Raw genomic sequence first — 113145 nt, 5'->3', positions numbered from 1 at the left:
TATCGCGTGGCGAGTCTGTTGCCTCGGTCACGATCATCGACACAGACCCCGTGGAGGACCAGCCGTTCGGCGCAATGCTGTCGGCGCTTCCCCGTGCTCCCATCTCTGCCGATCGCGATGCCCAGCGGGAGTTCATCGAGGCGCACCGGGAGGAGCTTCTCGAGATGCTGGGAGCAGACGGTTTCGCCGACGAGAGGGAGCTGGGCGCATTCGCGATCTCGGGGGTGCGCTGCGCGCGGCTGATGTCGCGTCCGACACGCGGACGCCTCGTCACCGAAGCCCTCTTCATCGAGGCGCGTCGTTTGCACGACCCGCAGCGGCCCGCCGATGTGAGTGTCTGGGAGGACTTTCTCCCTGGTGCATCCGTGATCCGCCTGCCCGATGAGGACCATCGCTCGGTCATCCGGCCGGGAGCAGGGCTTCCGCGATGGGGAGCCCACTTGACACGACTGCTCGCGCGGCGAGCGGAAGGAGACGAGGACGCATGACGTTGAGAGTTGAGCAGGCAGAGATGGACGTCGCCGACGTGCTGTACATCGAGGCGACCGAACTCGACCACGAGTCCGATCTGCGCGACCAGGGCATGGACTCCGTGCGCATCATGGAGCTCGTCGAGAAGTGGCGTCGCGCGGGGGTCGCGAGAATCGACTACATCGTGCTCGCCGAAGATCAGCGTCTCTCTCGGTGGCTCGACGTTCTGGAGTCCCTGCAGGACGAAGGCGCGCCCGCGGCATGAGGGCCGCTAGCATCCGTCCCTGACCCACCAGACCGAGCGCGCCGCAGTCGGAAGCCGCGGCGCGCAGTGAGGAGTCCCCGTGCCCAAGTCGTCCCGAGCGATCACCGTCCACCCCGTCGTGCTGCGACAGCTCGAGGTGCTCCGCATCCACGACGTCACCCCCGGTATGCGCCGAGTGACGCTCACCGGCGACCAGCTCGGTGCGTTCACCTCATCCACAGGCTTCCCGATGCGCGAGTTCCGCAGCCCCGCGTTCGATGACGACGTGCGCCTCTTCTTCCCCTACCCGGGCGAGTCCGAGCCCGTGCTGCCTGTCCAGGGCGAGCACAGCACGATCTATCCGAAGGATCTCCGACCGATCAACCGGGTCTACACGGTGCGCCGCTACGATCCGGTGGCCCGTGAGCTCGACCTCGACTTCGTCAAGCACGGCACCGGTGCCGCCACCACCTGGGCATACCGCGCTGCGCCCGGCGACCGGCTGCACATCGGCGGTCCGGCAGCATCCCGTGCCTTCCCCGCGCAGGCCGACTGGCTGCTCGTCGCGGGCGACGATACTGCCCTGCCCGCCATCGGTCGCCTGCTCGACGAGGCTCCCGGGCATCTTCGGGCTCAGGTGTTCATCGAGATCGCCGAAGACGCGCACCGCCAGACTCTGCGCGAGCTGCCGGGCGTGACCGTCACCTGGCTGCCGCGCCACGGCGCCGAGGCCGGCACGACGCCCCTGCTGCTCGACGCGGTGCGCGGTGCCGATTGGTGGGAGGGCACCGCGTTCGCATGGGTCGCCGGTGAGCAGGCGGCGGTGCGCGACATCCGCCGTCACCTGGTGGACGACCGCGGCGTCGCGAAGGAGGACATCGAGTTCGTCGGCTACTGGAAGCGCAGCGAGGTCGTCGCGCTCGAAGAGGATGCCGCGTTGCCCGACCCCGAGAAGAACACCGCCGCGTTCGAGGAGTTCCACGACCTCGCGGATCTCGTGCCGCCGATCGCGATCCGCGCCGCCGTCGGGCTCGGCATCGGCGACCTCATCTCGCGCGGAGTGACCTCGGTCGATGCGCTCGCTGGCGCCAGCGCGAGCGATCCGCGCGCCCTCGGCAAACTGCTGCGCTATCTGCACGCCATCGACCTGCTGACCGAGACGGCCCCAGGCAAATACGGGCTGACCGAGTTGGGCGAGTTCCTCACCTACGAGTTCTGGGCCGACTATCTCGACCCGGAGGGAGCCAACGGCTGGCAGAGCGCAGGCCTGTTCGCGCTGCTCGAATCGGTGCGCACCGGCACCTCCGTGTACGCCTCGGTCACTGGCCGCGAGTTCGCCGATCTCAGGCGAGAGCAATGGTACGAGGACAAGCACCTCGACGCCGCCACGCGTTTCGCCACCTATGTCGCCGCGCCTCTGGCGGCCTCTCCGGCGCTCGAGCGCGTCGAGCATCTCGTGATCCACGCCGATACCGCGTCGGTGATCGCCCGCGAGGTCACGGCATTGCACCCGCAGTTGCGCGTCACCATCTGCGCCCTCCCGGCCCAGGCCGACTGGCTGCGGCGCGATCTTGCCCGGTCGGTTCCCGACCAGGCGCACCGCGACCGGATCGAGATCGTCGAGCAGTCGATCTTCGAGCCCTCGCCCGCCGCCGACGCGGTGCTCGTGTCGCAGTCGCTGGCGGCATTGCCGGATGCCGACGCCGCCCACGCGCTGCGGCGAACGGCCGAGAATCTCGCAGTCGGCGGACGCCTGTTGCTCGTCGAGCAGACCTTCGACACCGAGCAGCTCGACGAGCACGATGGCGAGGCCGACCTCATCGCTCTCACCCGCGACGGCACGGGACTGCGCACCGACGCCGAGCTCGACGTCGTGATCGCCGCTGCCGGTCGCGAGGTCGAACGTACCGAGACGATCGGATGGGGCACCACCGTTCGCGTGCTGCGCTGATCTGCGGCGTCCCGCATGCCATTCCTTCCCCTTCCCACGACGGAGGCCACGATGCCCACACTGCCGATCAACGGCATCGCCCTGAGCTACGACGAGTACGGCGCCCCCGGCGCCCCGCTGGTCGTGCTGGTGATGGGAACCGGCGCGCCCGGGAGCGTCTGGCGCTCGCATCAGGTGCCCGACTTCGTGGGCGCCGGGTACCGCGTGGTGACCTATGACAACCGCGGCATCAGCCCGGTGCCCGGCCAGACCGACCGGCACTGTCCGCAGATCGAGGTGCCCGAGCTGGTCGACGACCTGGCCGGTCTCATCGAGCACCTGGGCGGCCCCGCGCACGTGGTGGGCACTTCGCTCGGCGCCCGGATCGTGCAGGAGCTGGCGCTCGCCCGCCCCGACCTCGTGCGGTGTGCCGTGGCGATGGGCGCGCACACGCGCATGGATGACGCCGCCCACGTGCTGACCCGCGGCGAGCAGGAGCTGTTCGACCGCTCGGTGACGCTGCCCCCGGCGTACCGGGCGGCCGTCGACGCGCTGCAGAACCTGTCGCCGGCCACCCTGCGCGACCGGGCCAAGGCCCGCGACTGGCTCGACATCCTGGAGTACACGGCCGCGCCGATCTCGTCGGGGGAGCGCGGCCAGCTCGGCGCCACCGAACGGCTCGGCGACCGCACCCACGCGTACCGGGAGATCGACCGACCCCTGCTGGCGATCGGGTTCGCCGACGACCTGATGATCCCGTCGTACCTCGCCCGCGAGGTGTCCGACGCCGTCCCGACCGCGCGCTACGCCGAGGTCGCCGACGTGGGCCACTACGGCTACCTGGAGCAGCCCGAGCTGGTCAACCGGCTCGTGCTGGACTTCCTCGCGGAGGAGCGGCCCCGCTGAGCCGGGCAGGACGTGACCTCAGCGGGATGCCCCGATCCGCACGGGCCGCGCGGACCGGGCGCCGCCGATGCGGTCCGCCGCGCCGGAGGCCACGGCATCCTCCACCTGGTCGATGAGCCGCCGGAGCGCCTCGAAACCGCGCCGCGCGACCTCCCGCGGAGGACGTTCCCGGTACGCGGGGTTGAAGATCTCGAGCGAGAGCGGGCCGTCGTAGCCCGACGACAGCGCCGCGGCCGTCGCGCCGACGAGGTCGAGATCCCCCTCGCCGGGGAAGCACCGGTGGTTGCGGCTCCACGGCAAGAGGTCCATGGGCAGGCGCGGGGCGTCGGCCAACTGGATGAACCCCACGGCGTCGTGGGAGAGGTCCTCCAGCCCGCCGGCGTCCTCGCCGCCGGCGAGCAGATGGAAGGTGTCGACGACGAGGGAGAGGTTCGGATGGTCCGCTCGCCGGAGCACATCCCGCGCGTCGGCGACCCGGCTGATGCGGGTTCCCCACGCCAGTGCCTCGAACATCACGGCGATCCCGTACTCGCTCGCCATCGTTCCCAGCGCCGACAACTGTGCCGCCGACAGATCGCGGCTGCCCACCGCGTCGGGATCGGTGTTGGAGACGACCAGGATCGAGTCGGCACCGAGGCGTCGCATCACCTCGATCTCCCGCCGCAGCCGGGAGAGCACCTCGCCGAACTCGCGCCGGGGCACGCCCTCGGCGCGGCGGAACGGCTGGTAGAGCTCGATGGCCAGCCCTCGGTCCGCGCAGCGGCTCGCGCATTCCTCCGCGGACATGCCGGAGCGGCGGAGGTCGTCGTCGAGCAGTTCGATGCCGTCGAAGCCGGCCCGCGCGATCGCGTCGATCTTCTCCTCGAGAGTGCCCCCGATGGACACGGTCGCCATGCACGATCTCATCGGTGTTCTGCTCCCGCGCTCGTTCGGACTGGACCCGAAAGAAGTGCTGATCTGGGCATCTATGCCCCGATCGGATGATTAGCCTAGGCTAGCCTAAGTGTTAATGCGTGCGATGTCGAGGAACGGGACGGAAACGTCCCCGGACCCGACATGCGTCGTCACAGGGGCCGAAGTCGCCACCGATCCGGAAGGGGGAGCGGATGCCGAATCTGCTGGCCGTCAGCGACCTCCACGTCGGCTACGCGGACAATGCGCCATTCGTCGAGGACATCCGTCCCCGCAGCGCGGGCGACTGGCTGATCGTCGCCGGCGACGTCGCCGACCGCTTCGACCAGATCGTCGCCACGATGCGTACACTTCGCGACCGCTTCGACACGGTCGTCTGGGTGCCGGGCAACCACGAGCTCTGGACCCTGCCCGGTGACCCGCTGGGTCTGCGCGGGGTCGCGCGCTACCTCCGGCTCGTGAGAGCCCTGAGGGACATCGGTGTGACCACCCCCGAGGACGCCTATCGGGTCTGGGACGGCGAACACGGCCCGGTCGTCGTCGCCCCGCTGTTCCTGCTGTACGACTACACGTTTCGGCCTGCGGAGACGCGCTCGAAGTCCGATGCGCTCGCGGTCGCCGAGGCGGCGGGCGTGCTGTGCACCGACGAGGTGCTGCTGCATCCCGACCCCTATCCGACGCGCGAGGCGTGGTGCGCGGCGCGGCTCGAGCACACCCGGGCACGCCTCGATGCCTTGCCGGCCGACGCTCGCACCGTGCTGGTGAACCACTTCCCGCTCGTGCGCGAGCCCACCCGGCGGCTGCGGTACCCGGAGTTCGCCCTGTGGTGCGGCACCGAGCACACCGTCGACTGGCCGGTGCGCTACCGTGCCGAGGCGGTCGTGTACGGGCACCTGCACATCCCGGTCACCGCCCGGATCGACGGCATCCCGCACCATGAGGTCTCGCTCGGATATCCGCACGAGTGGGATGCGCCCGGAGCTCTGCCGCGGCGGGTGGTGCGAGTGCTCGGCGACGGGGGCGGGGCATGACGACCGGATTGCCGACGCTGCTGCCCGCTGCGGTCGAGGTCGAGCAGACGACGGTCGACGTCCCGGACATCGCGCTCTTCCCCCAGGAGCTCGCCGCCGTCGCCGGCGCCGTACCCAAGCGTCGCGCCGAGTTCGCGGCCGTGCGCGGCTGCGCCCGCCGTGCCCTCGGACGCCTCGGCCACGCGCCCGCGCCGATCCTCCCCGGACCGAACCGCGAGCCGCAGTGGCCGGCGGGGATCGTCGGCAGCCTCACCCACTGCGATGGCTACCGCGCCGCAGCGCTCGCCCGGACACGCGACATCCTGACCCTGGGCATCGACGCCGAGACGCATGAGCCCCTGCCCGACGGGGTCGCCGAGCTGGTCACCGTCGGTGACGAGCCGCGGCTGCTCGCGCGATTGGGTGCCGCCGAGCCCGGCATCGCGTGGGACCGGGTGCTGTTCAGCGCGAAGGAGAGCATCTACAAGGCCTGGTTCCCGCTCGCCCGTGCCTGGCTCGACTTCACCGAGTGCGAGCTGACCATCGACCCCGCCGGGACGTTCGCCGGGCAGCTGCTCGTTTCCGGACCACGCGTCGGTGACCGCGTCATCGATCGGTTCGCCGGACGATGGACGATCCACGGACGCCACATCCTCACGGCCGTCTGGGAGCCTGCGACCCGAGTGGCTCGCTGAGGTGCCCGGCGTTCTCCGCGAGGGGAAGGTTCCCACGCTTCGTCTCACGCAGCTTGCTCAGCGACCGAGCAGCTCTGTCAGCCGCTCGCCGATGACCGAGACGGGCGGCGTGGGCTCACGGTCGACGCATCTCCTCTTGTACCGGCGGAGGAGCATGGCGCCGTCGCTCTCCCAGCGGAAATCGGGTCTCCTGAGAGCGAACCGGAACGGTTCCGCGTAGCCGCGCTCTGCGGGTCACCGGGGACGGCCGGGTTCTCCATCGCTATCCCCCTCGGGCTCACCGACGGTAGGGTGTCGGGATGTTCAGTGGACTCGCGGGCTGGCACATCCTGATCATCCTCGGCTACGCCCTCGTCGTCGTCGTTGTGATCGTCATCGCGGCTCTCGTGATCCGTTGGGCGGTGCTCAGCGCGCTCAAGGCCCACACACGCTGGGTGGACCAGGGGAGGCAGTGACCGCGATCCGGCACGTCGGCTCCTCTCGAGGGGCTGGCGTCTCGCGGTCGTCGTCCGACGCGCTCACCTGTCGGAGGGACCCGTCCTAGCTGTCCCCGAGCTCGAACGGATGGGTGAGGCGCCACCACGCGGTCGGCGGCTCGATGCTGCCCTCGATCTCGATGACAGCCGTCTCCGTGTTCGGTCCGGCGGTCCACGTGATACTCCCGAGCACCTCGCCGTCGGCGTAGATCGCGGGCGTCGTCGTCTCCATCGTGACGGTGATCGGGGTGTCCGACCAGGTGAGGATCGATGCGCTCTCGCCGATCACCATCCGGGCGGTGTCTCCCCAGAGCGTCGAGTACGCGCCGATGTCCTGGCCGGCGTCGGCCAGCGGCACCTGATGGAACCCGTCGCGGATGCTGCCCAGCAGCGTGAGAACGCTGTGATCCGCGGACTGACGCGAGAATCCGCCGAGCAGCACCCCGGTTATCTCGAGTGGTCCGGCGGCTCCCACATCCAGCGATGCGGTGTACAGCAGGTTGTAGCTGTTCTCGCCGAGGTTGCCCGTCTTGAGTCCGTCGATCCCGGCGCTGCCCAGCAGGTCATTGGTGTTCGACATCGCGCCGACGCCGGGCAGCGAGAGCGACGGGGTCGCGGCGAGCCGCGCGATCGTCGGGTCGGCGGCGGCGAGCTTCCCGATAGCGATGAGGTCGCCGGGGGTGCTCGTGTTGCGCGGGTCGATGCCGGTGGGCTCGACGATGGTGGTGCCGGTGAGACCGTGGGTGTCCAGCCATCCCCGCGTCGCGTTCAGGAACGCCCACTGCGATCCGAACGCCCAGGTCGACACGGCTTCGGCGTAGTTGCTCGCCGACGGGATGAGCATCGTGGCGAGGGCGTCGTGCTGCGACATGGAGCTGCCGGTGGGCATCGCGGCGATCGTCGCGCCCAGCACGTAGTACTTGTCGTACAGGTCGTGATCTGCTTTGTCGAAGGTGATCGTGGGCCCGGCGTCGTCTGCGTCCGCGAGCGGCTTCGCGTCGAGGACGACGAGCGCGGTGATCAGCTTCGTGATGCTCGCGATCGAGCGGGGTTCATCCGTCCCGCTGGACGCCCAGATGCCGCTTGCCGTCGTGCCGAGGTAGTCGTCGGCACCCGAGATGCTGATCGCGAAGGCCCCGTCGGAGGGGAGCGCGATCGTGGCCGCGGCCGGCGCCGAGACCTGCGGCGTCTGCGAGGTGACGACAGGTGAACGGACCGGAGCGTTCAGCGCCCAGCCGACGTAGCCACCCGTCGTGGCCAGCACGACCGCGGTCACGATCGCCGCGACGATGAGGCGTCGCCGACGACGGGCGCGGCGAATCTGCGGATCCACCTGACGAGAGGCGCGGCGGCTGGGGAGCTCCTCCTCGTGGCGCATCAGCTCCGTGAGCTCGGAGAGCCCGTCGGAGGAGTGATGATGTGTCGTCACCGCGGCCCCCTCCGTCACGCTGAGACCCATCATGCCGCTTCCGGGCGCGGGGGACGTTTCGTGACGCAGGGCAACTCAGATCAGTGGCGTCCTCACCAGTGCACGGGAGGTCGCCTGGGGGAATCGACTCAGTCCGGAGATCCGCCGGAGGCGGTGTCCGCCTCCTCGTCGTCGCCGGGCGTGCCGTGCGTGTTCTTCTCGTCCTCCTCCTCCACGGGGTCGTTCAGGGGAGGAAGCGTCGGGTCGTTCGGAGCGGGATGCGGATCTGCGGTACTCATCGCACCAGCCCACACCCCTACAGCCGCATGCCCGAGGGGTTGACGCGGGCGCTCCGAACGATGTCATAGGGCTCAGTAGGGGGTCATCCGGTGACGAGCGCCACTCCGTGAGGAACTCGGTGAGGGTCTTCGCCTCCAGATCGCCACGTACGGTGTGCAGCAGCGCGTCGGCCCCTCCAGCCCGCCGGCGCGGCTCCCGCCGGGCACCGAGACTGCATCTTCGCGCCGAGACAGCGGGGTAACCCCACAGTCTCGGCGCCCACATGCAGTCTCACGGCCCCAGCGCACCCCGAGGGGCCGCACCCTCGAGAGGCCGCCGCCCGAGGGGCCGCACCCCTGAGGGGCCGCACCTCCGAGAGGTCGCACCCCCGCCACCCCCGCCGCCGCGCGGCCAGTGCAGGCCGCGGCAGACCCGGACCCCGGCGGGAACCGGTACGGTCGTGATGGTCGCGCGATCAGCGGCCTCGTGGCGGCATCCGCACCCAGGACACCCGGAAGGCGACGAGGATGATACCGACGCACACGTCGCGGACCCGCCTGGGGCGCGGCGTCTTCCTGCTCGCCGCCGTCAATCTCGTCGCGCTCGGCTCGCTCACGGCGCCCGTGGTGGCGGGGATCCCGGTGAAGGTCGTGGCCGCCGTGCCGATCGAGCAGAGAGCGTCCGCGCTCGCGACCGTGCTCGCCCTCGGCGGGCTCACCGCACTCGTCGCGAATCCGGTCTTCGGTGCGCTGTCGGATCGCACGCGCGGACCGCTGGGCCGTCGTCGTCCGTGGATGCTCGGAGGCGTTCTCGCAGGCCTTGGCGGGATGGTCCTGCTCACCACGGCGGAGTCCATCCTCTCGATCGCCGTCAGCTGGATCGTGGTCCAGACCGCCTACAACGCGACCTTCGCCTCGGCGGCGGCGCTTCTGGCTGATTCCGTGCCGGAGCCCCGCCGTGCCGCCGCATCCGGAGTGTTCACCGCAGCCGCGTTCCTCGGCGCGCTGCCGCCGCTGGCGCTGGCGACGCTCCTGCCCGCGCACGTCGGCGCGATCTCATTCGTGATGCCGGTGGCCGCACTCGTCGTGGTGGGCCTCGCGATGACGCTTCCGGACTCTCCGGCCGTCCGCAGCGTCCCTCGGCGCTCCGGGGAGAAGCCGCGGGTGCGACTGCCCGTGGCCTTCGTCGCGGTGTGGCTGCAGCGTCTCGCCATGCAGTCAGCGTTCTCGCTGACGACGGCCTTCACGCTGTATCTCATCGTCGACCGGATGGCGTCGGACCCGACTGCCGCCACCCCCATCGCCACGGTGAACACGCTCCTGGGAGGCGCCGGGGTCGTGATCGGCGCGACGGTCGCCGGTGCATGGGCGTCACGGCGCGGCGGGTACCTGCCGTTCCTGGTCTGCGCCGCTCTCGGCCTCGCGGCCGCCGCTGGCCTTCGTTCGATCGTGGCGGCGCCCATCGCCCTCTGGACCGCCGCGGTCATCGGCGGCCTTGCGGTGGGCACCTACCTGACCGTGAACTTCGCGCTGGCGATGCGCACCGTGCCGGAGGGAAGGTTCGGTGCCTACCTCGGGATACTGAACGGGTCGGAGACCCTCCCGCAGGTGTTCGCGCCGGTCGCGGCCGCCGCCCTCCTGACCGTCGGCGCGGGCGACCCCGTGTCGGGCTCGCCCGACAACTACGCCGCGCTCTCGCTGGGCGCCTGCCTCGTCGCATTGCTGAGCATCGGCGTGATCCCGGCCCTTCGCCGGGCGGCCACGCCGACGGAGCGCGAGACGGCCGACGCGAAAGCCCTTCCGTTCGGTCCCTGAGCGAGGGGTGCGGCAACGAGATGAAGGGCTCCCACCCCGCGGGGGCCCTCCGCGGGCCCCTGGGCAGCGGACGCGCGCATGCTGCCGGTGCCTGCGCGCGAGGGCTCATCTCGTCCCGGCGCTGTTGTCCGTCAGACCTCGCGCGGCGAGCGCCCGGAGAGCGTCCTCCCGGTTGCTCACGCCGAGCTTGCGGTACACCGCCCGCAGCTGGGATTTGATCGTGTTCGGCGACACCGACAGCGCAGCCGCGATCTCGGTGACGGTGTCGGATGCAGTGAGCTCTCGAGCGACGGTCAGCTCACGCCGGGTGAGCCGCGGACCCGCCTGCTGCGCATCGATCACGGTCCGGGCGCGCGCGTGATCGAGCAGCTGGACGAACGAGGCGTCGAACCCTCCTGCCGACACCCGCCGCCGCATCGCGTCGAGCGCGCGTCCCGGCAGGAGGACGACCGGGAGCCGGAGCTTCCGGTCGAGCAGGAGCGCTTGCAGCCGGAGAAGCGCCGCCGTGACCTCGTCGTTGCCGGCATCCTTCTCGTCGAGGGCGAGCGCGGCGGCGACCAGAGCCAGCCGTTCCGCGCGGATCCGGGATCCGGCGCGGGCGGCGGTGTCGACGGCCAGCGCACGCACCACCCGGTCCGTGTCACCCTGCGCGAGCCACACCCGTGCCCGGGCGACATCCCGCGCGGGTCCCGGCGGCAGACGCGCCGCGAACCTCTCCGCGGCGACGAGGTCGCCTCGTGCGAGCTCCACCAGCGTCCACGTCGTGTGCAGCTGCGCGGCGTTGACGGCGCTGAGCGACTGCCGGTGCCGCTGATCCGCCTCCACACGCTCGAGACGGAGGCTTGCGCCCTCCGCGTCGCCGCGGAGCACGCGGATGAGGGCGTCAGCGTGTTCGAGCCACCCCCAGTGCTCGATGGTCGCCCGGTGCGCGTCCAGGATGGACAGCGCCGCGTCCGCCTCGTCGAGATCTCCCTCTTCGAGGGCCAGCAGGGTACGTGCGAGCTGGAAGAGGCTGCCGGGATAGCCGTCGCGCCAGGCGTCCGGCCAACGTCGTGCCGTCGCCCGGGCGACGGCGGCCTCTGCCTCCGGGATGTCGCCCTCGATGCTCAGCGCACCCGCGTTCTGCGCGAGCCCCTGGAGACCCGCGAGCCGACCCTTCTCCTCGCTGCTCGCCTCGGACCGGCGGAAGCAGTCCAGCGCCTCGCCGAGGTGACCGCCGTAGAACATCGACAGCCCGATGTGGTTGTAGATCGTCGTCGCGTTGCTTCCGAGGCGGGATCGCTCCTCAGGTCGCATCCCGAGCATCACGTCGTAGCATGCGAGGGCCGTGCGCGTCGCCTGGCCGTGGCGTCCCGAGATGCGCTGAGCCGTGGACTCGACCATGAGCAGCATGGCCCGGTCCGCGGGTCGGCTGCGGCCACGCTGCATTCTGGCGCCGTAGGACGCGAGCGCGAGGTACTCGAGTGCGCGCAGACGGTGCGAGCCATGGGCGTTCCAGAGGATCGCCAGCAGCATGCTGGGCAGGGGGCGGGTGCGGAGCGTCAACGGCGGCACGCGCCGGAACAGCTCTCTCACCTGTGCCGAACTGCGGATCAGGTCGGGCCAGTGCATGCGCACGACGTCGTTCACGAGGTCCCAGTCTCGGATCCGCACCGCCCCCTGCAGGGCGGGGAGCGCACGTCGCGCGGCCAGGTGCCAGCGTGCGATGCGCAGGTCCAGCTCCCGCCCCTCGTCGTCGGTGAGGTGCCGCCGTGCGGAGCGCTCGGCGATGCGGCGGAACACCGGCGCGATCACGAAGAGCGCGTGCTCCGCCGCGCCCCCACCGGGAGTGCTCCAGTAGCCGAGGCCCTCCGCCTCGGCGCGATCCAGCAGGAGACCCGCATCGGGTTCGCCGGTGAGCTCCGCCGCGAGACGAGCGTCGATCGTCTCGGTCAGCGAGATGCGCTCGAAGAACGAGACGAAGCGCTCGTCCCACTTCGGCGCGCGCAGGCGCAGGAGCGAATCGACCGCCGCCTCGATCGCGTCGTCGTCGGAGCTCGGCGACAGCGTGCCGGCGAGCACGACGATCCGGGCCAGCGCCGGACTCGCGCCGTTCTCGAGAACGTGTGCGACCGCATCCGCCGATGCGTGTCCGCCCAGCACGCGGGTGGCCTCGTCGCCGGTGAGCGCCAGCTCGTCGGCGGAGACGAGCTGCACGTCGAAGGACAGCGCGAGGCCGGGCTCGGTGAACCTGTTGCTCCGCCGTGTCGCGACCCGGACGGTGAGCCGGGGGGCGTCGGCGACGAGCTGCAGGATCCCGGCGATGGTCGCGTCGTCCAGGTGCTCGCCCTCGTCCAGCACCAGGGTGAGCTCGCCGGGAAGGCGGCGCAGTCCGCGCAGGACCAGGGTCCAGGGATCCTGCTGGACCGCCAGCGTCTCGGCCGCCATGCGCAGCGGGTTGCTCTCGTCGAGGAGTCCCGCATCGTCGAGCTCGGAGGCGAGCTGCTCGGCGAACGACGCGGGCTCGCCCAGCCCTTCGCGCACGCGGACCCACAGCCCGTCTCGTCTCGAGGCCGCGGCCCACTGGGTGAGTGCCACCGTCTTGCCGTAGCCGGCCGGCGCATGGACCACGACCAGCGCGGCGGGGCCGTCGAGCCGTGTCGTCAGTCGAGCCCGGTCGACGAGTCCCGTCGGGACGTGGGGAACTCCATGGATGCTCATCGTCGAAGCCGGCGGGCGTGCCATTCAGGGGGAGGGCAGGGAGAGCCCGCTGGTGACCACCACCATACGGGACCGCATCGTTCCCGAGGCCGGATCCGACCCCGTGACTCACTCTGAACCGCGCGTGCCGCTCGACCCGCCGGACGCGTCCTCCGAGGGCATCGCGCCGCATCGCGTCCCGGGGTGGGATGATCCCGTCATGGCGAGCGAGTTCACCGTCGTGACGCGCACGCGTCATCCGGCCGCGCGCCTGTTCGACGTGTCGCTGAGCATCGACGCGCACATCGGCTCCATGGCGCGATCCGGTGAGTGGGCGGTCGCCGGAGTGACATCGGGGCGGATCGGGCTCGGTCAGACGGTGACGTGGCGGGCACGTCACTTCGGGGTGTGGTTCACGATGACGTCCCGGATCGTCGAGCTCGAGCAGTCCCGACGATTCGTCGACGAGCAGGTGTCCGGCCCGTTCCGCTCGTTCCATCACGAGCACGTCTTCGACGAGGGGGATGAGGGAACGGTCATGACCGATCGGATCACGCTCGCCTCTCCGATCCTCGGGCGGCTCGTCGAGCGGACGATCCTCGTTCCGTACCTGCGGCGTCTCATCGAGCAGCGCAACCGTCACCTCGTCGACAGCCTCGATGCCTGAAGTCGGCACGGGCCCGAGTCATCGCCCGGAGCGGGTCGGCGCGACCATCGTGCTCAGCGCGGTCGGCGGGAGTCCGGTGTGGGGTTGCAGATCGACCCGACGGGTACCGCAGGCGACGCACTCGACGTACAGCACGCGCCCCTCGCTCGTGGTGTGTGCCGATTCGGTGCGCCAGGCGTGCTCGTGCTCCGAGGTGGTGAGCATGTCGGGGGAGGGGCCCAGGAGAGATGACGTCATACGATCAACTGTGCTGTCATGGTCTTATGCATCTCAACCCTTACGGTGAGTACGCGGTCCTGCTCGCCGCATCCCTGGCCAACGAGTGGCCCGAGAGCCGCGACGGCATCGAGGCTCGAACCCGCACCTTCGGCATGACGATGGACTTCACGTCGAGCCGGGACGACCACTCCCGCACGCGAGACGTGATCGATTCGTGGCTCCGCGTGGTCGATGCCTCATCTCCCGTCGAGCGGGCCGAGATCCTCAACATGCAGATGGCCGAGGCCGCTGCGTACCCGCGGATGACCGATCACGACGGAGAGGGATGGCACCTCCACTACCGTGACCTCGATCAGTCGCTCGCACACGTTCTGTCCGCTGTCATCCCCGTCGGGACGGCTCTGCATCTCTCGACCCGCGGCATGCACCGCTTGCGTCGCTGCGCCGCCGGTGAGGCGCCAGGCGACCCGTGTCGAGCGGTCGTGGTCGATGTGACCCGCAACGGCCGGCAGCGGTACTGTTCCGTGCGTTGCGCGAACCGGGCCGCCGTGCGCCGGCACCGTGCCCGCACGGCCTCCGGGACGGGCTGAAGCCTAGTCACCGCGCGGCTCGAGGCTGATGCGGTCCTTGCCGGCCTCCTTGGAGACGTACATGGCGCCGTCCGCGCGGCGGAGCAGCTGGTCGGGGGTCGGCGGATCGTCGACTGCGGGGTCGTAGATCGCCAGACCGACGCTCACCGACACCTCGACCGACAGGGCGTGCGTCGTGACGGGCTCACCGCTGTGCTTGCGGATGCGCTCCGCGATCGTCCAGGCGCCCTCTGCGTCGGCGTTCGCGCAGATGGCGACGAACTCGTCGCCGCCGATGCGTCCCACGATGTCGTCGACGCGCACTGCGCCGCGCAGCCGCTGTGCGAGCGTGCGCAGCACGGCGTCGCCCGCGGCATGCCCGTACGTGTCGTTCACCGATTTGAACTCGTCGACGTCGAGGAACACGATCGCCAGGGGATGCCCGGCATCGCCGGCATCGCGGATGGCGTCCGACAGGCACTGTTCGACGAACTGCCGGTTGGGGATGTCCGTGAGGGGGTCGTGGAGTGCGAGATGCTCCAGCTTGCGCTGCAGCCGTACGCGCACGAGGGTCTGCGACGCCTGGCGTCCGAGCGCCCGCTGCAGGTCGAGGAAGTCGTCGTCGAAGTCGCGGGCACGCCCGAAGAAGCAGACGAGCACGCCCAGCCTCTCGCCCTCACCGATGAGCGGGGTGATGCTGAGCGCCTCGTAGCGGGCCGCGCGCAGCCCCTGCGCGAGCTGCGGAAGGGAGGTCTGCACGTCATCGACCGACAGGACGACCTCCTCCATCGTGTGGCGCAGCGACTCGATCGGGTCCACGACTCCCCAGAGCGGATTCGTCCCGGCGACCAGCTGCAGGTCGCCGGCGTCGTCGAAGAGCAGGACGGACGCCTCCGGCGCGACGAACGCCTCGCGCGCCGCCTTCACGAACGAGTCCGCGACCTCCTGCACGTTCGCGCTGACGCCGAAGGCGCCGGAGACGTCCTGCAGGATGCGGACGCGGGCCTCGGAGGACTCCGCTTTGCGTCGTGCCCGCAGGAGGTCGCGCTCGTACGCGATCCGGCCCGTGGCGTTGAAGACGGCGGTGCGTATCACCGTGGACCGGGGAGTCCGGTCCACCACCGAGTTGATGAGAACCGGAAGGGAGGTGCCGTCCGCGTGGCGCATCGACAGTGCGACCTCGGTCGCGCGTCCCTCGAGGTGCACCACCTGGGCATGCCGCGTCTCGTAGAAGATCCGGCTGCTCGGATCGAGGAACGAGGTGAACCGCATCCCGATCAGGTCGTCGACCGGGCGGCCGGCCCACACGGCGAAGGTCTCGTTGGCCTCGACGATCACACCGGCCGGGGTGGTGGCGAGCAGCCCGCACGGAGACCGGTGGTATCGGCGTTCGATGTCGGAGGCGTCAGTGGAGGTCACGGTGTATCGCCTCCACCAGCTCTTCCGCACCCGACAGGATCGGCAGATGCCCCGACGACGCGAGCACGGTCAGTCTGCTGCCGCGGATGGCGTCGTGGACGTACCGGCCGACCGCGAGCGGCGCGATGACGTCCTCGCTGTTCTGGATCACATGCGTCGGAATCGACACGTTCGCCAGATCACGCCGGTTGTCCGAGAGGAAGGTGACGCGGGCGAACTGCGTGGCGATCGCCGGATCGATGCGGCAGAAGGCCTCGGCGAGTCCCTCGCCGAGCTCCGGGCGGTCGGGTGTGCCCATGATCACCGGCGCGAACGACTCCGCCCATCCCAGGTAGTTCGCCTCGAGCGCGTCGAGCAGCCCGTCGATGTCGGCCTGTTCGAAGCCACCGTGGTAGTCGTCGTCGTTCACGTACCGCGGGGACGGCCCGACGAGTACGAGCCGCCCGAATCGGGACGGGTCGCGGTTCGCCGCGAGCACGCCGATCATGGCGCTCACGGAGTGGCCCACGAACACGACGTCGTGGGCGTCCAGAGCCTCGAGGATGTCGATCACGTCGTCCGCATAGCCGTGCAGCGAGTCGTATCGGCCGGGGTCGTACGCGGACAGATCCGAGCCGCCGGCTCCCACGTGGTCGAACAGCACCACCCGGTAGTCGTCCTCGAACCGCGGCGCGACGAGCCGCCATGCCTCCTGGCTGCATCCGAACCCGTGCGCGAAGACCATGGTGCGTCCCTCGGGGGCGCCCGAGACAACCACGTTGTTGCGGCGGAGGGATCCGTGCGTCAGCCTCAAGAGTTGCTCCCAGAGTCGCGAGGCGAGTTGACTGACCTGCATCTGGATCGTAGCCGACGCGAGGCGACGTTCCGCAGAGCAGGGGACTGTACTGCATTGCTTCATCTCGTGCGGAGGGATTGATCATGGAGGCCGGATGCGTCTGACTGCTGGTGTGGTGCAGTTTCCCGATCTCGCCGAGGACCTCGATGTCGCCGTGCGCGACGGGCAGCTCGCCGCTGTCTTCCAACCCCAGATCGATCTGGGGTCGGGACGGATCGTCGCCGTCGAAGGCCTGTGCCGATGGGTGCACCCGCGTCATGGGCCGATCGCGCCGGACGAGTTCATCCCGCTCGCCGAGTCGACGGGCGCGATCCACGGGATCGGGCGGTTCATGATCGACGAGTGCATCGCCGCTGCCGACCGATGGAGCTCGGTGGCCGCGCGGATAGGGGTGTCCGTCAACGTCTCCCCCCTGCAGCTGACCGCCCGCTTCGCCGACGAGCTGCGCGATCGATGGCGTCGATGCGAGCTGCCCGACGATGCGCTCACGCTGGAGATCACCGAGTCGTTGCCGGTCACCGATCTCGAGGCCAGCGTGCCGCGGCTCGCGGCGCTGCGAGAGGTCGGGATCGGCATCTCGCTCGACGACTACGGCACGGGTCACGCATCGATCGCGCAGATCGACAGGCTCCCCGTGACCGAGGTCAAGCTCGATCGTTCGTTGATCCAGAGCTACGCGTCCTCGCCCGCCGATGAGATCGCGAACGTCGTCGCGTTCGCCCACGATCGCGAGCTGCGGGTCGTGGCGGAGGGCATCGAGAGCGTCGACCAGCTGGACTTCGCGCGCGACGTGGGGTGCGATCGCGCACAGGGCTATCTGCTCGGAAACCCGATGCCCGCCACGTGGATCGAGGAGCTCCTGTCGGCGTGAATCGCCGTGCGCACGGCGGGGGCTCACGCTGTCGGCCGCGTCCTGACGGCGCGGGTTCAGATGTCGTCGAAGTCGCCCGATGTCGTCGCCGCGGCGGCCGGCTCGTCGCCGCCGACGTCGATGCGTGTCCAGGTGACGGGCATGCCCGGCGAGAACAGGATGTCGATACCGGGGCCCGAGCGCAGAGGCGGGATGTTCACGTACCCGCCTCCGGCCCGGATCGCCTCGAGGATCCTCTCCCGCAGCTCCGTCACGGGGTCGGGGAGGAAGTAGTCGCGTCCATCGACCGTGAGGCGGTTGACACTCGGCATGGTTTCTCCTTCGGCACTGCGTCTTCTCTGCGGGCCTGTTCGGGTGGCCCGGGCGAGCGTCCGTACATGGGGGTCGGGAGGGGTGTCCGTGGGTGCGCTGCACGCCGATCGGTATCCGGCCCTGATACGCCTGCCATTGTGGCATGCGCGTGCATGAGCCCGGGGCGCTTGACACGGCAGATGCGGGCGCCCGCCATGCGGGGTGATAGAAAAAGATATGCCGTTCCCGGAAGCGCGTCTTCTGCTCGGAACGAGGGAGGACCGGGAACGACGATGGGGCAGCTGATCTACGGGGTGGCACCCGCCGTGGAGATCGACGACAAGGCTCTGGAGCATCTGCAGGCCGTGATCATCACGAAGCTCCGGCGCAACGAGAGCTTCAGCTTCAGCTGGGACGACGAGCCGGATGTCGGCGGCGATGCGGGTGAGTTGCGCCCGGGCACGATCTGGATCTCGCAGAGCTCCGCGCTGTTCTTCCGCTTCGACGGCCCGCGCGGCCGCACGCTCAACAAGCGCTGGCTTCTCGCGCTGGCCGCGGCGGCGAACGGCTCCGGCGGGCTGCGGATGCTCCCCGAGCCCGTCTGAGCCCACCCCACCTCCCTTGACCCCCCCTTGACCCGCGAGCATTCGCGGCCGAGCGGCAAGGCCCTCATGCGACAGGACTTCCGTCCGTCGCAGTGACCCCGGTCCGCATCCCACCGTTCACGTCACCCGTTGTTTACGCGCGGGGGCGCTCTCGAAACACGTCCGAAACACAATCACCCGCGCCGTGAAACGACCGGGCGACAAGCTGTGGCCATCCGACGCTACGCCCTGCGTCCTGCAGAGAGGCCTTTCCGAGATGGATCAAGGTAACACCGCTTTCCTTTCGATCGCGGCGGCGTTCGCCCTCCTCGGCGCGGGACGGTTCGACAACGGCTCGGAGCCCGCCGCCGACGCCAAGGCCTGATCTGCTCAGACCATCTGCCGGGCGGCCGACTCGCGCCGTCCAGCCCGGCCGTCCACCGACCAGGAACCCGCTGTACAGTCATGACCGATCACGACACCGACCCGGACGCTCCCGCTCCCGGGGGCGGACCGGCAGGCCTCATCCGATTCCGCGACCTGCCTCGTCAGCCGCTGCAGGAGGGACGGGGCACCGTTCGCGGGATCTGGACCGAGACCGACCCGGGGCTGGACCTGCGCTGGCACCTGCAGCTGGTCGAGCTGAAGGGGCCCGGCGGATCCCTCCTCGCTCCGGCGGGAACCCATCAGCGGATCGTCGGGCTCTCCGGTCCCCAGGTCGCCGTCGGGGCGTTCGATCACCATGCGGTCCTCCGCCGGGACCGCGCCGTGCTGCTGCGTTCGTCGACCCTCTCGTTCCAGCGTCCGCGGCTGCGCGTCACCGGCGCCAGCATGGTGCTCGTGCTCACCTTCGCGGCGGTCGCCGTGCCGCCCATGTTCTCCTTCCAGGAGATCGACGGCTCGGCGGATCTGCCGACGGGCACCCGAGTGCTCCTGGCGCTCCAGGGCGATGTGCGCCTGGACGGCGTCGAGGTGCCGCGTCAGGCCGTGGCGCTGCTCGACGGGGGTCCGGACCACCGGGCGCACGCATCATCCGCCCGCGTCCTCGTGCTCTCGGAGGCGGTCATCCCGGGCGCCGACGCGGATCCGGTCTGAGCCGCCGGGCTCGGCGAGCCGCTGGACCGAGTGGTCCGGCGCGGCCCCGGCAAGCCCGGACTGTTACACGGCGATGCCGCGTGCCGCTCCCGAGGCGTCGCGGGCGGATAGGCTCGGGGAGCCCCCAGACCTCACCACCCGAAGGGTCGCACCATGGCAGACCGCGAGTACGGCTTCCGCACGCGCGCCATCCACGCCGGCAACATCCCGGACGCCGTCACCGGCGCTCGGGCGCTGCCGATCTACCAGTCGGCGTCCTTCGTCTTCGACGACACGGATGACGCGGCCGCCCGCTTCGCACTGCAGAAGTACGGCAACATCTACAGCCGCCTCGCCAACCCCACGATCGCGTCGTTCGAGGAGCGCATCGCGTCGCTCGAAGGGGGACTCGGGGCCGTCGCCACCTCGAGCGGGCTGTCCGCCCAGTTCCTCACCTTCGCCTCGCTCGCAGGCGCGGGCGATCACATCGTCGCCAGCGCGAACCTCTACGGCGGATCGATCACCCAGCTCGACGTGACGCTGCGCCGGTTCGGCGTCGAGACGACGTTCGTCGCCTCCGCGGAACCGGCCGACTACGCCGCCGCCGTCACCGAGAGGACGAAGGCGATCTTCGCCGAGACGATCGCGAACCCCTCGGGCGAGATCGCCGACCTCGAGGGGCTCGCCGACGTCGCCCGCGCCGCCGGCGTGCCACTCATCATCGACTCGACCGTCGCGACCCCGTATCTCACCCGCCCGATCGAATGGGGCGCCGACATCGTCGTGCACTCGGCGACCAAGTTCCTCGGCGGCCACGGCACCACGCTCGGCGGCGTCGTCGTCGAGGCCGGGCGGTTCGACTGGCACAGCGAGCGGTTCCCGCTGTTCACGCAGCCGGTGCCGAGCTACGGCGGCCTCGAGTGGTCCGGCAACTTCGGCGAGTACGCCTTCCTCACCCGCCTGCGCGCCGAGCAATTGCGCGACATCGGGCCCGCGCTCGCGCCGCACTCGGCGTTCCTGCTCGCCCAGGGCGTCGAGACCCTTCCGTTCCGGATGAAGGCGCACGTGGAGAACGCCCGCATCGTCGCCGAGTGGCTCGACGCCGACCCGCGCGTGGAGTTCGTCAACTGGGCGGGGCTGCCGCAGCATCCGCACCACGATCGTGCGCGCAAGTACCTCCCGGAGGGCCCCGGCGCGGTCTTCAGCTTCGGTGTGAAGGGCGGCCGCCGCGCGGGGCGCACGTTCATCGAATCGGTCGATCTCGCCAGCCACCTCGCCAACATCGGCGACGCGAAGACGCTCGTGATCCACCCCGCGTCCACCACGCACGCCCAGCTCAGCGAGCAGCAGCTCGTCGACGGGGGCGTCCTCCCCGGCCTCGTCCGCATCAGCGTGGGCATCGAGGACGTCGACGACATCCTGTACGACCTCGACCAGGCGCTCGCCGCCGCGCAGGAGGCATAGGAGGCCATGATGACCGACCTGACCGAGGAGCTCGTCTCCACCCGCCTCGCCAACGGCCTCACGTGCGAGCTGCCCGCGAGCTCGCCGCTGGCGAGGCTGTTGAGGTCGCAGCGCACCTGGGAGGGCCCGTCGGCGAAGGAGCGCCTGAAGATCCTGCGCGCCGCGAAGAGCATCGCGATCGTCGGCGCCTCGGCGAACCCGGCGCGTTCGAGCTACTTCGTCGGCACGTATCTGCAGCAGTCGAGCGACTTCCGGGTGTACTTCGTCAACCCGAACGCCGACCGCATCCTGGGGGAGAAGGCCTATCCCGACCTGGCGTCGCTGCCCGAGGCGCCCGACATCGTCGACGTCTTCCGCAAGCCCGGCGACATCCCCGCGGTCATCGACGACGCCGTCGCGGTGGGGGCTCCGACCGTGTGGGTGCAGCTCGGCATCTGGAACGAGGATGCGGCCCGCTACGGCGAGGAGAAGGGTCTCACCGTCGTGATGGACCGCTGCATCAAGATCGAGCACGCGCGGTTCCACGGCGGCCTTCACCTCATGGGGTTCGACACCGGTCAGATCAGCTCGCGCCGCACCCTTCGCTGACCGTTCCCGCTCCGCCGTCGGACGCATGTGCAGCAGGCGGAGGCAGGGCGGCCTCCAGCCCGGCGACGACCGCGTCGATGTCGAACGTGAACTGCGCATCGCCGTAGGCGTCGAAGCCGCTCGCGTCGAGGCGGCGGAGCACGCCCAGATCGGCCGGCGGCGTCCGCGCGAGCAGATCGCGGAACGGGCCGATCTGCGGATGGCCGCCGTTCCGCGCGTCGGCGACCTCCTCGCGGGCGAACCCGATGCCCACCGTCGTCAGGAGCAGCAGCGCCCGGCCGGCGTTCTCCTCGGAGAAGCCCGCGGCGAGCATCCGCTCGAGCACGATCTCGGCCGGGCGGATCGCGCTGAGCGTCATGACCGGGGTGGAGCGGAAGTGCGGGGCGAGCACGCCCGAGTCTACGAGGCTGCGTCGCATGCCCGCCGCGAACACCCGGCAGGCGTCCCGCCAGTCCGCGTCGGGCGGGATGGCGGTCGCGCTCATCCGCTCGAGGAACACGTGCTCGGCGACCATCTCCAGCAGAGCGTCGCGGCCGTTGACGTGGTGGTGCAGCGCCTTGCGGTCCACGCCCAGGTCGTCGGCGAGGGACTGCATCGTGAGGGTCCCGGGGTCGATCCGCCGGGCCGCGGCGATGATCGTCGCGCGGTCGAGACCGGCCCGTTCGCCGCGACCGCGTCGTGCGGGTGGGGCCTGTTCCCCCGGTTGCCGATCCATCGTCCGTCTCCTGGATTCCTTCTCCTGCCGAGCGTAGTATTTCCCGTACGGGAATAAGTCATCGTGGACGGAAAGAGGGAGAACCGATGAAGTCTCTGGTGGTCACCGGACCGGGCGTCGCCGAACTCGTCGAGGTGGAGCGCCCCGCCGCGGGACCGGCCGACGTCGTCGTGGCCGTGCGCGCCTGCGGCATCTGCGGCTCGGACGGGCTCTACACGCGGCTCGGCGGCATCCCGCCCCGCCAGGGCAGCACGCCGCTCGGCCACGAGCCCGCAGGCGAGGTCATCGCCGTCGGTGCCGAGGTCGAGGGTGCGCGAGTCGGCGACCACGTCGTCGTGAACCCGATGGCCGCGCGCGACGGGATCATCGGCAGCGGTGGCGCGCAGGGCGCGATCACGCCGGAGATCGTGCTGTTCGCCGCGAAGCCGGGCGTGCACTTCCGGGTGATCCCGGATGACCTGCCGTGGGAGGTCGCCGCGCTCAACGAGCCCATGGCCGTCGCCTACCACGGGGTGAACCGGTCCGGAGCGGGCGAGGGCTCGAAGGTCGTCGTCTTCGGCGCGGGTCCCGTCGGGCTCGGGGCCGCGATCGGCTTCAAGAGCAAGGGTGCCGCCCACGTCGTCGTCGTCGACGTCGTGCCCGATCGCCTCGAGAAGGCGCTCCTCGTCGGCGCGGACGCGGTCATCGACTCGTCGCGGGAGGACGTCGTCGCCCGGCTCAAGGAGCTGCACGGAGAGGTCCCCGGCTTCATGGGGCGCCCCTCGCGCGCCGCGACGGACGTCTACCTGGACGCCGCGGGCGCGCCTGCGGTGATCGACACCGCGCTCAAGGCGCTCCGTCACCGCGGCGTGCTCACGATCGTGGCCGTCCACAAGAAGCCGGTCGAGCTCGATCTGCAGGACCTGCTGACCCTCGAGCCCGACATCAGGCTCTCGATGGGGTACCCGACCGAGATCTTCGAGGTGACAGACTCGATCATCGAGCACGCGGACAAGTACGCCCACATCATCAGTCATCGCATCCCGTTCGCCGACGCCCCCGAGGCGTTGCGGCTCGGCACGACCCCCGGCGCCGCCGACAAGGTCGTCGTGACGTTCGAGGGCGGCGAGCGATGATCGACGCCCTCGATCCCGCCGTCGCGCTCGTCGTCGTCGACCTGCAGCGCGGGACCGTCTCCGGCCCGGTGACGCCGCCCGCCGACACGATCGTCCGCAACGCCCGCAGTCTCGCCGATGCCTTCCGTGCGGCCGGGCTCCCCGTCGTGCGGGCGAGCGCCACCGGCGTGCCGCCGGGGCGCACCGACTACGGCGGGGCGCGCCCGCTGCCGGAGGGCTGGAACGATCCGCTCGAGGACTTCCCGGTGGCGGACGGCGACATCGTCGTGGAACGGACCACGTGGAGCGCCTTCGCCGGCGGTCCGCTGCACGAGCGGCTCCGGGATCTCGGAGTGACGCAGGTGGTCGTGGTGGGGCTCGCCACGAGCTTCGGCGTCGAGTCCACGGCGCGCGGCGCCTACGACCTCGGATACTCGGTGGCGGTCGTGACGGATGCCGTCGGCGACAGGTCGGAGGCCTCCCACGACCACACGCTGACCGGGGTGCTTCCCGCTCTCGCGCAGACCGGCGCCACCGCCGACGTCCTCGCGTCGCTCCGGCACTGAGACCACCCCGCCGGCCGTAGGCCGGCACGACGACCGCCGGATGCTGCCGCCCGGAGGCCGATCACGAACCAGCGGCAGAGCAATGAGAGGAACGACAATGAGTGAGAGCAACGCCCTCACCGCGCAGAGCACGATCGGGGAATGGCTGGCCCACCCGCTGGGGGGCGAGCTCGTCCGCGGACTGCTCGCGCAGACCGGTGCGACCGAGGACTCGCTCGCGCCGGTCTCGGGTCTGCCGCTGCAGCAGCTCGTCGCGCTGAGCCAGGGGAAGATGCCGCAGTCGGTCGTCGACGATCTCGTCCGCGCGGCGAACGGCGGGGTCATCCCCGAGGAGACGGAGTCCTCCGGATGGGTCGAGCGTACGACGCCCGGCCGCTTCGCGGGGAAGACCGTGATCGTCACGGGTGCGGCATCCGGGATCGGCCGCGCGACGGCGTCCCGCGTCGCGCGCGAGGGCGGCCGCGTGGTCGCCGTCGACGTCTCGGCCGAGCGCCTGGCGGAGTTCGCGGCCTCGCTGCCGGATGCGGACATCGTCACGGTTGCCGGCGACATCACCGCGCAGGCCTCGATCGACGAGATCGTCGCCGCCGCGGGCGACCGCATCGACGCCCTGGCGAACATCGCCGGCATCAACGACGACTTCTCGCCGCTGCACGAGACGAGCGACGCCACGTGGGAGCGCGTGATCGCGGTGAACCTCACCGGGTCGTTCAAGCTCGCGCGGGCCGTGCTCCCCTCGATGATCGAGGCGGGCCGGGGCTCGATCGTTAACACCGCCTCCGAGGCGGCGCTGCGCGGAAACGCGTCGGGCAACGCCTACACGGTCTCCAAGCACGCCGTCGTGGGTCTCACGAAGTCGGCCGCCTTCATGTACGGTCCGGCCGGCATCCGCGTGAACGCGGTCGCCCCCGGCGGTGTGGCCACCGGCATCCCGTTCCCGCCGAACGTCTCGGCGGCGGGGCAGGCGCGTCTGCAGCCCTTCCAGTCCGGGATCCCGACACTGGCGACGGCCGAGCAGCTCGCGGCCTCCATCACGTTCCTGCTGTCGGACGACGGCGTGAACGTGAACGGCGCGATCCTCGCCTCCGACGGCGGCTGGTCCGTCCAGTAGCGATCCGCACGGCCAGCGATCCGTTCGGCTCGATCCGGCGCATGCGGCGCGGTGATCGTGCGGAACGGACCGCTGGCCGCCCGGCGGTAGGCTCGCAGGCGTGACCGACGCCCCCGAACGCACCCTCCCGGCGCGTACGCCCGCCTTCTTCCTCGTCTGCATCGGCACGGGCCTGCTGGCCGGCCTCCTCTCCGGCCTCTTCGGCGTCGGCGGGGGAACCGTCATCGTGCCGCTGCTCGTGCTGTTCCTGAAGTTCGACCAGCGCCTGGCGGCCGGCACCTCGCTCGCCGCGATCGTGCCGACCGCCGCGGTGGGCGTCGTCTCCTACGCCGTGCACGGATCCGTCGCCTGGGTGCCCGCGATCCTCCTCGCCGTCGGAGCCGTGATCGGCGCGCAGATCGGCACCTGGCTCCTGCCGCGCATCTCGCAGACGGCGCTGCGCTGGGGTTTCGTGGCGTTCGTGGCCGTCGTCGTCGTGAGCCTGTTCATCGTGATCCCCTCGCGCGACGCACAGATCGAGCTCTCGGTCTGGGCGGGCATCGCGCTCGTCGTGGTCGGCGTGTTCACGGGCGTCATGGCTGGTCTCATCGGGGTCGGCGGCGGCGTGATCGTCGTGCCGATCCTCATGCTGCTGTTCGGCGCGAGCGACCTCGAGGCCAAGGGCACGTCGCTCCTGTTCATGATCCCGACCGCCGTGTCGGGGACCATCGGCAACGTCCGTCGCAGGAACGTCGACCTCGTGGCGGCCGTCTGCGTCGGCGTGGCGGCGTGCACGACCACCGCCCTCGGCGCCTGGATCGCGACGCTCATCGATCCGCTGCTCGGCAACATCCTCTTCGCCGCGTTCCTCGTGTTCATCGGCGTGCAGATGGCGATCAAGGCGGTGCGCGGACGCACTCGCTGAGCGTCGCCCCTGTCCGCCCCGGGCGCATTTGGCACGGTCGTGCCCCGAGGGTCGTCGGTCGCGCTCGGTAGGATGAGGGCATGCCCGTGAATCCCGAGCTGGTCGGTCGCGCCTTCGCGCCGACACCGCCGTACCTCGTCGGCCGCGAGAAGGTGCGCGAGTTCGCCCGCGCCGTTTTCGCGACCGATCCGCAGCACACCGATGTCGCCGCGGCCTCGGCTCTCGGCTACGCCGACGTCGTGGCGCCGCCCACCTTCGCCATGGTCGTGCAGGACCTCACCCTGCAGCAGCTGCTCTCCGAGCCCGACTCCGGCATCGCCCTCGAGCGCGCCATCCACGCCGAGCAGCGCTTCCGCTACTCGCGCCCGATCGTCGCCGGCGACGAGCTCGTCGGGCGGCTGAGGGTCACGGGCGTGCGCGCGATCGGCAAGGGTGCGATGGTCACGAGCGAGGCGGAGATCACGGATGCGGGCGGCGCCCACGTCGTGACCGCCACCTCCGTGCTGCTGATCGGGGGAGAGGAATGATCCCCGCGCCCACTCCAGACGCCGCTGGCGCGTCGCCTGGAGCCTCGGGGCGCGTGGGCCCAGTCACGCCCACTCCAGACGCCGCTGGCGCGTCGCCTGGAGCCTCGGGGCGCGTGGGCCGAGCGCTCGAGGTCGGACACGTCGTCGCCGAGCGCGAGGTGCACCTCACCCGGGACTCGCTCGTGCGCTACGCCGGCGCATCCGGGGACTTCAACCCCATCCACTACCGTGACGACGTCGCCGAGCGCGTGGGTCTTCCGGGCGTGCTCGCGCACGGGATGCTGACGATGGGTCTGGCCGTCGAGACCCTGGTCCCGTGGCTCGGCGATGCCGGCCGCATCCTCGAGTACGGCGTGCGGTTCACCCGCCCGGTGGTCGTCGACCCCGAGAACGGCGCCGACGTGCAGGTCGTCGCCACGATCGGAGCCGTCGACGCCGAGACCGCCCGGGTGGACCTCACCGTGACCCACGCCGACACCACGGTGCTCGGCAAGGCGCAGGTGCGGATCCGGGTGGCCTGAGTGCCCATGGCCGAGGTCGACTCCCTGCCGCTCGCGCGGTTCACCACCCTGCGGACGGGCGCGGCGCCCGAGCGGATGCGCGAGGCGCGCACCCGGGCCGAGCTGCTCGACGCGCTGCACGAGATCTGGGCCGACCGCGACGAGTGGTTCGTGCTGGGCGGCGGGTCGAACCTGTTCGTCGGCGACGAGCCGTTCGACGGCACCGTCGTGCGCGTGCTCACGCAGGGGATCGAGCGTCTGCCCGGCGCGAGCGCGGGAACGGCGCGCGTGCGGGTCGAGGCCGGCCACGACTGGGACGCCCTCGTCGCATACACCGTGGCCGAGGGGCTGGCCGGCATCGAGGCGATGTCGGGCATCCCGGGCACCGTCGGCGCGGCACCCGTGCAGAACGTCGGCGCCTACGGGCAGGACATCGCACAGACCCTCGTCGAGGTCGAGCTCGTCGACGAGGCGAGCGGCGAGGTATCGGTGGTGCCCGCGGCGGATCTCGGCCTCGGCTTCCGCACCTCCGTGCTGAAGCACCACTACGGCTCCGTGCCCGCGCGCCGCGCGGTCATCCTCTCGGTGACGCTCGATCTGCTCGAGGTCGGACACGGCGATCATCCCGTCCGCGGCGAGCAGCTGCGGCAGGCTCTCGGCCTCGAGCCCGGCTCGTCGGTCTCCCTCGGCTGGGTGCGCGATCACGTGCTCAGCACCCGGCGTCGCAAGGGCATGGTGCTCGACGAGGCGGATGCGGACACCGCGTCGGCCGGCTCGTTCTTCCAGAACGCGATCGTGTCGGAGCAGTTCGCCCGCTCGCTGCCGCCGGAGTGCCCGCGCTGGCCCTTGCAGCCGACGATCGAGCCGGTGCGGGTCATCCCGCTCGATCGCTTCGACGGCTGGGTGCCGGCTCCGGTCGCGCACGCCGTCGACGTCAAGGTGAGTGCGGCATGGCTCATCGAGCACGCGGGCATCGGCAAGGGGTTCCGGCTGCCGCGCTCGCGTGCCGCCGTGTCGTCCAAGCACGCGCTCGCCCTCACGAATCAGGGTGGGGCGTCGGCCGCCGAGCTCGCTGAGCTCGCCCGGTTCATCCAGCAGCGGGTGCAGCAGGAGTTCGGGCTGATCCTGCAGCCCGAGCCGGTGCTCGTCGGCGTCGAGCTCTGACCAGAGAACCCCCGGGAGGGATCCCCGGGTCCTCCCGGATGGTCATCGACCGGGGTGCCGCCCCGAAAAGCCCCCGCTCTTCGGGGACTGAGCGAGGAGCCCGGGGCAGCTGACGCGGAGGTCTCCCGATCTCGGTCCCTGAGCGAGGAGCGCAGCTCCGAGACGAAGGGACGCGGTGCCGTCGTTCCGCGGGGGCGCTTCGTCTCGCTACGCTCGCTCGGCGACCGGGCTCGCGCTGCGCTCGCGGGGTGCTGAGCGACAAGACGCGAGATCAAGGCTTGTGCTATAGGTAAGGCTTACCTAAGCTTCTGGCATGGAGTTGGCCAGCCCGTCTCGTTCCGAGCCCGATTGGGAGAGCATCGAAGGCGCGGTGCTGCTCGCCGGCGATGCGCACGACGTCCCCACGATGGTGGCCATCGCCCGCCGGCTGTCGCCCGAGGTCACGGCCAGCATCCTGATCGAATCGTTCACGACCATTCAGCGCCACCGTGTGCGGGTCCCGGAGAACGTCGCCGTGACCTGGCTGATCCGTGAGCGGCGCGGCTGCGACTCCTCGCCGTGCGCCGTGCGCGGCCGCGGCGAGCGTCTTGCCGTCGGCATCTACGCCTGGTGCGCCGAGTGGGTCGTCGACGACGAGACCACGCCCTGCACGGTGTGGCTCGGTCCGCGCACGTCGCCCCACATCGTGCGGATGGCGCAGGCGCAGCTGCGCGCCGCGTGACGTCTCGGCCGGGATCACCGGTCGTCCCTGAAAGACACGGAGGTCTTCCATGCCCGCGCCCGTTGCATCCGTTCGACTGCACACCCGACGATTGGCCACGACGGTGCTCGTGGTGGGCACCGGCGGGTCGGGTCTGCGCGCCGCGATCGAGCTCGCGGAGAAGGGCGTCGACGTCATCGCGGTCGGCAAGCGCCCCGTCGCCGACGCGCACACCTCGCTCGCCGCAGGCGGGATCAACGCCGCGCTCGCGACGATCGACCCCGACGACTCGTGGCAGCAGCATGCGGCCGACACGCTGCTCGAGGGATACCTGCTCGGCGACCCGCGGACGGTCGAGACCGTCACGCGGGGAGCCGCCCGCGGCATCGAGGACCTCGAGCGGTACGGGATGCCGTTCGCGCGGGAGGACGACGGGCGCATCAGCCTGCGATTCTTCGGCGCGCACACCTACCGCCGCACCGCGTTCAGCGGCGACTACACCGGGCTCGAGATCCAGCGGACCCTCGTGAACCGCGTGCGCCAGCTCGCGGTGCCGGTGCTCGACAGCATCTACATCACCCGCATCCTCGTCGATGACGGGGTCGTCTTCGGAGCGTACGGGTTCGATCTCGTCGACGGGACGCGGTATCTGATCCACGCGGATGCGGTGATCCTCGCCGCCGGCGGACACAACCGCATCTGGCGGCGCACCTCCTCCCGCCGCGACGAGAACACGGGCGACTCGTTCCGGCTGGCGGTCGAGGCGGGCGGACGCCTGCGCGACCCCGAGCTCGTGCAGTTCCATCCGTCCGGGATCATCGAGCCCGAGAGCGCCGCGGGAACCCTCATCTCGGAGGCGGCGCGCGGCGAGGGCGGGATCCTCCGCAACGGTCTCGGCGAGCGGTTCATGGATCGCTACGATCCCGCGCGGATGGAGCTGTCCACCCGCGACCGCGTCGCGCTCGCCGCGTACACCGAGATCGCCGAGGGCCGGGGCACGCCCGGTGGCGGTGTGCTGCTGGACGTGTCGCACCTGCCGCGCGAGACGATCATGACGCGGCTGCCGCGGGTCTACCAGACCATGCTCGAACTGCAGATGCTCGACATCACGACCACCCCGATCGAGATCGCGCCCACCGCGCACTACTCGATGGGCGGTGTCTGGGTACGCCCAGGGGACCACGGCACCGGCGTCGACGGCCTGTACGCGATCGGTGAGGCCTCGAGCGGGCTGCACGGGGCGAACCGCCTCGGCGGGAACTCGCTCATCGAGCTCCTCGTCTACGGGCGGATCGTCGGCGAGGCCGCGGCCGACTACTCCGCGGCACTTCCCGCGCAGCGGCGGAGCGCCGGCGCGGAGCGGGACGCGGCGGCCGAGGTCGACGCGCTGCTCGCGGCCGACGGCCCGGAGAACGTCCGCGCGCTGCAGCGCGGCATCCGGAACCTCATGACCGAGCACGGCGGGGTGGTGCGAACCGAGGCGGGTCTCGACCGGGGCCTCGCCGAGCTGGACGCGGTCGACGAGCGCGCGGTGCGCATCGGGGTGCACCCCGACATCGCGGGGTTCCAGGACCTCGCGCACGCGTTCGACCTCCGAGCGTCGAGCCTGGCGGCGCGGGCGACGCTCGAGGCCGCCCGCGCCCGGCGCGAGACCCGCGGCTGCCACAACCGGAGCGACTTCCCCGAGACCGACCCGGGGCTGCGCGGGAACTTCGTGTGGTCGGGGCCCGGACGGCTCGAGTTCGAGGAGCTGCCCGAGATCTCCGCCGACATCGCCGCGCTCATGCGCGAGGTGAGCGTCGCGGGCAAGCTCGTGGAGTAGCCCCCGCGTTCCGCCCCCGGCGTGCACGCCGAGCCGCTCTTGCCGCTCGGGATCGGGCGGGCTCAGGCGAAGAGGCGCTGCAGGCGCTGGATGCCCTCGAGCAGCGCGTCGTCGCCGAGAGCGTACGACAGACGCAGGTAGCCCGACGGGCCGAAGGCCTCGCCCGGGACGACCGCCACCTCGGCCCTGTCCAGGATGAGGTCGGCGAGCTCGAGGGTCGTGGTCGGTGTCGTGCCCTCCCACTCCCGGCCGAGCAGGCCCTGCACGTCGGGGTAGACGTAGAACGCGCCGAGCGGGTTCGGCACCGTCACGCCGGGGACCTTCGCGAGCTCGCCCACGATCAGTCGGCGGCGGCGGTCGAACGCCAGACGCATCTGCTCGGCCTCGGTCTGCGGGCCCGACAACGCCGCGAGCGCTGCGCGCTGGGCGATGTTGTTGACGTTGCTCGACAGGTGCGACTGCAGGTTCGCCGCGAGCTTGATGGCGTCCTTCGGCCCGACCATCCAGCCGACGCGCCATCCGGTCATGGCGTAGGTCTTCGCGACGCCGTTGACGAGGATCGTCTGCTCGGCGAGCTCGGGCACGGCCTCGACGATCGACACCGCGCGGGCGCCTTCGTAGACGAGGTTCTGGTAGATCTCGTCGGTGATCACCCAGATGCCGTGGGCGAGCGCCCACTCGCCGATGGCGCGGGTCTCCTCCGGCGTGTAGACGGCGCCGGTCGGGTTCGAGGGCGAGACGAACACCAGCACGGTGGTGCGGTCGTTGCGGGCCGCCTCGAGCTGCGCGACGGTGACCTTGTACTCCTGGTCGGCGCCGGCGAACACCTCGACCGGGGTGCCGTCGGCCAGGCGGATCGCCTCGGGGTAGGTGGTCCAGTACGGCGCGGGCAGCAGCACCTCGTCGCCCGGGTTCACGACGGCCTGGAACGCCTGGTAGACCGCCTGCTTGCCGCCGTTGGTGACGACGATCCGGCTCGGGTCGACCTCGAGACCCGAGTCGCGCAGGGTCTTCGCCGCGATCGCCTCGCGGAGCACCGGGAGCCCGGCCGCGGGCGTGTAGCGGAAGTTCGCCGGGACCCGCAGCGCCTCAGCGGCGGCATCGACGATGAACGAGGGCGTCGCGAAGTCCGGCTCGCCCGCCGCGTAGGAGATCACAGGGCGTCCGGCGGCCTGCAGCGCCTTGGCCTTCGCGTCGACCTTCAGGGTCGCCGACTCGGCGATGGCGGAGAGCTTGCGGGAGACAGGAGCGCGTTCGGTCACGATACGAGCGTATCGGCCCGATCCCTGTCGTCGTCCCTGTCGTCGCCGCAGCGCTGGACGTGTTCCCAGGACAGCGCCCCGGCCCCGCCCCCGATCCGTGTGGAACGATGAACCGATGGACGGTCGCGGGCTACGGATCTGGGCGCTGGACGGGATCCCCGAGGTGACGCCGGGCGACGATCTCGTCCGGCTGATCGGCGACGCGCTCGCCGAGGATCCGGACGGATGCCGCGACGGCGACATCCTCGTCGTGACCAGCAAGATCGTCTCGAAGGCCGAGGGGCGCGTCGTCGCCGCATCCGATCGCGAGGACGCCATCACGGCGGAGACGATCCGCGTCGTCGCGACGCGAGGCGCGACCCGCATCGTCGAGAACCGGCTCGGGATCGTGGGGGCCGCAGCCGGGGTGGATGCGTCGAACACGGCGGAGGGCACGGTGCTGCTGCTGCCGGAGGATCCGGATGCCTCGGCGCGTCGGCTGTGCGCGGCGCTGCGCGAGCGGTTCGGGGTACGGCTCGGCGTGATCGTCAGCGACACCCTCGGTCGTGCGTGGCGGCTGGGGCAGACGGACGTCGCCATCGGGGCGGCCGGGGTGCACGTCGTGGACGACCTGCGGGGCGCCACCGACACGCAGGGTCGGCCCCTGGCCGTGACGGTGCCGGTCGTGGCGGACGAGCTGGCGGGGGCGACCGACCTGGTCAAGGGCAAGGCGGCGGGGACTCCGGTCGCCGTCGTGCGGGGGATCGGGCGCCTCGTGACGGCCGCCGTCGACGTGCCCGGCGCCCGCACGCTCGTGCGCACCGGAGCGGCGGACATGTTCCGTCTCGGCACCGACGAGGCGTACACCGCGGGTTTCGCCGCCGGCCGTGAGGGCCAGGAGCCCGCCCCGCCCCTGGCCTGACGCAGGTCCGCGTGCTTCCGGGCCTGTGGACAACTTCCGGCGTGCGGGCGCGGGTCTGAATAGAGTCTTCTCCCATGTGCCACGCGGCGGCATGCCCCGGCGGTCGCCGATCACCTGATCGACCGAGGAGAACACATGAGCAAGAAGCGATACCTGGCCGTTCTGGCTGCCGGCTGTCTCAGCGCCGGTGCACTCGTGCTGGGCGGAGCCACCGCCGCATCGGCCCAGCCGCAGTGCGCCAACGGCGGCATCGAGCGCGTGATCGGTGTGGATGGCGTGCCCGAGTACCGCAACTCGGCGGACTGCGGCGACCTGTACCAGTACGAGACGCCCCAGCCGGACCCCGTGCCGGTGCCGCAGCCGGATCCGGTGCCGCAGCCGGATCCTGTGGACGTCGGAGCCGGCGGATGCCTGACCGGCCTCGTCGGAGACATCGCCTGCGATCGCATCCACTCCGAGGACCGGACCGCTGACGTCCCGGTCTGGGAGGTCGGGCCGGACGGCATTCCGGTGATCATCGACTGGGTGCCGGCCCCGGCCGGCACCGTGACGGTGGGGGAGCCCGAGCCGGTGGCCGAGCCCGACGGCGAGGTGAACGTCGGTGAGCCCGAGCCCGTGCCCGGTGGCGGCGGTGGCTTCGGCGGCGGCGGGGGCTTCGGCTTCGGCGGCGGCTTCGGCGGCGGGTCCGGTGGTGGCGGCGGAACCGTCAGCGTGGGAGGCCTCGAGCAGATCGACGACCAGCCCGCTCAGAACGCGCAGTGACCGGTGCGTCCGTCCCGTTCTCCCCCCAGCGGGGCGGACGCACCCACCCGACGATCCTTCTCCGACGGCTGTGCCGACCCTGCGGTCCCTGAGCGAGGAGTGCAGCTCCGAGACGAAGGGCAGCGGCGTCGATGGCACGCTCGCCACCACGGAGGCTCTGCACGTGCCCGGGCCGCTGATGCGCCGGGCCCGCATCGTCCACGACGCCGATCGTTATCGCCCCGTTGCACCGGCGCGGCGTCGATCGCTTAGCGTCGGAGGTGACGAACAGGGGGTTCCTCCATGGCGGCGTGGCGCGGCGGAGCGGGTGTGGCCGCGGTTCTCGGGATCGGACTGCTCTCCGGATGCGGGGTGATCCTGGGCGTCGGTGCGCAGCCGCGACCGGATGCCACGCCGACCGCGGAGCTGACCTGCGCCGATCCGCTCGACGGCTCCGCCGAGCGCCCCGCGGCGGGCGCGGTCCCCGCGGGGTTCGATCCGGTCGCGTTCTACCGCTGTGATCCGCTGCAGACGACCGAGGACGACGCCGGGATCTGGTCGGGCGCGCTCGTCACGCGATTCGAGGGAGATCTCGACCCGCTCCTGCGGGCGCTCGCCGAGCCGGACGACGCCCGGTGGCTCGGCGCGTGCACGACGATCGGGTAGGTGGTGTCCGATCTGTGGCTCGCCGCTCCCGACGCCCTCCTCCCGCTTCTCGCCCCGTGACGCACGCCGCGGGTCGCGCAACGCGCGTGGAGAGGCGGGAGGGGAGTTCGACGCGCAGGGTGCCGGAGAGCGTCCGGCATGCGACGATGGCGCGATGGACGTGTTGAGCAGCCGCATCCTGCTGCGGCCGACCGATCTGGAGCGCACCCGCGCCTTCTACCGGGACGTGCTGGGCCTCGGCGTCTACCGCGAGTTCGGTCCGGCGGAGGCGCCGGGGACGGTGTTCTTCGTGGGCAACGGCCTTCTCGAGGTGTCGGGGCGCGCGGACGCCGCGGCGTCGACGTCGCTGGCCCTGTGGATGCAGGTTCGCGACGTGGCGGTCGAGTACGCCCGTGTCGTGTCCGCCGGCGCGGTGTCGCGGCGTGAGCCGCGAGTCGAGCCCTGGGGGCTGATCGAGGCGCACATCGCCGATCCGGATGGTGTCCTCATCCATCTGGTGCAGATCCCGGAGGGTCATCCGCTGCGTCGCGACCAGCGGTGACACCGGTCGCGTCCCCCGCTCCCGCCCCCTCCGCCGACAGGACCGCGAGACGGCACGTGCGCGCCGAGACAGCGGGGTAACCCCACTGTCTCGGCGCGCAGATGCAGTCTCGCGGTTTATCCGTCGATCGATCGGCGCGGGCTACCCGGCGTCGACCAGGTGGCGGGAGTAGGCGCCGAGCGTCAGGAACGTCGGGAACTCCTCGTGCAGCGCCACGTCGCGGAACACCTCGGCGGCGTCCTCGAACCGGTCGCCGTCGAACCGGGTGACCTCCCCGAGCACCTGATCGATCAGTCCCTCGATGTACTCGCGGGTGATCGGGGTGCCGTTCTCGGTGCGCTGGTCCTGGTGGATCCACTGCCACACCTGGGAGCGGCTGATCTCGGCGGTGGCCGCATCCTCCATCAGGTTGTCGATGGCGACGGCGCCCAGGCCCCGCAGCCACGCCTCGATGTACCGGATGGCGACCGACACATTGCCGTGCACGCCCGCCTCGGTGATCGGACGGCCGATGTGCACGTCGATGAGATCGGCGGCACCCACCTCGACGTCGTCGCGCCGGCGGTCGACCTGGTTCGGCCGGTCGCCGAGCACCGCGTCGAACTCGGCGCGTGCCACCGGGATCAGGTCGGGATGAGCCACCCACGTGCCGTCGAAGCCGTCGCCGGCCTCGCGCTTCTTGTCGGCCGCGACCTTCTCGAACGCCTGCCGCGTGACCTCGGGGTCGCGCCGGTTCGGGATGAAGGCGCTCATGCCGCCGATCGCGAAGGCCCCGCGCTTGTGGCACGTCTTCACGAGCAGCTCGGTGTACGCGCGCATGAACGGCACGGTCATCGTCACCTGGCTGCGGTCCGGCAGCGAGAAGCGGGCGCCGCGGCCACGGTAGTTCTTGATCATCGAGAAGATGTAGTCCCAGCGGCCGGCGTTCAGCCCCGCGCAGTGGTCGCGCAGCTCGTACAGGATCTCCTCCATCTCGAACGCCGCCGGCAGGGTCTCGATCAGCACCGTCGCGCGGATGGTGCCGTGATCCAGACCCAGGTACTGCTCGCTGAAGGTGAAGACGTCGTCCCAGAGCTTCGCCTCCTCGCTCGACTCGAGCTTGGCGATGTAGAAGTACGGACCACGGCCGTTCGCGATCAGCTGTGCGGCGTTGTGGAAGAAGTACAGCCCGAAGTCGACGAGCGATCCGGATGCGGACAGGCCCCGTCCGGCGCGGTCGATGAAGCGCAGGTGCTGCTCGGGCAGGTGCCAGCCGCGCGGGCGCATCACGATCGTGGGCGTCTCGGTCGCGGTGACCGCGTACTGCTTGCCCTCGGCGCTCGTGAACGACAGCTCGCCGCGGATCGCGTCGCGCAGCGACAGCTGCCCCTCGACCACGTTCCTCCAGGTGGGGCTCGTGGCATCCTCCTGGTCGGCGAGCCAGACCTTCGCGCCCGAGTTCAGCGCGTTGATCGTCATCTTCGGGTCGGTGGGACCGGTGATCTCGACGCGGCGGTCTTCGAGGCCGGGACCGGCGCCGGCGACGGTCCAGTCCGGGTCGTTGCGGATGCCGGCCGTGTCGTCGCGGAACCGCGGGTCGTGGCCGTTGCCGATCTCGTAGCGGCGCCGCATCCGCTCGGCGAGCCGGTCGTGGCGGCGGCCGGAGAAGCGGTGGTGCAGCTGGGCGAGGAACACGATCGCGTCGGGCGTGAGGATCTCGTCGTAGCGGTCGCGCAGGGGCCCGAGGATCTCGATCGTCGGGCGGTGCGTCTGGGCGGGGATGGGGGACGTGTGCGTGAGAGGCGGGGAGCCCGTGTCGGTGATTGTCATGATCCTTCGCTTTCTGGTCTGCGCCCGAAGGCGACGCTCACCCGTCGCATTCCGCCGGTTTTCGGCGACGGATCGCGACAGCTGAGCCGAGAGGGATGCGGTTCACCTGTCGCGTACCGTCGGTCGTGGCGACGGATCGCGACAGGTGAACCGGTGGGGAGACGCGGTGGGCCGGGTGGTATGGCGGGCCGCGGCATCCCGATGGTCAGTGGAACTGCGCGGTCTCGGTGGAGCCCGCGAGGGCCAGGGTGGCGCTGTCGGGGTTGAGTGCGCTCGAGACGTGATCGAAGTAGCCCGTCCCCGCCTCGCGCTGGTGCCGGGTCGCGGTGTAGCCGCGGGACTCGGCGGCGAACTCGGCCTCCTGCAGTTCGACGTAGGCGCTCATGGCGCGCTCGGCGTAGCCGGAGGCGAGATCGAACATGGAGTAGTTCAGCGCGTGGAACCCGGCCAGCGTGATGAACTGGAACTTGTAGCCGAGCTCCGCCAGCTCCGCCTGGAACGAGGCGATCTGGTCGTCGTCGAGGTGCCGCTTCCAGTTGAAGCTCGGTGAGCAGTTGTACGCGAGCATCTTGCCCGGGTACTCGGCGTGGATGGCACTCGCGAACGCGCGGGCCAGCTCGATGTCGGGCTCGCCCGTCTCGACCCAGATGAGGTCGGCGTACGGGGCGAAGGCGAGGCCGCGGCCGATGACCGCGTCGAGCCCCGGGCGCACCCGGTAGAAGCCCTCCTCGGTGCGCTCGCCGGTGGCGAACTCCTGGTCGCGCGGATCCACGTCGCTCGTGAGCAGGTCGGCCGCGAGTGCGTCGGTGCGGGCGATGATGACCGTCGGAACGCCCGCGACGTCGGCGGCGAGCCGGGCGGCGCCCAGCGTGCGGATATGCTGCTGCGTGGGCACGAGCACCTTGCCGCCGAGGTGGCCGCACTTCTTCTCGCTCGCCAGCTGGTCCTCCCAGTGGATGCCGGCGGCACCGGCCTGGATGAGGGAGTGCGCGAGCTCGTAGGCGTTCAGCGGGCCGCCGAAGCCGGCCTCGGCATCGGCGACGATGGGCGCCAGCCAATCCTGGGTGATCTCGCCCTCGGCGTGCTCGATCTGGTCCTGCCGGATCAACGCGTTGTTGATGCGGCGGACGACGGCCGGCACCGAGTTGGCCGGGTAGAGGCTCTGATCGGGGTAGGTCTGGCCGGCGAGGTTTCCGTCGGCCGCGACCTGCCAGCCGGAGAGGTAGATGGCCTTGAGCCCCGCGCGCACCTGCTGCACGGCCTGGCCTCCGGTGTAGGCGCCCAGCGCCCGGATGTACTCCTCGGTGTGCAGCAGGTTCCAGAGGTTCTCGGCGCCGCGACGGGCGAGGGTGTTCTCCTCGCGGACCGAGCCGCGCAGGCGCACGACGTCCTCCGCGGTGTAGGTGCGGGAGACGCCGTCCCAGCGCGGGTCGGTGTCCCAGATCTCCTGGAGCTCCGCCGGGGTCTCCGTCTGATCGCCCGCACGAAGCGGCGGCTGGCCGGGGGTGGCGTGGATCGTCATGTCGGTCTCCTGTGATCGGATGCCGGGACGATCGATGTCCCGGCGGGTTGTGGATCCACTATGTGTGAAGTTCGATGGTCTAAACAGAAGTTCTTGAGGAGAAGTTTTGCCATTATTCTGCTCACGTGACACAATCCCATCCATGACGATCACGGAAGATCAGCTCGGCGACGACGCCGAAGCCGATGCGCTGACCATCGGCCGCCGCATCCGTCAGTTCCGCACCGAGCGCCGGATGACCCTCGACGAGCTCGCCGCCGCCGTCGAGCGCGCGCCGAGCCAGCTTTCGATGATCGAGAACGGCAAGCGGGAGCCGAAGCTCACACTGCTGCGCGCGATAGCGAAGGCCCTCGGCACGACGATCGACGCCCTGCTCGAGGCGGAGCCGCTCGACGAGCGCGCCGCGCTCGAGATCTCGATCGAGCGGGCGATGCGCGGCCAGACGTTCCAGGCGCTCGGCATCGCGCCGTTCCGGATCGGCAAGACCGTGCCCGACGACGCCCTCCGCGCGATGCTCGCGCTGCAGGGCGAGATCGAGCGGCTGCGCGACGAGCGGTCCGCGACGCCGGAGGAGGCGCGGCGGGCCAACGTCGACCTCCGCCACCTCATGCGCGACCAGAACAACTACTTCGCCGACCTCGAGGAGCAGGCGCGCAGACTCCTGGACGCCGTCGGCCACCCGGGCGGACCGCTCACGCAGCGCACTGCCAGCGATATCGCCGCCCACCTGGGATTCACGCTGCACTACGTGCCCGATCTGCCGCAGACCACCCGGAGCGTCGCCGACCTCAAGCACGGCAGGCTGTACCTCTCGAGCAAGCTGACGCAGAAGGGGGACCCGCGCACGGCCGTGCTGCAGGCGCTGTCGAGCCGCATCCTGGGGCATCGCGAGCCCACGAGCTACGCCGAGTTCCTGCGCCAGCGCGTGGAGACGAACTATCTCACCGGGGCTCTGCTGATCCCCGAGTCCCACGTCGTACCGTTCCTGCAGGCGGCGAAGTCCGACCGCGCGATCTCGATCGAGGATCTCCGCGACCGGTACTCGGTGTCGTACGAGACGGCCGCGCACCGCTTCACGAATCTGGCGTCGGTGCATCTGGGCATCCCGGTGCACTTCCTGAAGGTGCACGAGTCGGGCACGATCACGAAGGCGTACGAGAACGACGACGTGAACTTCCCGGCCGACCGGCTCGGCGCGATCGAGGGGCAGATGTGCTGCCGGCGGTGGACGAGCCGCGTGGTGTTCGACGTCGACGACCGCTTCAACCCGTACTACCAGTACACCGACACCGGCAACGGCACGTACTGGTGCACCGCGCGGGTGGAGAACTCCAGCGAGGGGCAGCACTCGGTGAGCGTGGGCGTGCGGTTCGACGACACCAAGTGGTTCCTCGGCCGCGACACCCCGAACCGGGGGATGTCGAAGCACTCGGTCGAGGTGTGCTGCCGGCGGGCCCCGGCGGAGCTGGAGGCCGCGTGGCGAGAGAACTCCTGGCCGAACGTCCGGACCCCGCGTACGCTGCTGGCGACGCTGCCGACGGGGGCGTTCCCCGGCGTCGACACGACCGAGGTCTACGAGTTCCTGGCCGGTCACGCCCCGGCGTGAGCGCCGTTCGCCGCCGTTCGTCTCGGAGCGTTGCTCCCTCGCTCCGGGACCGCGAGCGGGGACTTTCGCTTCAGCGGCCGGGGTCGCTGACGACCAACGAAGGAAGCGAAATCTCCCCACTCCGGGGAGACTTTCGGGTCAGTGCCCGGAGATCAGATCGGCGAGGTGCGCGAGGGGGGACGTGCGCGGCGAGGCGGATGCGGATTCCGCGCGGTCCGCGCGCCGGTATGCGCCGTAGACGCCCCGCACGGCGAGCCATCGCAGCGGCTCGGGCTCCCAGCGGCGGGCGCGGTGGCCGACCCAGGGGAGCCGGGTGCGCTCGGCGTCGTGGCCGAGCACGAGGTCGGCGAGCGTGTGGCCGGCGAGGTTCGTCGCGGTGACGCCGGTGCCCACGTAGCCGCCCGCCCACCCGAGGCCGGTCGCGCGGTCGAGCCCCACCGTCGCCGCCCAGTCCCGCGGCACGCCGAGCACGCCCGACCACGCGTGGGCGATCGGCACCCCGGCTGCCGCGGGGAAGAACCGTCGCAGCAGGTCCGTGAGGGACTCGACCGTGCGCTCCGGCGTCGTGCCCTCGCCATCCACCCGGGAACCGTAGCGGTACGGAACGCCTCGTCCGCCGAACGCGATGCGGCCGTCGGCGGTGCGCTGCGCGTACATGTAGACGTGGGCGAAGTCGCCGAGCGTGGGGGCGTCGCGCCATCCGATCTCGTCCCAGGCGGCGGCCGGCAGCGGTTCGGTCACGATCATCGACGAGTTCATCGGCAGCCACGTGCGGTGCTCGCCGCGCAGCGTCGGTGTGAAGCCCTCGGTCGCCCGGATGACGTGGGTCGCGCGCACGGTGCCGCGCGCGGTGCGGGCGACCCCGGGGAGGATCTCGTCGACACGCGTGCCCTCGTGGATCGTCACCCCGAGCCGCTCGACGGCCGCGGCGAGCCCGCGCACGAGCTTGGCCGGATGGATGCGGGCGCAGTGCGGATGCCACATCGCCCCGGCCGTGCCGGCGACTCGCACGCGCTCCGCGGTCTCGGCGGCGTCGAGCACGGTCACGTCGGCGCCCGGCCAGCGGGACTCGGATGCGGCGAAGTCCCGCATCCGGGCGAGCTGTGCCGCCGAGCGCGCGACGGTCAACTCGCCGTCCTTTCGCGCGTCCGCGTCGATCCCCTCCCGTGCGCAGACTCCGAGGACCTCGTCGACCGCGTCGTTCAGCGCGCGCTGCTGCGCGATCGCGGCGTGCCGGCCGTGCGTGCGCGCGTACCGCTCGCGCCCGCCGGTGACGGAGTTGGTCAGCCACCCGCCGTTGCGCCCGGAGGCGCCGAAGCCCGCGAAGCGCTCCTCGAGCACCACGATCCGCAGGCTCGGCTGCATCCGTGCGAGGTAGTAGGCGCTCCAGAGCCCCGTGTACCCGCCCCCGACGATGCAGACGTCCGCGTCGAGGTCGCCGTCGAGCCCCGCCCGTGCCGCCGGCGCCCCGCCGAGATCCCGCCACCACCACGACATCTCTCCATCATCGCGGACACCCTGGAGCGGGGGCGACCTCACGGGGCCAGAGGAGAGACTGCAGGGAGAGCCAGAGCTCGGCGCGGGTCGAGAACGCGGTCAGGTCGCGACCGAGCACCCGCTCGACGAGCGCGAGCCGAGCGCGCACCGTGTGCCGGTGCACGCCGAGGGCGCGGGCGGCCGACTCGTGCGACGCGTCGTTGTCGAGCCAGGTGCGCAGCGTCTCGACCAGTCGCGTGCCCTCGGCGGCGTCGTGCCCGAGGAGCGGTGCGAGCTCGGCGGCCGCGATCGCCCGCGCCTGCTCGGCGTCCAGCAGGGTGAGGATGCCCCCGCGCACCGAGTCGAACCCGTTCAACCCGTCGCCGCCGCGGTCGCGGGCGACGCGAGCCTGCGCCAGCGCCGCGGAGACGCCGTCGAGCCCCGCGGCGTTCGACGTGCCGACGGCGATGCCGAAGCGCCCGGCGAGCTCTTCGAGCACTCCGATGCGGTCGGCCGGAACGAGCAGCAGCAGCCCGTCGTCGAGGCGTCCGAAGAAGAGCGCACCGGAGCTCTCGCCGGCGGTCGACTCGAGCCATTCGAGCGCGTCGTCGCGCCGCGTCGCCGCGGCGGAGGTGAGCCCGATGACGACGGGCGCGCTCGGGAACCCGCCCCACACCGCCCGGGAGATGCGCCGCGCGAGCGCCGGCTCGTCGGCGGAGAGGGATGCGGCGAGCCCCGCGCGCAGCGCCGTGCGGGCGTGGGTCAGGCTCTGCTGCTGCTCGAGGGCGAGCCCCGCCATCGCGACGACGGTGACGACGATCCCCCGTGCCTCCTGGTCGAGGTCGTCCGCGGCGACGGCGATCGCCCCGCGCAGATGGCCGCCCCGGCCGAGCGTCTGCAGACTGAAGGGCACGTCGCCGATCCGCAGCGCCGAGCCCGCGCGCGCGCCGCGCCGCAGCACCGTGCCCACCTCCTCGCGCAGCTCGGCGGCGACGGCGGGGTCGATCCGACCGGTCGGATGCTCCTGCGCGAGGCTTCCGGCCGCGTCGAAGAGCCCCACCCAGGTGCCGAGCTGGCGGGAGAGCTCCTCGAGGGTGGCGCGCAGCCCGTCGGTGCGCAGCGCCGCGAGCGAGAGCGCGCGCTGCGCCGAGAGCGCCCAGCTGCGCCGAGCGTACTGCTCCGCCGCGATCGCCTCGGCGTTGGCGCGGGCCACGGCGATGAAGGGCGTGCGGTACGGCACCTCGAACAGGGGCAGTCCGTGCGCGCGGCACGCGGCGGCGAGGCCGGCCGGCACGCCGTCGCGCACGACCTCCGTGCCGAACCCGAGTGCCGCGATGCCGCGGGTGCGCAGACGCTGCACATAGTCGTCGTAGGGGCGGTCGTCGCTGACGCCGAGGAACTGCGTGCCGGTGGTGAGCAGGGCGAGGTCCTCGGCGAGGAACGGGGTCGGATCGGGCAGGTCCGAGCTGTGCACCCCGCGGATGCGGCGCGCGAGGGTCTGCGGATCGCCCGCGCCGTCGAGGCGCAGGTGCAGGTCGCGGCGCGCGAGCAGGGCGCCGAGGGTGGGGGAGTCGGCGGGGGGCGCGGTCATGTGGATCTCCTCGGTGTGCCCGGCGGCACACCCTCGATATACATCGTGGCGCATCCCTGGGTCTCCATGTACGTCCAGGCGAGTGCGGCGCTCGGAGCGGCGGTCGTACGCTCGCGGCCATGAGTCTCACCGACGTCACCACCGTGCCCGTGGGCGGCCCCTCGCTCGCGCAGGAGCGCCGCCTCGTCACCGCGATCCCCGGCCCCCGCTCGCAGGAGCTGCTGGAGCGCAAGGCCGATGCGGTGCCATCGGGCGTCGGGCACACCGTCCCGGTCCACGCGGTCGCGGCGGGCGGCGGCGTCGTGGTCGACGCCGACGGCAACTCGCTGATCGACCTCGGCTCGGGCATCGCGGTCACGACCGTCGGCAACGCGCACCCGAAGGTCGTCGAGGCCGTGCGGGCGCAGGTGGCGCAGTTCACCCACACCTGCTTCATGATCTCTCCCTACGAGTCGTACGTGGCGGTCGCCGAGTCCCTCAACCGGCTGACCCCCGGCGACCACGCGAAGAAGACGGCTCTGTTCAACTCCGGCGCCGAGGCGGTCGAGAACGCGGTGAAGATCGCCCGCAAGCACACCCGCAGGAGCGCGGTCGTCGCGTTCGACCACGCCTACCACGGACGCACGAACCTGACGATGGCGCTCACCGCCAAGGCCATGCCGTACAAGAGCGGCTTCGGGCCGTTCGCCGCCGACGTGTACCGCGCGCCCCTCTCGTACCCCTATCGCGACGGTCTGACCGGGCCCGAGGCCGCCCGCCGGACGATCTCGGTGATCGAGAAGCAGGTGGGCGCCGACAACCTCGCCGCCGTCGTCATCGAGCCGATCCAGGGCGAGGGCGGCTTCATCGTCCCCGCCGAGGGCTTCCTCGAGGAGCTCGTGCGGTGGTGTCGCGAGAACGGCGTCGTCTTCATCGCCGACGAGGTGCAGACCGGGTTCGCCCGCACGGGCGAGATGTTCGCGAGCGACGTCTTCGGCATCGTGCCGGATCTCCTCACCACCGCCAAGGGCATCGCCGCGGGCCTGCCGCTCGCGGCCGTCACGGGGCGCGCCGAGATCATGGACGCCTCCCACGCCGGGGGCCTCGGCGGCACCTACGGCGGCAACCCGATCGCCTGCGCGGCCGCGCTCGCCGCGATCGATGTGTTCGAGAACGACGGGCTCATCGAGCGCGCCCGCGAGGTCGGCGCCGTCCTCACCCGCCGGCTGCGGGCGCTCCAGGTCGCCGACCCGCGGATCGGCGACGTGCGCGGCAGGGGCGCGATGATCGCCGCGGAGTTCGTGGTGCCCGGAACCGGCGAGCCGGACGCGGCGCTGGCCGCATCCGTCGCCAGGGCGTCCATCGCCGAGGGCGTGATCGTGCTCACCTGCGGCACCTACGGCAACGTCATCCGCTTCCTGCCGCCGCTGTCGATCGGCGACGACCTGCTGAACGAGGGGTTGGACGTGGTGGCCGCTGCCCTGAACGCGGCACAGTGAGCGGCGTCGGACCGACGACGCGGCGCCGGATGCACGATGTCGGCTCCGGCCGACGCGGTGCGCTCGGCGAAGGATCGCGCATTCGCGGGTGCGGATGCGGCAACACGAAGGAGTGACATGAGTTCGACCGAAGCGACACGAGAATCCTCGGAGGAGATCTCGGGTCTGTCCCGCGTCGGCGACCCTGGGGCGCTGAGGCGGGACGTCGTCGTCATCGGGGCCGGCGCCGCCGGTCTCACCGCAGCGAACGAGCTGAAGAGGGCCGGACTCTCGGTCGCGGTGCTCGAGGCACGGGACCGCGTGGGCGGGCGCCTGTGGACCGACGTCGTCGACGGCGCCGTGCTCGAGATCGGCGGCCAGTGGGTCTCGCCCGACCAGGACGCGCTGATCGACACGCTCGCCGACCTCGGACTCGAGACGTACAGCCGCTACCGCGAGGGCGACAGCGTCTACATCGACGCCGAGGGCACGCTCACCCGGTTCACCGGCGAGATCTTCCCCGTCGCGCCGGAGACCGAGCAGGTCATGACCTCGCTCATCGAGCGGCTCGATGCGCTGGTCGCCCGGGTCGACCCCGACCGGCCGTGGGAGACCCCCGACGCGCGGGCCCTCGACGAGATCTCGTTCCAGGCCTGGCTTGAGCAGCAGACCGACGACCGCGAGGCGATCGACAACATCGCCCTGTTCATCGCGGGTGCGATGCTGACCAAGCCCCCGCACGCCTTCTCCGCCCTGCAGGCGCTGCTGATGGCCGCGAGCGCGGGCAGCTTCTCGAACCTGGTCGACGCCGACTTCATCCTCGACAAGCGCGTGGTGGGCGGCCTCCAGCAGGTGCCGATCCTGCTGGCGGAGCGCCTGGGCGACGACGTGTTCCTGGATCAGCCGGTGCGCACGCTCGAGTGGACCGCGGACGGCGTCACCGCGGTCGCGGACGGGGTGACGGTGCACGCGCGCCGCGCCGTCCTGGCCCTCGCCCCCGTGCTCTACGAGCGGATCTCGTTCGTGCCCGCGCTGCCGCGTCTGCAGCAGCAGATGCATCAGCACATCTCGATGGGCTTCGTGATCAAGGTGCACGCCGTCTACGACCGGCCGTTCTGGCGCGAGCAGGGGCTGTCGGGCACGGCGTTCAGCCCGTACGAGCTGTCGCACGAGGCCTACGACAACACCAACCACGGCGACGAGAGGGGCACGCTCGTCGGCTTCGTGTCCGACCGGCACGCCGACGACGTGTTCCGCCTCTCCGCCGAGGAGCGCAAGGAACGCATCCTCGAGTCGCTGTCGCACTACTACGGCCCCGAGGCGAAGGACCCCCTGGTCTACTACGAGAGCGACTGGGGCAGCGAGGAGTGGACGCGCGGCGCATACGCGGCGAGCTTCGACCTCGGGGGCCTGCACCGCTACGGCGCGGACCTGCGCACGCCCGTCGGTCCCGTCCACCTCGCGTGCAGCGATCTGGCGGGCGCCGGGTACCAGCACGTCGACGGCGCGATCCGGATGGGGCGCCTCGTCGCCGAGACCATCGTGACGGAGCTGCGGACATGACCGGCCCCGTCGTCGTCGGCTACACCGCCACCGAGGCGGGCTCGGACGCGCTCGCGCTCGGCGTGCGGCTGGCCCTCGCCGCCGGTGCGGCGCTCGATCTCGTCATGGTGCTGCCGAGCGACGAGCGCTCGGTCATCACCCCGCCCGACGCGGGCTACGACCGTCACCTGAGCGAGACGGCGAGAGGATGGCTCGACCGCGCCGCCGAGACCGTCCCGGGCGATCTCGAGCACCGCCGGCACGTGCGGTACGCCGAGTCGTTCGCCGAGGGGCTCGTGGCGGTGGCCGACGAGTCGGACGCCTCGCACATCGTCGTCGGCGCGGCGAACGGGGGCCTGCGCGGGCGGCACCGGCTCGGGACGGTCGCGAACGAGCTCATGCACTACTCCGACGTCCCGGTCGTGCTCGCCCCGGAGGGCGCGCGGAAGATCGCGGCATCCGCCGGGGTGCGGCGGATCACCGCGGCGATCGGCACCCGCCCCGGCGGCGACGTGCTGCTGGCGGAGGCCGTCGCGCTCGCGGTGGCCACCGCCGCCCCGCTGCGTCTGCTGTCGCTCGCGACGGTCGATCTTCCCGCTGGCGTCGACACGGGCGTGATCCGGCTGATGGGCGACTCCCACGCCGAGGCCGTGCTCGCCCAGGCGCGTGCCGCGCTCCCGGCCGGCGTCGAGGCGGAGGTCGTCACCGCGTCCGGCGCCGACATCGAGGAAGCGGTGCAGCAGATCGACTGGCAGCCCACCGAGCTGGCGATGGTCGGATCCAGCCGGCTCGCGCAGCCCAGACGGCTCTTCCTCGGCTCGACCGCCGCGAAGATGCTGCACGTCCTGCCCGTCCCCATGGTCGTCGTCCCGCGCACGCGCGGCGTGGAAGGAGCTCGATCATGAGCGCACCCGAACGGCAGGCCGCCGCGTCGTCCACCGAGACCGGGGGGCTCTCCAGGAAGGGGCTGAGCGCCGGCACGGTGGGGCTCATCGGCGCGATCGTCATCGGCATCTCCTGCATCGCACCCGCCTACACCCTCACCGCGGCGCTCGGCCCCACCGTCTCCGAGGTCGGGGTGCAGGTTCCTGCGATCATGCTCGTCGGCTTCATCCCGATGCTGCTCGTCGCCTTCGGGTACCGCGAGCTGAACAACCGGATGCCGGACTCGGGCACGTCGTTCACCTGGGCGACGCGCGCGTTCGGCCCGTGGATCGGCTGGATGGCGGGCTGGGGGCTGATCGCGGCCACCATCCTCGTGCTCTCGAACCTCGCCGGCATCGCGGTCGAGTTCCTGTTCCTGCTGATCGCGCAGATCACGAACATCCCGGCGATCGCGGACCTCGCGTTCGAACCGCTCATCAACGTCGCGGTGTGTCTCCTCTTCATGCTGGGTGCGACCCTCGTGTCGTACCGCGACATGCAGACCACCCAGAAGCTGCAGTACTTCCTGGTCGGTTTCCAGGTGCTGGTGCTCGTCTTCTTCGCCGGCGCCGCGATCGTGGCGACCCTGAACGGCAGCGCCTTCGACGCCACGCCGTTCGACATCTCCTGGTTCGACCCGTTCGCGGTGTCGTCGGTCACCGCTCTCGTGGCCGGGCTCTCGCTCTCGATCTTCATCTTCTGGGGCTGGGACGTCACCCTCACGATGAACGAGGAGACCAGGGACCCCGACAAGACGCCGGGGCGGGCGGCGACGCTGACGGTGATCATCATCGTCGCGCTGTATCTGCTCCTCGCCGTCTCGCTGATCATGTACGCGGGCGTCGGCACGGGGGAGTACGGCCTCGGCAACGAGGACATCCAGAGCAACGTGTTCTTCGCGCTGTCCGGCCCCATCCTCGGGCCGCTCGCGTTCCTGGTCTCGCTCGCCGTGCTCACCAGCTCCGCCTCCTCGCTGCAGTCGACCTTCGTCTCCCCGGCGCGTACCCTGCTCGCCATGGGACACTACGGCGCGCTGCCGCCCGCCCTGGCGAAGGTCCACCCGCGGTTCTTCACGCCGGGCGTCGCGACGATCGTCTCGGCGGTCGTGGCGTCCGCCTTCTACGCCGTCATGCGGTTCATCAGCGAGAACGTGCTCTGGGACACGATCACCGCGCTCGGCATGATGATCTGCTTCTACTACGGGCTCACCGCGTTCGCCTGCGTCTGGTACTTCCGCCGGCAGTGGTTCGACTCGGCGCGGAACGTCTTCTTCACGCTGCTGTTCCCTCTCGTGGGCGGCGTCATCCTCGCGGTGCTGTTCGTCCGCACCCTCATCGACAGCATGGACCCCGGCTACGGGAGCGGCTCCAACATCGCCGGCGTCGGACTCGTCTTCGTCCTCGGGGTCACCGTCATCCTCGTCGGCGTCGTCATCATGATCTGGCAGGCCGTGAGGAGTCCCGCCTTCTTCCGGGGTGAGACGCTGTCGTTGGACGCACCCCCGAGTCTGCGCCGAGCCCGGCGCGAGAACACCCCACACAAGGAGGACGCATGAGCGACTACGCGGTCGTCAACCCGGCGACGGGCGAGACCCTCGCCACCTACCCAACCCTCGGCGACGACGAGGTGGAGAAGAAGATCGCGGTGGCGGATGCGGCGTTCCGCACGTGGCGGCAGACCCCGGTCGCCGAGCGTGCCGAGCTGGTCCGCCGCGCCGCCGGGCTGCACCGCGAGCGTCGCGAGGAGCTCGCCGAGATCATCGTCCGGGAGATGGGCAAGACCACCGAGGCGGCCCTAGGCGAGGTCGACTTCGCCGCCGACATCACCGAGTTCTACGCCGACAATGCGGAGACGATCACGGCCGACCAGCCGCTCGACATCCTCGGAGACGGCACCGCGGTCGTGCGCAAGGCCCCGATCGGCGTGCTCCTCGGGATCATGCCCTGGAACTTCCCGTACTACCAGGTGGCGCGCTTCGCCGCTCCCAACCTCGTGCTGGGCAACACCATCCTTCTCAAGCACGCCCCGCAGTGCCCGGAGTCGTCGGCCGCGATCGAGCGGATCTACGCGGACGCCGGCTTCCCCGAGGGCGCGTACGTCAATCTCTACGCGACCAACGACCAGGCGGCGACCGTCATCGCCGACCCGCGGGTGCAGGGCGTCTCGGTGACCGGCTCCGAGCGCGCCGGCGCTGCGGTGGCGGAACTGGCCGGCCGGCACCTGAAGAAGGTGGCGCTGGAGCTCGGCGGCTCCGACCCGTTCATCGTGCTCTCGACGCCCGACCTCGACGCCACGGTCTCCGCGGCGGTCGAGGCGCGGCTCGACAACAACGGCCAGTCCTGCAACGCGCCGAAGCGCTTCATCGTGGCGGACGAGTTGTACGAGCCCTTCCTCGAGAAGTTCACCGCAGCGATGACCGCGGCGAAGGTCGGCGACCCGTTCGCAGACGACACCGTGCTCGGGCCGCTCTCGTCGCTCACCGCGGCGAAGCGCCTCGAGCAGCAGGTCGACCGGGCCGTGGCGCAGGGCGCCCGTCTCGTCGCCGGGGGCACCCGCGACGGCGCGTTCTACGCGCCCACCGTGCTCACGGACGTCACGCCGGAGATGGACGTGTACCGCGAGGAGCTCTTCGGGCCGGCCGGCGTCGTCTATCGCGTCGCGGGCGAGGACGAGGCCGTGCGGCTCGCGAACGACACCGCCTTCGGTCTGGGGTCGTACGTCTTCACGACCGACCCCGCGCAGGCCGAGCGGCTCGCGGACGCCATCGAGGCGGGCATGGTCTACGTCAACTGCGTGCTCGCCGACTCGCCCGAGCTGCCCTTCGGCGGCGTGAAGCGCTCGGGCACCTCGCGTGAGATGGGCCTGCTCGCGGCCGACGAGTTCGTGAACAAGAAGCTGGTCCGTACGGCCGGCTGACTCCTTCCTCGACCGCGAGACTGCAGCGGGGCGCCGAGACCGTGGGGTTACCCCGCTCTCTCGGCGCCCACGTGCAGTCTCGCGGCCCGTGACGGGGGAACCGTGCCGCGGGTGCTCCCGGCGGAGTTTCCAGGAGATGATGGGCGGATGCAGGAGCGTGAACCGAGCGACGCCGACGGCCGCCGACCGCGGGGCGATGCCGTGCCCGCTCCGGATGCGGCCGTTCCTCCGCTTCCGGTGACTGCGCCCGCGGTTCCTCCTCTCCCCGAGGCGCCCGCGGTTCCTCCTCTCCCCGAGGCGCCCGCGGCTCCGGCTCTCTCTGGGGCGACCCCTCCTGTCCCGACCGCTCCCGCGACTCCGGCCGTCCCGCCCGTGCCGCAGACCACGCTCACGCCCGCACACGGGCCGGACTTCGTCTCCCCGGCGTCGCCCGACGCGACCGCCGGAGACGCCGCATCCGACGAACTGCTCCCGCCGCCGCGGCGCTCGCGCCGGGCGCTGTGGATCGCCCTCTCGGTGATCACGGGGGTCCTGCTGCTCGGCGGCGCCGCGGCCGCCACGACGTGGGCGCTCGTCGACGCGCACGAGCGGGCACTGGCGGCGCGGACCGTGAGCGGCGTGCAGCAGGACGTGATCGAGGCGGAGCTCTCCGGTCTCGCCGACGTGTCGCAGCGCATCGAGGAGCAGGGGGCGGCCTACCGGGAGGCGCGATCGGCCTGGGACTCCGAGCAGGCCCAGGCCGCCGAGTGGCGGGCGGGCACGGCGACCCCGAGCGTCTCGGCGGGCAATCCCGGCGGAGGGGCGATGCCGGGCGCCGATCCGTCCGGGCGGGCGTTCCTCGACTCGATCGGAGCGTCGCAGGTGCAACTGGTGCTGGATGCCGGGGTCGACAACTGCGGCTATCAGGCGGCCGACGACGGGCCCTACACGCTCGTGCTCGGCGGATGCTTCGACACGAGGTTCCCGAACTCGGTGTTCCTCGCCTGGGAGCCGGGGACCGAGCAGGGGGTGTGGGCGATCTTCGTGCACGAGGTGATGCACTGGTACCAATACCACACCTACTACGCCGCGTTCATCGCGGCCGAGCGGGTCGGGGTCTCCGGCGACGCGTACGGCACCGAGCTCGAGGCCGACGCGAGCTGTCGCGCGGTGCACCTGTACGGGATCCCTGCGTCTCAGTATGCGAACACGTCCGCGCCCTGCTCGATCGAGGGCTGGTACGACGGCTGGCTGCTCGACCACCTCGCCGCGCTCGGGGTGCCGGTGACCGAGCCGGCGTCCGAGGACTACGAGGTCAGCGAGGTGGTGCGGCCGTGAGGGCCGCACGCGGTCTCGCCGTCGCCGCGCTGTCGGCGGTGCTGCTTCTGGCCGGATGCGCGGGTCCCGACCCCGAGCTGGTGACCGAGAAGGCCCGGGCGGTGTTCGACGGTCTCGTGGAGCAGGCCGCCGAGACCGACCCCGCGGTGCTCCGCACCCTGGAGGCGGGGGAGGCCGCGGAGCAGGCGTGCACCGGCGAGGACGATCGTTCCCAGACGGCGTTCACGGCCACCGGCACCCTGTCGATCACCGCGGACGACGGCGAGACGCGCCGCATCCGCGACTCCCTGGGCGACACGCTCGACCCGGAGGAGTGGACGACGATCCTCTCCGCCGCGGCGGAGCAGGACGCCTGGATCTCGGAGGACGACGTGGTGGTGGCGCTCACGGCCGACGGTCCCGCGCTCGTGATCGCGGTCTTCACCCCCTGCCTCCCGTCGTGACGGACGCCGCCCGCTCGCGACGATCCCGTGCACGACGACCACGATGCCGCCCGGCACCCCGGCCCAGCCTCATCAGCCCGGCGTATCGCCCACGCCCCCGCCGCCGTGCTCGGGCCGCTGGGCTCGCCGCCGTCGGCGCCACCCCGGCATTCGCGAGCGTCCTGACCATGCCGTACACTTGGTCGTGCAGTTGAAGTCTGCATTCTTTCGCCGTGCCCGGCTTCGGGCGATCCCCTCTGATCGGACACGGCAGGAGTGCGGGCACGAGACCTCAGGGTCTTTAGGGCGGTAGCTCAATTGGCAGAGCAGCGGTCTCCAAAACCGCAGGTTGCAGGTTCGATTCCTGTCCGCCCTGCGCGCCAGCGCATGCTGGCACACATCAAGTGATTCAGGTGGGTGCATGGTCCAGGACGAACCGAAGGGCGAGGTCGTCGCCGCAAGCGGCGCCACGCGCGAGAAGAAGCCGAACTTCTTCGTGCGCATCGTCGTGTTCATCCGTCAGGTCTTCGCAGAGCTCCGCAAGGTCGTCACCCCGACCCGCAGGGAACTGCTGAAGTTCACCGGCGTGGTCCTGGGATTCGTCGTCGTGATGATGGCGGTGGTGTATGGCCTCGACGTGCTGTTCGTCTGGCTGACGACCGTCGTATTCGGCGTTCCGGCCGTCTGAGATCGCGCGCGCGGATATCGATCCGCCCCACGAACGAGAGAGTACGTAAGTGTCTGAGAAATACACCGACGACGCCGACTGGGCGACCGCTGCCGAGCAGTCCAGTGAGGACGACGAGGCGCAGGAGGGCGACGTGCTCGCCGCCGAGGAGCGTTCCGTGGCGCCCGCCGAGCACGTCGCGCTCCACATCGAGAACCCCGACTCGGATGACGAGGACGACGCCGGACTCGAAGACATCGACATCGAAGACCCGGAGGCCGACGCCATCGTGAACGACGCACTCGAGATCGACCAGGCCGCCGAGGCCGAAGCCGCCGCCGAGGTGCTCACCGAGTCGCTCGCCGACGAAGAGGCGGAGCGCGAGGCCGGCGAGGCCGACGAGGTCACACCCTACGACGGTCCCGACATCAACGGTGAGCCCGACGCCCCCGTGCTCGACCCCGAGCTCGTCGCCGACGTGGATGCCGCCGCATCCGTCGTCGACGCCGCCGAGGACGCGGACGACGACGAGGACGAGGACGACGACCCGTACGAGGCGTTCCGCACCGAACTGCGCGCGCTCCCCGGCAAGTGGTACGTCATCCACTCCTACGCCGGTTTCGAGCGCAAGGTGAAGGCCAACATCGAGCAGCGCAAGTCCACGCTCGAGGTCGAAGAGGACATCTACCAGGTCGAGGTCCCCATGGAGGACGTCGTCGAGATCAAGAACGGGCAGCGCAAGATGGTCACGCGCGTCCGGATCCCCGGCTACGTGCTCGTGCGCATGGAGCTGAACGAGGACACCTGGTCGGTCGTGCGGCACACCCCCGGTGTGACCGGCTTCGTCGGAAATGCTCACAACCCGACCCCGCTCCGTTTCGAAGAGGCCTTCAACATGCTGAAGTCCCTCGTCGAGGTGAAGGAGACCGCTCCCGCGAAGGGCGGCGCCGCGAAGGGCGCGCCGGCCGCGACCCGCGTCATCCCCGCCGAGGTCGACTACGAGATCGGCGAGACGATCACGATCAAGGAGGGCTCGTTCGCGGGTCTTCCCGGATCGATCAGTGAGATCAAGCCCGAGAGCGGCAAGCTCACGGTGCTCGTGTCGCTGTTCGAGCGCGAGACCCCGGTCGAGCTGTCGTTCGACCAGGTCTCCAAGATGATCTGACGCTCCGGCGTCACCACAGGCCACCGCGCCCCGGATCCGCCGGGCGCGCGGGAGAACCGGATGCAGCCGCATCCGATTCGACGAGAGGAAAAGAATAATGGCACCCAAGAAGAAGGTGACCGGCCTGATCAAGCTTCAGATCAAGGCCGGCGCCGCCAACCCGGCGCCGCCGATCGGGCCCGCGCTCGGTCAGCACGGCGTCAACATCATGGAGTTCTGCAAGGCGTACAACGCCGCGACCGAGTCGCAGCGCGGCAACGTCATCCCCGTGGAGATCACCGTCTACGAGGACCGCAGCTTCACCTTCATCCTGAAGACCCCGCCGGCCGCCGAGCTCATCAAGAAGGCCGCCGGCGTCGCCAAGGGCTCGCCGACCCCGCACACGACCAAGGTTGCCAAGCTCACCAAGGAGCAGGTGCGCGAGATCGCCGAGGCGAAGCAGCCCGACCTGAACGCGAACGACATCGAGGCCGCCTCGAAGATCATCGCCGGCACCGCCCGTTCCATGGGCATCACGGTCGAGGACTGAGGGAGAGACGAACATGGCTACGAAGTCCAAGGCTTACCACGCCGCCGCCGAGAAGATCGAGGCCGGCAAGTTCTACTCGCCCGGTGAGGCCGTCGCTCTGGCGAAGGAGACCGGGTCGAAGAAGTTCGACTCGACCGTCGAGGTCGCGCTGAAGCTGTCGGTCGACCCCCGCAAGGCCGACCAGATGGTGCGCGGCACCGTCATCCTGCCCCACGGCACGGGCAAGACCGCCCGCGTCATCGTCTTCGCGACGGGCCCGGCGGCCGAGGCCGCCATCGCCGCGGGCGCGGACGAGGTCGGCGGCACCGAGCTCATCGAGAAGGTCGCCGGCGGATGGACCGCGTTCGACGCGGCCGTCGCCACGCCCGAGCTCATGGGCCAGGTCGGTCGTCTCGGCAAGGTGCTGGGCCCCCGCGGCCTGATGCCGAACCCGAAGACCGGCACCGTGACCCCGAACGCCGCCAAGGCCGTCGAGGAGATCAAGGGCGGAAAGATCGAGTTCCGCGTCGACAAGCACGCCAACGTGCACTTCGTCGTGGGCAAGGCCTCGTTCTCGGCCGAGCAGCTCGACGAGAACATCCAGGCCGCGATCGACGAGGTCGTCCGCCTCAAGCCCTCGAGCTCCAAGGGCCGCTATATCCAGAAGGGCGCCGTGTCGACCACGTTCGGCCCCGGCATCCCGCTGGACGTCAACTCGCTGTCCTGACGCCGGACAGCGCGAAGGGCCCCGTCTTCGGACGGGGCCCTTCGTCGTTCCGCGGTTGCGGCCCCCACTCCCCGCGAGAAACCACATCGCCGCCGAGACACCACGCATCGCGGCGAGTATGGCGACGGATGTGGTTTCTCGCGAGGCTCGTGGGCGCGGCTAGTCGGACGGGCGGATGTCGAAGCCGGATGCGGCGGAGGCCGCGGCGTCCGAGATGTCGAGCCGGGCGACGCCCGCGCCCGGCGGGCCCGTCGCCATCCAGTCGAGCATCGCGTCGACGGCGGTGAGCGTGCCACGCAACTCCGCCTCCACGGTGCCATCCGCACGATTCCGCACCCATCCGGCGATGCCGAGGCGGAGTGCGGCGGCACGCGCGGCATACCGGTAGCCGACGCCCTGGACGCGGCCGTGGACGATGACGTGGATGTCGCGGGTCATGCCTCCATCGTGCCCCGGATCAGCTTCTCCGTGCCTCTGGGGGCGCTCCGTGGGGTGGGGAAAGTCCAGGCAATGCGCTTGTTCAACAGGACCGGGGCGGGGAGACTTTCGGGTCAGCGGCCGGGGTCGCTGACGACCGACGAAGGAAGCGAAATCTCCCCACTCTGGGGAGACTTTCGCTTCAGGCGGCGGTCACGAGGCCGACGGCGAGCACTGTCATCACGACCGCGATGCCGCTGTCGAGGATCCGCCACGCCCGGGGCGTCGCGAGCCAGCGGCCGAGGAGCCGTGCCCCGTAGGCGAGTGAGACGAACCAGGCCGTGCTCGCGGCGACCGCTCCAACGGCGAACCACCAGCGCACGTCGCCGTGGGACGCGGCGATCGAGCCGAGCAGGAACACGGTGTCCAGGTACACGTGCGGGTTCAGCCAGGTCAGCGCGAGACAGGCCAGGAGAACCGGGATCGGCGCCGAACGCGGGCCGACGGGCGTCGAGGCGGCCGTCGGCGTCGGTGAGAACACCGTGCGGGCCGCCACGGACGCCGCGGCAGCGGCCGGGGTGTCAGCGGCCGATCGAGCGGATGCGGCGACGTCCGCCGTCTCGACCCGGAGAGCCTCGCCGCCCGGCCGGAACGCTCGTCGCGCGGCGAGGAACGCGTAGGCGAGGAGGAACGCCGCCCCCGCCCAGCGCACCACGGTGATCAGCCACGGCACCGAGTGCAGCAGCGCACCGATCCCCGACACCCCGAGCAGGATCAGCAGGGCGTCCGAGACGATGCAGACGGTCGCGACGATCAGGATGTTCTCGCGCCGGATCCCCTGGCGGAGCACGAAGAGGTTCTGCGCGCCGATCGCGACGATGAGCGACAGGCCCAACACGAATCCGGAGAGCAGCGCGGTGGTCATGTCTCGACCGTAGGCCGCCCTCGAGGTGAAGCCCAGCTACTATTTCTCAGGCGACATAAGCTCAGCTCATGAACGGACTTCCCATCGAACTGGCCGAGACGCTCGCGGCCGTCGTCGACACCGGGACGATGGACGCCGCCGCCCGCCGGCTGCACATCACACCCTCGGCGGTCAGCCAGCGCATCCGGACCCTCGAGGACCGCCTCGGACGGGTGCTGCTCGTCCGCTCCAAGCCGGCGCGCACCACCGAGGCCGGAGCCCGCGTCGTGCGTCTGGCCCGTCAGTACACGCTGCTGGAACACGACGCGCTCGTCGAGCTCGGCGCCGAGGGGGGAGGGGGGCATGACGGTCGCACGGTGAGCCTTCCCCTCGCAGTGAACGCGGACTCCATGGCGACCTGGTTCCTCCGGCCGCTCGCCGAGGTCGCGCGCACGCACGGTGCGGCGTTCGACCTGCACCGCGACGACCAGGATTTCACCGCCGACCTGCTCGAATCGGGCGAGGTCGTGGCCGCGGTGACATCCCGGTCCGAGCCCGTCGCCGGATGCCGGGTGACTCCGCTCGGCACCATGCGCTATCAGGCGGTGGCGACGCCGGATCTGGCCGAGCGGATGCGGGTGGACGCGGCATCCGTCCCCGTCGTGGACTTCGACCGCCGCGACGACCTGCAGTCGAGGTGGCTGCGGGGGAGAGGGGTCGATCCGGCGCGGCCGCCGCGTCACTACGTGCCGGGGTCGCACGACTTCGCCCTCGCCGTGGAGGCCGGACTCGGATGGGGGATGCTGCCGGAGGTGCAGTCGGCGGCCGCGTCCGGGAGCGGGCGGCTCGAGCGGCTGGGCGGCGCCGCGATCGACGTGCCCCTGTACTGGCAGCAGTGGAACATCGAGTCGCCACTGCTCGCCGCGACGGTGGACGCGGTCGCCCGTGAGGCGGGACGGGTGCTGCGCGCGCCGCTCAGCCGTCGGTGATCCGCAGCACCGTCTTGCCTCGGGTGTGCCCGTGTTCCAGGGCGGTGTGGGCGGCGGAGGCGTCGTCGAGGTCGTAGACGGTGTCGACGTAGACCTGCACGGCGCTCGAGTCGAGCAGCCTGCCGAGCGTCGCCAGCACGTCGCCGTCGGGGACGACCTTGTAGCTCGTCGCGCGGACGCCGGCCGCCTCCGCGGCCTCGGCGTAGCCGGGAAAGCCTCCGGTGGGGACCATGATGTAGAGGCCGCCGGGCCGCAGCACCTGCAGCGACCGGGTGCCGATGTCGTCCGCCGTGTTCCCGACGAGGTCGATGACCACGTCGGCGTCGCGCACGTGCTCCTCGAAGCGGGTCGTCGCGTAGTCGAGCACGACGGCCGCGCCGAGCTCGTGAAGCCAGTCGGCGTTCCGGTCGGAGGCGGTCACCGTGACGTGGGCGCCGAAGTATGCCGCCAGCTGCACGGCGAAATGCCCGACGCCACCGCTTCCGGCGTGGATCAGCATCCGTTGTCCCTCATGGGCGTGCGCGGTCTCGACGACGAGCCCCCACGCGGTGAGCGCGGCGAGCGGCACGCCCGCCGCCTCCACGTGCGAGAGACTCGAGGGCTTCCGCGCGACGGACTGCGACGGGACGACCACGTACTCTGCGTACGACCCGCCCGTGCGGGGGAAGGGGACCATCCCGTACACCTCCGTGCCCGGGGGCAGCGGATGCGCCTCGTACGGCGAGGAGACGACGACGCCGCTGAAGTCGAATCCGAGCGTCGACGGGAAGGCGGGGATCGCCGCAGCGACGCCCCTGCCCGCGCGGGTCTTCGCGTCGATCGGGTTGACGCCCGCGGCGACGACGCGGACGAGCAACTCGCTGACGACGGGCCGCGGCGCCGGGATCTCGGCGATGTGCAGGGCGTCGGCGTCGCCGACGGCATCGATCACCGCCGCGCGCATCAGCTCCGGCGGTGCGGGTGTGTCGGCGGCCTCGGGGGCCGAGGTGGCGTTCGGTCGCAGCGGCCGGAATCTCATCGGTCGCTCCTTCCCGTGCGTGGCGACGTCGGCAACGCGTGCCGTTGGAACGATCCCCAGTCAAGCCCGAGATTGTCTCGATCGTGTTACGTCGGCGCTAACGGTGGAAACGACGTGCCTGCCGCGGCGGCGTGCCGCCTCGGGTCCGGCTCGATCGGCGCGGCGCGGCGCCCAAGCTTCTCCGCGTCGCTGGCGGGGCACTCCGTGGGTGCGGAAGCTCGGCCGCTGCCCTTCGTCTCGGTGCGTCGCTCCTCGCTCAGGGACCGGGAGCGGAGACTTTCGGGTCAGCTTCTCCCCGCCCCTGCGGGGCGCTCCGTAGGGGCACGAAAGTCCGGTCGCTGAGCGAGCGCAGCGAGACGAAGCGTGAGGATTTTCGGGTCAGCCGCATCCGTCGCGTGTCTCGCTCAAGCATCCGGATCACGCCGAAGCCCTGCACAAGTGAGACACCGACCCCCGGAACCACCCACACCCTCGATCCCGTGTCTCACTTGTGCAGCCGGAAACCCCGACCGACCTGCACAAGCGAGACACGGATCCGGGACGACCGTCGTCGGGAGACTCTCGCTTCAGCTTCTCCGCGCCCCTGCGGGGCACTCCGTGGGGTGGGGAAAGTCCAGGCAATGCGCCTGTTCAGGGAGTGACGCCGGCGGTGAGCGCGTGCAGGAGACGGCTGAGGTTCTCGATGTCGTCGACCGGCCAGTCGGCGAGAGCGCCGAGCAGGGCGTCCTCCTGCGGTTCACGGGCGATGGCGAGACGCTCCACGCCGAACGCGGTCGGCGACAGCAGGCTCGACCGGCCGTCCGAGGGATCGGGGGACCGCTCGACGAGGCCGAGCTGCTCGAGCTCGCGCACCGTCCGGCTGAGCTGCCCCTTGTCCAGGAGGAGCGCGTCGGCGAGCGCCGACTGGGTGACCGATTCGTGGCGCACGATCGTGGTGAACACCTTGTATGCCCCGGGGAGCATGCCCGGACTCACCCGGTTGGCGTTGTCGGTGATGATGCGTCGGAAGTGGTTGATGAGCTCGCCGAACTCCGACTCGAGGGCGCGCACCGCAGCGGTGCGCGCCTCTCGTGTCGACCGGTCCGCCATCACCGTCTCACCCTATCGGCGTGCGTCGGAGGCATCGTCCGCCGCATCCGGCGCCGCCGTGCGTACCGCACCGGTCGCGGTCAACGTCTCCATTGCCTCGGGCACGGACACCGTCGCGAGATCGGCCTCGCTGGCGGCGATGCGCTCGCTGGTGGTCATCGTGGTCAGCGGCTTGTTGGGCAGGAACACGATGGCGATGAGGCTCAGGACGGCGAATGGCACGGCGATCAGGAACGAGTGCGAGATGCCGTTCGCGTAGATGTCCTCGAACACGACCCGGAGCGCCTCGGGCATGGCCGAGACCTGGGGAAGGGTGCCGGTCTGCAGCTGAGCGGCCCATGTCTGCGCCTGGTCGCCGAGTGTGGCCAGGGCCGCGGCGATGTCGTCCTTGCGGTCGGCCACCAGCTCGGTCACACGGCTCGACAGGGCGGCGCCCATGATCGAGACGCCGATGGTGCCGCCGAGGCTGCGGAAGAAGGTGACGCCCGAGCTGGCGACGCCGATCTCGGTCGGCTTCGAGGTGTTCTGCACCACGAGCACGAGGTTCTGCATGGTCATGCCGACGCCCGCGCCGAGCAGGAACATGTAGAGCGAGACGAGCGCGAAGTTCGTGTCGTAGTGGATCGTCGAGAGCAGGAACGAGCCGGCGATGAGGAAGACGCCGCCGACCAGCAGGTACGGCTTCCAGCGACCGAACCGGGTGATGAGCGCTCCCACGCCCATCGATGCGACCAGCAGGCCGCCGATCATCGGGATCGTCATGAGCCCCGCTTCGGTCGGCGTCGCGCCCCGGGCGAGCTGCATGTACTGGCTGAGGTAGACCGACGCGCCGAACATCGCGATGCCGGTGGCGATCGAGGCGATCACGGCGAGGGTGAAGGTGCGGTTGCGGAAGAGCGTCAGCGGGACGAGGGGCTCCTTCGAGCGGAACTCCACGACGATGAACAGAACCGTGGCGACGAGCGCACCGCCGACCATGAGCAGGGTCTCGACGCTCATCCACTCGAACGAGTCGCCGGCCAGGGTGACCCAGATGAGCAGGAGCGAGACCGCGACCGACAGGAGCACGATGCCCAGGTAGTCGATCGACACCTTGCGCTTCGCGCGGACCGACAGGTGGAGGGTGCGCTGCACGATGATGAGCGCGGCGATGGCGAAGGGGAGTGCGACGAAGAAGTTCCAGCGCCATCCGAGTGCGTCGGTGATCACGCCGCCCAGGAGCGGTCCGCCGACGGTGGCGACGGCCATGACCGCACCGAACAGGCCCATGTAGCGACCGCGTTCGCGGGGGCTGATGATGTCGGCCATGATGACCTGGCTGAGCGCGGCGAGGCCGCCGGCGCCGAGGCCCTGCACCGCGCGGAAGGCGATCAGCATCGACGGGTCCTGCGAGAACCCGGCGGCTGCGGTGGCGAGCACGAAGATCGCGATGGCGATCTGGAAGAGGAGCTTGCGGTTGAACAGATCGGCGAGCTTGCCCCAGATCGGGGTGGAGATCGCCGTGGTCAGCAGCGTCGCGGTGACGACCCAGGTGAACGAGCTCTGGTCGCCTTCGAGGTCGTGGATGATCACCGGGAGCGACGTCGAGACGACGGTCGAGGCGAGCATGGAGACGAACATGCCGAGCAGCAGGCCGGACAGGGCCTCGAGCACTCGGCGCCGGCTCATCTGAGCGGATGCTGCCTGTTCGGCGGGCGCGGCGGGCGCGGTCATGGAAGATCCTTCGCGTGGGGTGAGGGAGAGGCGCGGCGACGATGGCGCGAAAGTTGATCTAGATCAACGGTTGAACCAAGTCAACTATATGAGCAATGGTTGAGTCGCGTCAACTATTCCCGTTCCGCGAGGTGTGTTCTCCGGCATGCCGACCGGCCGTGCCCGGCCGTCCAGGGGGACGCCTGCGCGACCCCGTGCGTGTCGGCCTGCCCCACCGGGCCCGCGGGGTTCGGGTGACGGTTCAGTCGGCGAGTGCGAGTGCGCGGTACCCGGAGCGCGCGGAGGTGCGCGCGGAGACGGGGGATGCCGCATCCGCTGCCGGAGGCCCGGGGATCGTGCCCGGATGCCGCCGGCCGCCGGTCGTGCGGAAGTGGAGCTCGTCGATCAGGGCGGTCGCGAGCCGCACGAGCTTCGCGATCTCGGCGTCGTCGCGGTCGATCCAGGCGCAGCGGGGCTCGTCGTCGATAGGCACGAAGCCGTCGTGCTGCTCCCAGGCGACGAGGGTGCGCTCCGCGCCGATCACGTGCTGCTGCCACCAGATCTGCCGCAGGTAGCCGCGCGGGATCGATCGCCACGCCTTGTTGGTGGTCTTGATCTCGGCGAGGGTGACCCGGCCATCGGCGTCGACCGCGATGCCGTCGGGGGTGGCGAGATGGCGCTTCTCGACGACGGCGTGGAACAGGGCGCTCGAGGGTCGGATGCCGTGCGTCGCGGCGACCCATGCGGCGATCTCGGGTTCGCGACGACGGCCGTGGTCGGTGTAGGCGTTGCCCGAGAAGCGCGAGCCGCCGAGCTTCTGGTCGGCGGCCTTCGCGATCGCTCGCTCGCTCGTGAGCGCGGCCACATCCGTCGCCGTGATGCCGCGCGAGCGTGCCCGGATCCACGCGACCCGGTCGCGGGAGTCCGCGACGATGCGGGCGGCGAGCTCGGGGGTCACCCCTCGAGCGTACGCGCCGTCGCGGACGCTCCCCGCCTGGCGTGCGCGTGTCGCGTGGGCTCCGCATCCGGGCAAGAAGGAAGCGGGAGTTTGGAGCGGGGGGACGGGTGTGGCATCATGGAGGAAGCCGAAGACCGCTGGTCATCGTCGTGCACGCGAGTGCATGATGACCGAAGCACTGCGAATGCAGGGGCCCGCGCAGGTGTCACGAAAGATTCTCCTCGAATCGAGCTCCGTGCGCTTGCGCCGGAGCTCTTCTGTTTTTGCCGGGCGGGTCCGAGGCCGGCGCCTCACCACCGTGGGGCGCCTCGTACCCACCAAGGAGTGACCATGGCGCAGAAGGATGCAACGGTCTCCGAGCTCACGAAGTCATTCGAGAGCTCGAACGCCGTCCTGCTGACCGAGTACCGCGGTCTGACGGTCGCCCAGCTCAAGGAGCTGCGCAACAGCATCCGTCAGGACGCCGAGTACGCCGTGGTGAAGAACACGCTGACCAAGATCGCCGCGAACAACGCGGGGATCACTGCGCTGGACGACGACCTCAAGGGGCCGTCCGCCGTCGCTTTCGTGCACGGTGACTTCGTCGCCACTGCAAAAGCTCTGCGTGACTTCGCCAAGGCCAACCCGCTTCTCGTGATCAAGGGCGGCGTGTTCGAGGGCAACTCCCTCACCGCCGACGAGGTCGACAAGTACGCCTCGCTCGAGAGCCGTGAGGTTCTGCTGGCGAAGGCTGCGGGCATGATGAAGGCGACGATGGGCAAGGCTGCCGCGACCATCGACGCGCTTCGCGAAAAGCTGGAGACCGCTGAAGCCGCGTAAGCGACCGGCGTTCTCGTTCTCACAAACCCCATCAAACTAGGAGATACATCATGGCTAAGCTCACCACTGAGGAGCTGCTCGAGCAGTTCGCAGGGCTCACCCTCGTCGAGCTCAGCGAGTTCGTCAAGGCGTTCGAGGAGAAGTTCGACGTCACCGCTGCCGCTCCCGTCGCCGTCGCCGGTGCCGCCGGTGCGGGCGGCGAGGCCGCTGCAGAGGAGGAGAAGGACTCGTTCGACGTCATCCTCGAGGCTGCCGGCGACAAGAAGATCCAGGTCATCAAGACGGTCCGCGAGCTCACCTCGCTGGGCCTCGGCGAGGCCAAGGCCGTCGTCGACGGTGCCCCCAAGGCCGTCCTCGAGGGCGCGAACAAGGAGGCCGCCGAGAAGGCCAAGGCCGCTCTCGAAGAGGCCGGCGCCACCGTCACCCTCAAGTAAGCCCCTTCCCTTCACGAAGACCCCGGATGCCTCGGCATCCGGGGTCTTCGTGCGTCCCCGGGCCGGTGATGTGAAACTGCATCCGACGACGGGCGACATGCAGTGTCGAGGGTGAGGTCGCGACGAGCGTGTCCCGGTCTGTTTACACGACCGTCATCTGCAGGCAAGAGAGGAGCGAACTTTCACTCCTAGCCTCGGAGCATTCGTGTTGATGGAATCATCAGGAGACTCATGTTCGTTTCTCAGGGACGGCGCCGCCCCACCCTCATCTCCGTAGGCATCGGGATGGCCTTGGCCGCAGGAGCGCTCGTTCCGCTCCCCGCGATGGCGGCCGAAGGCGCCGACGTCATCATCAACGAGGCCTATCTCAAGGGCGGCAGTGCGGGCGCACCCTACGCGAACAAGTTCATCGAGCTGTACAACGCCGGCGACACCGCACAGAGCCTCGACGGATGGTCGCTGCAGTACCGCAACGCGCCCGGGACCGCCGCCGCGACGAGCGTGGTCGCACTGTCGGGGACGATCGAGGCGGGTGACCACTTCCTCGTCGCAGGGGCGACGAACAACGCCTCGAACGGGGAGGCGCTTCCGACGCCGGACCTCGCCACGTCGTTCAACCCGGGTGGTCAGCACGGCACCGTCTGGCTCGCCGAGACCTCCACCGCGCTCACGCTGCCGGTCGGCTCGATCGTGGACGCGGACGGCGTCGTCGATCTGCTCGGCTACGGCACGTCGAACACCTTCGAGACCACGGTGGGCCCCGACGGCCAGGGCAACGGCGTTCCGAACTCGCTCGTGCGCACGGGCTTCGTCGACACCGATGACAACGGCGCAGACTTCACGGTGTCCGCCACCGTCACCCCCCAGGCGTCCGCGGGCGCCGGCGGCGAGCCCTCGCCGGAGCCCACCGAGACGGCCTCTCCCGAGCCCACGGAGACGGCATCGCCTGAGCCGACCGAGACGGCCGACCCGACGATCACCCCGATCGCCGAGATCCAGGGCACGGGCGACGCCAGCCCGCTGCTCGGCCAGACGGTCACCGCCCGCGGTGTGGTGACCGCCGCGTACCCCGCGGGCGGCTACAACGGCTTCTACATCCAGACCCCCGGCACCGGGGGAGTGCTCGATCTCGCGGCCCACACCGCCTCCGAGGCGGTCTTCGTCTGGGGCGGCACCGGCGCGGCCGGTGCCGCCGTCGCGGCGCAGGTGCAGATCGGCGACCATGTCGAGATCACCGGCGTCGCCGGCGAGTTCAACACACTCACCCAGGTCGACGTCCGGACGGGCACGGTCACGATCCTCTCCGACGACGACGACGACGACGCCGCCGCCGCGGTGGCGCCGGCAGCTGTCACGTGGCCGGAGACCGACGAGGCGCGCGAGACGCTCGAGGGGATGCTGCTCGCGCCGCAGGGCGACTACACGGTCAGCGACACGTACGACACCAACTACTACGCATCCATCGGCCTCGCATCGGGCACGAGTCCGCTGGTGACGGCCACCGAGATCGCACGCCCCGGCACCGCCGAGTACGCCGCCGCCGTCGCGGACAACGCAGCCAGAGCGGTCACCCTCGACGACGGCGCGTCGGTCAACTTCAACTCGACGGCCAACAAGGGCATCCCGCTGCCGTATCTGTCGACGACGGACCCGGTGCGCGTCGGCGCCGCGGTGACCTTCACCGCCCCGGTGGTCCTCGACTACCGCAACGGCTTGTGGACGTTCCAGCCGACCCAGCAGCTCACCGTCGACAATGCCGCGGACGTGCAGCCGGCGACGTTCGAGAACACGCGCACGGACTCCCCGGCGGATGTCGGCGGCGACATCCAGCTCGCCAGCTTCAACGTGCTCAACTACTTCACGACCACCGGTGCCGACGCGGTCGAGGCGGGTGCCTCATGCACCTACTACGGCGACCGCGCGGGCAACCCGATCACGGTGAACACCTGCACCTCACCGTCCGTGCGCGGTGCCGCGAACGAGGAGAACCTCGCCCGCCAGCAGGCGAAGATCGTCGCAGCCATCAACGCGCTGGATGCCGAGGTCGTCTCCCTCGAGGAGATCGAGAACTCGTCGATCGCAGGCAAGAACCGGGATGAGGCGGTCGCCGAGCTGGTCGACGCGCTCAACGCCGCGCTCGGCTCCGACCAGTGGGCGTATGTGCCGTCTCCGTCGGCCGTGCCGGCGGGCGAGGACGTCATCCGCACCGCGTTCATCTACAAGAGGGGCGCCGTCGAGCCGGTCGGCGACAGCGTGATCGACGACGACACGGCGTTCGGCAACGCACGCTACCCGCTCGCCCAGGCGTTCGCGCCGGTCGACGGCGACGAGACGTTCCTCGCGATCGTCAACCACTTCAAGTCGAAGGGCTCGGGCAGCGGCGTGGATGCCGACCAGGGCGACGGCCAGGGAGCGTCGAACGCCTCCCGTGTCGCACAGGCGACCGCTCTCGTCGCCTTCGCCGACGAGCTCAAGACCGATCTCGACACCGACCTCGTCTTCCTGCTCGGCGACTTCAACGCCTACACGCAGGAAGACCCGATGCAGGTCTTCTACGACGCCGGATACGTCGACCAGGGCGCCAAGACCGGCAAGTACACCTATTCGTACGATGGAGCGAGCGGTTCGCTCGACCACATCCTCGCCTCCTCGTCCGCCGACGAGCTGGTGACCGGGGTAGACATCTGGAACATCAACGCGGCCGAGTCGATCGCGCTGGAGTACAGCCGCTACAACTACAACGCGACGAACTTCTACGACGAGTCGCCGTACCGTTCGAGCGACCACGATCCGATCGTGGTCGGGATCGGCCTCGATCCGACGGTCGAGCTGAACCTGCTGGACATCAACGACTTCCACGGTCGGATCGATGCGAACACGGTGAAGTTCGCGGGCACGGTGGAGCAGTTGCGTGCGGAGTATGGCGAGGAGAACACGCTGTTCGTCTCGAACGGCGACAACATCGGGGCCTCCCTGTTCGCCTCATCGAGTCAGGGCGACATCCCGACGCTCGACGTGCTCAACGCCCTGGGACTCGATGCCAGCGCGGTGGGCAACCACGAGTTCGATCAGGGCTTCGACGACCTCGTGGGCCGGGTGGCCGAGGCGACCGACTTCACGTATCTGGGCGCGAACGTGTATGCGAAGGGCACGACCGACCCGGTGCTGCCCGAGTACGCGACGTTCGAGGTCGAGGGACTCACTGTGGCCGTCGTCGGCGCGGTCACGGAGGAGACTCCGACCCTGGTCTCGCCCGGAGGGATCGCGGATCTGGACTTCGGGGACCCGGTGGACGCGGTGAACCGTGTCGCGGCCGTGCTGACCGATGGCGACGAGTCGAACGGTGAGGCGGATGTGATCATCGCCCAGTACCACGAGGGTGCTTCCGCGGGCACGTCGGATGGTGCGACGTTGGAGGAGGAGATCGCGTACGGCGGTGCCTTCGCGAAGCTGGTGACCGAGACCTCGGCGGCGGTGAACGTGATCTTCACCGGTCACACGCACAAGGAATACGTCTGGAACGGCCCGGTGCCCGGATCGGATGCGACGCGTCCGGTGCTCCAGACGGGCAGCTACGGCGAGAACCTCGGCCAGGTCGTGCTCACGCTCGATGCCGAGACCGGTGACGTCGAGTCCTACACCGCCGAGAACGTCAAGCGCACCACGACGGCGGATGCGGATCTCGTCGCAGCGTATCCGCGGGTGGCCGAGGTGAAGACGATCGTCGACGCCGCGCTGGCCGAGGCGGCCGTGACCGGTGGCGTGCCGGTCGGGTCGGTGACCGCCGACATCACGACGGCGCATGCGGGCGGGGCGTACGTCGACGGCGTGTGGACCGGCGGCACGCGCGACGATCGCGCGTCGCAGTCGGCGCTGGGCAATCTGGTGGCCGACTCGATCGTCGAGAGCCTCGCCGATCAGACACGCGGTGGCGCCGAGATCGCGGTGGTGAACCCCGGCGGTCTGCGCGCGGAGCTGCTGTACGGCGAGGACGGGGTGATCACGTACGCGGAGGCCAACGCGGTGCTGCCGTTCGTGAACAACCTGGGGACCACGACCCTGACGGGAACACAGTTCAAGGCGGTGCTCGAGGAGCAGTGGCAGATCGATGCGGACGGCAACGTGCCATCGCGTCCCTACCTGCAGCTGGGGCTGTCGGAGAACGTGTCGTACACCTACGACGCATCGGCCGCGCAGGGCGAGCACATCACCGGGATCCGGGTCGACGGGGAGCCGATCGATCCGGCCGGCGAGTATCGCGTGGGCTCGTTCAGCTTCCTGCTCGAGGGCGGTGACAACTTCCGCACCCTCGCCGAGGGGACGGACACGCGCGACTCGGGTCTGATCGACCGCGACGCGTGGATCGCGTACCTGCAGGAGAATCCCGGGCTGTCGCCGAGCTTCGCGAGCCGCAGCGCCCAGGTCACGGGCGTGCCGGAGTCCATCGATGCGGGCCAGACGCTGTCGATCGAGGTGTCGGGGCTGAACCTGACCTCGCTCGGCAGCCCCGCGAACTCCACGCTGGAGGCGGCCATCGGAGGCACGGTGTTCGCTCCGTTCGCCGTCGTCGACGGCGCAGCCACGGTAGAGCTGACCGTCCCGGCGGAGGCCGTGGGTGACAGCGTGCTGGTGCTGACGGCGACCGACAGCGGGACCGAGGTGCGTGTTCCGCTCACCGTCACCGCGCCGGAGCCGGTGGAGCTGAACCTGCTGAACATCAACGACTTCCACGGTCGGATAGATGCGAACACGGTGAAGTTCGCCGGGACGATCGAGCAGTTGCGGGCGGAGTACGGCGAGGAGAACACGCTGTTCCTGTCGGCGGGCGACAACATCGGTGCGTCGGTGTTCGCCTCGTCGAGCCAGGGCGACATTCCCACGCTGGATGTGCTGAACGCGCTGGATCTGGCCGCGTCGACGGTGGGCAACCACGAGTTCGATCAGGGCTTCGACGATCTGATCGACCGGGTGACCCCGGCGAGCGACTTCCCCTATCTCGGTGCGAACGTCTACGACGCGGAGACGGGGGAGCCGGTGCTCGACGAGTACGCGACGTTCACGGTCGACGGGCTGACGGTCGCGGTGATCGGCACGGTGACCGAGGACACGCCGACGGTGGTGTCGCCGTTGGGCGTCGAGGGCCTGGAGTTCGGCGACCCTGTGGATGCGGTGAACCGGGTGGCGGCGCAGCTGTCGGACGGAGATCCGTCCAACGGCGAGGCGGACGTGATCATCGCGGAGTACCACGAGGGCGCGCCGGCGTCGGCATCGCTGGAGGCCGCGGTCGCATCGAGCGATGTGTTCGCGAAGATCGTGACCGAGACCGATGCGAGCGTCGATGCGATCTTCACGGGGCACACGCACGCGACGTACGAGTGGGATGCGCCGATTCCGGGAGGCGAGGGGACGCGGCCCGTGCTGCAGACCGGCAGCTACGGGGCGAACGTCGGCCGGATCGCGCTGGAGCTCGATGCGATCACGGGCAAGGTGCTCGGCTACGAGGCGGAGAACGTCGCACGCACGACGGCGGCGGACGATGAGCTGGTCGCGGAGTACCCGCGGGTGGCCGAGGTGAAGTCGATCGTGGACACGGCCATCGCCGAGGCGGCCGTGATCGGCGACCAGCCGGTCGGGTCGGTGACGGCGGACATCACGACCGCGTTCTCCGGCGGCTCGTACGTGGACGGCGTCTACACCGGCGGCACGCGCGACAACCGGGCGGCGCAGTCGGCGTTGGGCAACCTGGTGGCCGAGGCGCTGCGCGAGAGCCTGTCCGACGAGGCGCGCGGTGGTGCGGAGATCGGTGTGGTCAACTCGGGCGGTCTGCGCGCGGAGCTGTTCCATGCGCCGGACGGCGTGATCACGTACGCGGAGGCTAACGGTGTGCTGCCGTTCCTGAACAACCTGTGGACGACGACCCTGACCGGGGCGCAGTTCACGGAGGCGTTGGAGCAGCAGTGGCGTGCGGATGGCCAGAGCTACCTGCAGCTGGGGTTGTCGTCGAACGTGTCGTACACCTTCGATGCATCGGCGCCGCTGGGCGAGCGGATCACGGGCATCTGGATCGACGGCGAGCCGATCGATCCGGAGGGCTCGTACCGGATCGGGTCGTTCAACTTCCTGTTGACCGGTGGCGACGCGTTCACCGCGCTCGCGGGAGGCACCGACACCCGTGACTCGGGTCTGGTCGACCGTGACGCGTGGATCGCGTACATCACGGCGAACTCGCCGCTGTCGCCGGACTTCTCGACTCGCGGTGTCGAGGCGACCGGTGTCCCGGAGACGATCGGCGAAGGCGAGACGCTCACGATCGGAGTGTCGGGTCTGAACCTGACCTCGCTGGGCGCGCCGGAGATCACGACGCTGGAGGCGAGCATCGGGGACACGGTGTTCCCGCCGTTCACGGTGACGGACGGCGCCGTGACGGTCGAGCTGACCGTTCCTGAGGATGCTGCGGCAGACAGCGTGCTCGTGCTGACCGCTCCCGAGAGCGGTTCCGAGATCCGTGTCCCGCTCACGGTGACGGACGGCGCCGTCGAGCCGGGGGAGCCGGGGGAGCCGGGGGAGCCGGGTCTGCCCGGCACCGGGTGGACGCCGCCGACGACCGCTCCGTCCCCCGCGGCGGAAGGAGAGCTGACCGCGGCGCTCGAGAACGTCATCCGCGTGCTCTCCGGCGACCTCGTGCCCGGCAGCCAGCTCGTGGTGCACGTCGGCACGGCGTACGCCGGGCAGTGGGTCAGCGCGTGGCTGCACTCCGACCCGGTGTTCCTCGGATGGCACATCGTCGACGCGGTGGGCAACATCACCGTGACCCTGCCGGACGGCGTGACGGGCACGCACCGTATCGTCGTCCTCGACGCAGACGGCAACGTCATCGGATGGCAGGAGGTGACGATCGCCGCCCGCAGCGGGGCGCTCGCCACGACGGGCGGACAGTACGACGGTGTCGCCGGAGCTGCGCTCCTCGGCGCACTGCTGGTGGGGTTCGGCATCACGGCCCGGATGGTCGCCATCCGCCGCCGCGCCTGACCCGAAAGTCCTCACGCTTCGTCTCGCTGCGCTCGCTCAGCGACCGGGCTTTCGTGCCCCCACGGAGTGCCCCGCAGGGGCCCTGAGAAGCTGAACCGGAACGGGCGAACGGGGCCCGGCTGATCGCCGAGGCCCCGTTCCGCGTCAGCCGACCGGGGCGATGCCGCCGTCGACGACGACGGCCGCCGCCGCCGGATCGGCCGGGGCGGTCGAGTTGCGGACGACGAGGCGCGGTTTCAGCCGCACGGCGACGGGCTCCGCATCCGGGTCGTCGATGTGACGCAGGAGCAGATCGACCGCGGTGACTCCCTGCTCGCGCGGGTTCTGCTGCAGCGTCGTCAGCGCGAACATCTCGGCGTGCTCGTGGTCGTCGATCCCGACGACGCTGAGGGCCGAGGGCACCTGGATGCCCAGGCGACGCGCGGCGATGATCGCGCCGATCGCCACCTCGTCGCACGCGGCGACGATCCCCGTCGGACGCGTGCCGGAGTCGCTCAGCAGGTCGACGGCCGCGGCGTATCCGGCCGGCATCGACAGGACGGAGGGCGCGTGCGCGATGAACGCGCCGAGACCCGCCTCGGTCATGGTCTCCTCGTAGCCGGAGACACGCGCCGACTCGACGTGAGGCCAGCGGGTGCTGGACCCTGCGCCGAGGAAGGCGATGCGCCGGTGGCCGAGTGCGATCAGGTGCTCGGTCGCACGGTGGGCGGTGTGGCGGTCGTCGAGGGTCACGACGCTCGTGCGGTCCTGATCGCCGATGACGCTCACCACCGGTCTGCCGAGCGACAGCATGCTCTCGAGCTCGTCCTGCTGAGGCTCGAGGCCCACCGCGATCAGTCCGTCGAAGCGTTTGCGTGCCAGGAAGTCCTCGAAGATGCGTCGTCGGCTGTCGCTGCCCGGTTTGGCGTCGTAGAGCATGAGGTCGAGCCCGCGCGCGAGCAGCGCCTGCTGGATGCCCTCGAGCACCTCGGCGAAGAACCAGCGGTTGATGTACGGCATGACGACGCCGATGCTCTGCGTGCGCCCCGTCGACAGGCTCTGCGCGTTCGTCGAGGGCACGTAGCCGAGGGATGCGGCCGCGGACACCACCCGCTCGCGGGTCGACGCGGAGACGTACCCCGCGCCGCTGAGCGCCCGGCTCGCCGTCGACTTCGACACGCCTGCCAGGCGCGCCACATCCGCGATCCCGCTCATGTCGCGACCCTTCCTCTTCGATGGGCGGAGGGAACCTCCACATCGTAGTCGACGGAGCGAGGAAATATGGAACCGGTTCCACGCGGCTCCTTCGCCGAGGGAGCGCTCCCATGTCCGCGACAAAAGCGGGGGAGCGCTCCCATGGAGCTTTACCGAGTTGTGATCCCTCGCTGTTGTGCTGATCCAGGGATGTGGCATACGGTGGCCTGGAATCGGTTCCTGAGTGGACCTGATGCGTAGTGCATGAAGCACCTGCGCACTCAAAGAGGAGGAATCACATGATCAGATCGCAGCGGCGCCGCCTGGTCGCCCCGATCGCTCTGGTGGGAGTCGCCGGGCTCGCGCTCGCCGGCTGCGCCGGCGGCGGCGGCGGGACGTCCACGGGCGACAACACGGTCACGGTGTACGGCACGATCGCCGACACCGAGGCGGAACTGCTCGAGCAGTCCTGGGCCGATTGGGCCGAGGAGAACGACATCACGGTCAAGTACGAGTCGAGCAAGGAGTTCGAGTCGCAGATCGGCATCCGCGCGCAGGGCGGGAACCCGCCCGATGTCGCGATCTTCCCGCAGCCGGGGCTCTTGGCCGACCTCGCGAAGCGCGGCTACCTGAAGGCGGCGCCCGCCGATGTGCAGGCGAACGTGGAGGAGTACTGGTCGGAGGACTGGGCCAAGTACGGCACGGTGGACGACACCCTCTACGGCGCGCCTCTCATGGCCAGCGTCAAGGGCTTCGTCTGGTATCAGCCGGCGAAGTTCGCCGAGTGGGGCGTGGAGGTGCCGGAGACCTGGGACGAGCTGCTCACGCTCACCCGCACCATCCAGGAGAAGACCGGTGCCGCTCCGTGGTGCGCGGGCTTCGGCTCCGGAGACGCGACCGGCTGGCCGGGAACGGACTGGGTCGAGGACCTCGTGCTTCGCGAGGCCGGCTCCGATGTCTACGACGAGTGGGTCTCCGGCGAGGTCGAGTTCACCGATCCCCAGATCGCGGCGGCCTTCGACTCGGTCGGCGAGATCCTGCTCGACCCGACCCTGGTCAACGCAGGCTTCGGTGACGTCCAGTCGATCAACTCGACGGCCTTCGGCGACGTGGCCGCCCCGATCGCGGACGGCACGTGCGCGCTGACCCACCAGGCGTCCTTCTTCGACGGCTTCATCACCGATGCGGGCGGCACCGTGGCCGAGGACGGCGACGTGTGGGCCTTCGTCACCCCGGGCGTCGAGGCGGGCAGCACCGAGGTCACCGGCGGCGGCGAGATCGTCGGCGCGTTCAGCGACAAGCCGGCCGTGCAGAAGTTCCTCACCTACCTGTCCAGTCCCGAGTGGGCGAACACCCGTGTCGAGCTCGGCGGCGTCATCTCCGCCAACAAGGGTCTCGACCCGGACAACGCCTCCAGCGGCATCCTGACGCAGGCCATCGAGATCCTGCAGGACCCGAACACCACGTTCCGCTTCGACGCCTCGGACCTCATGCCGAGCGTCGTGGGTGCGGGCTCCTTCTGGAAGGGGATGGTCTCCTGGATCGGCGGCACCCCGACCGACGAGGTGCTGACCCAGATCCAGTCCGCCTGGCCCTCGAGCTAGCGGCGATGACGATCGAGGGGTCGCTCCACCGGGGCGACCCCTCGACTCCCGCTCGTGATCTTCGCTAGATTCCATGCATCGGGTCCGATGCCGCGCTCGAAAGGAGCCTCGTGACCGCTTTCTTCAACTGGATCGGGCAGCTGCATCCGCTGCTCCAGGCTGTCGTGGTGGTCGTGGCGTTCCTCGCCGTCGTCGCCGCGATCCTCTTCCTCGTCGACATCGCCCCTCGCAAGGGAACGGTGTACACCTGGATCCGATTCGCCATGTGCGTGTTGATCCCGGCGGGCGTCTTCATCGCGTTCAACTCCGTCTGGTGGGCGGCCGCCGTCGCCGCCGTCTTCGGAGCGGGTCTGTTCCTCCTCGACTTCCGCGCCCGGTCGGGCACCGGGTATCTCGTGCAGTTGCTGGCGTTCCTCGCGCCCGCCATGCTCCTTCTTCTGGTCGGCCTCATCCTGCCGTCGATCCAGACGTTCATCGGCGCCTTCCAGAACGCAGCGGGCAACGCGTTCGTCGGGTTCGACAACTTCGCCTGGATCTTCACGCAACCCGACGGCGTGCGCACGGTCGTCAACACCATCGTCTGGGTGCTGCTCGCGCCGACCTTCTCGACGGCCATCGGCCTCGCCTACGCGGTCTTCATCGACAAGACCCGCGGCGAGAAGGTCTACAAGGTGCTCGTCTTCATGCCGATGGCCATCTCGTTCGTGGGCGCGTCGATCATCTGGCGATTCGTCTACGAGTACCGCTCCGCGGAGTACGAGCAGATCGGTCTGCTCAACCAGATCATCGTCTGGCTCGGCGGCACTCCGCAGCAGTGGCTGCTCGGCGAGCCGTGGAACACGCTGTTCCTCATCGTCGTGCTGATCTGGGTGCAGACCGGTTTCGCGATGGTCGTGCTGTCGGCGGCCATCAAGGGGGTCCCGATCGAGCAGTTGGAGGCCGCCGAGCTCGACGGCACCAATGCCTGGCAGAGGTTCTGGAGCGTGACCGTCCCCTCGATCCGGCCCTCCATCATCGTCGTCCTCACGACGATCTCCATCGCGTCGCTGAAGGTCTTCGACATCGTCCGCACCATGACCGCGGGCTCGTACGGCACCTCGGTCATCGCGAACGAGATGTACACGCAGTTCACCAAGTTCGAGGCCGGCCGGAGCGCCGCCTTCGCCGTCGTCCTGTTCATCCTCGTCCTGCCGATCGTGGTCTACAACGCCCGGCAGATCGCGAAGCAGAGGGAGATCCGATGAGCACGCGGTATGCGTCTTGCGCGCGTCGGCGCGCAGATCGTCCGAGGGGGGCGGTCCTATGAGCACGCGGTACGCGTCCTGTGCGCGTGAGCGCGCAGATCGTCCGAGGGGGGCGGTCCTATGAGCACGCGGTACGCGTCCTGTGCGCGTGAGCGCGCAGATCGCCCGAAGGGGGCGATCCTATGAGCGACGTCATGCCGATCGACCTTCCCGTCGACAAGGCGACGCAGAGGCAGTTGAAGCGCGGGGAACGCCGGATGGAGGGCTCCGCCGGCCGGGCGCGGAAGAAGCTCACGAAGCCGTGGGCGTCGGTCTTCGCGATCATCATCGCGGCACTGTGGACGATCCCCACATTCGGCCTGTTCGTCTCGTCGCTCCGCCCCGAGCAGCAGATCAAGACCACCGGATGGTGGACCTTCTTCGCCGACCCGCAGGTGACGCTGGAGAACTACACGCAGGTCCTGCAGGCCGGCAACTCCCAGGTCACGATGGCGAGCGCGTTCGTCAACTCGATCGCGATCACCATCCCGGGCACCGTCATCCCGCTCGCCATCGCCTGTCTCGCGGCGTACGCGTTCGCGTGGATCGACTTCAAGGGCCGCAACGTCCTGTTCATCTTCGTGTTCGCGCTGCAGATCGTGCCCATCCAGATGGCGCTCATCCCGCTGCTGCGCTCGTTCTCGCAGGGCATCAACCTGTGGGGGCTGCAGATCACCGAGCCGCTGGGCGTCGCGGGCGGATACGCGCAGGTGTGGATCGCCCACTCGATGTTCGCGCTGCCGCTGGCCATCTATCTCCTGTACAACTTCATGGCGGAGATCCCGGCCGACATCATCGAGGCGGCGAGGGTCGACGGCGCCTCGCGCGGGCAGATCTTCTTCCGCATCGTGCTGCCGCTGACGATGCCTGCGATCGCCTCGTTCGGCATCTTCCAGTTCCTGTGGGTCTGGAACGATCTTCTGGTGGCGCTGATCTTCGCCGACGGTGCGGTGGCACCGATCACGAAGCTCCTCGCCGAGATCACCGGAAGCCGGGGCAATGACTGGCAGCTCCTCACCGCAGGCGCGTTCGTCGCGATCATCGTTCCGTTGATCGTGTTCTTCGCCCTGCAGCGGTACTTCGTCCGCGGACTGCTGGCGGGCTCGACCAAGGGCTGATCGCGTACGCACTCCCGCGGGGGTCACCGGAACGGTGCGCCCCGCGAAGGTGCGTCGGACCGCCATCCGGCTAAGGTGAGCGCATGGACGCGGGGGATGTCATCGTCGAGGGTGCGCGGGAACCGGTTCCGACCCCCGAGGAGGTGGGCCTGCGCGCCGCGGAGGTGGCGGACCGCGTCCGCGACGGTCGGGTCAACGCCTACGAGGCGGACTCCAGCCGCAGCGTCTGGAACATCGTCCGCGCGAACGTCTTCACGCTTTTCAACGGCATCGTCGGCGCGTGCTTCCTGGTGCTCCTGCTCGTCGGCCGCTGGCAGGACGCCCTCTTCGGGCTCGCAGCCTTCGCGAACGCCATCATCGGCACCGTGCAGGAGTTCCGCGCGAAGGCGGCGCTCGATCGTCTCGCGCTGCTGAACGCGCCTCGGGCGCGCGTGCGCCGCGACGGAGAGGAGAGCGAGATCGTCCCGACGGAGGTCGTGCAGGACGACATCCTCGTGCTCCGCGCGGGCGACCAGGTGGCCGCCGACGCGGTCGTCGTGTCCTCCCGCGGTCTGCAGATCGACGAGTCGATGCTGACCGGGGAGTCGGATGCGGTCGACAAGCGGCCGGACGACGAGGCCCTGTCGGGGTCGGTCGTCGTGGGTGGCGAGGGCGCCGCCCAGGTGAACCGGGTCGGTGCGGACTCCTACGCGAACCGCTTCCAGGTCGAGGCGAAGCGATTCTCGCTCGTCTCCAGCGAGCTGCGCTCCAGCGTCAACCGCGTCCTGAAGTGGGTGAGCTGGGGGATCGGCCCGATCGGCCTGCTCGTGCTCAATGCGCAGGTGATGGTCGCCGGCGGGTGGGCCACGATCTTCGACGAGGGGCGCTGGGTCCAGGCGGTCGTGAACACGATCGCCTCGCTGACCGCGATGATCCCGCTCGGCCTCGTGCTGATGACCTCGATCGCCTTCGCGGTCGGGGCGGCGAAGCTCGCTGGCAAGAACGTGCTCGTCAACGAGCTGCCGGCGGTCGAGGGGCTCGCTCGCGTCGACATGATCTGCCTCGACAAGACCGGAACGCTCACGGCGGGGGAGATCACCTTCGACGGCGTCCACCCGCTGCCGGACGCCGCCGACGGATGGGAGGACGCGCTCGCCTGGTACGGCGCAGCACCTGACGCGAACGCGACGGCGCGCTGTCTGCAAGAGCCGTACCCCGTCGCGGCGTCGCGCACCCCCGCCGCGACGATCCCGTTCTCTTCGGCGCGCAAGTGGAGCGCGGTGGCCTTCGAGCACGGTCCGACGTGGGTGCTGGGCGCACCTGAGATGGTGTTCGGCGACCCGGCGACGGATGCGGCGTCTCCGCTCGGATCGGTGGTCACCCGACTCGCCTCGAGCGGTCTGCGCACCCTCGTGCTGGGGTACGCGCCCACCGCGCTGACCGAGGCGGACGTGGAGGCCGAGCGCCTGCCCGCGGATCTTCGCCCCGCCGTGGTCGTGACGTTCGGCGAACGGGTGCGGCCGGATGCGGCGCAGACGCTCGCCTACTTCCGGGAGCAGGGGGTCGGTGTCCGCATCATCTCCGGCGACAACCCCCGGACGGTCGCCGCGATCGCCCGCGAGGTGGGACTCGACGTCCCCGAAGGGTACGACGCGCGCACGCTCCCGACCGACGACGACGCCCTCGCCGAGGTACTGGAGACCCACACCGTGTTCGGCCGCGTCACCCCGGAGCAGAAGAAGGACATGGTCGTCGCGCTGCAGAGCCGCGGCCACACGGTGGCGATGACCGGCGACGGCGTCAACGACGCCCTGGCGATCAAGACCGCCGACATGGGCATCGCGATGAACTCCGGGGCCGCCGCCACCAAGGCGGTGGCCCGGATCGTGCTCCTGGACGGCAGGTTCTCCCACCTTCCCGACGTCGTCGCCGAGGGGCGCCAGGTCATCGCGAACATCGAGCGGGTCTCGATGCTGTTCCTCACGAAGACCGTGTATGCGACGGGTCTCGCGCTGTTGTTCGGCATCCTCGTGCTCGAGTTCCCGTTCCTGCCCCGCCAGCTGTCGATCACGGACGGCCTGACGATCGGCATCCCGGCGTTCTTCCTCGCGCTCATGCCGAACGCCCGCCGCTACATCCCGGGCTTCCTCAGGCGGTCGCTGTCGTTCGCCGTCCCGGCCGGCGTCGTGGTCGCCCTGACGCTGACGGGCTACAAGCTGGTGGCCAGCTCGCTCGGCGTGGACGAGGACCAGCTGCGGACGGGGTCGACGATCATCCTCGCGATCGTCGGCATCTGGGTGCTGTCGATCCTGTCCCGTCCGCTGAACCGGTTCAAGGTCCTGGTCGTGGGGGCGATGTTCATCGCGCTGACGGTGATCTTCACGGTGCCGCTGTCGATCGAGTTCTTCCAGCTGGTCGATCCGGGCCGCGAGGCCGCGTACGCCGTGACCCTCTTCACGATGGGGGCCATCGGGGCGATCGAGATCGTCCGGGTCTTCCACGTCCGGTTCGTGCGCCGCTCGGTGCGCGGCGGCAGCGGTGCTCAGGGCAGGTAGGGATCGGGCGCCGGGGCACGGGAGGCGAAGTACCGTGAGCCCGGCGGGGCCCACACGACCACGACCAGCGCCACTTGCAGGACGATCTGGACGATCGAGGCCGCATCCCACGCGTCGCTCGTCGCGATCGTGATGCCGTGCAGCACGAGCTGGATCGCCAGGTAGACGGTCAGCAGCAGCCGCGAGAGCCGGCTGCCGCGGGCGATCCCGCTGGCGATCGCGAGGGTCAGCAGCCCGAACAGGATGATCCCGATCCCGACCAGCGAGACCGGCAGCACGTCGTCCGCCGCGACGTCGTAGCGGCTCAGCAGGAGGAGGACGCCGAGCGCCGTGTTCAACGCGCCGTTCAGTGCGACGAGGATGACCGCGAGGAGGACCACGATCGGGCGGCGCGGGGCGGATGCGTGCACGCGACCACCTTAGCGGTGGGACGCGTCGGCGACCCCGGCGGAGCGGAGGCACCGCGCCCCTTCGTCTCGGAGCCTTGCTCCTCGCTGGGGACCGAGGTCGGGGCCCGGGTCGGCGACTCCGGTTCAGCCCGTGCAGCCCAGCCGCGCCTGGGCCGAGGTCATCGCATCGATCTCGGCGCCCTGGTGCGTCTTCATGGTCTGCGCGACCTGCAGGACGCGGGGGATGCTGCCGAGGTCGATGACCGCATCCGTCATCGACAGGGCACCCTCGTGGTGCCGGATCATGAGCTCGAGGAAGAGGCAGTCGGCCGCCGTGCCGGTCGCCGACTCGAGCTCGGCGAGCTCGGCGGCGCTCGCCATCCCCATCTCGGTCATGAGCTCTTCGTCGTTCGCGCCCTCGGCATCCGCGTGCGCGTGGTCGTCGGATGCGGACACCCACGACATGAGGTCGCCGGCCTGGGGCAGGTTCCACTGCACGAGCCAGTCGAACATCTCGCCGCGCTGCGCGGCCTGCCCGGTGGCGATGTCGTATGACAGCGCGCGGATCTGCTCGTCCTCGGTGTCGCGGTAGATCGTCATCGCCATCTCGACCGCCTGCGCGTGGTGCACCTGCATGTCGCGGGCGAAGCCGACGTCGGCGGCGTTCGGGGCGGCCGGGACGTTCGAGAAGAGCGTGAAGCGACCGATGGCGAACGCCAGCGCCGCCGCGCCCACGACGGCCAGCGCGATGAACGGCCAGCGTCGCGGGCGGGCGGCGTAGGCGCTCATCGGGTCACTGCCGGCCGGGCGCGTCGACACCGCCGCTGCACACCGCGTTCGGCTCGGGGGCGTTCTGGCTGCGCCAGTACTCCTCGAAGAACTCCGGGATCCGGCTGTCGCTCGCGTCGTCGATCTTCAGCTGGGCGTTCCACGCGCTGAGGACGATCGGGGAGTCCAGGCCCTCGTAGGGGGAGAGCAGCGTGTAGGTGGCCGGGAAATGCGAGCGAAGGGTCGCCAGCTCGTCGTCGCCGACCCGGTCCGCGTCGTAGGTGACCCACACGGCGCCGTGCTCCATGGAATGCACGGCGTTCTCGTTCGGCACGGGCTCGGTGTAGATGCCGCAGTTGAGCCAGACCGAGTTGTGCTCGCCGCCGGCGGGCGGGGACTGCGGGTAGTCGACCGTGCCCTCGACATGGGTCGTGACGTTGTCGAAGAGCTCGACGCCCTCGATCTGCGCACCGGTGGAGTCCTGGGCGCCGTAGGTCGCGGGCCGCGGCGTGAAGACGAGGGATGCGACGACGATCGCGACGACGGCGACCGCGGCGGTGGACCCCACGACCCACCAGACGAGCTTGCTCCGCTTGCGTCGTGCGAGCTGTCGCTGGTATTCGGCGAGCTTCTCCTGGCGGCGCTGCTCGCGTTCCTGCTTGGCGGTCTGGGAGATCTTGGCCTGCGTGGCGGGGTTGCCGCTCTGGCGCTTGTCGGGCGTCGTGCTCATGCGATGTCGGGTCCTCGGTTCGGTGCGGACGGGTGCCGCGGACTGCCGTGCGGGGAGTGCGGCCCGGGGAGAGCTGTGTACGGGCCAGACTCCGAGCCTATTCGAGCGCATAGGGCATACGGCTGGGAGAGCGCCGAAGGTGCGTCCGGGCCGGGATTCCGCGGAGGCGTCGTCCGGGCGATCCGGTACGATGGACATGCCCGGTCGAATCGTTTCGATCCGGCTGCTCCCCGCGACCCGCGCCCGATGGCGTGCGCGCCGCCCCTCTCCCTCACCGAAGTGGTCCGCACTGTGCTCGATACGTCCCCCGTTCCCGTCGTCCCCGCATCCGGGGCAGCCTCCGCCGAAGAGCGGACACCGACCGGCTCGGTGCGCACGCCGCGCAGCACGACGGGCGCCATCCGCACGCTCGGCGCCAACCCGCAGACCGCCCCGATCGTGCTGCACCCCGGCGATGCGATGCCGACGTGGCGGCGCGTCCTCTACATCGTGCTGCTCGGCGCCCTGACCGCGCTCGGCCCGTTCACGATCGATCTCTACCTGCCGGCGTTCCCCGTGCTCGAGGCCGACTTCGACACCACCGCCGCGATGATCCAGCTGACACTGACCGGCACCATGATCGGCTTCGCCCTGGGGCAGCTGATCGTCGGCCCCCTCAGCGACAAGGTCGGTCGCCGCATCCCGCTTCTCGCGGTCACTGCGCTCCACGTGGTCGCGAGCGCCGCCGCGGCCTTCGCTCCCGACCTGGTGACGCTCAGCGTGACCCGGGTGCTGATGGGCGCCGGCGCCGCAGCCGGCGGCGTCGTCGCGGCTGCCATCGTCCGGGACCTCTTCGGCGGGCGGCGCCTGGTCGTCATGCTGTCGCGGCTCGCGCTCGTGTCGGGTGTCGCGCCCGTGCTGGCGCCGCTGGTCGGCTCCTGGCTGCTCGGCGTCATGCCGTGGCGGGGGCTGTTCGTCGTCCTCGCGGTCTACGGCGTCGTCATGCTGATCGCTGCAGCCGTCTTCATCCCCGAGACGCTGCCGCCGGCCCGTCGCCGCGAGCGCGGCGCCACCACGGTGTGGCAGCGGTATCGCAGCGTGCTCGGCGACCGGGTCTTCCTCGGCGTGCTGGTCATCGGCGGCATGACCTTCAGCGGGCTCTTCTCGTACCTCTCGGCATCGTCGTTCCTCTTCCAGCAGAGCTTCGGCTTCAACGCGCAGGAGTACGGCGTGCTGTTCGCCGTGAACTCCATCGGCGTGGTCGTCGGCGTGCAGGCGGCCTCGCGACTGGCCGCGCGCTTCGGCCCGCAGTGGGTCATGGCCTTCTCGACGGCGGCGCTCGTCGTCACGGCCGCCGTGATCGTCGTCGCCGACCAGCTCGGGGCAGGGCTGTGGGGCACGATCGTCCCGCTCTTCTTCTTCATGACGGCGTGCGGCTTCACGTTCCCCTGCGTGCAGGTGCTGGCCCTCGACCGGCACGGCAACGCCGCGGGCACCGCGCAGTCCATCATCGGCGCCACGAACTTCGGTGTGGCCGGCATCGTCTCCCCGCTCGTGGGCTGGCTCTCGCACGACGCCGGGATCACCGCGACGACGATGGCCTCCGTCATGGTCGGATGCGGCGTGGTCGCCGTGCTCTCGCTGTGGTTGCTCGTGCGACCGCGCTCGGTGGCGCAGCTGACGCCGTGACGCCGCCGGTGTCCGGACCCGCTCGCACAGGCGGCGGCCGGACGCAAGCGTCGCGTCGTTCCGGCGGCCCGGCCCGCTCCGGCGCCACAATGAGGCGATGACCGAATCGACCGCATCCGGCCCCTCGGCCCTCGTGCGGGGGACGATCGGGGCGACGCTCCTCGTGCTGTCCGCCGCGCTCGGCGCGTGGATCCTCGCCCGGGGCAACGAGCCCTTCGCGATCGACTCGGCGTGGAACCTCCTGCTCGTCCAGGCCGACTGGGCGCCGTTCGACGTCGTCTCGCGTTTCACGAACGTCGCCGGCGGCGTGTGGGTGAGCACGATCGTGGTGCCCGCTGCGGGCATCGTCGTGCTGCTGTCCCTTCGCCGCCCGTGGTCGGCCGGCTACTTCGTCTTGGCCGTGGCGCTGAGCGCGTTCGTCGTGCAGATCCTGAAGCACCTGTTCGGCCGTGCTCGGCCCGAGCAGATCCTCGTCGTCAGCGACTACGGCTCGTACCCGTCGGGTCATGTCGCGAACGCCGCGACCCTCGCGGCCGTGCTGGTGGTGCTGCTGCCGCGGGCGTGGACCGCCGTCGTGGCCTCGGCATGGGTTCTGATCATGGTCTTCAGCCGCACCTATCTGCATGCGCACTGGCTGAGCGACACGCTCGGCGGCATGCTCGTCGGGGTCGGCGTCGCGCTCGTCTGCGCGGCGTTCCTGCGCGATCGGATCGACCGTGAGCGTGCGGTGCGGCCGGGACACACGAGCCGCGAGGAGAATCGGCCGGGATGAGGACGATGTCGCGACGAAAGCCCTCCGCCCGGCCGATTCCCCTCTGACCGGTGCCGGTCCGGTGCCGGCGGGCGAAGACACGACGCCCTATCGGGCATAGCATCGAACCATGGTGACGAAGCCTCCGAAGACCGACATCGACGAGTCCGAGCTGTCCGTCTCCCGGCCCAAGAAGGTTGCGGTCGGAGTCCCGGCGGTGCTGCACGCGCTGCAGATGTCGTGGGAGCAGATGGGCTCCGTGCGGTCGGCGCGCACCCTCCTGCGGGTCAACCAGAAGGACGGCTTCGACTGCCCCGGGTGCGCGTGGCCCGACCCCGATCACCGTCACGTCGCCGAGTTCTGCGAGAACGGAGCGAAGGCGGTCGCCGAGGAGGCGACCGTGCGGCGGGTGGGGCCGGAGTTCTTCGCGGAGCACTCGCTCGAGGACTTGCGCGAGCACGACGACTGGTGGCTCGGCCAGCAGGGGCGGCTGACGCATCCGATGATCCTCGACGAGGGCGCGACGCATTACCGGCCCATCGCGTGGGACGACGCGCTGCGGGCGATCGCCGATCAGCTGCGGACGCTCGACGATCCCGACGAGTCGATCTTCTACACGTCGGGCCGCACCTCGAACGAGGCGGCGTTCCTCTACCAGCTGCTGGTGCGCGGCGTCGGCACCAACAACCTCCCCGACTGCTCCAACATGTGCCACGAGTCGTCCGGCTCCGCGCTCACCGAGACGATCGGCATCGGCAAGGGCACGGTCTCGCTCGAAGACGTCCACAACGCGAAGCTGCTGATCGTCGCCGGTCAGAACCCCGGCACCAACCATCCCCGGATGCTGAGCGCCCTCGAGAAGGCGAAGCAGAACGGGGCGACGATCATCGCGGTGAACCCGCTGCCGGAGGCGGGGCTGCTCCGGTTCGAGAACCCGCAGACCGCGCGGGGCGTGCTGCTGGGCGGAACAGCCATCGCCGACCGGTTCGTGCAGATCCGCGTGGGGGGCGACCAGGCGTTGTTCCAGGCGATCGGCAAGCACCTGCTCGAGGTCGAGGAGCGCTCCGGCGGGGTCGTGGACCACGCCTTCGTCGAGGCGTACACGAGCGGGCTCGCCGCGTACGCGGCGGCGATGGCGGATGCGGACTGGGCCGAGCTCGAGTCCGCCACCGGCCTCGACGAGCCGGCGCTCCGGGAGATCGCCGAGGCGGTGCGCACCTCGCCCGCCACGATCGTGTGCTGGGCGATGGGCCTCACCCAGCACAAGCACTCGGTGCCGACGCTCCGCGAGGTGGTGAACGTCCTGCTGCTGCAGGGCAACATCGGCCGTCCCGGCGCCGGCGTGTGCCCCGTGCGGGGGCACTCGAACGTGCAGGGCGACCGCACCATGGGCATCTACGAGAAGCCGTCGGACGCGTTCCTCGACGCCCTCGACACCGAGTTCGACTTCGCCTCGCCGAGGGCACACGGGCACGACACCGTCGCGGCGATCCGGGCGATGGACGCGGGCCGGGCCCGGTTCTTCATGGGCATGGGCGGCAACTTCGTCAGCGCGACCCCCGACACCGAGATCGTCGAGCGGGCGATGGCGAAGCTCGATCTCACCGTCCACGTGTCGACCAAGCTCAACCGTTCGCACGTGGTCACCGGGCGCCGCGCGATCATCCTGCCGACTCTCGGACGCACCGATCGCGACCGCCGCGGCGGGGGCGAGCAGCGCGTCTCGGTCGAGGACTCCATGGGCGCGGTGCACTCCTCCCGCGGCAGGCTCTCCCCGCCCGCGGACGACCTGCTGAGCGAGGTCGCCATCGTCGCCCGCCTGTGCGACCTGCTCTTCGGCGGCGAGGCGACGCCGCGGCCCGTGGCATCCGCATCCCACTCCGGCGACGTCGATCGCGACCAGGCCGAGCGCCCCCGCGCCGAGCACGCCGACTGGTCCGGACGCACCGAGGTGGCGCATCCGGCGAACGTGCCGCACGCCGACTGGGCGGCGCTCGAGCACGACTACGCGCTCGTCCGCACCCACATCCAGAACGTCGTGCCGGGCTTCGAGGACTACGAGCAGCGCATCGCGAGGGGACGCACGTTCTTCCTGCCGAACGGCCCGCGCGACGATCGCCGCTTCGCGACGAGCGACGGCAAGGCGCACTTCACTGCGAACCCGCTGGAGTACCCGCGCATCCCGGCCGGTCGCCTGCTGCTGCAGACCCTCCGCTCGCACGACCAGTACAACACCACGATCTACGGCAAGGACGACCGCTACCGGGGCATCCACGACGGACGCCGCGTCGTGATGGTGAACGCGGACGACATCGCCGAGCTCGGCTTCGCCGACGGACAGGTGGTCGATCTCGTGTCGGAGTGGACGGGTCCGGACGGGGTGCTGCAGGAGCGCCGGGCCGAGGCCTTCCGCATCGTCGGCTACGCGACCCCGCGGGGGAACGCCGCGGCGTACTACCCGGAGACGAACGTGCTCGTGCCGCTCGACTCGGTCGCCGACGTCAGCGGCACGCCGACGTCGAAGTCCGTGCTCGTGCGCCTTGAGCCCCGCGTCGCGTCGCTCGCGTAGCGTCGGCGCGCCCCGCTCCGCATCCGCTCCCCGTCCAGGGAGCCTCGGACCGCGAGACTGCACCCTAGCGCCGAGACAGCGGGGAAACCCCACTGTCTCGGCACCCCGCTGCAGTCTCGCGGCTCGGGCGGCCCGGACGGGGCCGGCGGAGTCACGGTGAGTGCGGGCGGGGGCGGGCTGCGGCGCAAGCCCCCGCCCGGCACCGGCACGGGCGCGTAACGTCGCCCGCATGACGGAGCTGACGACGCCCACCGGCCGAGAACCCGCCCTGCGCGCCCGGCGGCGAGCCGATGGGCAGGCTCCCCGCGCCCTCGTGCTCGGGGCCACCGGGTACATCGGCGGGCGTCTCACCCCGCGCCTGATCGCCGCGGGGTACCGGGTGCGCGTGCTCGCCCGCGACGCGGCCCGGGTGACGGCCTTTCCGTGGGGGAGCGAGGTCGAGATCGCCGAGGGATCCGCCGACGACGCGGATGCGGTCGCCGCGGCGGTGGCCGACATCGACGTGCTGTTCTACCTCATCCACTCGATGGGTGCGGGAAAGGGGTTCGAGGAGGCCGATCTCGCGGCCGCGCGGACCGTCGCCGCCGCGGCGCAGGCCGCATCCGTCGTACGGATCGTGTACCTCGGGGCGCTGCATCCGTCGGGGGTGAGGCTCTCGCCGCACCTGCGTTCGCGGGTCGAGGTCGGGGAGGTGTTCCTGGGCAGCGGTGTGCCGACGCTCGTGCTGCAGGCGGGTGTCGTGATCGGATCGGGGTCGGCGTCGTTCGAGATGATCCGGCACCTCACCGAGGTGCTGCCCTACATGCCGGCGCCCAAGTGGGTGCGCAACCGGGTGCAGCCGATCGCGGTGCGCGATGTGCTGCACTACCTGCTCGGTGCCGCCCGGGTGGACGCGCCGGTGAACCGTGCGGTCGACGTCGGCGGCCCCGACGCGCCGCGCTACGGGCAGATGATGAACGGCTACGCGGTCGAGGCCGGCCTGCCGCAGCGGCCCATCGCCGCGCTGCCGGTGCTGACCCCCGGCCTCGCCTCGCACTGGGTCAACGTCGTGACGCCCGTGCCGCGGTCGATCGCGCGCCCGCTCATCGCCTCGCTCGAGAACGAGTGCGTCGTGAGGGACCGGAGCGTCGACGAGCTCATTCCGCGCCCCGACGGCGGGCTCACGTCGTACCGGCGGGCGGTGCAGCTGGCGATCGGCCGGGTGGACGCGGACGCGATCGAGACGAGCTGGCAGGATGCGGAGCTCTCGGGCCTGCCGAGCGACCCGCTGCCGAGCGACCCCGACTGGGCGGGGCGGACGGTCTACACCGACACGCGTACCGTCACGACCCCCGCCTCGGCGTCGGCGCTCTGGCGGGTCATCATCGGCATCGGCGGCGAGAACGGGTGGTACTCGACGCCGCGACTGTGGGCGCTGCGCGGTTGGATGGACCGGATCGTCGGCGGTGTGGGGCTGCGCCGCGGCCGGCGCAGCCGGACCTCGGCGGTCGTCGGCGACGCGATCGACTTCTGGCGCGTCGAGGCGATCGAGCCCGGGCGGATGCTGCGCCTGCGCGCCGAGATGAAGGTGCCCGGCCTCGCCTGGCTCGAGCTCGGCGCCGTGCCCGACGGCGACGGTGCGCGGTACGAGCAGCGGGCGATCTTCTTTCCGCGGGGCCTGGCCGGCCGCCTCTACTGGCTGCTCGTGCTGCCCTTCCACGCGCTGGTCTTCCCGGGGATGGCCACCCGCATCACGCTCACCGCCGAGGAGGGCACGGGGGACGCCCGGGCATAGGCTGGACAGATGCGGCGCGCGGCGGTGATCACGGTGTCCGACCGGTCGGCGGCGGGCGTGCGCGACGACGCTTCCGGGCCGGTGGGCGTCGGCCTCCTCCGCGACGCGGGGTGGGAATGCCCGGACGCGACCGTCGTGCCCGACGGCGCCGACAGCGTCGAGCGGGCACTCCGCGCCGCGATCGACGCCGGCGCCGACCTCGTCGTCACGACCGGCGGCACCGGCGTCTCTCCGCGCGATCAGACCCCGGAGGGTGCCGCGCGCGTCATCGAGCGCGAGATCCCGGGACTCGCCGAGGAGCTCCGCCGCCGCGGGGCCGCGGAGAAGCCCGCCGGGATGCTGACGCGTGGCCTCGCGGGGGTCGCCCGGGGCGCGCTCATCGTGAACCTCCCGGGGAAGCCGGCGGCCGTCGCATCCGGGATCCCGGTCGTGCTGTCGGTCGCGGCGCACGTGATCGACCAGCTCGCGGGAGGGGACCACTGATGCCCGTCGCCCTCGCCCGCGTCAGCGCCGAGCCCCTCGACCTCGACGCCCATCTGCGCGCGGTCGACGACGACGCCTCCGGTGCGGTGACGACCTTCCTCGGACGCGTGCGCGACAACGATCCGGATGCGGCGACCCCGGTCGTGGCGCTGGAGTACTCCGCGCATCCCGACGCCGAACGGATCCTGAGGTCGCTCGCCGAGCGCGCGATCGGCGACGCCGGTGCGATCGTCGCGGTGAGCCACCGCATCGGACGGCTCGAGGTGGGCGACGCGGCCGTCGTGATCGTCGTCGCGTCGGGGCATCGGGACGAGGCGTTCCGCGTCTGCCGTGCGGTGATCGAGGACATCAAGCGCGAGCTGCCGGTGTGGAAGCGTCAGATCGAGTCCGACGGCACCACCGCCTGGAAGGGCCTCGGCGGCTGATCCCTCCCCGACGGTTCCCGCTCGATGCTCGCGAGTCGGTGTCGCGCGGTGTGGAGATCGCATGGACGAACTCGCTGATGCCCCGCGGGCGCCCGGCTCTCTCCCGCCGGCATCGCCCACACCGTCGCGGGCGTCGCGACCCGCAGGTTGTCGTGCGTGCGGGTCATCGCGAGAGTGGGGGTGACCTTGGTGCTCAGGACGCCGGGTCGCCGCAGCGGACGATGCGGCGCGTGCACTCCCACCTGCAGTGCGGGTCTGCTCAGCCGCCGGCGAAGGGCGGGAGCACGTCGACGAGCGTGTCGTCGGCGAGGGTCGCGTCGTCGTCCGTCCGCGCACCGGCGACGAGAACCGCGCATCGGGGCAGGATGCCGCCGAGCCCGGGGCGTTCGGCGGCCAGGGCGTGGCGCAGATCGCCGAGGGTGCGTTCCGCGCGGGTCTCCTCGGCGACGCCCGCCATCTCCTCCGCGGCGGCGAAGTAGCGCACGCGGGCCATCAGGGCCTCCATCCGGCGGCGAGCCTGGTGATCCGGTCGACCGCCTCCCGCACCTGTTCCGGGGTGCCGCCGGCGCGACCGGCGGCGAGTCCCGCCGCGAACGCGCTGAGCGGGGCCGCGGGCCGGGCGACGCCCCGGGCGACGTCTCCGGCGAGGTCGAGCACGAGCGGGATCGGCAGATCGTCGGGGCCGAGGCCGAGACGCTCCCGCACGGCGTCGGCCCACTCGTCCAGTGCCTCCGGGGGCAGGTGCTCGGTCACGGGGAACCCTCCTTCGCGATGCCGTCGGCGCCGGGCTCGACCCGGCGTCGGGCGTCCTCCAGATCCTCCCACGTATCGATGTCGCGGACGACGTCGTCGGGGACGCGCACCACGGCGATCGACAGGTCGTCCAGGAGCGCACGGACCGGGGCGTCGCGGCCGCCGTGCGCGAGCGCGCCGGCCGCGCGGCGGAGGGCGGCGGTGCGGTAGACGCCGGTCAGCCACTGCGGCCTCGAGGTCTCGTCCGCGAGGCACAGACCCTCGGTGTCTGCGGGAAGCAGCAACAGGTCGGCGACGAGTCGCGGCACGGCCGCATCCGGGCGCACGAGGTCGCAGGCGAGCACGAGCGTCCAGTCGGGGTCGGCGGCAGGGGCGGTCGCGCCGAGCGCCGCGACGACGGCCGCGGCGGGGCCGGAGAACGGCGGGTCCTCGCGCACCCAGGTCAGGTCGTCGTGACCGGCTGCCGGAGGGCCCGCGACGACGACGGATGCGGCGCCCGCCGCGCGCACGGCCGCCAGGGTGCGGGCGAGGATCGAGGATCCGCCGAGGACGAGCAGCGGCTTCGCCGTGCCGTCGAGCCGGGTGGCGCGTCCGCCGGCGAGCAGGATCGCGCCGAGCGAGGGGGTCATTCCTCGCCGGGGCGGGTCCAGGTGCCGGACTTGCCGCCCTCTTTGCGGACGATCCGCACGTCGTCGATCGAGGTGCCCTTGTCGAGCGCCTTCACCATGTCGACGACGGTGAGCGCGGCGACCGACACGGCGGTCAGCGCCTCCATCTCGACGCCGGTGCGATCGGCGGTGCGGACGGTCGCCTCGATCTCGATCCCGTCGTCGACGATCGTGAGGTCGACGACCGCGCCGTGCACCCCGATGACGTGCGCGAGGGGGAGGAGCGCGGGGGTGTGCTTGGCCGCCTGGATGCCGGCGATGCGTGCGACCGCGAGCACGTCGCCCTTCGGGACGCCGCCGTCCCGGAGGGCCGCGACGACGTGGGCGGCGCACCGCACGAAGCCCCGTGCGGTCGCGGCGCGGACGGTCGGCTGCTTGGCGGTGACATCGACCATGCGGGCGTGGCCGGCCGCATCCAGGTGCGTGAAGCTCATGGGATCAGCATGACATCGACGAGGTCGCCGGGCTCCACCGCGACCGTCTCGGCGGGGACGATCGCGTACGCCTCGGCGCGGGCGAGGCCGCCCGCGAGATGCGAGCCCGAGCCCCCCGCGGTGGCGGGACCGACGCTCCAGCGGGCCGGGTCGCTCCGATCGATCGCAGCGGGCAGGTACTGGCGTCGTCCCGGCGGGGTGCGCCATCCGGATGCGGCCGGCAGTCGCAGGATCGGGCGATGGATGCCGGTGCGCCCCTGCATCCGGAGGAGCGCCGGGCGCACGAACACCTCGAACGAGACCGCCGAGCTGACCGGGTTGCCGGGAAGGCCGAAGAGCAGACCGCCGTGCGCGAGGCGGCCGAAGGCCTGCGGCTTGCCCGGCTGCATGGCGACCTTGGTGAAGGCGACGTCGCTGCCCTGCAGCACGTTCTTCACGACCTCGAAGGCTCCGGCGCTGACCCCGCCGGAGGTGATGACGATCTCGGCGCCGGCCGCGGCGGCCCGGTCGAGGGTCGCGAGGAACGCCGCATCCGTGTCGTCGACGCTCGTGCGCAGCACGATCTCGGCGCCCGCCTCGGCCGCGAGGGCGGCGAGAAGGAGGCCGTTGGACTCCGGGATCTGGCCGCGGCGCAGGGGCTCGCCGGGGGCGACGAGCTCGGTTCCGGTGGAGACCACCGCGACGCGCGGGTGGCGCGCGACGCGGGCACGGGCGACTCCGGCGGCGGCCGCGGCGGCGAGCTGCAGCGGGCCGAGGAGAGCGCCCGCGGGCACGACCTCCGCGCCGACGGCGGCGTCCGCCGCGCGCCGCCGGATGTGCGCGCCGGGTGCGGCCGGGGCGCGGAGCACGGCGATCTCGTCGAGCGAGTCGGCGAGGCCCCCCTCGGTGTCCTCGAACGGCACGATCGCATCGGCGCTCGCCGGCACCGGCGACCCGGTCATGATGCGGGCGGCTTCGCCTGCCGCGAGCGTCGGATCGAGGTCGGTGCCGGCAGGCAGGTCGGCGACGACCCGGAGGCGGGCGGGAGCGTCGGGGGACGCATCGGCGACGTCGGCATGGCGCACGGCGAAGCCGTCCATCGCGGAGTTGTCGAACACGGGGATGTCGACGGCCGCGAGGATCGCCGCGTGCAGCGTGCGGCCTCGGGCGTCGGCGAGCGGCAGGTCCTCGGCGGGGGTCGCGACGACGTGTGCGAGCACGTGGGCGAGCTGCTCCTCGACGGTGCGCATCGCGCTGCTCATACGTGCTCCTCCCGGTGCGGGGTCGTGCGGTGGCTCTTCGGGGCGCGGGTCACGCGGTTCCCCGGTGCCCGGTGCTCTGCCAGGCGTCCATGCCGCCGGCGAGGACGGATGCGGTCGCCCCGGCGCGCTGCAGCGCCACGGCCGCGCGCCGGGCGCGGACGCCGGCCTGACACACGACGACGAAGGGCCCGGGGCCGGCGGCGGCGGGATCGGCGAGCACCTCGGCGAGGGGCAGGAGCACGGCTCCCGCGATCGTGCCGCGGTCGGTCTCGTGCGGCTCGCGCACGTCGAGCACCACGGCTCCGGCGGCCCGGCTGTCGTCGAGCAGCGCGGGGGAGATCTGGAGCGGCGGCGCGGCCGCGGATGCCGCATCCGCCGGGACGGGTGCGGCATCCGCCGGGGGTACGTCGGAAGCGGATCCTGTCGGGAGCGTCTCCGCGACGATGCCGGCCTCGGAGGCTGCGTCGGCGCGCGCATCGATCGTCGGCTCCGTGCGGGCCGCGGCGGTGGCCGGACGCAGCGGGATCTCCTGCTGTCGCGCGCGGAGGCCGTCGATGAGCAGCACGCGGCCGAACAATGGCTCGCCGATGCCGGCGATGAGCTTGACCGCCTCGATGGCCAGGAGCCCGCCGACCTGGACGCACAACGCGCCGAGCACGCCGACCTGCGCACACGTGGGGACCTCGCCGACGCTGTCGGGCGGGTACAGGTCGGTGAGGACGACGGGTGCGCGTCCCGCGGGCGGAGCCGACCAGAACACGGTCACCTGGGCGTCGAACTCCTGGAGGGCTCCCCACACGAGCGGGATGCCGAGCGCCTCGGTCGCCGCGGCGACGGCGGCGCGGGTCTCGAATGTGTCGGTGCCATCGATGACGACGTGCGCGCCGCGTAGGATCCGCTCGGCGTTGGCGGGTGTGAGGCGTTCGCGCACGGCGTGCACGACCGTCTCGGGAGCGAGGTCGGCCGCCGCGCGTGTGGCGCTGTCGGCCTTGGGGGCGCCGAGGTCTGAGTGGCGGTGCAGGATCTGCCGGTGCAGGTTCGAGCGCTCGACGTCGTCGTCGTCGATGACGACGAGCTCGCCGATGCCCGCGGCCGCCAGGGCGAGGACTGCGGGGGAGCCGAGTCCTCCCGCGCCGACGATCGCCACGCGGGCAGCAGCGAGCCGGCGCTGCGCGAGCTCGCCGAAGCCGGCGAGGGCGGCGTGCCGGGCGGTGCGGTCCCGCTCGGCGGGAGAGAGCGCGGCGACGGGCTCGACCAGCGGCGGAAACGGCATGCCTCCAGGGTATGCCCGCCGCATCCGTCCGGGTCCGCCGCACCCGTGCGGCTTCGGTCGTCCTCCGTGTCTCGCTTGTGCATCCCTCATCCGCCCTGATGATGCACAAGTGAGACACGAAGGCCCGGCGGGGATGAGACGGGCTCGGGGGTCACCGGCATCCGTGGATACGGGGGAATCGGAGGATATGGACCGCGGATGCGGGGATATAGGGTGAGGGGATGCAGAGCTTCAAGGTCTCCCAGGCAGCCCGGCTGCTCGGCGTCAGCGACGACACCGTGCGGCGCTGGATCGATCAGGGACTGCTGCCGGTCACCGACGCCAGCCCGGCGGAGATCCCCGGCGACGCCCTCGCCGAGCGGGCGGTCGCGGTCGCGAACGCCGTCGACGACCCGACCGACGTCCTCTCGAGCGCCCGCAACAGGTTCGTCGGCCTGGTCACGCGCGTCCAGATCGACGGCGTCATGGCGCAGGTCGACATCCAGTCGGGTCCGCACCGCGTCGTCTCCCTCATGTCGGCCGAATCCGCGCGCGAACTCGCGCTCGAGCCCGGATCGCTCGCCGTCGCCGTCGTCAAAGCCACCACCGTCATCGTCGAGACCCCGAAGGACTGACCATGCGCCGTCGCACCGCCCTCCCCGCCCTCCTCGCCGTCACCGCGCTTCTCGCCGTCGGCTGTTCGGTGCAGGACTCTCTCGCCACCAGCTCGAGCCCCACGGCGAGCGAGAGCGAGCTGACCGGCACGCTCACGATCTACGCCGCGGCCTCCCTCGGCACGGCGTTCGACGAGATCGCCGCCGCGTTCGAGGAGGAGAACCCGGGGGTCGACGTGCAGCCGATCTCGTACGACGGCTCGTCGACCCTGGCGACGCAGATCATCGGCGGCGCCTCGGTCGACGTCTTCGCCTCGGCCGACGAGGCGAACATGCAGAAGGTCGTCGACGAGGGGCTGGCCACAGGCCCCGAGCTGTTCGCGACGAACACGCTCGTCATCGCCGTGCCCGCCGGCAACCCCGCCGGCATCGAGACCCTCGCGGACCTCGCGGATCCCGATGCCACGGTCGTGCTGTGCGCGCCCGAGGTGCCGTGCGGCGCCGCATCCCAGACCCTCCTCGAGAACGCGGGCGTGACGGTCACGCCGGCGAGCTCCGAGCAGAACGTCACCGCCGTGCTGACCAAGGTCGCGGCGGGCGAGGCCGACGCCGGGCTCGTCTACGCGACCGATGTCATCGGCAACGACGACGTCGAGGCGATCGTGCCCGAGGGCGCGGACGAGGTCGTCAACCGCTACCCGATCGTCGCTCTCGAGGACGCGCCGGATGCGGCGGTCGCCGCGGCGTTCGTCGCGTACGTGCTCGGCGAGCACGGGCAGGCGATCCTCGCCGAGCTCGGCTTCGGGGCCCCGTGACCCGCAGCGGCAGGCCCCGCGGGTTCGTGCCGCGCACCCTCGCGGTGCCGGCCGTGATCGGACTCGCGTTCCTGGTGCTGCCGCTGTCGGCGTTGATCGCCCGCGTCGAGTGGTCGACGCTCTGGGGCGATGTGACCTCCCCCGAGGCGCTCTCGGCGCTCGGACTGTCGCTCGGCACGGGTCTGGCCGCGACCGCGCTGTGCGTCCTCGCGGGCGTGCCGCTCGCGCTGACGATCGCCCGGACCGGCCCCCGTGCGGCCGCGTTCCTCCGCGCGATCGTGACCATCCCGCTCGTGCTGCCGCCCATGGTCGGCGGTGTCGCCCTGCTGTTCCTCTTCGGCCGCAACGGCTGGCTCGGCGACGTGCTCGAGGTCGTCGGCATCCGCCTGCCGTTCTCGACCGCCGCCGTCGTGCTCGCGCAGACGTTCGTCGCCCTGCCCTTCCTCGTGCTCGCGCTCGAGGGATCGCTGCGCGCGATCGGCACCGGTTTCGAGCAGGCCGCCGCGGGACTGGGGGCGGGACGATGGACGATCCTGCGGCGGGTGACCCTGCCATTGGCCGCCCCCGGACTCGTCGCCGGCACCGTGCTGTGCTTCGCCCGCGCGATCGGGGAGTTCGGGGCGACCGCCCTGTTCGCCGGCAACGCGCCGGGAGTCACCCGCACCATGCCGCTGGCGATCTACACCGCGTTCAACGGCGCGGGCGTGACGCAGGGCACGGCCGTCGCGCTGGCGGTGCTGCTGCTGGTCACGGCCGTGCTCGTGCTCGTGCTCGTGCGCGCCTGGCGGCCGGAGGCGGTGCGATGAGCGGCGTGCTCCGGCGCGCGGAGTCCCGCTCGACGGGCCCGGATGCGGCGGCCGTGCTCGAGGCCGACGTGACGGTGGAGCGCGGCGCGTTCCGGCTGGCCGCGCGGCTCACGGCGGCACCCGGGCACACGGTGGCCGTGATGGGGCCGAGCGGCGCGGGCAAGTCGACGCTGCTCGGCGCGTTGGCGGGATTCGCTGCGCTCGACGCCGGTCATGTGTCGCTCGACGGCGATGTGCTCTCCGCCCCCGACCGGCAGGTCGAGACCGCGCGACGCAGCACGGTGCTGCTCAGACAGGATCCGCGGCTGTTCCCGCACCTCACTGCGCGCGAGAACGTCGCGTTCGGGCCGCGGGCGGCCGGGATGCCGGCGACCCGGGCCCGACGGGAGGCCGACGAGTGGCTCGCCCGCGTCGGTCTCGCGGATGCGGGGGAGCGTCGACCTGCGGACCTCTCCGGCGGTCAGCAGCAGCGCGTCGCGATCGCCCGCGCACTGGCTGCCTCTCCCCGCCTCGTGCTGCTGGACGAGCCGCTGACCTCGCTCGACCCGGTGACCGCCGACGGCATCCGCACGATGCTCGGCGAGCAGCTCGCGGGGCGCACCTGCATCGTCGTGACGCACGACACGGTGGACGCGGTCGCCCTCGCCGACCGCGTCGTGGTGATCGAGGACGGACTCGTGACGCAGACGGGGCCGGTGCGCGACGTGCTGCGCGCGCCCGCCACCGACTTCGTGGCCTCGCTCGCCGGGCTCAACCGGGTCGTGGGCGTGGCCGAGGGCGGACGATGCCGCGTCGACGGCGTGCTCGCGCTCGCGGGCGATCGCGGCGCGCGCGTGCCTGACGGGCAGCCGGTGGCCGCCGTGTTCCGCCCGGGCGAGGTGCGCATCGGTGCGGAGTCGGCGACCGTCGTGCCCGCATCCGAGGTGAACACGTGGCGGACGGTCGTCGTCCGTCTCGAGCAGACGGTGGGCGGTGTGCGGGTGCACACGGACGATCCGGCCGTCGGGATCGACGTCGCCACCGACGCGGTGGTCGAGCAGGGGCTCCGCCCCGGCGTGACGGTGGAGCTGTCGGTGGCGGCATCCGCCGTGCGACTGCTGCCCGCGTGACCGGCGTCCGGGGGCGCTCGACCCACGAGCGCCGGGGAGAGGCCGGGGCGACAAGGGGCGCCGGGAGGGACGACGGTCGTAGGCTCGGGGCATGACCGGCATCCGCGCGTTCCGCCCCGGCGACGAGGGCGACCTCGCGGAGATCTGCCTGAGGACGGCGGATGCGGGCGCCGACGCGAGCGGCGTCCTCACGGACGACCGCATCTGGGCGGAGGTCTTCGTGCTGCCGTATGTCGCGCGGCATCCGGAGCTCGCCTTCGTCGTCGAGCGCGATGCCCGCGTGCTCGGCTACGCCGTCGCAGCGCCCGACACGCGCAGCTTCGAGGACTGGTTCCACGACGAGTGGTGGCCCGAGCATGGTGCGCACTTCGCCCGGCCGGGCGGAAACCCGCGGGAGGTCGGGACCCTCGCCTATGCCGACGCGCGCCGGGCGGGCCACGAGCCCTACGGCGACACCTATCCCGCCCATCTGCACATCGACCTGCTGCCCGAGGCGCAGGGGCAGGGCTGGGGGCGGCGCCTGATCGGTGCCGTCGTCGACGCCCTCCGCGAGCGGCGGGTCAGCGGCCTGCACCTGGTGGCGTCCGCCGACAACCACGGCGCGCTGCGCTTCTACGACCGGCTGGGCTTCGCCCGCATCCCCTCGTCCCGCGGGGTGCAGGCTTTCGGGATGGCGCTCTGACCGTTCCGGCCCTCGCCCCGCGGCACGACGGCGGGGATCCTGCGAGACGCGCCGGGCTCCCCGGCTCCGGCACGGGGTGTCGGAGGGCATCCGCGCCGTCGTGTGCGAGCGTCCGGGGCTGGAAGGCCGGGAGTCGGGATGCCGCCCGCTCAGACGATGCGGCCGGACTCCAGGCGCACCTCGCGGTCGACGAGGCCGCCCGGCACCTCCACGTGCGAGATCAGCACGACCGCGCGGTCGGCGTCGACCGCCGTCAGCAGGTCGGTGAGCAGGGCGTCCGACGCGGCCGGGTCGACGCCCGCGGTCGGCTCGTCGAGCACCAGCACGGGGAAGTCCGCGAGCAGCGCACGGGCGAGAGCGATGCGCTGCGCCTGACCGCCCGACACGAGCGCCCCGCGTTCGCCGAGGGCCGCGTCGAGGCCGCCGCGCTCGCGCGCCCAGCCCGCGAGGCCCACCCGATCGAGGGCGTTCCAGAGCTGCGCGTCGTCGGCGGTGTCCCGGGCGAACAGCAGGTTCTGACGCAGCGACTCGTCGAACAGGTAGGGCGACTGCTCGCACAGCCCGATCGTGCGCCGAAGATCGTCGCCGCTGAGCTCCCGCGCCTCGGCATCGCCGATCCGGTATGAGCCGGCGTAGTCGAGGAACCGCACGAGCACATGGGCGAGCGTCGTCTTCCCCGCCCCGCTCGGCCCTGTGACGAGCACGCGCTCGCCGGGGGCGACGTGAAGGTCGAGGTCGGTGAGGCGCCCGGCGTCGTCGACGGATGCGGCGGCGTCCGCGTCGACGGTGACGTCGGCATCCGTCGACCGGCCCGAGGCCCGGTCGGGCCAGCGGGCGCTGACGCCGCGCAGGGAGATGCCGGTTCCGAGCGCGGGTGCATCGCCGGTCGCCGCCGGCTCGTCGTGCGGGATGCCGACGGGCGTCTCGTCCGGCACGGTGCGCGCGATGCGGTCCGCGGCCGTACGCACCTGACGCCAGGAGGCGAGGGCGAGCGGAACGGGACCGAACACCTCGAACACGGCCATCGGCAGCAGCACGACCACCGCGAGCGCCGGGCCGGTGAACCCGCCCTCGCCGAGGAGGGGCGCGGCGACGAACAGGGTCGCGAGCGACGCGATGCCGGCCAGCAGCGACACCGCTCCCGAGGTCAGTCCCTGCGCCCCGGCGCGGCGGACCGTGGCTCTGCGCAGTGTCTCGTCGGCGGCGCGCACGCGGGCGTGGGCCGCATCCGTCGCTCCGAACGCCGTGAGCACGTCGAGCGAGGTCAGCTCGTCGACCAGGGCGTCGGCGAGCCGGGAGCGCAGGGGCGCGACCTGCCGCTCGGCGCGCGCCCCCGCCAGCCAGCCGACCCCCACCGCCAGCGCGAACGCGATCGCGAGACAGAGGGCGAGGGCGATCGCGGCGGCGGGGGAGAGGAAGGCGACGAACACGACGCTCGTCACGGAGGCGAGACCGGCGACGCCGAGGGGCATGACGACGCGCAGCGGCAGGTTCTGCAGTTCGTCGACGTCGTCGACGAGTCTCGAGAGGAGGGCTCCGCGCCGCGTGCCGCCGAGCCCGTCGGGCGCGAGGGGCACGATGCCTCGCACGAGCGAGGCCCGCACCGTGGCGAGCTGCCCGAGGGCCGCATCGTGGCCGGTGAGGCGTTCGAGGTACCGGAAGACACCGCGTCCGAGCGCGAAGGCGCGGACGGCGACGACCACCGCGGTGATGTACATGACGGCGGGCTGCTCAGCCGAGCGGGTGATGAGCCATGCGCTCGCCGCGAACAGCGCGATGGCGCTGATCGCGGTGCCGAGCCCTGCGGCGAGGGCCCACCAGAAGCGGCGAAGCGGCGGCTGGGCCGTCCGCAGGACGTCGGAGGCGCTCATCCGGATCTCCCTCCCGCGTCCGGCGAGACGCTCGCGGTCGCGTCCGGGACGCCGTCGTCCGGCGTCGGGGGGACGGGGCCGGGAACGCCCAGACGCACGGTGCGGTCGGCGATCGCACGAGCGGACGGGCGGTGGGAGACGAGCAGGACGCCGGCCGCCTCGGCGTCGGCGACCCGGCGGAGGGAGGCCCACAGGGCCGCCTCGGTCACGGAGTCCAGCGCACTAGAGGGCTCGTCGAGGGCGAGCACGCGGGCGCGACCGCTGCGGAGGCGATAGAGCGCACGGGCGACGGCGACGCGCTGCGCCTGTCCGCCCGAGATGCCCGATCCCGTCGCTCCGAGTCGCAGCGTGCCGGGGACGTCCGCGTGGGCGTCGGCCAGACAGCGCTCGACGAGCGCGGCGTCGGCCGTCTCGGCGCCGAGCGCCACGTTCTCCGCCACGGTGCCCGACATCAGGCCGGGCCGCTGACCGGCCCACGACAGGATGCCGCGCGCCGCCGCATCCGGGTCCGCATCCCGCCCGCCGACCAGCAGCCCGCCCGTGAACGGTACGAAACCGAGGAGCGCGGCGAGGACGCTGGACTTGCCCGCGCCGCTGGGGCCCTCCAGCAGCACGATCTCGCCGACCGAGACGTCGAGGTCGATCGGCCCGATGGCACGCTCGCCCCGCTGCACCCCGAGCCGCCGCGCCGAGATCAACGGCTCGCGCGCCCCGGATTCGCGCGTCCCGGTGCTCTCATCGTTCTCGGTGTGAGTCCGGGGCGGATGGAGCGGGGCCGAGACGGTGGCGGGGCGGAGGGCGGATGCGGCATCCAGCACGTGGAAGATCTCGTCGGTCGCGGCGACGCCCTCGGCGGCGGCGTGGAACTGCACGCCGACCTGTCGCAGCGGAAGGTACGCCTCTGGTGCGAGGAGCAGCACGAACAAGCCGACGAGCAGCGACAGCTCGCCGTCGATCAGCCGGAAGCCGATGGTCACGGCGATCAGCGCCACCGAGATCGACGCGAGGAACTCGAGCGCGAAGCCGGAGAGGAAGGACACCCGCAGCACCGACATGGTCTCGGTCTTGTAGTCGCGGGTGACGGTCTCGATGCTGTGCGCCGCACGGTGCTGGCGACCGAAGACCTTGAGGGTGCCGAGCCCGGCGACGGTGTCGGAGAACCGCGTCGCGAGCCGGTGCAGCGTCGCGTACTGGCGGTTCTGCACGGTCCGGGTCGCGAGACCGATCAGCACCATGAAGATCGGGATGAGGGGGATCGTGACGATGACGGTGACGCCCGAGATCGGATCGGCGATGAGCATCGCGAGGATGAGGATCGGCATCGTGATCGCGGTCGCGACCAGCTGCGGCAGATACCGGCCGAAGTAGGCGTCGAGCGCCTCGAGGCCGTGGCCCGCCGTCACGGCGAGCGATGTGCTGTTGCGCTGCGCGAGCCACCCCGGGCCGAGCCTCTCGACCGCGCGCACCAGCTGGTCTCGCAGTTGCAGCGACGCCCGCGCGGCACCGATCGCGGAGGTGCGTTCGGAGGCGAAGACGAGGATGCCGCGCAGCAGCGCCAGCCCGGCGGCGCCGGCGAGGAGGGGCAGGATCTGTCCGACCGGCTCGCCCTCGATCGCGCCGACGAGCGCGCGCGTGAGCAGCCACGCGAAGCCGACGATCACGCCGGTCTGGGCGAGCACGATCGCCGCGGTGACGACCAGGAACCCGCGTGAGGCGCTGCTGTAGCGCAGCAGCCGGGGGTCGACCGGTCGACTGCTCTCGCGCGGCGGCGCGGGAGCGGCATCGGTGGTCACTCTACGATCCTGCCTCATCGGTGCCCGCCGTGCCCGCGAGGAGCCCCGCGGGCGGGAACCTCCGCGCGGCGCCGAAGGGGAGGGAGCCGCGCGGAGGAGATCAGTGTGCGCTCGCCGCCGCCCGCTCGATACGCGAACGCGTGACGCGCTTGCGGAAGATCCAGTAGGTCCAGCCCTGATAGAGCAGTACGAGCGGGAGGAAGATGACCGCCGCCCACGTCATGATCGTCAGCGTGTAGTCCGTGCTCGAGGCGTTCTCGATCGTGAGCGTGCCGGCCGGATCGGTCGTGGACGGCATGACGTTGGGGAAGAGCGCGAGCCACAGGGTCAGCACCGCGAACGCGACCGTCGCGGCGCCGAATCCGAACGCCCATCCCTCGCGGTCGGTCGCGTTCGTCACGACCGAGGCGATGAGCAGCACGGCCGCGAGCGCCGCGCAGACGATGACGAGCACCAGAGCGGGCGCTCCCGCGGCTCCGGCGTTGACGACCGTCCAGATCAGGAACGTCGCAGCGACCACGACCGTGATCAGCCCCGACCTGATCGCCAGGCGCCGAGCATCCCGGCGCACCTGTCCATCGGTCTTCAACGCGACGAAGTACACGCCGTGGGTGAAGAACAGCAGCAGTGTCGTCAGACCGCCGAGCAGCCCGTAGGGGTTCAGGAGCGTCAGCAGCGATCCGGTGAACTCGTGGTCGGCGTCCAGCGGCACTCCTTGCACGATGTTCGCGACCGCGACGCCCCAGAGGAACGCGGGCAGCGCGGATCCGATGACGATCATCGTGTCGAAGCCCTTCTTCCACCGCAGGCCGTCGCGCTGATGGCGGTACTCGAACGAGACGCCGCGGGCGATGAGAGCGAGCAGGATCAGGAGCAGCGCCAGGTAGAACCCGCTGAACAGCGTCGCGTACCACTCCGGGAACGCCGCGAACAGGCAGGCCCCGGCGACGATGACCCACGTCTCGTTGAGATCCCAGACCGGGCCGATCGTGTTGATGATCTGGCGACGGCCGACGTCGTCCTTTCCGAGGAAGGGCAGGGACATGCCGACGCCGAAGTCGAAGCCGTCGAGCACGAAGTAGCCGACGAACAGCACGCCGACGATGAAGAACCAGAGGTAGGCGAGATCCATGGCGCGCTCCTAGTAGACCGTCGTCGGGACGTGCATGTCGGCGGATTCGGGATCCTCGCCCTCTCCGGGCTCCGGCGGGATCGGGTCGGGACCCTTGCGCGCCGCCTTCAGGATGAGGCCGAACTCCACCACCGCGAGCACCGCGTAGATGAGCGTGAAGGCGACCAGCGAGATCAGCACGTTCCATCCGGGCACGCTCGGTGAGACGCCGTCCTCGGTGAGCATCAGCCCGAACACGATCCAGGGCTGGCGCCCCATCTCGGTGAACACCCAGCCGACGAGGCTCCCGAGGAGAGGGAGCGGCGCCGACCAGATCGCGACACGCCAGGCCCACTGCGGCACGGCGCGCTTGGCCTTCTTGCGGGTGATCCACAGGCCCACGACCGAGACGAGGGCCGCTGCCGCGCCGAAGCCCATCATCCAGCGGAACGACCAGTAGGTGACCCAGATGACCGGGGCGAACGGCAGCTCGCCGCCGAGCTGATCGGCGAAGGCCGGCCAGTTCTGGGTGTACTCGGCGTTGAGGTCGTTGATGCCCTGCACGCAGGCGTTGAGATCGTGCTCGGAGAGGAACGCCAAGAGATACGGCACGCGCAGCGACCAGATCTCGCTCGTGCCGTCGGGCGTGCCGAGCGAGAAGAGGGAGAAGGACGCATCCGCCCCGCAGGCGGTGTCGTACAGCGCCTCCGCGGCCGCCATCTTCATCGGCTGGGTGGCGACCATCTGGAGACCCAGCTGGTCGCCCGAGATCGCGACGCCCACGAAGGAGAGGAGCATCATCCACATGCCGAACCGCAGAGCGGGGCGCATGGTGTCGAAGTGCTGATTGCGGGCGAGGTGCCATGCGGCGATCGCGATCACGACCGCGGCGGCGAACATGAGCGCCGCGAACATCGTGTGCGGGAACGTCGCGAGGACGACCCGGTTGGTCAGCACGGCGCCGATGTCGATGAGCTCGGCCCGCCCGCCGTCCTCGGCCATCTGGTAGCCGACCGGGTTCTGCATGAAGGAGTTCGCCGCGAGGATGAAGTACGCCGAGAGCACCGCGCCGATCCACGCCATCCAGATCGTGGCGAGGTGCAGCTTCTTCGACAGGCGGTCCCAGCCGAAGATCCAGAGGCCGATGAAGGTCGCCTCGAAGAAGAAGGCGAGCAGCCCCTCGAAGGCGAGCGGCGCCCCGAACACATCGCCGACGAAGCGGGAATAGGCCGACCAGTTCATGCCGAACTGGAACTCCTGCACGATGCCGGTGACGACGCCCATGGCGAAGTTGATGAGGAAGATCTTTCCGAACAGCCGCGTCAGCTGCAGCCACTTCGTATTGCCGGTGCGCACCCACGCGGACTGGAAGATCGCGACCACGAGCCCCATGCCGAGCGTGAGCGGCACGAACAGGTAGTGGTACAGCGTGGTGAGACCGAACTGCCAGCGTGCGAGCGCGAGCGGGTCCAGAAATTCCATGGAGGTCCCCTTCTGCGTCGCGCCGACGGGCGCCGACCTATGGCCGACAGGTCGACGCGATTCCCGGCAAGCTTCCCAGAGGATGCCCAGGATCGCCCCGGAGACGGGCCGTGAATAATCGGCCCTCGGGGTGCCCGCCGCCGCGTACCCTCGAACCATGACGACAGCGGCGACGGAACGGGCGCGTCCGTGACCGCCGTTCCGGTCGCGATCGGGCGGCGGCGACCGCGGGCCGAGCACGGCGTGCGGCGTGCGGCGGGCGACGCATCGGCGGGAGCCCCCCTCGCCGACACCTTCGGCCGGGTGCACCGGGACCTCCGTGTCTCGCTCACCGACAGGTGCTCGTTGCGCTGCACCTATTGCATGCCCGAGCAGGGCAACGAGTGGCTCGCCCGCGAGAGCATCCTGAGCCTCGACGAGATCGAGCGGGTCGCGCGGGTGGCGGCGACGGCCGGCATCACGACGTTCCGGCTCACCGGCGGCGAGCCGCTCCTGCGCCGTGACATCGTCGAGGTCGTCCGCCGACTCGCCGCGATCCGCACTCCCCACGGGCCTGTCGAGATCGCGATGACGACGAACGGCATCCGTCTCCCCGAGGTGCTGCCGGATCTCGTCGATGCGGGCCTCGGCCGCCTGAACATCTCGATCGACACCCTCGATCGCGAACGGTTCGCCGCGCTCACCCGCCGCGATCGGCTGGATGACGTGCTCGAGGGGATCGCTGCGGCCGCCGCATCGGGCCTGCGCCCCCTGAAGCTCAACGCCGTCGCGATGCGGGGCGTCAACGACGACGAGCTCGTCGACCTGGTGGCGTTCGCGATCGAGCACGGCGCCCAGATGCGCTTCATCGAGCAGATGCCCCTCGACGCCGGCCACACCTGGGACCGGACGCAGATGGTCACGCGCGACGAGATCCTCGCCGCGCTCGCCGCACGGTGGGAGCTCGCGCCGGTGCCCGGTCGTGGCGGCGCACCCGCCGAGCGCTGGATGATCGACGGCGGCCCCGAGACCGTCGGCGTGATCGCCTCTGTGACCGCGCCGTTCTGCGGGGACTGCGACCGGCTGCGGCTCACCGCCGACGGTCAGCTGCGCAACTGCCTGTTCTCGACGACCGAGTACGACCTCGTGCCCGTCCTCCGCGGCGGCGGGACCGACGACGACGTCGACCGGATGCTGCACGCGTGCGTTCACGGCAAGCTCGCCGGCCACGCGATCGACGACCCGTCCTTCCTGCAGCCGGCGCGCGGCATGAACGCGATCGGAGGCTGAGGGTGGGACGCATCACCACGCGGCGCCCGGTCGTGAAGATCACCCTCGGGCACGAACCCCACCGGCGGGCCGATGTGCTCGCCGCGGAGGAGCCGCTCGAGATCCGGGTCGGCGGGCGATCCCTCGCCGTCACGATGCGCACGCCCGGCAACGATGTCGAGCTCGCCGCGGGATTCCTCGTCTCCGAGGCTGTGATCGGCCGCGGCGACGAGTTCCTCGGGGCGATCCACTGCGGTGGACCGGGCACCGGCGGGGCGTCGAACACCTACAACGTGCTCGACGTCACGCTCGCCCCGGGGGTGGCGCCGCCCGCGCCCGAGGTGACGCGCAACTTCTTCACCACGAGCTCGTGCGGGCTCTGCGGCAAGGCGTCGATCGACGCGGTCGAGACGGTGTCGCGCTACGACGTCGCGGATGACGAGGCGACTCTGGAGGCCGAACTGCTCGCGACATTCCCCGACCGGCTGCGCGCCGAGCAGGCGGTTTTCGCGAAGACCGGCGGACTGCATGCCGCAGCGCTCTTCGACGCGGCGACCGGCGAGCTGCTCGTGCTCCGCGAGGACGTCGGACGGCACAACGCCGTCGACAAGGTCGTCGGCTGGGCGGTGCTGAACGACCGGCTGCCCCTGCGCGGAACCGTGCTGCAGGTATCCGGTCGCACGAGCTTCGAGCTCGTGCAGAAGGCCGTCATGGCGGGCGTCCCGATGCTCACCGCGGTCTCGGCCCCGTCGTCGCTCGCGGTCGAGCTCGCCGTCGCCTCCGGGCTCACGCTCGTCGGGTTCCTGCGGCCGCCGACGATGAACGTCTACGCGCGGGCCGACCGCATCCTGACCTGACTTGACCTGACTTGACCGTCAGCGGGTGGCGGCGAGCGTCGGGGCCGGGGCCGCCGCGTCGCGTTGCGCCAGCATCAGCCGCACGACGCACTGCCTCGGGTCGCAGGACGCGGCCATCGCGTCGACGCGCAGGGGACCGCCTGCCTGGCTGAGCACGGCGTCCATGAGCATGAGGTGCACGGCGCAGAGCGTGTCGCGGTGCTCGGGGGCGGCCTCCGCGTGCGGGCACGGGCTGATGTCCACCGTGAGGGTGCTCTCGTCGATGGCGGGATCGAAGCCTGCGTCCACGAGGTCTTCGACGAGTGCGTCGATCTGGTGCACGGCGTCGGTCGGCAGAGCGGCGTCCGTGGTGTCCGTCCACGGCATGATGCGACGCATCAGGTCGCCGCGCTCCGCGGCCTCGCGGGCCTTGCGCACCGCGATCGGGCTCGCCGTGCGGGTGCCGGATGCGGCGCTGTAGAGCACGCGCGGGCGTCCCCGGGTGGTGCGATGCTCGGTCTCCGCGACGATGTAGCCGATGTCGATCAGACGCTGGACGTGTTCGCGCACCGTGTTCGCGTGCAGGCCGGTCGCCTCGCGGAGATCGGTGATCGTGCGCTGTCCGCGCTTCTGCAACGTGTGGAGGATCTGCACCCGGGAGTAGCTGGAGATCGCGCTGTACGTAGCAGTGGTCATACCACTAATTATGCAGGACGATCCGGGTCCTGCACAGGGTGAAAGCTGCCGGGGAGGGAGGAAATGGAGATGACGCGCGCTCTCCGGCGCGTCCGGCGGGGCGCGTCATCCGACCCGCGGGGCCTGACCGGCGAAGGAGCGCCGGGAGTGGGAAGCGCGGGTCAGACCCGGCGGTAGGTCGCGGCCATCGGGCAGTCGAACGGGTCGCGTGCGGCCAGGCCCACGCGGTTCAGGTAGTCGATGACGATCGCGTAGGAACGCAGGAGAGACGTCTCGGTGTACGGGACGTCGAGGGTGCGGCAGTGCTCCCGCACGATCTCCCGCGCGCGCGACAGGTGCGGTCGCGGCATGTTCGGGAAGAGGTGGTGCTCGATCTGGTAGTTCAGTCCGCCCATGAGCCAGGTGGCCCACCATCCTCCGCGGACGTTGCGAGAGGTGCGCACCTGCTTGCTGAAGAAGTCGAGCTTCGCGTCCTTCGCGATGACCGGCATGCCCTTGTGGTTCGGAGCGAACGAGGCGCCCATGTACACGCCGAAGACGGCGAGCTGCACCCCGAGGAAGGCGAACGCCATGCCGAGCGGCAGGAAGAGGAAGAGGGGGGTCAGCACGATCGCGAAGCGGGCCACGAGAAGGCCGAGCTCGAGGTAGCGGCCCTTGACGGGCTCGCGGCTGAAGAGGTGCCGGAACGAGATGAAGTGGAGGTTGAGTCCCTCGAGCATCAGGAGCGGGAAGAAGAACCAGCCCTGCTTGCGGGTGATCAGGCGCCGGATGCCGCGGGCTTCGGCCGCATCCTCTTCGAGGAACGAGATCGTGTCGACCTCGATGTCGGGATCCTTGCCCACGCGGTTCGGGTTGGCGTGGTGGCGCGTGTGCTTGGTCGACCACCACGAGTAGCTCATGCCCACGACGCCGTTGGCGAGGATGCGGGCGAGGCGGTCGTTGGCGGGTCCCGAGGCGAGGATCTGTCGATGTGCGGCCTCGTGCCCGAGGAACGCGACCTGCGTGAAGAGGATGCCGAGGGCCGCGGCGATGAGCAGCTGGAACCAGCTGTTGCCGAACAGGACGAACCCGGTGATGCAGCCGGCGAAGCCGAGCGCGACGGCGAGTCCGATCATCGCGTAGAACGTGTGGGCGCGGTGCAGGAGGCCGCTCTCGCGCACCACCTGTGACACCTCGGTGTACGCGCGGGTCATCGGGGGGAAGTCCGCCGTCCCGGCGTAGGTCTGGCGGATGGGGCCGAGCCTCGGCTCGAGGGTGGTGGAGGAGATTTCGACACCTCTTCGATCGGTGACCGCTGCGGCCGTGAAGCCAGAGGCGGGCGCCCATCGCTAAGGCTCAGCGTACGGGGGTGCACATCCGCGAAGGGGAATACGTCGCTTCTCTCAGGGAGTCGTCAGCCGGGGCGGAGCGGGCTCCGCCCCGGCTGAGGAAAATTCAGAGCGGGCGAATGTTCGCTGCCTGCATGCCCTTGGGGCCGCGCTCGGCGTCGTATTCGACCTTCTGCTCCTCGCGGAGCTCCTTGAAGCCGTTGCCGGTGATCGCGCTGTAGTGCGCGAACAGGTCGGCGGAGCCGTCGTCGGGGGCGATGAAGCCGTAGCCCTTCTCGGAGTTGAACCATTTCACGGTGCCAGTGGCCATCGTGTCTTTCCTTCTACTTTTCGGGCCGCGAATGCGACCGGTGGTGCCGCGCCGACGTGTGCGGTGCGGACGTGCGAGGTGCCGCGCCCCCGAGGGGACGTGCGGGACAAAGGTGTGGTGGGCGTCGACGGCGCATCGGGCCAGATCGGCGGATGCATGCAGGCCCAGGTCTTCGCCGAGCGGGCCGTGGGCGGTGAAGCCGGACGTCGTGACGCTGACGAAGCCAGCGTATTCTCCGTGCGCCGTCGCGACGAAGACATCGGGGTCGGCTCGGCGCCAGTCGAGGGACGGAAGAGGAGGGAGGGGGTCGGTGCTGAAGGACAAGAAGAGTGCTTTCCAGAAGACGTCGGAACGTCGGTGACGCGCAGAAGCGCGGAAGATATCGGGCGTGTACCGATGGTGAGGCGGTGACGCGTGATTCGGATCGATGACTCCACAACGAGGAATCGAACTCCGAAGCAGCCTGTCCCCACTTGAGAGACGACTCAACTGTACCACGCCGTCTCCGGGGACGACCAGGGCTGCGTGCGCAGCGCCCACATCGCCGGCTCCAGCATCCAGCGCCATGCCGGCAGGCCGATCGGCATGCCGACCACCCGTCGGAGCGTCGACATGAGCGTGCGGTTGTCGGTCGGGTTCGGGCTCGAGAGGTTCACGGGGCCGTCGATGGCGTCGTCCTCGCGGAGGAAGCGGACGGCGCCGACGACGTCGTCGATATGGATCCAGCTGAATCTCTGCCGTCCCCGTGTCCGGTGCCCGGACGCGCGGCCGTCGCCGGTCGGATGCGGACCGATGCCCCGGTAGCGGCGGTGGGGCAGCGGCCACCATCCGTCGATCTGCGGTCCGCCGAGTCCGAGCCGCGCCAGGCGCAGGAGCAGGCCGGTGGCGGGGCCGTCGCCGAGGACGATCGTCATCCGGAGCGCCACCCGTCGCATCGCGGGCAGGTCGCCGGCGAAGAGCTCGTGCTCCCACGCGCGGGCGACGTCCACGGAGAATCCCGTGCCGAGCTCGCCCGTCGCCTCGGTGTTCGGGCGGTCCGTGGAGTGGCGGTAGATCGTCGCCGTCGAGGCGTTCAGCCAGAGACGGGGCGGGGATGCCGCCGATGCCACGGCCTGGCGCAGCATCCGCGTCGTCTCGATCCGCGAGCGCAGGATCTCATCGCGGTTGCGGTCGTTGTACCGGCGGTTGACCGACATGCCGGCCAGGTTCAGCAGGACCTCCGCGCCGTCGATGCTCGCGCGGATGCGGTCGGGCTCCGACCAGGTGAGCGGTCCGGTCCGTCGGATCGTGCGGATGTCGTAGCCGTCCTGCTCGAAGGCCTCGACGAGGGCTCGGCCCACGAAGCCGCTCGCGCCGGCGATGACCGCCCGGGGTCGTGACATGCTCGGCTCCTCTCGCCCGGTCGGTCGGACCTGCGTCCGGGCGATCAGGCGATCAGGGCGCCGCACATGCCGCACCGCCCGGTCGCGGAGACCTCGATGAAGCAGTCGGGGCAGACCGCGCGAGGCTTCTCTACGACGGGCTCTGCCCGCCGGGTCGGGGTCGCCGCGCTCCGCTCTCGCTGCGCGATCGTGCGGCGCGTGGGCGCCGGGGGCTCCGGCACCTTCGCCGCGGGAACGTGATCGGCGCAGTAGAACCGGAGGTAGCCGGTGTGGTTGTTGGGATGGCGGTGCTTGACCGCCCAGAGCCGCTCGCGGGGTATCGGGTCGGCCGACGTGCCGCACGTGGCGCAGCGGGTCGGCTCGCCGGGGGCGACGTCGGCCACGAGAAGCGGGGTCTCGAAGGGAAGGGCATCCCGCCAGTCGGATGATGAGACGACCTTCATGGGGGTCCTTTCGTCGGAGCGTGGTGCGCTCGCTGCGCGCTCCTGTACCCAAGGTAGGCGACCGGGCGCATGCGGTGCGACCGGCATTCGCGCAGGACACCCCTTTTCAAGCAGGTGAGGGCGGGTGGCATATCTCGCGACCGATCCGACCCGGATCTCTCCCGTCTTCGGTCCCTGCGTCTGGAGCGACGCTCCGAGACGGAGGGCAGCGACCGGAGTTCCCTCCCCGAGGAGCGCCTCCGGGACCGCCGAGACGAGGGGAATCGGTCCGGACGAGGGCTTTCGGAGCGGATTCTTCCTCGTCTCGGCCGATTGCCCTCCCCTGACTTGAAAGTGGCCCGTTCATGCTCTGCCCGGGGAACGACGATGGACCGCACCCTTCGGGCACGGTCCATCGTCGTCCTGCGGAGGATAGGGGATTCGTCCCCACCGCTTCTCCACACGCCGCTGCGCGGCGCGCGGAGCCTCGGCGGCGTGGGCCCACCCAGGGGCTCGAATGCTCTGCCCGGGGAACGACGATGGACCGCACCCTTCGGGCACGGTCCATCGTCGTCCTGCGGAGGATAGGGGATTCGAACCCCTGAGAGCTTTCACTCAACACGCTTTCCAAGCGTGCGCCATAGGCCACTAGGCGAATCCTCCTCGGCCCCGAAGGGCCGCGGACCATCCTACCTTGCGTGAAGGCGATCGCCCGAACCCGCCGCGGCGCTCCCCGGACGGATCACCAACGACCGCGGCACGAAGGCGGCCAGCATCCGCCCCGCCGGCGCCGCCGACGCGAGGAGGGCGGCGCGAACGGCGGCCGCCGCGTCGGCAAGTCCCCGATCGCCGCGCATCCTGCCCGGCGCGATCGAATCGGCCGGTGCGTAGCTCGCGTGCTCGACCGCCGCGACGAGCGCCTGCACCGCCTCGGGCGGCGCCGCGTGCTGCGCGATCAGCCTCGCCCCGAACGCACGCGGTGACTCGCTCGCCGGGGCGAGGATGCCGAGATCGATCGCGGTGTCCTGCACCACCGCCCACGCGGCGCGCTCCTGGCCCGACCGCGCTGCGGCGAGCTGGCGGCGCCGCCAGAACCCGCGGACGAGCCCGGGAGCCGCCAGCACGAGCAGCGCCACGAGCACGATCAGCGTCGCCGACACCGCCCCGCCCGAACCGTCCGCCCCCGGGGCGGCGCCCGCATCCGGGCTGTCAGGGGTGTCCGGGCGATCGGTCGGCGCCGTGGTCTCGATCGGCTCGGGCGCGGCCTCCTCGGGCTCGTCGTCGAGCCGGTCGGCCGCCGTGCCGCCCGCGCTCGAGAACGTCGGCGGAGCGCCGAGGCTGTTGGTCGGCTCGAACCCGACCCAGCCGATGCCCTCGAAGTACACCTCAGGCCAGGCATGCAGCAGATCGCTCGTCACGGAGTAGACCATCCGATCGTCGACCGCATCGGCTGTGCCGATGCCCGGGAGGTATCCGATCACGACACGTGTCGGCATGCCGAGCGAGCGGGTCATCACGGCGAACGCGGAGGCGAAGTGCACGCAGTACCCCTCGCGCTCGATGAGGAACTGCTCGATCGCGTCGACCCCCGCGCCGTCGAAGCCCGCCTCGACCGGGGCCTCGAGCGAGTAGCGGAACTCCGACGAGCGGAACCACCGCTGCAGAGCCGCGGCCGCGTCGTAGTCCGATCCGGCGCCCGCGGTCACCTCGAGCGCCAGGTCGGTGATGAGCTGCGGCGTGTCCTCCGGGATCTCCGTGTAGCCCGGTGAGAGGTCAGCGCCCCGCGACGGCGCGCCGCGGATCTGCTCGAGCGAGGGGCGCGGCGCTTCCGTGAGCACCTCGTAGTTCTGCCCCGCCGAGTCGGTCCCGATGCCGATCACCGTGCGGTTCTCGGACACCACGCCCCAGTCGCCGGTGAGCCCGCCGATCGCCGTCGCCGGGAACGGGACGGGGAGGAACGAGGTGCTGAGCCGCTCCACCTCGATGTGCGTCTCCTCCTGCTCGAGCGGCACATCGGACGATGTGGGAACCGCGCCGAACCCCGCGCCGGTGCCGATCGGCTCGGGCTCGGCCTCGTCGGGCCGCCACACCTCGCCGGCGAACGTCGAGAGCGTCACCGCGCGAAGGTACGGCGCCCGCGAGCCCGACGTGTGCAGGCGCAGCACCTCGACGGGGTTCGGGCGGCGCAGGTCGTCGCCGAGTCGCAGCGTCGGGTTGATCCCCGAGCTGCCGGCCTCGCCGATCGGTCCCGCACGATTGTCGGGCGCGGGCAGCAACGGGGTCAGCACGACCGCGACGACCACGGAGACGGCGCCGATGGCGAGGGCCGTCGCCGACGCGGCGGACGGCCGCCGTGCCGCCGCACCCTGTCGCGTGCGCGTGTCCGTCCGCAGCAGGAACAGGATGCTGACACCGAGCAGCACGAACGCGCCGACATCCATCGGGGCCGGCACCGCGATCGTCGGCACGAGCGCGACCGCGACGAGCGCCACGGCCCCCAGCAGCGGCATCCTGGTCGTGACCACGACGTGGTCCAGCACGATCGCGAGCGCGCCGACCGCCGCGACGACGAAGAACGACAGCGGGACCGACGGCGCGAGCGGCGCCGCACCCACGGTGATCTGCTGGATCGCGCTGGAGAGCATCTCCGGCACGAGGCGCAGGGTCCCGGGAGAGGGGACGATCCCGAACCACGCGGTGTCTCGGAAGAAGAGCACTGTCAGCAGCACCACCCAGGCGACGCCCTCGCCCAGCGTCGCACCGAGCGAGGGTACCCGCAGCCGCCGCAGCACCACCCCGACGGTCAGCGTCACCGCGGCGAGGGCGATGCCGCCCGCCACCCACCATCCCGGGGCGATCACGCGCGTCACCGGCATGATCGTCGCCACGAGCGCGGTCAGGATGCCGATGGCCAGCGCCACGGTGCCACGACGGCGGATGCGCTCAGACCGGGCCATCGGCGCTCCTCCCCGCGCCCGCCGCGCGCCATGCCTCGGCCGGGTCGTCGCCGAGCGCCGCGAACGCCCAGCCCGTGGTCGCCGTCAGCGCGTCGGCGTCGGGGGCAGCCGCCACGAGAACGGGGAAGGAGCTGTGGTGGCCGACGGTCGCGAGGGCGGCCGCATCCGCTGCGTCGAAGCGCCCCGTCACGACCACGAGCGGCCCGGTCGTCACCCCCGCGAACACTCCCACGAGAGCGTGCAGGCGATCCTCGGCGCGAGCGGTGATGGTCGCGAGGGCCAGCATCGCGTTCTCGAGGGCGAGTGCGTCAGCGGGCTCCACGCGGCCGCACAGCTCGGCGCCGTCCGAGTCGAGGAGCTCGACGGCGTACCCGTCCTGGACGAGTCGTCGCAGCACCGACGCGCACAGGCTCACCGCGCTCTCGAACGCGGCGTCGGCACCGGGACGCTCCATCGCCTCCGGCGTCCAGCGTGCGACACCCCGCTCGAGCACGATGGTCGCCTCGGGCGAGGTCTCCTGCTCCTCCTGGCGCACCATGAGCTCGCCGCGGTGGGCCGTCGCCCGCCAGTGGATGCGGCGCATCGAGTCGCCCGGGGCCCAGGGGCGGGCGACGATGTCGTCGGCACCCTGGCCGAGGCGATTGGCGGGGGAGGGGATGGAGCCGCCGGACCGACCGGTCATCCCGGGCAGCTTCGGCAGGTCGACGAGAGCGGGCGTCACCACCAGGCGGGTGAGGTCGCCGAGCGACACGGAGCGGCGGGCGACGCCGAACGGATCCGTCGAGGTCAGCCGCAACGGTCCGAGCCAGTGGATCCCCCGACGGCCGACGGTCGCTCGATAGGCCAGCTCGGCGGTGCGATCGCCGCGGCTGAAGCCCGACGCGACGGCCGGGAACACCCCGGTCGCCGCACCGCGGAGGCCGTCCGGAAGGTCGTCACGCCATCGTCCGCCGGTCGCCGGCAGGGTGCTGCGCAGCGCCACGTGCGCCTCGACGCCGACGTCGGTGCCCGCCATCGGCACGACGGGGGTCACGACACGGGTGACGTCCGCTCGTCCCCGCCCGACGACGACGGCGATGAGCGATGCACCGACGAGCGCGAGAAGCAGCACGCCGAACCAGACCAGTTCCACGAGCCCGAACTGGTTCGCGACGGCGAAGCAGACGAAAGCGAGGGCGAGCGCACCGGTGCCCCGCGCCGTGAGGGGCCAGATGCGCCGCATCCGCTCAGGACCGTGCGGCCAGGGGAACGCGCACCGTGCCGATGATCCGTTCCAGGATGGCCGGGATGCTGTGCGCATCCGCGCGGGCGCCGCTGACCCGGGTGGGGATGAGGCGGTGGGCGAAGACCGGGACCACCAGGGACGCGACGTCGTCGGGGATCACGAAGGACCGCCCGTCGAGCGCCGCCCACACCTTCGCGGCGCGCACGAGCTGCAGGGTCGCGCGCGGGCTCGCGCCGAGGCGCAGGTCGGGGTGCACGCGGGTGGCGTGCGCGAGTCCCACCGCGTACTCCTCGACGGCGGGGGAGACGTGGATGCGGCGAGCCCACCCGATGAGGTCGAGCACCCGCTCGGACGACAGCACGGGGGTGATCTTCTCGAGCGGGTTCTCGGTCTCGCGCTGGCGCAGCATGAGGACTTCGGCGGCGGCGTCCGGGTAGCCCATCGAGATGCGCATCATGAACCGGTCGCGCTGCGCCTCGGGGAGGGCATAGGTGCCCTCCATGTCGAGCGGATTCTGTGTCGCGACGACGAGGAACGGCTTCGGCAGCTCGTGGGTGCGGCCGTCGACGGTGACCTGGCGTTCCTCCATCGCCTCGAGGAGCGCCGACTGGGTCTTGGGCGACGAACGGTTGATCTCGTCGGCGATCACGACATGCGCGAAGACCGCGCCCGGCTTGAACTCGAACTCGCGCGCGACCGGGTCGAACACCGAGACGCCGGTCACGTCTCCCGGGAGCAGATCCGGGGTGAACTGGATGCGCCGGACCGTGCCGTCGATCGTGGCGGCGAGCGCCCGGGCCAGCATCGTCTTGCCGACGCCCGGAACGTCCTCGATGAGCAGATGCCCCTCCGCGAGGAGCGCGACGAGCGCGCCGCGCACGGCGGCGGGCTTTCCGTCGATGACGGTCGACACGCTCTCGGCGATGGTCTCGGTGATCCGGGCGAACGACTCCGCCGTCACGGGCACGTCGGCGTGCGCGGGGGTCGGTGGGGTCTCGGTCATGCCAGGGGCCTTCCGGGTAGGCGGCGGGGAGGCGAACCCCTCCGATCGTATCCTCGGCCGGGCGGCGGGTCCCGGGGATTCGCCGAGAGCCGCCCCGGGGTTTAGACTCGTCTCAGCTCTCCGCGAGGCGGCATCCAGGCCAATTCCCCCAGGACGGAAACGTAGCAAGGGTAACCGGGCTCTGCCGGGTTCGCGGAGAGTCTTTCTATTCCCCCCATCCC

The 113145-nt window shown here is 71.1% G+C and carries 103 protein-coding genes, 2 tRNA genes and 1 other RNA gene (1 of these 106 only partly in view); 63 read left to right on the top strand and 43 right to left on the bottom strand.

Annotation, left to right across the window (positions count from 1 at the left end; translation table 11 throughout):
• The 4 genes from GVL03_RS02940 to GVL03_RS02925 form a co-directional block, all read left to right on the top strand.
• A protein-coding gene (locus GVL03_RS02940; RefSeq protein ID WP_306770306.1) for a non-ribosomal peptide synthetase crosses the window boundary here: on the top strand, positions 1-488 show its 3' portion. Its footprint begins 14071 nt before the window's first position; only the last 488 of its 14559 coding nucleotides appear in the window; the start codon falls outside the window, past its left edge; its stop codon occupies positions 486-488.
• Positions 485-736 (top strand): phosphopantetheine-binding protein, encoded by a 252-nt coding sequence (locus tag GVL03_RS02935; protein ID WP_159499337.1) that lies wholly within the window; start codon positions 485-487, stop codon positions 734-736. The genes GVL03_RS02940 and GVL03_RS02935 overlap by 4 nt, the downstream gene beginning before the upstream one ends.
• A gap of 79 nt (positions 737-815) precedes the next feature.
• Positions 816-2666, top strand: a complete 1851-nt coding sequence (locus GVL03_RS02930; protein ID WP_159499335.1) for a siderophore-interacting protein — start codon at positions 816-818, stop codon at positions 2664-2666.
• 51 nt (positions 2667-2717) lie between these two features.
• The gene (locus GVL03_RS02925; protein WP_159499333.1) at positions 2718-3551 is read left to right on the top strand and encodes an alpha/beta fold hydrolase; all 834 of its coding nucleotides are present in this window, start codon (positions 2718-2720) and stop codon (positions 3549-3551) included.
• A gap of 18 nt (positions 3552-3569) precedes the next feature.
• On the opposite strand, the gene GVL03_RS02920 is transcribed toward GVL03_RS02925, so the two are convergent.
• Positions 3570-4445, bottom strand: coding sequence for a sugar phosphate isomerase/epimerase (locus GVL03_RS02920; protein WP_235037992.1), 876 nt, complete (start codon positions 4443-4445; stop codon positions 3570-3572).
• A gap of 212 nt (positions 4446-4657) precedes the next feature.
• Between GVL03_RS02920 and GVL03_RS02915 the strand changes: the two genes are divergently transcribed.
• The 3 genes from GVL03_RS02915 to GVL03_RS02905 all read left to right on the top strand — a co-directional run bounded on the left by GVL03_RS02915 (position 4658) and on the right by GVL03_RS02905 (position 6623).
• On the top strand, positions 4658-5494 hold the full coding sequence (locus GVL03_RS02915) for a metallophosphoesterase (protein ID WP_159499329.1): 837 nt from the start codon (positions 4658-4660) through the stop codon (positions 5492-5494).
• Complete coding sequence (locus GVL03_RS02910) at positions 5491-6168, top strand: 4'-phosphopantetheinyl transferase superfamily protein (protein WP_159499327.1); 678 nt, start codon at positions 5491-5493, stop codon at positions 6166-6168. The genes GVL03_RS02915 and GVL03_RS02910 overlap by 4 nt, the downstream gene beginning before the upstream one ends.
• 299 nt (positions 6169-6467) lie before the next feature.
• Positions 6468-6623: a hypothetical protein gene (locus tag GVL03_RS02905; RefSeq protein WP_159499325.1), complete on the top strand. Its 156-nt coding sequence runs from the start codon at positions 6468-6470 to the stop codon at positions 6621-6623.
• An 85-nt stretch (positions 6624-6708) separates the two neighbouring features.
• On the opposite strand, the gene GVL03_RS02900 is transcribed toward GVL03_RS02905, so the two are convergent.
• Both GVL03_RS02900 and GVL03_RS21980 read right to left on the bottom strand, forming a co-directional pair.
• Entirely contained in the window at positions 6709-8073 is a 1365-nt protein-coding gene (locus tag GVL03_RS02900) for a D-alanyl-D-alanine carboxypeptidase family protein (RefSeq protein ID WP_159499323.1), read from the bottom strand.
• A gap of 128 nt (positions 8074-8201) precedes the next feature.
• Positions 8202-8351, bottom strand: a complete 150-nt coding sequence (locus GVL03_RS21980) for a hypothetical protein (protein ID WP_200847037.1) — start codon at positions 8349-8351, stop codon at positions 8202-8204.
• 507 nt (positions 8352-8858) lie between these two features.
• Between GVL03_RS21980 and GVL03_RS02895 the strand changes: the two genes are divergently transcribed.
• The gene (locus tag GVL03_RS02895; protein WP_159499321.1) at positions 8859-10145 is read left to right on the top strand and encodes an MFS transporter; all 1287 of its coding nucleotides are present in this window, start codon (positions 8859-8861) and stop codon (positions 10143-10145) included.
• Between the two features lie 105 nt (positions 10146-10250).
• Here the strand turns inward: GVL03_RS02895 and GVL03_RS02890 are convergent, their stop codons facing one another.
• On the bottom strand, positions 10251-12845 hold the full coding sequence (locus tag GVL03_RS02890) for a LuxR C-terminal-related transcriptional regulator (protein ID WP_159499319.1): 2595 nt from the start codon (positions 12843-12845) through the stop codon (positions 10251-10253).
• A 52-nt stretch (positions 12846-12897) separates the two neighbouring features.
• Between GVL03_RS02890 and GVL03_RS02885 the strand changes: the two genes are divergently transcribed.
• Positions 12898-13491, top strand: a complete 594-nt coding sequence (locus GVL03_RS02885; RefSeq protein WP_306770305.1) for an SRPBCC family protein — start codon at positions 12898-12900, stop codon at positions 13489-13491.
• An 18-nt stretch (positions 13492-13509) separates the two neighbouring features.
• Here the strand turns inward: GVL03_RS02885 and GVL03_RS02880 are convergent, their stop codons facing one another.
• Positions 13510-13728 (bottom strand): hypothetical protein, encoded by a 219-nt coding sequence (locus GVL03_RS02880; protein ID WP_200847036.1) that lies wholly within the window; start codon positions 13726-13728, stop codon positions 13510-13512.
• Positions 13729-13754: 26 nt separating this feature from the next.
• Between GVL03_RS02880 and GVL03_RS02875 the strand changes: the two genes are divergently transcribed.
• Positions 13755-14300, top strand: coding sequence for a CGNR zinc finger domain-containing protein (locus tag GVL03_RS02875; protein ID WP_159499317.1), 546 nt, complete (start codon positions 13755-13757; stop codon positions 14298-14300).
• Positions 14301-14303: 3 nt separating this feature from the next.
• Here GVL03_RS02875 and GVL03_RS02870 read toward each other — a convergent pair whose 3' ends face one another.
• The gene (locus GVL03_RS02870) at positions 14304-15698 is read right to left on the bottom strand and encodes a GGDEF domain-containing protein (protein ID WP_159499315.1); all 1395 of its coding nucleotides are present in this window, start codon (positions 15696-15698) and stop codon (positions 14304-14306) included.
• Positions 15685-16422 (bottom strand): alpha/beta fold hydrolase, encoded by a 738-nt coding sequence (locus GVL03_RS02865; protein WP_200847039.1) that lies wholly within the window; start codon positions 16420-16422, stop codon positions 15685-15687. The genes GVL03_RS02870 and GVL03_RS02865 overlap by 14 nt, the downstream gene beginning before the upstream one ends.
• 205 nt (positions 16423-16627) lie before the next feature.
• On the opposite strand from GVL03_RS02865, the gene GVL03_RS02860 reads away from it, so the two are divergent.
• A complete protein-coding gene (locus tag GVL03_RS02860; RefSeq protein WP_159499311.1) occupies positions 16628-17404 on the top strand; it encodes an EAL domain-containing protein in 777 nt (258 codons plus the stop codon).
• A gap of 56 nt (positions 17405-17460) precedes the next feature.
• Here GVL03_RS02860 and GVL03_RS02855 read toward each other — a convergent pair whose 3' ends face one another.
• Entirely contained in the window at positions 17461-17715 is a 255-nt protein-coding gene (locus GVL03_RS02855) for a hypothetical protein (RefSeq protein ID WP_159499309.1), read from the bottom strand.
• Between the two features lie 273 nt (positions 17716-17988).
• Here GVL03_RS02855 and GVL03_RS02850 point away from each other — a divergent pair, with 273 nt between their 5' ends.
• From GVL03_RS02850 to GVL03_RS02835, 4 genes are all read left to right on the top strand, one after another.
• Complete coding sequence (locus GVL03_RS02850; RefSeq protein WP_159499307.1) at positions 17989-18300, top strand: hypothetical protein; 312 nt, start codon at positions 17989-17991, stop codon at positions 18298-18300.
• Between the two features lie 444 nt (positions 18301-18744).
• A complete protein-coding gene (locus tag GVL03_RS02845) occupies positions 18745-19374 on the top strand; it encodes a hypothetical protein (RefSeq protein ID WP_159499305.1) in 630 nt (209 codons plus the stop codon).
• Positions 19375-19527: 153 nt separating this feature from the next.
• Positions 19528-20817, top strand: a complete 1290-nt coding sequence (locus GVL03_RS02840) for an O-acetylhomoserine aminocarboxypropyltransferase/cysteine synthase family protein (RefSeq protein WP_159499303.1) — start codon at positions 19528-19530, stop codon at positions 20815-20817.
• Between the two features lie 9 nt (positions 20818-20826).
• Complete coding sequence (locus GVL03_RS02835; protein ID WP_159499301.1) at positions 20827-21405, top strand: CoA-binding protein; 579 nt, start codon at positions 20827-20829, stop codon at positions 21403-21405.
• Here the strand turns inward: GVL03_RS02835 and GVL03_RS02830 are convergent.
• A complete protein-coding gene (locus GVL03_RS02830) occupies positions 21380-22120 on the bottom strand; it encodes a TetR/AcrR family transcriptional regulator C-terminal domain-containing protein (protein ID WP_159499299.1) in 741 nt (246 codons plus the stop codon). The genes GVL03_RS02835 and GVL03_RS02830 overlap by 26 nt on opposite strands.
• Before the next feature lie 86 nt (positions 22121-22206).
• Here GVL03_RS02830 and GVL03_RS02825 point away from each other — a divergent pair, with 86 nt between their 5' ends.
• From GVL03_RS02825 to GVL03_RS02785, 9 genes are all read left to right on the top strand, one after another.
• Positions 22207-23235 carry a zinc-binding dehydrogenase gene (locus GVL03_RS02825; protein ID WP_159499297.1) on the top strand — a complete coding sequence of 343 codons (1029 nt, stop codon included), beginning with the start codon at positions 22207-22209 and terminating at the stop codon, positions 23233-23235.
• A complete protein-coding gene (locus GVL03_RS02820; protein WP_159499295.1) occupies positions 23232-23780 on the top strand; it encodes a cysteine hydrolase family protein in 549 nt (182 codons plus the stop codon). The genes GVL03_RS02825 and GVL03_RS02820 overlap by 4 nt, the downstream gene beginning before the upstream one ends.
• 97 nt (positions 23781-23877) lie before the next feature.
• The gene (locus tag GVL03_RS02815) at positions 23878-24891 is read left to right on the top strand and encodes an SDR family NAD(P)-dependent oxidoreductase (RefSeq protein ID WP_159499293.1); all 1014 of its coding nucleotides are present in this window, start codon (positions 23878-23880) and stop codon (positions 24889-24891) included.
• A gap of 100 nt (positions 24892-24991) precedes the next feature.
• Entirely contained in the window at positions 24992-25795 is an 804-nt protein-coding gene (locus tag GVL03_RS02810) for a sulfite exporter TauE/SafE family protein (RefSeq protein WP_159499291.1), read from the top strand.
• An 80-nt stretch (positions 25796-25875) separates the two neighbouring features.
• A complete protein-coding gene (locus GVL03_RS02805) occupies positions 25876-26322 on the top strand; it encodes a MaoC family dehydratase N-terminal domain-containing protein (RefSeq protein ID WP_159499289.1) in 447 nt (148 codons plus the stop codon).
• A 113-nt stretch (positions 26323-26435) separates the two neighbouring features.
• Positions 26436-26843, top strand: a complete 408-nt coding sequence (locus GVL03_RS02800; RefSeq protein ID WP_235037991.1) for a MaoC/PaaZ C-terminal domain-containing protein — start codon at positions 26436-26438, stop codon at positions 26841-26843.
• Between the two features lie 6 nt (positions 26844-26849).
• The gene (locus GVL03_RS02795) at positions 26850-27986 is read left to right on the top strand and encodes a UDP-N-acetylmuramate dehydrogenase (RefSeq protein ID WP_159499285.1); all 1137 of its coding nucleotides are present in this window, start codon (positions 26850-26852) and stop codon (positions 27984-27986) included.
• A gap of 313 nt (positions 27987-28299) precedes the next feature.
• Positions 28300-28707: an SIP domain-containing protein gene (locus GVL03_RS02790; RefSeq protein ID WP_159499283.1), complete on the top strand. Its 408-nt coding sequence runs from the start codon at positions 28300-28302 to the stop codon at positions 28705-28707.
• Positions 28708-28756: 49 nt separating this feature from the next.
• Positions 28757-30508 carry an L-aspartate oxidase gene (locus tag GVL03_RS02785; protein WP_159499281.1) on the top strand — a complete coding sequence of 584 codons (1752 nt, stop codon included), beginning with the start codon at positions 28757-28759 and terminating at the stop codon, positions 30506-30508.
• A gap of 62 nt (positions 30509-30570) precedes the next feature.
• On the opposite strand, the gene GVL03_RS02780 is transcribed toward GVL03_RS02785, so the two are convergent.
• Entirely contained in the window at positions 30571-31770 is a 1200-nt protein-coding gene (locus tag GVL03_RS02780) for a pyridoxal phosphate-dependent aminotransferase (protein ID WP_159499279.1), read from the bottom strand.
• 115 nt (positions 31771-31885) lie between these two features.
• Between GVL03_RS02780 and GVL03_RS02775 the strand changes: the two genes are divergently transcribed.
• The 4 genes from GVL03_RS02775 to GVL03_RS02760 all read left to right on the top strand — a co-directional run bounded on the left by GVL03_RS02775 (position 31886) and on the right by GVL03_RS02760 (position 34619).
• The gene (locus GVL03_RS02775; protein ID WP_159499277.1) at positions 31886-32671 is read left to right on the top strand and encodes a coenzyme F420-0:L-glutamate ligase; all 786 of its coding nucleotides are present in this window, start codon (positions 31886-31888) and stop codon (positions 32669-32671) included.
• A gap of 135 nt (positions 32672-32806) precedes the next feature.
• On the top strand, positions 32807-33433 hold the full coding sequence (locus GVL03_RS21975) for a hypothetical protein (protein WP_200847035.1): 627 nt from the start codon (positions 32807-32809) through the stop codon (positions 33431-33433).
• Positions 33434-33715: 282 nt separating this feature from the next.
• Positions 33716-34078: a hypothetical protein gene (locus GVL03_RS02765; RefSeq protein WP_159499275.1), complete on the top strand. Its 363-nt coding sequence runs from the start codon at positions 33716-33718 to the stop codon at positions 34076-34078.
• A 154-nt stretch (positions 34079-34232) separates the two neighbouring features.
• On the top strand, positions 34233-34619 hold the full coding sequence (locus tag GVL03_RS02760) for a VOC family protein (protein WP_159499273.1): 387 nt from the start codon (positions 34233-34235) through the stop codon (positions 34617-34619).
• Positions 34620-34760: 141 nt separating this feature from the next.
• On the opposite strand, the gene aceB is transcribed toward GVL03_RS02760, so the two are convergent.
• Both aceB and aceA read right to left on the bottom strand, forming a co-directional pair.
• Positions 34761-36428 carry a malate synthase A gene (aceB, locus tag GVL03_RS02755; RefSeq protein ID WP_159499271.1) on the bottom strand — a complete coding sequence of 556 codons (1668 nt, stop codon included), beginning with the start codon at positions 36426-36428 and terminating at the stop codon, positions 34761-34763.
• Between the two features lie 205 nt (positions 36429-36633).
• Positions 36634-37950 (bottom strand): isocitrate lyase, encoded by a 1317-nt coding sequence (gene aceA, locus GVL03_RS02750; protein WP_159499269.1) that lies wholly within the window; start codon positions 37948-37950, stop codon positions 36634-36636.
• 142 nt (positions 37951-38092) lie between these two features.
• Here aceA and GVL03_RS02745 point away from each other — a divergent pair, with 142 nt between their 5' ends.
• Complete coding sequence (locus tag GVL03_RS02745) at positions 38093-39556, top strand: helix-turn-helix transcriptional regulator (RefSeq protein ID WP_159499267.1); 1464 nt, start codon at positions 38093-38095, stop codon at positions 39554-39556.
• Between the two features lie 138 nt (positions 39557-39694).
• On the opposite strand, the gene GVL03_RS02740 is transcribed toward GVL03_RS02745, so the two are convergent.
• Both GVL03_RS02740 and GVL03_RS02735 read right to left on the bottom strand, forming a co-directional pair.
• Complete coding sequence (locus GVL03_RS02740; protein ID WP_159499265.1) at positions 39695-41053, bottom strand: FAD-binding oxidoreductase; 1359 nt, start codon at positions 41051-41053, stop codon at positions 39695-39697.
• A gap of 7 nt (positions 41054-41060) precedes the next feature.
• On the bottom strand, positions 41061-42623 hold the full coding sequence (locus GVL03_RS02735; RefSeq protein WP_159499263.1) for a PucR family transcriptional regulator: 1563 nt from the start codon (positions 42621-42623) through the stop codon (positions 41061-41063).
• 119 nt (positions 42624-42742) lie between these two features.
• On the opposite strand from GVL03_RS02735, the gene gabT reads away from it, so the two are divergent.
• From gabT to rplA, 12 genes are all read left to right on the top strand, one after another.
• Positions 42743-44101 carry a 4-aminobutyrate--2-oxoglutarate transaminase gene (gene gabT, locus GVL03_RS02730; RefSeq protein WP_159499261.1) on the top strand — a complete coding sequence of 453 codons (1359 nt, stop codon included), beginning with the start codon at positions 42743-42745 and terminating at the stop codon, positions 44099-44101.
• Between the two features lie 117 nt (positions 44102-44218).
• Positions 44219-45643, top strand: a complete 1425-nt coding sequence (locus GVL03_RS02725) for an NAD(P)/FAD-dependent oxidoreductase (RefSeq protein ID WP_159499259.1) — start codon at positions 44219-44221, stop codon at positions 45641-45643.
• Entirely contained in the window at positions 45640-46527 is an 888-nt protein-coding gene (locus GVL03_RS02720; RefSeq protein WP_159499257.1) for a universal stress protein, read from the top strand. Before GVL03_RS02725 ends, GVL03_RS02720 begins: the two co-directional genes overlap by 4 nt.
• The gene (locus tag GVL03_RS02715; protein ID WP_159499255.1) at positions 46524-48101 is read left to right on the top strand and encodes an APC family permease; all 1578 of its coding nucleotides are present in this window, start codon (positions 46524-46526) and stop codon (positions 48099-48101) included. Before GVL03_RS02720 ends, GVL03_RS02715 begins: the two co-directional genes overlap by 4 nt.
• Positions 48098-49462 (top strand): NAD-dependent succinate-semialdehyde dehydrogenase, encoded by a 1365-nt coding sequence (locus tag GVL03_RS02710; RefSeq protein WP_159499253.1) that lies wholly within the window; start codon positions 48098-48100, stop codon positions 49460-49462. Before GVL03_RS02715 ends, GVL03_RS02710 begins: the two co-directional genes overlap by 4 nt.
• Positions 49463-49834: 372 nt before the next feature.
• Positions 49835-50779 carry a hypothetical protein gene (locus GVL03_RS02705; protein WP_159499251.1) on the top strand — a complete coding sequence of 315 codons (945 nt, stop codon included), beginning with the start codon at positions 49835-49837 and terminating at the stop codon, positions 50777-50779.
• A complete protein-coding gene (locus tag GVL03_RS02700) occupies positions 50776-51222 on the top strand; it encodes a hypothetical protein (protein ID WP_159499249.1) in 447 nt (148 codons plus the stop codon). Before GVL03_RS02705 ends, GVL03_RS02700 begins: the two co-directional genes overlap by 4 nt.
• Positions 51223-51504: 282 nt before the next feature.
• Positions 51505-51577, top strand: a tRNA-Trp gene (locus GVL03_RS02695).
• A gap of 45 nt (positions 51578-51622) precedes the next feature.
• Positions 51623-51889: a preprotein translocase subunit SecE gene (secE, locus tag GVL03_RS02690; RefSeq protein WP_159499247.1), complete on the top strand. Its 267-nt coding sequence runs from the start codon at positions 51623-51625 to the stop codon at positions 51887-51889.
• Positions 51890-51938: 49 nt separating this feature from the next.
• Positions 51939-53033 (top strand): transcription termination/antitermination protein NusG, encoded by a 1095-nt coding sequence (gene nusG, locus GVL03_RS02685; RefSeq protein ID WP_159499245.1) that lies wholly within the window; start codon positions 51939-51941, stop codon positions 53031-53033.
• Positions 53034-53130: 97 nt separating this feature from the next.
• A complete protein-coding gene (gene rplK / locus GVL03_RS02680) occupies positions 53131-53562 on the top strand; it encodes a 50S ribosomal protein L11 (RefSeq protein ID WP_159499243.1) in 432 nt (143 codons plus the stop codon).
• A 13-nt stretch (positions 53563-53575) separates the two neighbouring features.
• The gene (gene rplA / locus GVL03_RS02675; protein WP_159499241.1) at positions 53576-54268 is read left to right on the top strand and encodes a 50S ribosomal protein L1; all 693 of its coding nucleotides are present in this window, start codon (positions 53576-53578) and stop codon (positions 54266-54268) included.
• Positions 54269-54427: 159 nt separating this feature from the next.
• Here rplA and GVL03_RS02670 read toward each other — a convergent pair whose 3' ends face one another.
• Both GVL03_RS02670 and GVL03_RS02665 read right to left on the bottom strand, forming a co-directional pair.
• Complete coding sequence (locus GVL03_RS02670) at positions 54428-54706, bottom strand: acylphosphatase (RefSeq protein ID WP_159499239.1); 279 nt, start codon at positions 54704-54706, stop codon at positions 54428-54430.
• 181 nt (positions 54707-54887) lie between these two features.
• Positions 54888-55610 carry a LysE/ArgO family amino acid transporter gene (locus tag GVL03_RS02665; RefSeq protein ID WP_159499237.1) on the bottom strand — a complete coding sequence of 241 codons (723 nt, stop codon included), beginning with the start codon at positions 55608-55610 and terminating at the stop codon, positions 54888-54890.
• A gap of 68 nt (positions 55611-55678) precedes the next feature.
• Between GVL03_RS02665 and GVL03_RS02660 the strand changes: the two genes are divergently transcribed.
• Positions 55679-56578 carry a LysR family transcriptional regulator ArgP gene (locus GVL03_RS02660; RefSeq protein WP_159499235.1) on the top strand — a complete coding sequence of 300 codons (900 nt, stop codon included), beginning with the start codon at positions 55679-55681 and terminating at the stop codon, positions 56576-56578.
• Here GVL03_RS02660 and GVL03_RS02655 read toward each other — a convergent pair.
• The 4 genes from GVL03_RS02655 to GVL03_RS02640 all read right to left on the bottom strand — a co-directional run bounded on the left by GVL03_RS02655 (position 56565) and on the right by GVL03_RS02640 (position 61335).
• Positions 56565-57596: an NADP-dependent oxidoreductase gene (locus GVL03_RS02655; RefSeq protein WP_159499233.1), complete on the bottom strand. Its 1032-nt coding sequence runs from the start codon at positions 57594-57596 to the stop codon at positions 56565-56567. The two genes, GVL03_RS02660 and GVL03_RS02655, sit on opposite strands and share 14 nt — an antisense overlap.
• 630 nt (positions 57597-58226) lie before the next feature.
• Positions 58227-58685: a MarR family winged helix-turn-helix transcriptional regulator gene (locus tag GVL03_RS02650; protein ID WP_159499349.1), complete on the bottom strand. Its 459-nt coding sequence runs from the start codon at positions 58683-58685 to the stop codon at positions 58227-58229.
• Positions 58686-58697: 12 nt separating this feature from the next.
• Positions 58698-60398, bottom strand: coding sequence for an MDR family MFS transporter (locus GVL03_RS02645; protein WP_235037990.1), 1701 nt, complete (start codon positions 60396-60398; stop codon positions 58698-58700).
• A gap of 241 nt (positions 60399-60639) precedes the next feature.
• The gene (locus tag GVL03_RS02640; protein WP_159499231.1) at positions 60640-61335 is read right to left on the bottom strand and encodes a YqaJ viral recombinase family protein; all 696 of its coding nucleotides are present in this window, start codon (positions 61333-61335) and stop codon (positions 60640-60642) included.
• A 330-nt stretch (positions 61336-61665) separates the two neighbouring features.
• Here GVL03_RS02640 and rplJ point away from each other — a divergent pair, with 330 nt between their 5' ends.
• The 3 genes from rplJ (at position 61666) to GVL03_RS22225 (ending at position 69617) form a co-directional block, all read left to right on the top strand.
• Positions 61666-62154 carry a 50S ribosomal protein L10 gene (gene rplJ / locus GVL03_RS02635; RefSeq protein WP_159499229.1) on the top strand — a complete coding sequence of 163 codons (489 nt, stop codon included), beginning with the start codon at positions 61666-61668 and terminating at the stop codon, positions 62152-62154.
• Positions 62155-62204: 50 nt separating this feature from the next.
• Positions 62205-62588 (top strand): 50S ribosomal protein L7/L12, encoded by a 384-nt coding sequence (rplL, locus tag GVL03_RS02630; protein WP_159499227.1) that lies wholly within the window; start codon positions 62205-62207, stop codon positions 62586-62588.
• A 231-nt stretch (positions 62589-62819) separates the two neighbouring features.
• Entirely contained in the window at positions 62820-69617 is a 6798-nt protein-coding gene (locus GVL03_RS22225; protein ID WP_235037989.1) for an ExeM/NucH family extracellular endonuclease, read from the top strand.
• Between the two features lie 144 nt (positions 69618-69761).
• Here the strand turns inward: GVL03_RS22225 and GVL03_RS02620 are convergent, their stop codons facing one another.
• Positions 69762-70811 carry a LacI family DNA-binding transcriptional regulator gene (locus GVL03_RS02620; protein WP_159499225.1) on the bottom strand — a complete coding sequence of 350 codons (1050 nt, stop codon included), beginning with the start codon at positions 70809-70811 and terminating at the stop codon, positions 69762-69764.
• A gap of 278 nt (positions 70812-71089) precedes the next feature.
• Here GVL03_RS02620 and GVL03_RS02615 point away from each other — a divergent pair, with 278 nt between their 5' ends.
• The 4 genes from GVL03_RS02615 (at position 71090) to GVL03_RS02600 (ending at position 77329) form a co-directional block, all read left to right on the top strand.
• Positions 71090-72394, top strand: a complete 1305-nt coding sequence (locus GVL03_RS02615) for an ABC transporter substrate-binding protein (RefSeq protein WP_159499221.1) — start codon at positions 71090-71092, stop codon at positions 72392-72394.
• A gap of 110 nt (positions 72395-72504) precedes the next feature.
• Complete coding sequence (locus GVL03_RS02610; protein ID WP_159499219.1) at positions 72505-73638, top strand: carbohydrate ABC transporter permease; 1134 nt, start codon at positions 72505-72507, stop codon at positions 73636-73638.
• A 182-nt stretch (positions 73639-73820) separates the two neighbouring features.
• Positions 73821-74795: a carbohydrate ABC transporter permease gene (locus tag GVL03_RS02605; RefSeq protein WP_159499217.1), complete on the top strand. Its 975-nt coding sequence runs from the start codon at positions 73821-73823 to the stop codon at positions 74793-74795.
• An 83-nt stretch (positions 74796-74878) separates the two neighbouring features.
• Positions 74879-77329 (top strand): HAD-IC family P-type ATPase, encoded by a 2451-nt coding sequence (locus tag GVL03_RS02600; protein ID WP_159499215.1) that lies wholly within the window; start codon positions 74879-74881, stop codon positions 77327-77329.
• Here the strand turns inward: GVL03_RS02600 and GVL03_RS02595 are convergent.
• The 3 genes from GVL03_RS02595 to GVL03_RS02585 form a co-directional block, all read right to left on the bottom strand.
• Positions 77317-77739, bottom strand: a complete 423-nt coding sequence (locus GVL03_RS02595; RefSeq protein WP_159499213.1) for a hypothetical protein — start codon at positions 77737-77739, stop codon at positions 77317-77319. The two genes, GVL03_RS02600 and GVL03_RS02595, sit on opposite strands and share 13 nt — an antisense overlap.
• A gap of 123 nt (positions 77740-77862) precedes the next feature.
• On the bottom strand, positions 77863-78507 hold the full coding sequence (locus tag GVL03_RS02590; protein WP_159499211.1) for a DUF305 domain-containing protein: 645 nt from the start codon (positions 78505-78507) through the stop codon (positions 77863-77865).
• A gap of 4 nt (positions 78508-78511) precedes the next feature.
• Entirely contained in the window at positions 78512-79216 is a 705-nt protein-coding gene (locus GVL03_RS02585; RefSeq protein ID WP_159499209.1) for a DUF3105 domain-containing protein, read from the bottom strand.
• Between the two features lie 246 nt (positions 79217-79462).
• On the opposite strand from GVL03_RS02585, the gene GVL03_RS02580 reads away from it, so the two are divergent.
• The 6 genes from GVL03_RS02580 to GVL03_RS02555 all read left to right on the top strand — a co-directional run bounded on the left by GVL03_RS02580 (position 79463) and on the right by GVL03_RS02555 (position 86886).
• Positions 79463-80884, top strand: coding sequence for a multidrug effflux MFS transporter (locus GVL03_RS02580; RefSeq protein ID WP_200847034.1), 1422 nt, complete (start codon positions 79463-79465; stop codon positions 80882-80884).
• 97 nt (positions 80885-80981) lie between these two features.
• Positions 80982-81656, top strand: coding sequence for a phosphatase PAP2 family protein (locus GVL03_RS02575; protein ID WP_159499207.1), 675 nt, complete (start codon positions 80982-80984; stop codon positions 81654-81656).
• A 109-nt stretch (positions 81657-81765) separates the two neighbouring features.
• Positions 81766-84204 carry an FdhF/YdeP family oxidoreductase gene (locus GVL03_RS02570; protein ID WP_159499205.1) on the top strand — a complete coding sequence of 813 codons (2439 nt, stop codon included), beginning with the start codon at positions 81766-81768 and terminating at the stop codon, positions 84202-84204.
• Between the two features lie 229 nt (positions 84205-84433).
• A complete protein-coding gene (locus tag GVL03_RS02565; protein WP_159499203.1) occupies positions 84434-85978 on the top strand; it encodes an SDR family oxidoreductase in 1545 nt (514 codons plus the stop codon).
• Positions 85979-85987: 9 nt separating this feature from the next.
• Positions 85988-86461: a molybdenum cofactor biosynthesis protein B gene (locus tag GVL03_RS02560; RefSeq protein WP_159499199.1), complete on the top strand. Its 474-nt coding sequence runs from the start codon at positions 85988-85990 to the stop codon at positions 86459-86461.
• Positions 86461-86886: a molybdenum cofactor biosynthesis protein MoaE gene (locus GVL03_RS02555; RefSeq protein WP_373683822.1), complete on the top strand. Its 426-nt coding sequence runs from the start codon at positions 86461-86463 to the stop codon at positions 86884-86886. Before GVL03_RS02560 ends, GVL03_RS02555 begins: the two co-directional genes overlap by 1 nt.
• A gap of 259 nt (positions 86887-87145) precedes the next feature.
• Here GVL03_RS02555 and GVL03_RS02550 read toward each other — a convergent pair whose 3' ends face one another.
• Genes GVL03_RS02550 through GVL03_RS02525 form a run of 6 tightly spaced genes read right to left on the bottom strand, consistent with a single transcriptional unit; the run spans position 87146 to position 91255 of the window.
• On the bottom strand, positions 87146-87379 hold the full coding sequence (locus tag GVL03_RS02550) for a MoaD/ThiS family protein (protein WP_159499197.1): 234 nt from the start codon (positions 87377-87379) through the stop codon (positions 87146-87148).
• The gene (locus tag GVL03_RS02545; RefSeq protein WP_159499195.1) at positions 87379-87639 is read right to left on the bottom strand and encodes a DUF6457 domain-containing protein; all 261 of its coding nucleotides are present in this window, start codon (positions 87637-87639) and stop codon (positions 87379-87381) included. The genes GVL03_RS02550 and GVL03_RS02545 overlap by 1 nt, the downstream gene beginning before the upstream one ends.
• On the bottom strand, positions 87636-88268 hold the full coding sequence (locus GVL03_RS02540; RefSeq protein ID WP_159499193.1) for a molybdenum cofactor guanylyltransferase: 633 nt from the start codon (positions 88266-88268) through the stop codon (positions 87636-87638). Before GVL03_RS02540 ends, GVL03_RS02545 begins: the two co-directional genes overlap by 4 nt.
• A complete protein-coding gene (gene moaC / locus GVL03_RS02535) occupies positions 88265-88741 on the bottom strand; it encodes a cyclic pyranopterin monophosphate synthase MoaC (protein ID WP_159499191.1) in 477 nt (158 codons plus the stop codon). The genes GVL03_RS02540 and moaC overlap by 4 nt, the downstream gene beginning before the upstream one ends.
• Positions 88738-89982 (bottom strand): gephyrin-like molybdotransferase Glp, encoded by a 1245-nt coding sequence (gene glp, locus GVL03_RS02530; protein WP_159499189.1) that lies wholly within the window; start codon positions 89980-89982, stop codon positions 88738-88740. Before glp ends, moaC begins: the two co-directional genes overlap by 4 nt.
• 49 nt (positions 89983-90031) lie before the next feature.
• Positions 90032-91255: a ThiF family adenylyltransferase gene (locus tag GVL03_RS02525; RefSeq protein ID WP_159499187.1), complete on the bottom strand. Its 1224-nt coding sequence runs from the start codon at positions 91253-91255 to the stop codon at positions 90032-90034.
• Between the two features lie 221 nt (positions 91256-91476).
• On the opposite strand from GVL03_RS02525, the gene GVL03_RS02520 reads away from it, so the two are divergent.
• The 5 genes from GVL03_RS02520 (at position 91477) to GVL03_RS02500 (ending at position 95260) form a co-directional block, all read left to right on the top strand.
• On the top strand, positions 91477-91869 hold the full coding sequence (locus tag GVL03_RS02520) for a molybdopterin-binding protein (RefSeq protein ID WP_159499185.1): 393 nt from the start codon (positions 91477-91479) through the stop codon (positions 91867-91869).
• A 2-nt stretch (positions 91870-91871) separates the two neighbouring features.
• Positions 91872-92663 (top strand): molybdate ABC transporter substrate-binding protein, encoded by a 792-nt coding sequence (gene modA, locus GVL03_RS02515; protein ID WP_159499183.1) that lies wholly within the window; start codon positions 91872-91874, stop codon positions 92661-92663.
• Positions 92660-93469 (top strand): ABC transporter permease, encoded by an 810-nt coding sequence (locus GVL03_RS02510; RefSeq protein ID WP_159499181.1) that lies wholly within the window; start codon positions 92660-92662, stop codon positions 93467-93469. The genes modA and GVL03_RS02510 overlap by 4 nt, the downstream gene beginning before the upstream one ends.
• On the top strand, positions 93466-94578 hold the full coding sequence (locus tag GVL03_RS02505) for an ABC transporter ATP-binding protein (RefSeq protein WP_159499179.1): 1113 nt from the start codon (positions 93466-93468) through the stop codon (positions 94576-94578). The genes GVL03_RS02510 and GVL03_RS02505 overlap by 4 nt, the downstream gene beginning before the upstream one ends.
• Positions 94579-94669: 91 nt before the next feature.
• Complete coding sequence (locus tag GVL03_RS02500) at positions 94670-95260, top strand: GNAT family N-acetyltransferase (RefSeq protein ID WP_159499177.1); 591 nt, start codon at positions 94670-94672, stop codon at positions 95258-95260.
• A gap of 149 nt (positions 95261-95409) precedes the next feature.
• On the opposite strand, the gene cydC is transcribed toward GVL03_RS02500, so the two are convergent.
• From cydC to GVL03_RS02480, 4 genes are all read right to left on the bottom strand, one after another.
• Positions 95410-97131, bottom strand: a complete 1722-nt coding sequence (cydC, locus tag GVL03_RS02495) for a thiol reductant ABC exporter subunit CydC (protein WP_159499175.1) — start codon at positions 97129-97131, stop codon at positions 95410-95412.
• A complete protein-coding gene (gene cydD, locus GVL03_RS02490) occupies positions 97128-98924 on the bottom strand; it encodes a thiol reductant ABC exporter subunit CydD (protein ID WP_235037987.1) in 1797 nt (598 codons plus the stop codon). Before cydD ends, cydC begins: the two co-directional genes overlap by 4 nt.
• Positions 98925-99024: 100 nt before the next feature.
• Positions 99025-100056: a cytochrome d ubiquinol oxidase subunit II gene (gene cydB, locus GVL03_RS02485; protein ID WP_159499171.1), complete on the bottom strand. Its 1032-nt coding sequence runs from the start codon at positions 100054-100056 to the stop codon at positions 99025-99027.
• A gap of 9 nt (positions 100057-100065) precedes the next feature.
• Entirely contained in the window at positions 100066-101517 is a 1452-nt protein-coding gene (locus GVL03_RS02480; RefSeq protein WP_159499169.1) for a cytochrome ubiquinol oxidase subunit I, read from the bottom strand.
• Positions 101518-101706: 189 nt separating this feature from the next.
• On the opposite strand from GVL03_RS02480, the gene moaA reads away from it, so the two are divergent.
• On the top strand, positions 101707-102786 hold the full coding sequence (gene moaA, locus GVL03_RS02475) for a GTP 3',8-cyclase MoaA (RefSeq protein ID WP_159499167.1): 1080 nt from the start codon (positions 101707-101709) through the stop codon (positions 102784-102786).
• Between the two features lie 2 nt (positions 102787-102788).
• Positions 102789-103622: a formate dehydrogenase accessory sulfurtransferase FdhD gene (gene fdhD / locus GVL03_RS02470; protein WP_159499165.1), complete on the top strand. Its 834-nt coding sequence runs from the start codon at positions 102789-102791 to the stop codon at positions 103620-103622.
• Positions 103623-103640: 18 nt separating this feature from the next.
• Here fdhD and GVL03_RS02465 read toward each other — a convergent pair whose 3' ends face one another.
• From GVL03_RS02465 to GVL03_RS02425, 9 genes are all read right to left on the bottom strand, one after another.
• Positions 103641-104297 carry a winged helix-turn-helix transcriptional regulator gene (locus GVL03_RS02465; RefSeq protein WP_159499163.1) on the bottom strand — a complete coding sequence of 219 codons (657 nt, stop codon included), beginning with the start codon at positions 104295-104297 and terminating at the stop codon, positions 103641-103643.
• A gap of 161 nt (positions 104298-104458) precedes the next feature.
• A complete protein-coding gene (locus GVL03_RS02460; protein ID WP_159499341.1) occupies positions 104459-105565 on the bottom strand; it encodes an acyl-CoA desaturase in 1107 nt (368 codons plus the stop codon).
• Between the two features lie 166 nt (positions 105566-105731).
• The gene (locus tag GVL03_RS02455; RefSeq protein ID WP_150894709.1) at positions 105732-105935 is read right to left on the bottom strand and encodes a cold-shock protein; all 204 of its coding nucleotides are present in this window, start codon (positions 105933-105935) and stop codon (positions 105732-105734) included.
• Positions 105936-106420: 485 nt separating this feature from the next.
• Positions 106421-107317, bottom strand: coding sequence for an NAD-dependent epimerase/dehydratase family protein (locus GVL03_RS02450; RefSeq protein ID WP_159499161.1), 897 nt, complete (start codon positions 107315-107317; stop codon positions 106421-106423).
• Positions 107318-107361: 44 nt separating this feature from the next.
• A complete protein-coding gene (locus GVL03_RS02445; RefSeq protein WP_159499159.1) occupies positions 107362-107760 on the bottom strand; it encodes a glucose-6-phosphate dehydrogenase in 399 nt (132 codons plus the stop codon).
• A gap of 557 nt (positions 107761-108317) precedes the next feature.
• Positions 108318-108402: transfer RNA gene (locus GVL03_RS02440), tRNA-Ser, on the bottom strand.
• Between the two features lie 26 nt (positions 108403-108428).
• Entirely contained in the window at positions 108429-110696 is a 2268-nt protein-coding gene (locus GVL03_RS02435) for a DUF3488 and transglutaminase-like domain-containing protein (RefSeq protein WP_159499157.1), read from the bottom strand.
• On the bottom strand, positions 110683-111918 hold the full coding sequence (locus GVL03_RS02430; RefSeq protein ID WP_159499155.1) for a DUF58 domain-containing protein: 1236 nt from the start codon (positions 111916-111918) through the stop codon (positions 110683-110685). Before GVL03_RS02430 ends, GVL03_RS02435 begins: the two co-directional genes overlap by 14 nt.
• Positions 111919-111922: 4 nt before the next feature.
• On the bottom strand, positions 111923-112924 hold the full coding sequence (locus tag GVL03_RS02425) for a MoxR family ATPase (RefSeq protein ID WP_159499153.1): 1002 nt from the start codon (positions 112922-112924) through the stop codon (positions 111923-111925).
• Between the two features lie 111 nt (positions 112925-113035).
• Between GVL03_RS02425 and ffs the strand changes: the two genes are divergently transcribed.
• An RNA gene (ffs, locus tag GVL03_RS02420) (signal recognition particle sRNA small type) lies at positions 113036-113132 on the top strand.
• Positions 113133-113145 lie beyond the last annotated feature (13 nt).

Source organism: Microbacterium sp. 18062, assembly GCF_902706225.1.
GTDB lineage: Bacteria > Actinomycetota > Actinomycetes > Actinomycetales > Microbacteriaceae > Microbacterium.
This window is presented reverse-complemented; position numbering and strand designations above follow the sequence as displayed.

What these genes read in the sequence shown, in the direction of transcription:
- GVL03_RS02725 (WP_159499259.1), top strand. Translation starts at nt 44,219, where the DNA reads ATGAGTTCGACCGAAGCGACACGAGAATCCTCGGAGGAGATCTCGGGT.
- GVL03_RS02905 (WP_159499325.1), top strand. Translation starts at nt 6,468, where the DNA reads ATGTTCAGTGGACTCGCGGGCTGGCACATCCTGATCATCCTCGGCTAC.
- GVL03_RS02855 (WP_159499309.1), bottom strand. Translation starts at nt 17,715, where the DNA reads ATGCCGAGTGTCAACCGCCTCACGGTCGATGGACGCGACTACTTCCTC.
- GVL03_RS02790 (WP_159499283.1), top strand. Translation starts at nt 28,300, where the DNA reads ATGGAGTTGGCCAGCCCGTCTCGTTCCGAGCCCGATTGGGAGAGCATC.
- GVL03_RS22225 (WP_235037989.1), top strand. Translation starts at nt 62,820, where the DNA reads ATGTTCGTTTCTCAGGGACGGCGCCGCCCCACCCTCATCTCCGTAGGC.
- GVL03_RS02920 (WP_235037992.1), bottom strand. Translation starts at nt 4,445, where the DNA reads ATGGCGACCGTGTCCATCGGGGGCACTCTCGAGGAGAAGATCGACGCG.
- GVL03_RS02840 (WP_159499303.1), top strand. Translation starts at nt 19,528, where the DNA reads ATGGCAGACCGCGAGTACGGCTTCCGCACGCGCGCCATCCACGCCGGC.
- GVL03_RS02740 (WP_159499265.1), bottom strand. Translation starts at nt 41,053, where the DNA reads ATGTCGTGGTGGTGGCGGGATCTCGGCGGGGCGCCGGCGGCACGGGCG.
- GVL03_RS02550 (WP_159499197.1), bottom strand. Translation starts at nt 87,379, where the DNA reads ATGGCCCGCGTGCGCTACTTCGCCGCCGCGGAGGAGATGGCGGGCGTC.
- GVL03_RS02525 (WP_159499187.1), bottom strand. Translation starts at nt 91,255, where the DNA reads ATGCCGTTTCCGCCGCTGGTCGAGCCCGTCGCCGCGCTCTCTCCCGCC.
- GVL03_RS02735 (WP_159499263.1), bottom strand. Translation starts at nt 42,623, where the DNA reads ATGACCGCGCCCCCCGCCGACTCCCCCACCCTCGGCGCCCTGCTCGCG.
- GVL03_RS02655 (WP_159499233.1), bottom strand. Translation starts at nt 57,596, where the DNA reads ATGAGATTCCGGCCGCTGCGACCGAACGCCACCTCGGCCCCCGAGGCC.
- GVL03_RS02605 (WP_159499217.1), top strand. Translation starts at nt 73,821, where the DNA reads ATGAGCGACGTCATGCCGATCGACCTTCCCGTCGACAAGGCGACGCAG.
- GVL03_RS02875 (WP_159499317.1), top strand. Translation starts at nt 13,755, where the DNA reads ATGCATCTCAACCCTTACGGTGAGTACGCGGTCCTGCTCGCCGCATCC.
- moaC (WP_159499191.1), bottom strand. Translation starts at nt 88,741, where the DNA reads ATGAGCTTCACGCACCTGGATGCGGCCGGCCACGCCCGCATGGTCGAT.
- GVL03_RS02925 (WP_159499333.1), top strand. Translation starts at nt 2,718, where the DNA reads ATGCCCACACTGCCGATCAACGGCATCGCCCTGAGCTACGACGAGTAC.
- GVL03_RS02650 (WP_159499349.1), bottom strand. Translation starts at nt 58,685, where the DNA reads ATGGCGGACCGGTCGACACGAGAGGCGCGCACCGCTGCGGTGCGCGCC.
- GVL03_RS02455 (WP_150894709.1), bottom strand. Translation starts at nt 105,935, where the DNA reads ATGGCCACTGGCACCGTGAAATGGTTCAACTCCGAGAAGGGCTACGGC.
- GVL03_RS02500 (WP_159499177.1), top strand. Translation starts at nt 94,670, where the DNA reads ATGACCGGCATCCGCGCGTTCCGCCCCGGCGACGAGGGCGACCTCGCG.
- GVL03_RS21980 (WP_200847037.1), bottom strand. Translation starts at nt 8,351, where the DNA reads ATGAGTACCGCAGATCCGCATCCCGCTCCGAACGACCCGACGCTTCCT.
- GVL03_RS02580 (WP_200847034.1), top strand. Translation starts at nt 79,463, where the DNA reads ATGGCGTGCGCGCCGCCCCTCTCCCTCACCGAAGTGGTCCGCACTGTG.
- GVL03_RS02835 (WP_159499301.1), top strand. Translation starts at nt 20,827, where the DNA reads ATGACCGACCTGACCGAGGAGCTCGTCTCCACCCGCCTCGCCAACGGC.
- GVL03_RS02785 (WP_159499281.1), top strand. Translation starts at nt 28,757, where the DNA reads ATGCCCGCGCCCGTTGCATCCGTTCGACTGCACACCCGACGATTGGCC.
- GVL03_RS02575 (WP_159499207.1), top strand. Translation starts at nt 80,982, where the DNA reads ATGACCGAATCGACCGCATCCGGCCCCTCGGCCCTCGTGCGGGGGACG.
- GVL03_RS02660 (WP_159499235.1), top strand. Translation starts at nt 55,679, where the DNA reads ATGAACGGACTTCCCATCGAACTGGCCGAGACGCTCGCGGCCGTCGTC.
- GVL03_RS02435 (WP_159499157.1), bottom strand. Translation starts at nt 110,696, where the DNA reads ATGGCCCGGTCTGAGCGCATCCGCCGTCGTGGCACCGTGGCGCTGGCC.
- GVL03_RS02765 (WP_159499275.1), top strand. Translation starts at nt 33,716, where the DNA reads ATGGCGGCGTGGCGCGGCGGAGCGGGTGTGGCCGCGGTTCTCGGGATC.
- gabT (WP_159499261.1), top strand. Translation starts at nt 42,743, where the DNA reads ATGAGTCTCACCGACGTCACCACCGTGCCCGTGGGCGGCCCCTCGCTC.
- GVL03_RS02815 (WP_159499293.1), top strand. Translation starts at nt 23,878, where the DNA reads ATGAGTGAGAGCAACGCCCTCACCGCGCAGAGCACGATCGGGGAATGG.
- GVL03_RS02665 (WP_159499237.1), bottom strand. Translation starts at nt 55,610, where the DNA reads ATGACCACCGCGCTGCTCTCCGGATTCGTGTTGGGCCTGTCGCTCATC.
- GVL03_RS02775 (WP_159499277.1), top strand. Translation starts at nt 31,886, where the DNA reads ATGGACGGTCGCGGGCTACGGATCTGGGCGCTGGACGGGATCCCCGAG.
- modA (WP_159499183.1), top strand. Translation starts at nt 91,872, where the DNA reads ATGCGCCGTCGCACCGCCCTCCCCGCCCTCCTCGCCGTCACCGCGCTT.
- GVL03_RS02445 (WP_159499159.1), bottom strand. Translation starts at nt 107,760, where the DNA reads ATGAAGGTCGTCTCATCATCCGACTGGCGGGATGCCCTTCCCTTCGAG.
- GVL03_RS02480 (WP_159499169.1), bottom strand. Translation starts at nt 101,517, where the DNA reads ATGGAATTTCTGGACCCGCTCGCGCTCGCACGCTGGCAGTTCGGTCTC.
- GVL03_RS02805 (WP_159499289.1), top strand. Translation starts at nt 25,876, where the DNA reads ATGCCCGTGAATCCCGAGCTGGTCGGTCGCGCCTTCGCGCCGACACCG.
- aceA (WP_159499269.1), bottom strand. Translation starts at nt 37,950, where the DNA reads ATGACGATCCACGCCACCCCCGGCCAGCCGCCGCTTCGTGCGGGCGAT.
- GVL03_RS02505 (WP_159499179.1), top strand. Translation starts at nt 93,466, where the DNA reads ATGAGCGGCGTGCTCCGGCGCGCGGAGTCCCGCTCGACGGGCCCGGAT.
- GVL03_RS02645 (WP_235037990.1), bottom strand. Translation starts at nt 60,398, where the DNA reads ATGACCGCGCCCGCCGCGCCCGCCGAACAGGCAGCATCCGCTCAGATG.
- GVL03_RS02620 (WP_159499225.1), bottom strand. Translation starts at nt 70,811, where the DNA reads ATGAGCGGGATCGCGGATGTGGCGCGCCTGGCAGGCGTGTCGAAGTCG.
- GVL03_RS02570 (WP_159499205.1), top strand. Translation starts at nt 81,766, where the DNA reads ATGGTGACGAAGCCTCCGAAGACCGACATCGACGAGTCCGAGCTGTCC.
- GVL03_RS02670 (WP_159499239.1), bottom strand. Translation starts at nt 54,706, where the DNA reads ATGACCCGCGACATCCACGTCATCGTCCACGGCCGCGTCCAGGGCGTC.
- GVL03_RS02590 (WP_159499211.1), bottom strand. Translation starts at nt 78,507, where the DNA reads ATGAGCGCCTACGCCGCCCGCCCGCGACGCTGGCCGTTCATCGCGCTG.
- GVL03_RS02880 (WP_200847036.1), bottom strand. Translation starts at nt 13,728, where the DNA reads ATGACGTCATCTCTCCTGGGCCCCTCCCCCGACATGCTCACCACCTCG.
- GVL03_RS02560 (WP_159499199.1), top strand. Translation starts at nt 85,988, where the DNA reads ATGCGGCGCGCGGCGGTGATCACGGTGTCCGACCGGTCGGCGGCGGGC.
- rplK (WP_159499243.1), top strand. Translation starts at nt 53,131, where the DNA reads ATGGCACCCAAGAAGAAGGTGACCGGCCTGATCAAGCTTCAGATCAAG.
- GVL03_RS02865 (WP_200847039.1), bottom strand. Translation starts at nt 16,422, where the DNA reads ATGGTCTTCGCGCACGGGTTCGGATGCAGCCAGGAGGCATGGCGGCTC.
- GVL03_RS21975 (WP_200847035.1), top strand. Translation starts at nt 32,807, where the DNA reads ATGAGCAAGAAGCGATACCTGGCCGTTCTGGCTGCCGGCTGTCTCAGC.
- cydC (WP_159499175.1), bottom strand. Translation starts at nt 97,131, where the DNA reads ATGAGCGCCTCCGACGTCCTGCGGACGGCCCAGCCGCCGCTTCGCCGC.
- rplA (WP_159499241.1), top strand. Translation starts at nt 53,576, where the DNA reads ATGGCTACGAAGTCCAAGGCTTACCACGCCGCCGCCGAGAAGATCGAG.
- glp (WP_159499189.1), bottom strand. Translation starts at nt 89,982, where the DNA reads ATGAGCAGCGCGATGCGCACCGTCGAGGAGCAGCTCGCCCACGTGCTC.
- GVL03_RS02830 (WP_159499299.1), bottom strand. Translation starts at nt 22,120, where the DNA reads ATGGATCGGCAACCGGGGGAACAGGCCCCACCCGCACGACGCGGTCGC.
- GVL03_RS02715 (WP_159499255.1), top strand. Translation starts at nt 46,524, where the DNA reads ATGAGCGCACCCGAACGGCAGGCCGCCGCGTCGTCCACCGAGACCGGG.
- GVL03_RS02850 (WP_159499307.1), top strand. Translation starts at nt 17,989, where the DNA reads ATGGGGCAGCTGATCTACGGGGTGGCACCCGCCGTGGAGATCGACGAC.
- GVL03_RS02910 (WP_159499327.1), top strand. Translation starts at nt 5,491, where the DNA reads ATGACGACCGGATTGCCGACGCTGCTGCCCGCTGCGGTCGAGGTCGAG.
- GVL03_RS02615 (WP_159499221.1), top strand. Translation starts at nt 71,090, where the DNA reads ATGATCAGATCGCAGCGGCGCCGCCTGGTCGCCCCGATCGCTCTGGTG.
- GVL03_RS02585 (WP_159499209.1), bottom strand. Translation starts at nt 79,216, where the DNA reads ATGAGCACGACGCCCGACAAGCGCCAGAGCGGCAACCCCGCCACGCAG.
- GVL03_RS02745 (WP_159499267.1), top strand. Translation starts at nt 38,093, where the DNA reads ATGACGATCACGGAAGATCAGCTCGGCGACGACGCCGAAGCCGATGCG.
- cydB (WP_159499171.1), bottom strand. Translation starts at nt 100,056, where the DNA reads ATGGATCTCGCCTACCTCTGGTTCTTCATCGTCGGCGTGCTGTTCGTC.
- GVL03_RS02600 (WP_159499215.1), top strand. Translation starts at nt 74,879, where the DNA reads ATGGACGCGGGGGATGTCATCGTCGAGGGTGCGCGGGAACCGGTTCCG.
- GVL03_RS02820 (WP_159499295.1), top strand. Translation starts at nt 23,232, where the DNA reads ATGATCGACGCCCTCGATCCCGCCGTCGCGCTCGTCGTCGTCGACCTG.
- GVL03_RS02425 (WP_159499153.1), bottom strand. Translation starts at nt 112,924, where the DNA reads ATGACCGAGACCCCACCGACCCCCGCGCACGCCGACGTGCCCGTGACG.
- GVL03_RS02915 (WP_159499329.1), top strand. Translation starts at nt 4,658, where the DNA reads ATGCCGAATCTGCTGGCCGTCAGCGACCTCCACGTCGGCTACGCGGAC.
- GVL03_RS02555 (WP_373683822.1), top strand. Translation starts at nt 86,461, where the DNA reads ATGCCCGTCGCCCTCGCCCGCGTCAGCGCCGAGCCCCTCGACCTCGAC.
- GVL03_RS02895 (WP_159499321.1), top strand. Translation starts at nt 8,859, where the DNA reads ATGATACCGACGCACACGTCGCGGACCCGCCTGGGGCGCGGCGTCTTC.
- GVL03_RS02540 (WP_159499193.1), bottom strand. Translation starts at nt 88,268, where the DNA reads ATGACCCCCTCGCTCGGCGCGATCCTGCTCGCCGGCGGACGCGCCACC.
- GVL03_RS02710 (WP_159499253.1), top strand. Translation starts at nt 48,098, where the DNA reads ATGAGCGACTACGCGGTCGTCAACCCGGCGACGGGCGAGACCCTCGCC.
- aceB (WP_159499271.1), bottom strand. Translation starts at nt 36,428, where the DNA reads ATGACAATCACCGACACGGGCTCCCCGCCTCTCACGCACACGTCCCCC.
- GVL03_RS02565 (WP_159499203.1), top strand. Translation starts at nt 84,434, where the DNA reads ATGACGGAGCTGACGACGCCCACCGGCCGAGAACCCGCCCTGCGCGCC.
- GVL03_RS02520 (WP_159499185.1), top strand. Translation starts at nt 91,477, where the DNA reads ATGCAGAGCTTCAAGGTCTCCCAGGCAGCCCGGCTGCTCGGCGTCAGC.
- secE (WP_159499247.1), top strand. Translation starts at nt 51,623, where the DNA reads ATGGTCCAGGACGAACCGAAGGGCGAGGTCGTCGCCGCAAGCGGCGCC.
- GVL03_RS02720 (WP_159499257.1), top strand. Translation starts at nt 45,640, where the DNA reads ATGACCGGCCCCGTCGTCGTCGGCTACACCGCCACCGAGGCGGGCTCG.
- GVL03_RS02860 (WP_159499311.1), top strand. Translation starts at nt 16,628, where the DNA reads ATGCGTCTGACTGCTGGTGTGGTGCAGTTTCCCGATCTCGCCGAGGAC.
- GVL03_RS02795 (WP_159499285.1), top strand. Translation starts at nt 26,850, where the DNA reads ATGGCCGAGGTCGACTCCCTGCCGCTCGCGCGGTTCACCACCCTGCGG.
- GVL03_RS02890 (WP_159499319.1), bottom strand. Translation starts at nt 12,845, where the DNA reads ATGAGCATCCATGGAGTTCCCCACGTCCCGACGGGACTCGTCGACCGG.
- GVL03_RS02825 (WP_159499297.1), top strand. Translation starts at nt 22,207, where the DNA reads ATGAAGTCTCTGGTGGTCACCGGACCGGGCGTCGCCGAACTCGTCGAG.
- GVL03_RS02935 (WP_159499337.1), top strand. Translation starts at nt 485, where the DNA reads ATGACGTTGAGAGTTGAGCAGGCAGAGATGGACGTCGCCGACGTGCTG.
- rplL (WP_159499227.1), top strand. Translation starts at nt 62,205, where the DNA reads ATGGCTAAGCTCACCACTGAGGAGCTGCTCGAGCAGTTCGCAGGGCTC.
- GVL03_RS02465 (WP_159499163.1), bottom strand. Translation starts at nt 104,297, where the DNA reads ATGACCACTGCTACGTACAGCGCGATCTCCAGCTACTCCCGGGTGCAG.
- rplJ (WP_159499229.1), top strand. Translation starts at nt 61,666, where the DNA reads ATGGCGCAGAAGGATGCAACGGTCTCCGAGCTCACGAAGTCATTCGAG.
- GVL03_RS02450 (WP_159499161.1), bottom strand. Translation starts at nt 107,317, where the DNA reads ATGTCACGACCCCGGGCGGTCATCGCCGGCGCGAGCGGCTTCGTGGGC.
- GVL03_RS02760 (WP_159499273.1), top strand. Translation starts at nt 34,233, where the DNA reads ATGGACGTGTTGAGCAGCCGCATCCTGCTGCGGCCGACCGATCTGGAG.
- GVL03_RS02845 (WP_159499305.1), top strand. Translation starts at nt 18,745, where the DNA reads ATGACCGATCACGACACCGACCCGGACGCTCCCGCTCCCGGGGGCGGA.
- GVL03_RS02430 (WP_159499155.1), bottom strand. Translation starts at nt 111,918, where the DNA reads ATGCGGCGCATCTGGCCCCTCACGGCGCGGGGCACCGGTGCGCTCGCC.